The following is a 115,343-nucleotide window of genomic DNA, read 5'->3' on the forward strand; positions in this document are numbered from 1 at the left end:
TCGCGTCCGAGCCGTCGAAGCGCATGCGACGCAGTCGCGAGTCTCGACGGCTCGGACGCGAGACACCAGGGGGCCGCGAACCCGCCGCGCCGCAGGCGCGGCAATTAGACACAGCCGCAGGTGCGGCAAATCCAACACAGTAGTTTGTTCGCATGGCCCGAACTCTGCTGGTTACCAACGATTTCCCGCCGCGGCCGGGCGGTATCCAGTCGTATCTGCAGGCGTTGGCTGGTGAGCTGCCGCCCGATGATCTGGTCGTTTACGCTCCGCGGTGGCGTGGTGACAGTCATCTGAAATTCGATGCGAAGCAGAAGTTCCAGGTGGTGCGCCATCCGACCACGTTGATGTTGCCGACCCCGCTGGTGCTGCGGCGGGCGGCACGCCTGCTGCGCAGCGAGAACTGCGACACGGTGTGGTTCGGTGCGGCGGCGCCGCTGGCGCTGCTGTCACCGAGGCTGCGGCGCGCGGGCGCCTCCCGGATTCTGGCCAGTACGCACGGCCACGAGGTCGGCTGGTCCATGCTGCCGGGTGCGCGGCAGGCGTTGCGCGCGATCGGTGAGCACACTGATGTCGTCACCTATGTCAGCAGATATACGCGCGGGCGGTTCGCTTCGGCGTTCGGACCGAATGCCTCGCTCGAGTATCTGCCGCCGGGAGTGGATACCGAGGTGTTCCGACCGGATCCGGCCGCGCGCGCGGAATTGCGTGAACGCTACGGACTCGGCGATCGCCCGACTGTCCTGTGCCTTTCCCGACTGGTTCCGCGCAAGGGCCAGGACGCATTGATCGTCGCCATGCTCGAGATCCGCGCGCGGATTCCCGGTGCGGTGCTGGTGATCGCGGGCGGCGGACCATACGAGGAAAAATTGCACGCGCTCGCGGCGGCCATCGGTGTCGGCGATGACGTGATCTTCACCGGCCGGGTACCGTCCAGCGAACTGGCGGCCCACCACACCCTGGCCGATGTGTTTGCCATGCCGAGCCGCACCCGCGGGGCCGGCCTCGATGTCGAAGGTCTTGGCATCGTGTATCTGGAGGCCTCGGCGTCTGGAGTGCCGGTGGTCGCCGGACGGTCCGGTGGTGCGCCGGAGACCGTGTTGGAGGGCAAGACCGGCCGCGTCGTCGATGGACGCAAGACCACCGAAATCGCCGCCGCCATCGTCGAGATCCTGTCCGATCGCGATGCCGCCGCCGAGATGGGCGCGGCGGGACGCGCGTGGGTCGAGGAACGGTGGCGCTGGGATAGCCTGGGCGCTCGGCTGCGTCAACTGCTGCAATAAAGGCGACGGCGGCTCACAGGTCGGGACTGTGATCTACTACGCTCGGGCTGTGAACGAGCGCCGGCGAGTGAACCAAAGACACAGCGCGCATTTGCGCACGGCGGAGCCGAGCGTCAGCGAGGCGCAGCCGTGAGCGAGCGAACCATGTGCCAGCGCGCTCTGCGCACGGCGGAGCCGAGCGTCAGCGAGGCGAAGTCGTGAGCGAGCGAAGCGAGCGAACCATGTGCCAGCGCGCTCTGCGCACGGCGGAGCCGAGCGTCAGCGAGGCGAAGTCGTGAGCGAGCGAAGCGAGCGAACCATGTGCCAGCGCGCTCTGCGCACGGCGGAGCCGAGCGTCAGCGAGGCGAAGCCGTGAGCAGTATTCAGGTCGCTGATCAGACGTTTGTCGCCGCCCCCGGGGCGGCGGTCGCCGAGATCCTGTCCGGGGAGAACAATTGGCGCCGCTGGTGGCCCGATCTGACCCTCGGCGTCCGGGAAGACCGGGCCGACAAGGGTATTCGCTGGTCGATCGCCGGTGCGCTGACCGGAACCATGGAAGTATGGCTGGAGCCCGCTCTGGATGGGGTGATCCTGCATTACTTCCTGCACGCCGAACCGAAGGCGCCGACACGGGATCTGGCCGCAGCCAATCGGGCGCGCCGGGTGGCGGGCAAGGATATGTCGTTCGAGATCAAGGCCAGGCTGGAGGCGGGCCGCGCGGCCGGTGTCGCACCGGCACACACCGTCCCGACCGCCCGCTGACGCACACGAGCACAGCAGAAGCAGCTGAAAGGAATCGTTGTCCGCCATGGCCGACAGGACCCAGAGGTCGATCATCATCGATGCACCGTCGCAGCGGGTGATGTCCGTCATCGCCGATCTGGAGTCCTACCCGGAGTGGGTCTCGGCGGCCAAAACCGTTGAGGTGCTGGAGAAGAGCGCCGAGGGCCGAGCTCGGACCGCGCGCTTCGTTCTGGATGCCGGAGTTGTCAAGGACACCTATGTGCTGTCCTACACCTGGCGGCCGGACGACAAATCGGTCAGCTGGACGTTGATCAGCGGTGAACTGCAGAAGGCGCAGGACGGCACCTACCAACTCGTGGACCAGCCCGACGGCACCACCGAGGTGACCTATGAGCTGACCGTCGACCTGAATATCCCGATGATCGGCATGTTCAAGCGCAAGGCCGAGAAGGTGATCACCGATACCGCGCTCAAGGAACTGAAGAAACGGGTCGAAGGCTGATCGCGCACAAACCCGAGGCGGCCGGTACTCGGGTCGAACTATTCATCGGCAAAGGCGGGGTCGGCAAGACGACATTGGCCTGCGCTACCGCCATGGCCTATGTCAGGGCGGGGCAGCGGGTGCTGGTGGCCTCGCTGGATCAGGCGCATTCGCTCGGTGACGCACTCGGCTTCCGATTTCCGCACGATCCAGGCACCGTGCCCGGGGTCGCGAGCGTACTGCCCGGCCTCGATGTGATCGAGGTCGATTCCCTTGCGCTGTTGGAGGATCGGTTCCGCGAGGTGGTGCGCGTGCTCGCGACCGGAACCGACCACGATCACGGCATCGACCTGGCAGCACTGGATCCGGCGGAACTGACCGGACTGCCCGGCGTGCAGGAACTGCTGATGCTGGTGGAGATCACCCAGTTCGCCGCCGAGGACGACTGGGATGTGATCGTCGTGGACTGTCCGCCCTCGGCGGACATGTTGCGCATCATCACCGCGCCGGAAACCCTGCTCGGTTATGTGGAGCGGATATGGCCGCCGCATGAGCGGGCGATGAGTATGGTCGGCACCGATCTGCGGCGCGTGGTGCTGGCCACCACGGTCGAACGGATCGTCAAGGCGGTGACCGAGGTACGCGACCTGCTCGCCGATCACGGCCGCACCGGTGCGCGACTGATCACCGTCGCCGAACAGGTCGCCATCGCCGAATCGGAGCGGGTGCGTTCGGCGGCGGCGCTGCTCGGGCTGCGGCTGGACGCGGTGGTGGTGAACAAGGTGCTGCCCGCCGTGCCCCCGCCGACCGCACTCGAGGTGGCCGCCCATCCCGCCGTGCAGTGGTATGTGAATCGACGCGCCGAACAATTGGATGTGGTGAACCGGCTGCAACGGGGTATGAACGGGACACGGGTGCTGATCGCACAGCACACCGGGCCCGAACCGGTCGGGCTCACGTCCCTGTCCGCGCTGTCGTATGCGATGGATTCGGGTGAGCGGTTGAATGCCGACTCGAAGCTGAGCGACAATCCGGCGGAGGTTCGCACAAGTTCCGGCGAGCCGGTGGTTCGATTGGAATCGGGCACCGGTCTGCATTCGGTGTACGCGTTGCGGATGCACCTGCCCGTCGTCGATCCGGCGACGTTGCGACTGGGACGAGTGGAGGACGATTTGATCGTGGGAGCGGACGGGGTCCGACGCCGGGTGCGCCTGGCGCCGGTATTGCGGCGGTGCACGGTCGACGGCGCCGAACTCGACGACGGCTATCTGATCGTGCGTTTCCACCCGGACCCGGAAGTGTGGCCGGTATGAGCGAGCTCAGCGAGGCGCAGGCATGAGCGAATCGAATGACTGGCCCGGCGCTGCCGAGCCCGGTGACGGCCTCGGCGAATTCGCCGAGGAATTGAAGCTGCTGGCCGAGGCGGTGCTCGAACGGGTCGAACCCGTACTGCGCCGCGCGGCCGACGGACAGCCGGACTGGTCGAGCTGCAGTTGGTGCCCGGTCTGCGCGGCCGCGGCGCTGGTGCGCGGTGAGCATCACGATGTGCTTGCGGTGGTGGCCGAGCACGGAACCGCGATCGTCACGGTACTGCGCGAGGCGCTCGCAGGGGTCCCGGTCGATCCGGTCATGCCCGAAGACGGTGTGCCGCACGATCATTCGTTCGCTCCCGAAAAGCACGACGACGCACCGGATACGGAATCCACACCTGCCGAAGCGGATACCCGCACGCGGCAGTCGAACTCGTCCGGGCGCAAGCGATCCCGCTATATCGGCATCCCCGTAACGATCAAGGCATGACGGCGCGAGTAGCGGATGCGCGACCACTGACCGTCGGAATCGACGTCGGCGGCACCAATATTCGCGCATCGGTGGTCGACGGCGACGGCGAGGTGCTCGACACCGTGGTGGCGCCGACACCGCATTCGGCACGCGCGCTGGAGAACGCGCTGGATCGCGCGGTCCGCGAACTGTGCCGCAGACATCCGATCGGCGCGGTCGGCCTGGCAGTCGCCGGGTTCATCAACGCCGATCGCTCGACGGTGCGCTTCGCACCGCACCTACCCTGGCAGGACACCCCGGTCGCGCAGCGGCTCACCGAACGCCTCGAACTGCCGGTGATCCTCGAGCACGACGCCAATGCCGCCATGTGGGCCGAGTACCGATTCGGTGCGGCCGCGGGCGGACACAATTCAGTGCTCGTCGCGATCGGCACCGGCATCGGCGCGGCGCTGCTCATCGACGGCGAACTGTATCGGGGCACGCACGGTGTCGCACCCGAGCTGGGACATCTGCAGGTAGTGCCCCAGGGCCGGTCCTGTCCGTGTGGCAAGCGCGGCTGCTGGGAAAGGTATTGCAGCGGAACGGCTCTGGTCGATACCGCGATCGAAATGCTGGCCACCGATCCGGTGCATTCGACCGTGCTGGCGCGTGAGGTGCTGCGCGATCCCGGTTCGCTGACCGGACGCCGGGTGGCCGGGGCCGCCCAGGACGGCGACCCGTTGGCCGTGGCGGTCATGGCCGATTTCGCCCGCTGGCTCGGGCTCGGGCTGGCATTCGTCAGCGATATCTTCGATCCCGGGCTGATCGTGATCGCCGGTGGCGTAAGCAGTTCGGCGCCGCAGTTCCTGGACGAGGCGCGCGAGGAGTACGCGCGGGCGATCACCGGTGCGGGGCATCGACCACTCGCCAGGATTCGGACCACGCAGCTCGGTGAGGCGGCGGGGATGATCGGCGCGGCGGAGCTCGCCAGGGCCACCCTCGCCGAGACCGGCCGCGGCCGTTCCTGGGTGGCTCGTTCCACCCACTGAGTGGTCGGTTATCAGTACTCGAGAACATGTGGTGAGATACGCCGCTCGGCTTGGATGTGATCTCTACCCAGCGGTAAAGTCGGCAACAGACGGTTGTACCCGTAAACGATCCCGGCCGCGGGGGTTAGGACGCCATGCTCTACTGGATGCTGAAGTACCTGTTCCCAGGACCGTTCATGCACCTCTACAACCGTCCGGCGGTCGAAGGCGTGGAACATATCCCCGCCGACGGACCGGCCATCCTGGCCGGGAACCACCTGTCTTTCTCCGACTGGTTGTTCGCTCCCCTGATGAGCCCGCGTCGGATCAGCTATCTCGCCAAGGCCGAGTACTTCACCGCCCCTGGCTTCAAGGGCTGGCTGCAGAAGTTCTTCTTCAGCGCCACCGGCCAGTACCCGATCGACCGCAGCGGCGCCGGCGCGGCCGATGATGCGCTCAACGCCGCACGCAAACTGCTCGACAAGGGTCACCTCGTCGGCCTCTACCCGGAGGGCACCCGCTCCCCCGACGGTCGCCTGTACAAGGGCAAGACCGGCCTGGCCCGTCTCGCGCTCGAGACCGGCGTCCCCGTTATCCCGGTCGCGGTCATCGGCACCTTCGAGGTCTGCCCGCCCGGGCCGTTTCGTTGGCGCCGCCACAAGGTGACCGTCAAATTCGGCGCCCCCATCGACTTTTCCCGCTACGAAGGCATGGGCGGCAACCGCTTCGTCGAACGCGCCGTCACCGATGAGGTCATGTACGAACTCATGCAACTCGGCGGCCAGGAATACGTCGACGTCTACGCCGCCAGCCTGAAGAAGGGTGTCCCCAGCGGTCCGGCCCCCGAACCCACCCGCATCCCGGAGACGGCCGCCAGCTAGCCCTCCTACCTCCACGAGCCCGGTGCCGAACGCACCGGGCTCGTTCGGTTTTCGGTGGTTGCACAGCCCGGCGCATATCGTTTAGTCGTGACGGTGCGGGCAAAGATTTGCGGGATCAGGTCCGAAGACGATCTGCGGATCGCGCTGGCCGCCGGTGCCGACGCCATCGGATTGATCTCCGGTATTACCCATTTCAGCGAAGATGCCCTCGACGCCGAACACGCCGAGGCGCTGTCGCGGCTCGTTCCCCCCTTCGTCACCCGTGTCCTGGTCACCCATCTGGAGGACGCGGCCGCGATCGTGAACCTAGCCGACCGAATCGGCGTGGACGCAATCCAGGTGCACGGTCTCGTCGCCATCGACACTGTTCGTGAAGTCCGCAAGACCGCTGGTGGCCGGAAGATCATCAAGGCGGTGCACGTCACGGGACCGGAGGCGACTGACGCCGCACGTCAGGCCGCCGCGGATTGCGATGCGGTACTACTCGATTCACGCACCGCGGACCGCTTGGGCGGCACCGGACGAACCCACGACTGGTCGGTGAGCGCGGCCATCGTGACAGCGCTGCACGAACTGGGCTGCCCGGTCATCCTCGCCGGTGGGCTCGGCCCGGACAATGTCGCCGATGCCATCGCACGGGTGCGTCCGTTCGCGGTGGACGTCAATAGCGGGGTCGAAACAGCCACCGGGGCTAAACAATCCGAAGCATGTGCGGCGTTCGTGGCGGCAGCGCACCGGATGCCCGGGGCGTTCGCGCCTCGAGTCCTACGGCCATGAGCACCAGCAGTAGTGCAAGGGATTCGGTACCCTACCGGCCGATCGGCGGCCCGCCGCTCGCGGATGGGCGATCTCGGCAACACCGGGTCGCCGCATTGAACGAACTCCCCGAGCCCTGACGAGATCTCCGTCACACGGCGGTGCCTCCCATCAGGGGCATTCGCCCGCTGATTCGCACTCCGGCAAAACCTCTCACATCCACGCCGTCACGTTTCGGACCGCTCAACCGTCTTATGCGTACCGGTTTCCGATCGAGGAGGAGATGACAATGCCTGTGCTGTCCATTCGTCACGAGGTGGCGCCACTCGGCTCGGACGGGAGCCAGCGATGAGTTCGAAGGTGGCGCGGCATGCCGACGCCGCGGATGAGCGGTACCGCGCCGCGGCCTTCGTGAAACGCTCGATCAATAAGGTCTTTCCGACGCATTGGGCCTTCCTGCTCGGCGAGATCGCCTTGTACAGCTTCATCATTCTGCTGATCTCGGGCATCTACCTGACGCTGTACTTCGATCCATCGATGACCGAAGTGGTCTACGACGGCGCGTATCAACCGCTGCGCGGTGTGCATATGTCGGCGGCTTATGCCAGCTCCCTGGACATTTCGTTCGAGGTGCGCGGCGGTCTGTTCGTCCGGCAGGTACACCATTGGGCCGCGCTGATGTTCCTGGCCGCGATAGTCGTGCACTGCCTGCGGATCTTCTTCACCGGCGCGTTCCGCAAACCGCGCGAAGCGAATTGGGTGATCGGGTCGACGCTGTTGATACTGGCCATGTTCGAGGGCTACTTCGGCTACAGCCTGCCCGATGACCTGTTGTCGGGCACCGGCCTGCGTTCACCGCTCGGCGGGATCACGATGAGCATCCCGATCGTCGGCACCTGGATCCACTTCGCCCTTTTCGGCGGCGAATTTCCGGGCGAGGTGCTGATTCCTCGTCTGTTCATCACGCATGTGCTGCTATTCCCGGGCATCATGCTCGCGCTGATCGCAGCGCATATCGCGCTGGTCTGGTATCAGAAGCACACGCAGTTCCCGGGGGCGGGTCGCACCGAGCGCAATGTCATCGGTGCGCGCATCGTGCCGGTCTTCGCGGCGGACCAGGGTGCGTTCTTCATGTTCACCCTCGCCACGGTCGCGGTCATGGGCGGTGTCTTCCAGATCAATCCGATCTGGGAACTCGGGCCCTACAACCCAGCGCAGGTGTCGGCGGGTTCGCAACCGGACTTCTACATGATGTGGACCGATGGCCTGGCCCGGCTCATGCCGCCGTGGGAGATATACCTCGGCAACTACACCATCCCGGCGGCGTTCTGGGTGGCGGTCGTGATGGGGCTGGTGCTCGTGATCCTGCCCGCCTATCCATGGATCGAGAAGCGGCTCACCAAGGATTACGCGGCACACAATCTGTTGCAGCGGCCGCGAGATGTGCCGGTGCGCAGCGGAATCGGCGCGATGGCGATCACCTTCTATGTGGTGCTGACGCTCAGCTGTGTCAATGACATCATCGCGTTGAAGTTCGACATCTCGCTCAATGCCACCACCTGGATGGGCCGCATCGGCCTGTTGATCGCACCCCCGATCGCGTACTTCATGACCTATAGGTTCTGTATCGGTCTGCAGCGCAGTGACCGGGCGGTGCTGGAGCACGGCATCGAAACGGGCATAATCAAGCGACTGCCGCACGGTGAGTATGTCGAGGTGCACCAGGCGCTCGGGCCGGTCGACGAGCACGGTCATCCGATCCCAATGGCCTACCAGGGCGCGGCGATCCCGAAGAAGATGAACAAACTCGGTTCGGCGGGCAAACCGGGCACCGGTAGCTTCCTGCGACCCGATCCCGCGGCGGAATCCGAGCGGTTCTTCGAGATCGAGCACGCCGAGGAGCGCAAACAGCTCGCCGTGCTGCAGAAGTACCAGGACCGAAGCACCGACGGCGAAAGGCACACCCCATGATGTGGCTCACGCGCTCGCATGAGCCGGTCACCGAGGACTACGGGCTGCTCGTCGCGGCAGCGACGGTCGCCACTGAAGCCACCGCCCGCACGGTCCGCGGCCTATTGCGTGATAACGGGATCCGCGCCACCACCGGCCCGGCTCACCCGGCCCGCCACCGGGTACTCGTCTTCCCGGAAGACGCCGTCCGTGCATTCGAAATCCTCTGCGACAACACCTGCTGAGGCGTGCACCAGAAGACCCGAACCATCGGTTCGGGGTCTTCTGTCATCTGGCGTCCGGCCCCGAAATGATCACCGAAGTGGAATGCTGTTAGGCGGACAGTTCCGAGCGGTAGGGGAGCGAATCATGAGTTTTCAAAAGATTCCGGCGGGCACCCGAGGTTCCCGACCGCCCTCACCCAATCCGGTATTCCGTTTCTTCATCCGGGCGATGGAGCGATATCACCGCTTCCGCCACGACCGATTCATGGGGATGGACCTGCTGTATCTGACCACCGTCGGCGCGAAGAGCGGTGCGGAGCGTCAGGTGACGGTGAGCCGGTTTCCGGCCGATGACGGCGGCTGGCTGATCGTCGCCTCCATGGGCGGCGCGATCCAGCATCCGGGCTGGTATCACAATATCGCCGCACATCCGGATCAGGTCTGGGCCGAGGTGGGCGGTACGAAGTACCACGTCACGGCTGAACAGTTGGACGAGCAACGCCGTGAGCAGGCATGGAAGCAGATCACCGCCGTGCAACCGCGCTATCTCGGCTACCAGAAGAAGACCGACCGACTCATTCCGATCATCGAACTCCGACCACGCAGCTGATACCGGCCGCTTGTTGGCCGAGCCGATGATGGGAGTTCACATGGTGTTGGACTCCCTGCGCCAAGGTGAGCCAATGACTGGTTCGGACTTCGGCATCTCCCGGCGCACCCTGCTGCGCACCTGCGCCCTCGGTCCCGTCGCGGTCCCCGTGCTCGCCGCTTGCTCGAACGACGGACCCACGCTGGTCCGTCCTCGCCCGAATCTCACCCACGGCGTCGCGGTGGGCGATCCGCGCACCGATGGCGCGCTGATCTGGGCGCGCTCCGATCAGCCCGCGAAACTGATCGTGGAGACCGCCGCTACCGAATCGTTCACCGACGCCAAACGATTCACCGGCCCACTGCTCACCCCGGATTCCGATGGCACCGGGCGTGTGCGCGTCAACGGTCTGCCCGCGGGCCAGCTGGTGCACTACCGGGTCAGCCTGGAAGGCGAGGACGGCGCGACCTCCGAACCGATCACCGGGGTCTTCCGCACCGTGCCCGCTGCCGCGTCGGATATCAAACTGCAGTGGTCCGGCGATGTGGTCGGCCAGGGCTACGGCATCAACCCCGACCTCGGCGGTATGAAGATCTTCTCCGCCATGGCCGCGCGCGACCCGCACCTGTTCATCCACTCCGGTGATTCGATCTACGCCGATGGTCCGCTGCGGGAATCGGTGACGCTGCCCGACGGCCGGATCTGGCGCAATACCGTCTCCGAGGCGAAAAGCGCTGTCGCGCAGACGCTGGAGCAGTTCCGCGGCAACTATGCCTACAACCTGACCGACCAGAACTACCGCCGCTTCAATACCTCGGTCGCCCAGGTGGTCCAGTGGGACGATCACGAAACCGTCAACAACTGGTACCACGGCGGACTGGTCGCCGAGACCAAGGGTTACAGCGACCGCAGCATGGATATCCTCGCGACGCGCTCCTGGCAGGCCTTCCACGAGTGGATGCCGTTGGAGCCCAGGGAGGCCGTCGACGGCCGTCTCTACCGCAAGATCTCCTACGGTCCGCTCTTGGAGGTCTTCGTGCTCGATATGCGGACCTATAAGGACATCAACGACATCGACAACGGACCCACCGGTCGCATTTTCGGTCCGGAACAGACGAAGTGGCTCATCGCAGGTCTGCGCGATTCCAAGGCCACCTGGAAAATCGTCGCCAACGACCTACCGCTCGGACTTGTCGTCAAGGACGGTGAACAAAAAGTGACGGCCTACGAGGGCCCCGCCAATGGCGACAACGGCGCCCCATCCGGCCGGGAAACCGAAATCGCCCAAGTGCTCTCGGCGATCAAGGCGAACAAGGTGGGCGGCGTGGTCTGGCTGACCGCGGATGTGCACTACACCGCTGCCCACCACTACTCGCCCGAGCGCGCCGCCTTCACCGACTTCGACGAGTTCTGGGAGTTCGTGTCCGGACCGCTGAATGCCGGCGCGTTCGGCCCGAATCCGCTCGACGGCACCTTCGGGCCGGAGGCGATATTCGTGCACGCTCCCGCCGTTCAGAACGCCTCACCGCTGGATAGCTTCCAACATTTCGGCGAGGTACTGATCGATGGCAAGTCAAGAGAACTGACGGTCAATCTGTGCGATGCGACCGGATACGTCCTGTTCAGCCAGCGGCTGGCGCCGCCAGTCCGGTAACAGTAGAGATCGAACGAGCATCGGAGACCGCGCTGTGGTTAGCTTTCGATCCATGAGCACGCCGCACACTGTCGCCGCCGAAGAATATCTACCTCGTGACACCGCGGATGTCGTTCGTACGGTGCGGAATTCACGCGGTCGCGCGGAAAACCTCACGGTGCGTGGCGGCGAACCGATCGACGATGGTCTGTCGTTGCCCGATCCGCGCGCCGTGGTGTCGCTGCGGAAGATGAACGCGGTGCTCGATATCAACCTCGGCAGACGGACCGTGCGCGTGCAGGCGGGCGCCAAACTCTCCGATATCGATCGACGCCTCGGCGCGCACGGGCTCGGGCTGCCGATCGTCGGCGACCACCGCGATATCACCGCGGGCGGTTTCGCCTCGGTCGGCGGTGTCAGCACGGCATCGCACAAGTACGGCATGTTCATCGATCAGATCGTGGACCTGGAGTACGTCGATCCGGACGGACGCATCGGCACCTGCGGTCGCAACCACCACACCGAGCGCTTCCACCGGATCCTCGGCGCGGGCGGGCGCGCGGGCATCATCACCGCACTCACCCTCGATGCGGTCGACATCGATAAGGACCACACCTGGCTCACCACCGACGCCGACCGCTTCCTGGACTTCGACTCCTTCGTCGAACACGCCTACGCCGAAATCGCCCGGCCGGGCAATGTCGCACTGCAGGTCGGTCGTTGGGTCGATACCGCGCCGCTGAAGGTGTCGCGTCCGGTCGGCACCGGCCACGTGCAGTTGGGGACCGTGCGGTTCGGTCAGTGGTCGAGCCTCTACCCCACCACGCCCACCCGCTCGCTGCGTGCGCGACGTGAGGTCGGCACCAAGACCAGGAAGTCGTTGGGCGTCATCGCCTCTGCCGCGGGCGGGCGCGCGGGCGCACCGGTGCGCAATGCCGCGGCGGGCGCGCTCATGTTCGCCCCGAAGGTGCTGACACTGCGCGATGCGGAGTATCTGGCCGACACGGTCATCAGCTCCTCCGAACGCGGACCCGCCTACCGGGTCGCGATTTTCGCGCCGCTGTCGACCTACGCCTCGGTTTTCTACAGACTGCACGATTTATTTGCTGGACACCGGGAGCGGACCGGATGCTTCACCGTCATCTCCGCGATGACCTACGGCGTGCGCTCGAAGTACCTGCGTGAGGAGGCACAAGCGCACGGACTCGCGGTCGAGGACCACGGACTGATCACCTTCACCTGCCGTTTGCGGCCCTCCGCGCTGCCCTCAGAACTGTTGCGCGACATCGTTACCGGAATCGATGAGATCTGCGCATCCGAACACGCCCTGAGGTACGACTCCACGGATTAGACTGTGTCGCGCCGCATATAGTCGCCAGCAAATAGCCTCACCGTCCCTTCGGCGGTCGGCTATCTGTCGGCGGCGGCGGTCGCCTTCGGCACTGTCGGCGGGGTGTCGATGCGTTGGTTCAGCCCATCTACGGTGAAGGTTGCTCTGATGCTCGAATTCCGCACTGCCCCGACCCATCTGCCGGATCGTAAGCGTCAGCGGCCCGAATCCGTCAAGGGGCTACGGGTTCTCGTGACGGATGCGTGCTCCGAAATCGGTCGCGCCACCGCCACGCTGCTTGCCGCACAGGGGGCGCAGTTGCTGCTGGTCGCCCGGCGCGGGGATCAACTCGTCGCCACCTGCAATCAGATCGTCGATGCGGGCGGTGCGGCGAATTGGTTCCGCTGCGATATCTCCGCACTGGGTGATGTCGATCAGCTGGTCGAGTGGGTGCTCAGCGATTTCGGCCGGGTCGATGTGCTGATCAACAACGCGGGCCGACCGCTGCGCCGACCGGTCTCGCAATCACTGGATCGCTTCCGCGACTACCAGCGCATGATGGCGACCAACTACTTCGGCCCGCTGCGCCTGACGCTCGGCCTGCTGCCCGCCATGCTGGAATCCGGCTCCGGCCATGTGATCAATGTCGGCCCGTGGAGCCTGAAGACCGGCGCCACCCCGAATTTCGCCTCCTACGCCAGCTCCCAGGCCGCCTGGACCACCTTTGGTCAATGCGTGGACGCCGAACTCTCGCCGCGCGGCATCCAGGTGACCGACGTCCAATATCCGGCCGTGCAACCCGATACCGGCACCATCGCGCACTACGTCACCGAACCCGCACTGGAACCGTCCGACGCCGCCCGCCTGATCGAAACCGCCATCCGCACCCGCCCAGCCCGTCTCGAACCCCGCTTCGCGCGCACCCTGCGCGGACTGGCCGGCGTCGCACCCCGCTGCACCAACCGCATCCTCTCCCGCTTCGCCCGAGCGGACATGTCCGCGTGAACACTTTCGACGAGCATCCGGGATTCGTGCTGCGCGCACCGATCGACACACTGGTCCCGAAGCCCGATCGCGATCATTCATTACGACGCCGCGCGAGCCTCGGCCGTCGCACGCGGCAGACTGCGCCGAAACGCCGAAACGCCTCACCGGATTCCGGTGAGGCGCTTCGGAAAGGGCTATTCGCTCAGTGCTTTTCGGGGCCGAGGTAGTACTCGAACACGAGACCGGCGGCCGCACCGAGGATGCAGACCACACCGATGCCGATCAGCCAGAACTGGAAGAACGCCAGGCCGAGAGCGGTGATGGAGCCCGCGCCGGCCAGGGTGATGGGCCAGAAGCTGCCGGGCGAGAAGAAACCCAGATCGCCCGCGCCGTCCACGATCTCGGCATCCTCGTAGTCCTCCGGACGCAGGTCGAGGCGACGTGCGACGAAACGGAAGTAGGTGCCGATGATCAGCGACAGACCGGCGGTCAGCACCGTCGCGGTGGTGCCCGCCCACTCGACACCGGTCCGCGACTGGCCGGTGAAGTAGCCGTACACGACTGCCACGATGATGAAGAACACCGTGAGCAGTTCGAAAATCCGCGCTTCGATCTTCATTTCAGATCAGTCCTCACTTGCTCTCTACCGCGGACGCGCTCTTGGTGTCGCGCTTGGTGTTGAACGGCTGGGTGGAGGTCGCGACCGGGGATTCACCGATGGACTCGAGCGCCTCGGCGTTGGTCTTACCCGCCTTGCGCGCATCGATGTACTTGGTGAACTTCTCCGGCGATACCGCGCGGACCTCGAAGTTCATCATCGAGTGGAAGGTGCCGCACATCTCGGCGCAGCGGCCGACGAACGCGCCTTCCTTCTCGATCTTGGTGATCTGGAAGACGTTATCCGAGTGATTTTCCTTCGGATTCGGCATCACGTCGCGCTTGAACAGGAACTCCGGCACCCAGAAGGCGTGCACCACATCGGCGGCGGCCAGCTGGAATTCGATGTTCTTGCCGGTCGGCAGCACCAGCACCGGGATCTCACTGCTGGAGCCGACGGTCTCGACCTTGTCGTAGTGCAGGTAGGACAGGATGTCGTTCTCCGGCTTGCCGTGCACCGGGCCCGGCTGCGGGTGACCGTCCTTGGTCCGCTCCTTGTACTCCTCGAGCTGCTCCTGGTTGGCGTCCTCGCGGGCCTTATCGATGCCGTCGAAGCGGTAGCCGTCCTTGAAGTCGACATTGCGATAGCCGAACTTCCAGTTCCACTGGAAGGCCGTCACGTCAACAGTCACGTCCGGGTCGGCGACCTTCTCGTGCACGTAGTTCTGCACGACCACGGTGAAGTAGAACAGCACCGCGATGATGACGAACGGGACGGCCGTATAGGTCAGCTCCAACGGCACGTTGTAACCGGTCTGGCGCGGGAACTCCGGGGAGTCCTTCTTCTTGCGGTGGAAGGTGACGGTCCAGAAGGTCAGCCCCCACACCAGCACACCCATCGCCAATGCCGCGAGGACCGACCAGGTCCACAGTTCCCGCATCCGGGTGGCCTGCGGCGTGATGCCCGAGGGCCAGCCGAATCGCAGCCAAACATTGTCGATCGAGCAGCCCGAGACGAGCATCGCGGTGATCCCCAAGGACACCGCCAAGCCGACCCGCCGAAGGAGACGGCCCTGCCGACCCTTCACGGGTCGTGCCCCGATCTCTTCGCTCGCCTTGTGCGCCACGCTCACGCCTTCCTGGTCGCCACACATTCCGACAGTGCACCGCTCGGGTTGCGATCGCCCGGCGGTACGTCCTAAGCACGTTTCAGGGCATTCCGGTCTGCGCACGCGCCACCTAAGAATGTCCTGAGTACTACGCAGCGTAGACCAAACCGGCGCCCCGTTTGACGTCGGGTCGCATTCGACACTCCGCCGCCTCCGGGGGTGGGTCCGGTCACCCGGACATCGTCCCAGGACAGGGCGCGCGCCGCGACCGGATCCGATGCATGCGACGCACTCGGACACGACATTTCGGGTGCCAGGCGAGCTGCGCGTTCCTGCGCTCGACGCCGCACCGTCCACGCCGGACACGGCAGGCTGATCCGGTGGGGTGCGACGCACTCGGATATGAAATTTCGTCGCGCCGTCGGACGCCAACGAGGCATCGGTAGATCGCGGCACTCAGCGGGCCACGGCCTTCACGGAACACGGTGGGCGCGACACACGAATCCACCCAGTGCGGCATACTCGGACACGAGATTTCGTCCTGTGCGCCCACCTATCGGGCGCAGCCACCCAATGAATCGGGCCAGCGCCCGTACCAAGTAGGAAACGAGGTTGCCGACGCCGTGTGTGGACTGCTCGGATTTCTGACATCTGATGCGGCAACCGACGACGTGGTCGGGAGGGTGTACGACGCCCTGCACTGCGTGCGCCATCGCGGCCCGGACGAGCGCGGGACCTGGCACGACGATCACGTGATCTACGGTTTCAACCGGCTGTCGATCATCGATATCGAGCATTCGCACCAGCCGCTGCGCTGGGGACCAGCGCAGAACCGGGAACGCTACGCGCTGACCTTCAACGGTGAGATCTACAACTACATCGAGATCCGCGAGGAACTCGCGAAGGCGCATGCCGAGGAGTACCCGGACGGCAGGATCTTCGAGACCGAGGGCGATAGCGAGGCGATCGTCGCGGCCTTCCATTACTGGGGTCCGGAGGCGGTGCGCAAGCTGCGCGGCATGTTCGCGTTCGCGATCTGGGATACCGAAACCCAGGAGCTGTTCCTGGCGCGCGATCCGTTCGGGATCAAGCCGCTGTTCCTGGCGACGGGGCCGGGCGGGACCGCGTTCGGCAGTGAGAAGAAAAGTCTGCTGGAGTTGCTGCCCTCGCTCGGGCTGTCCGATGCGCTGGACCCGCGGGCGCTGGAGCACTACACGGTGCTGCAGTACGTGCCGGAGCCGGAGACGCTGCACAAGGACATCCGTCGGCTGGAATCCGGGCACTACGCGACCGTGCGTGCGGGTGCGGCGCCGCAGATCACGCGCTACTTCAACCCGCAGTTCAAGGTACGGCCCTTCGCCCCCGGTTCGGCGGCCGCCCGATATCGCGATATCGCCGAAGCCCTCGAGGACTCGGTCGCCAAGCATATGCGCGCGGATGTGACGGTCGGATCGTTCCTGTCCGGCGGCATCGACTCCACTGCCGTCGCCGCGCTGGCCATGCGGCACAACCCGAAGCTGATCACCTTCACCACCGGCTTCGAACGCGAGGGCTATTCCGAGGTCGATGTGGCCGCCGAGAGCGCGGAGGCGATCGGCGCGCGGCACATCGTCAAGGTGGTCTCCCCCGCCGAGTTCGCGGCCGCTATTCCCGAAATCGTCTGGTACCTCGACGATCCTGTGGCCGATCCGGCGCTGGTTCCGCTGTACTTCGTGGCCAAGGAGGCTCGCAAGCACGTCAAGGTGGTGCTCTCCGGTGAGGGCGCCGACGAGCTGTTCGGCGGCTACACGATCTACCGGGAACCGTTGTCGCTCAAGCCCTTCGAGTACTTGCCGGGCGGGGTGCGCAAGCTGGCGGGCAAGCTCTCGGAGCGGATTCCGGACGGCACACGCGGTAAAAGCCTGCTGCACCGCGGTTCACTGCCCTTGGAGCAGCGCTACTACGGCAATGCGCGCAGCTTCAGCGATGCGCAACTGCGCGCGGTGCTGCGCGAATTCCGGCCGGAATGGACGCACCAGGACGTCACCGCGCCGATCTACGCGCAGTCACGCGGCTGGGATCCGGTGGCGCGCATGCAGCATCTGGATCTCTACACCTGGCTGCGCGGCGATATCCTGGTCAAAGCCGACAAGATGACCATGGCGAATTCGCTCGAGCTGCGCGTACCTTTCCTGGACTCCGAGGTGCTGCAGGTCGCCGAGCAGCTGCCCTACGAGCAGAAGATCACCAAGGAGACCACGAAATACGCACTGCGCCAGGCGCTCGAGGGCATCGTGCCGCCGCACGTGCTGCACCGGGCGAAGCTGGGTTTCCCTGTCCCGCTGCGGCATTGGTTGCGCGGCACCGAACTGTACGACTGGGCGCACCTGCAGATCGCCGAATCGCAGACCGATCACCTGCTGGACAAGGGCGCGATCAAGGGCATGCTGGAAGACCACCGCGCGGGCCGCGGCGACCACAGCCGCCGGCTGTGGACGCTGCTGGTCTTCATGGTCTGGCACGGGATCTTCGTCGAGAAGCGCATCACTCCCGATATCCAGGAGCCGGTCTACCCGGTCTCGCTCTAATCGCTGCCGCCGCGCACGTTTCGCCCGCCGCGCACCGATTCCCGAGCAAACCCGTGCGCGACGCGACACAACGCGCGCGGCACCGTCGATGCAATGCGACTGTGCCGCACATCTTTTCGCGCGCCGCGCATGGATTGGCCCGGTGAATTCGTACGTGTCGCGCGAAAACGTCCGCGGCAGCGGAGGTGTCGTCACCTCGGTGCGATGCGCACTGTAGCGCAGAGCTTTTCGCGCGACACGCATGGTTTTGCGCGACGCGCATGATTTTGCCCGATGCATCGTGCGTGGCGCGCGAGAACGTGCGCGGCAGCGGTATCGGCGCGGGGAGTAGACGCGAACGGCCGCACCGGGGATGGTGCGGCCGTGGAGAGCGGTGCGGGTCAGAGCAAGGGCTTGATGTCGGCGGCGGCTTCGGGGCCGTAAGCCTTGGTGAGGCGCTCGAGCGCGTCGTCCTTGTTGAGGGTCCACTCCTGGGTGCCCATGGTCTCGAGCACGAGAACCGCGATGAGCGAACCCAATTGGGCGGAGCGCTCCAGCGAGAGTCCGGTGGTGTGGCCGGTGAGGAAGCCCGCGCGGAAGGCGTCGCCGACGCCGGTGGGCTCGACCTTGTTCACCTCAGGAACCACACCGACGATCACCTCGGTGCCATCACGGTCGACGATCTGCACGCCGTCCTTACCGAGCGTAGTGACCCGGATGCCGACCTTGCGCGCGATCTCTTCCTCGCTCAGACCGGTCTTCTGCAGCAACAGCGCCCACTCGTACTTATTGGTGAAAAGGTATGCGGCGCCTTCGATCAGCTGCACTGACTGATCGCCGTCGAGGCGGGCCAGCTGCTGGGACGGGTCGGCGGCGAACGGAATGCCGAGTTCGCGGCATTCGGCGGTGTGGCGCAGCATGGCCTCGGGATCGTTGGCGCCGATGAGCACCAGGTCGAGGGTGTGCTGCTCGGCGAGTTCGCCGATCGAGATATCGCGGGCCTCACTCATCGCGCCCGGATAGAACGAGGCGATCTGGGCCATATCGTCATCGGTGGTGCAGACGAAGCGTGCGGTATGGGCCTGGTCCGAGATCTTGACGGTGGAGCAGTCGACACCATGCTTCTCCAGCCAGGCGCCGTACTCGGCGAAATCGGCGCCGACCGCACCGACGAGCAGCGGCGTCCGGTTCAAAACGCCCATGGCGTAGGCGATATTGCCCGCGACACCGCCCTTGCGGATCTGCAGATCATCGACGAGAAAGCTCACCGAGACGTGGTCGAGCTGATCGGCCAGCAGCGCGTCGGCGAACCGTCCGGGGAAACGCATGAGATGGTCGGTCGCAATGGACGCGGACACGGCGATAGACACGAGGCTGAGCCCCTTCGGGTAGGCGGCAGACGACGAAAGGCGCGGGATTAACCCGCGCCTTCACCGTAGCTCACCCGACTCGCCGAGTCTCTTGCCGATCGGTGAGTGCCCGAGGCTTTCATGGCGGACCAGCGGCCGGTGCCCAGTTCAGTTCTGGACGTCTCCGACGACTTTCCCCCGCATCCCCAGACTATTGCCGACGGTTGGGTACGTTTCGTCGCGGGCCCACGGTTGAATTCGCCGCCGAGTTCTGGGCGCGCCCGGCGAGTTACCCATACTCGTACGAAGTCAGCCGTTTCGCCGACGGCGGTGGCCACTATGGCCGATGCCGTTCGGGGAAACCGGCCGAGGCGTCAGTTGAAGGAGTCGCCGCAGGCGCAGGAACCCGTGGCGTTCGGGTTGTCGATCGTGAAGCCCTGCTTCTCGATGGTGTCGACGAAGTCGATCGAGGCGCCCTGCACGTACGGCGCGCTCATCCGATCGACGGCCAGCTTTACGCCGCCGAAGTCGACGGTCAGGTCACCGTCGAGCGAGCGGTCGTCGAAGAAGAGCTGGTAGCGCAGGCCCGCACAGCCGCCGGGCTGCACGGCGATACGCAGGGCGAGGTCGTCGCGACCCTCCTGGTCGAGCAGCGCCTTCGCCTTGCCGGCGGCGGCATCGGTCAGGGTCACACCGTGGGTGGTCGTCTCGTCTTGCACAGTCATGAACTCTCCTCAGGACAGCTGTGTTCAACCCGTGAACAGCGCACGGCTCGTGGCTGTCAACACCACTCAGCGGGCTGTTATTCCCCCATCTTGCCACCACCGGCTACTGCGGTGGACACAACCTCCCACCGACCTCATTTCCTGCGGGGTACCGCATCGAATAGCCTGGTCGCGTGAAATTGTTCCGTCGCGGCGAGTCCAGCACCACCGACGAGAGCGCCGACAAGACGGCGGGCTCGGATGGCGGCTCGACCGCAGTCTCCACCACTAAAGCGGCCACCGTCACCGAGGGCAAGGGCCGACCGACGCCGAAACGTCGTGACGCCCAAGGCAAGCGGCGCGGTCCGGTGGCTCCGGCCCCGCTCACCGCGAAGGAAGCCCGCGCCCGGCGCAAGGCGACCCGCGGCAATCGCGAGGACCGTAAGACCGCCTCGGCCGAGCGTCGGCTGGCGGCCCAGGATCGGCGCGCCAGGATGCTGGCCGGTGAGGACAAGTACCTGCTGCCTCGCGATCAGGGCCCGGTTCGGGCCTTCGTGCGCGATATCGTCGATGCCCGGCGCAACCTGGTCGGATTGTTCATGCCGATGGCGTTGGTCTTGATCCTGTCCATGTTCGTCGCGCCCGCGCTGCAGACAATTGTGACGTTGGCCATGCTGGTGATGATGTTCTTCATGATCGCCGAGGGCTTCCTGCTCGGCCGAATCGTCAACGGACGGGTGCGTGAGCGCTTCCCGGAGAGCACCGATACCGGCTACAAGCTGGGTTGGTACGCCTTCGTCCGCGCCTCACAGATCCGCAAGATGCGGGCGCCGAAGCCGCGGGTCGGACCGGGCGACGCTGTTTGATTTGCAGCGCCTGCGGCGCCGCGTGTTCGCGGCCCTCTGGTGTCTTCCGTCCGCCCCTTTGGAGCGGCCTGCAAGCTAGCGGCGCCGTCGAGAGTCGCGACTTGGTCGCAACGCTTCGACGACTCGGACCGCGAGACGAGCCGCGCGTAAAACTCGCTCCCTAGTGGTCGGGAGAGCGGCCCTGTCCATCGTGCGGCCTCAGTGGTGATGTGAGTGGGCGATGATGGCGGACAGATCGGACTGCAGGCGCTGGGCGTCGCGATCGATGACATTCGCTGATCCGGCGTGACCGCCTCGTGTGACGAGGACCGCGAAGCCCACTACGACCGCCATGCTTACGAGAAAAGTTATCATGGCAGTAATTTTGCGCTCGGTGATTTACCGCCGAAAGTGGCTGTTCTGACATTGTTCGTAAAGATTCAGCCAGGTACGCTCGATGCATGCTGTCCAAGGTCGCGGTGGTGCTCTCCGAGCGCCTGGCAATGTTCGAATTCGGTGTGGTCTGCGAGGTTTTCGGACTCGACCGAACCGCGGACGGACTGCCCGGATTCGATTTCAAGGTGTGCGGGGCCGAGCCGGGGAAGCCGCTGCCGTCCACGACTCCCGGTATCACCGTCACACCGGAGTTCGGGCTCGAGGAGCTGGCGAAGGCCGATCTGGTGGCGATTCCGGCTTTTCCCGCATCGGCCTTCGAGAAGGGACTCGATCCGCGGGTCCTCGACGCGATCAGGGACGCGTCGGATAGTGGAGCGATCGTGCTCACCGTATGTTCCGGTGCGTTCCTGGCCGGGGCAGCCGGGCTGCTCGACGGTCGCAAGTGCACCACGCATTGGCGCTATGTCGACCAATTGGCAGCACAGTTCCCTGAGGCCACGGTCGATCCCGACGTGCTATTCGTCGACGAGGGCAATCTGATCACCTCGGCGGGCACGGCCGCGGGCATCGACGCCTGCCTGCACCTGGTGCGCCGGGAGATCGGCAGTTCCGTCGCGAATGCGATCGCGCGGCGCATGGTGGTGCCGCCGCAGCGCGATGGCGGGCAGCGCCAATTCATCGAGCGTCCGGTGCCCGAATGCACCTCCGACAGTCTCACCTCCACGCTGCAGTGGATGAACGAAAACCTCGACCTGCCGCACACCATCGACGATCTGGCCGCTCGCTCGATGATGTCCACCCGCACCTTCGCCCGCCGCTTCGCCGCAGAGACCGGAACCACACCGGTGAAATGGCTGACCAATCAGCGTGTGCTTTACGCCAAGCATCTGCTGGAGGACACCGACGAGGGGCTGGAACAGATCGCCGCACAAGCGGGATTCGGATCCGGTGCGCTGCTGCGGCATCACTTCCAGAAGGTCGTCGGTATCGCACCGACCGAGTACCGCCGCCGGTTCGGAGGCACGGAGGCGACTGAGCAGCGCGCCTGAGCGAGTGATCTATCAACACAGCCGCTTATGCGGTCATGCCGGAACCGAGCGCCAGCGAGGTGCAGGCATGAGCGAGCGAAGCGAGTGATCTATCAACACAGCCGCTTATGCGGTCATGCCGGAACCGAGCGCCAGCGAGGTGCAGGCATGACCGCGGCGGATTGATACGGTGCTGCCGTGTCGGATCGCTTATCTATCAGCAGCCGCGCGCACCGCATCCTCGTGCTCGGCGGCGCGCGATCCGGTAAGTCGGCATTCGCGGAGGTGTTGGCGGCCGAGGGCGGCCCGGTGCGCTATATCGCCACCGCGATTCCCGATCCCGCCGACCTCGACTTCGCCGAGCGCATCGCGCGCCACCGCGATCGCCGGCCCGCGGACTGGACAGTCCTCGAAAGCGCCGATCCGGCAACGGTTCTCACCGCCGCTCCCCCAGCCGGAACCACACTGATCGACGATATCGGCACCTGGCTCACCGCCCGAATCGACGCGCGCGAGGCCTGGGATGCCCCGCGCGGCACCATCGCACCAGACACGGACGGCTTGGTCGCCGCCGTCACTGCCTACCCCGGTCGCTTGGTGATCGTGACCCCCGAGGTAGGTATGGGCGTCATCCCCGCCACCCGCTCCGGCCGCCTCTTCCGCGACGAGATCGGCACCCTCAACCAACGCCTCGCGCAAACATGCGACGAGGCCTTCTTAATCGTCGCCGGGCTCCCTCTCCGCCTGAAATAGGACCGCACAGCTGCGGCGATCACGTCGCCTCACTCGCGAGAGCCGCGACGTATCGGGTGTCGTGCCAACCGAACAGGATGCGCCGCGCGGACGGCCGGGTGGGCCGCGAGCGCGCGGGAGGAGGCATCGGGTGCGGGGTGGGTGGTGCGGATGGGTGGTGGTGGCGGCAAGATTGGGCCGGATATGGACTGCGCGGTGTAGGAATGAACTGCCCCGACCCGGAAAGGCTCGATAGTGACAGACGGATTCGGACCGGTTGTGCCACCCGATGCGGGGGCTCGGGCGACAGCGGAGCAGCGGCAGGCGCAGCTGACCAAACCCGGAGGGGCGCTCGGGCGGCTCGAGACGCTTGGGAATTGGGTGTCGGCATGTCAGGGCGTGTGCCCACCGAAGCAGTTCGAGCGGGCGCGGGTGGTGGTGTTCGCCGGAGATCACGGCATTGCGCGCCACGGTGTTTCGGCATATCCGAGTGAGGTGACCGCGCAGATGGTCGCCAATTTCCTCGGCGGCGGCGCGGCGGTGAATACGCTGGCCGGAGTAGCGGGTGCGACCGTGCGGGTCGTCGATATTTCCGTCGATGCCGATACCGATCCGCAGGTCGCCAAGCACAAAGTGCGGCGCTCGAGCGGGGCGATCGATCGCGAAGACGCGCTCAGCGAGGACGAGATCCATGCCGCGCTCGCCGCGGGCAAGGCGATCGCCGACGAAGAGATTGATGCGGGCGCCGACCTGCTCATCGCGGGCGATATGGGCATCGGCAATACGACACCGGCCACCGTCCTCATCGCGACCCTTACCGATACCGAACCCATCGCCGCTGTCGGCCGGGGTACCGGCGTGGACGATGCGGGCTGGATCCGCAAGGTCGCCGCGATCCGCGATGCCATGCGCCGCGCCCGCCCGGTCGCCAAGGACCCGGTCGAATTACTGCGCGTAGCCGCAGGCGCCGACTTCGCCGCCCTGGCGGGCTTCCTCGCCCAGGCCGCAACCCGACGGACTCCGGTCATCCTCGACGGCGTGGTCGTCACGGCGGCCGCCCTGGTCGCCGAGGATCTGGCCGCGGGTGCCAGCGCCTGGTGGCTCGCGGGCCACCGCTCCACCGAACCCGCGCACACCCTCGCCCTGCGCCACCTCCGCCTCGAGCCCCTCCTCGACCTGGACATGCGCCTCGGCGAAGGATCCGGCGCCCTGACCGCCCTCCCCGTCCTCCGCGCCGCCGTGGCCACCCTCGCCGAAATGGCCACCTTCGTGGAAGCCGGTGTGAGCACAGCCGATTCGGTCGCCGAAGCCGAAGCCGAAGCCGAAGCCGAAGCCGAAGCCGAAGCCGAAGCCGAAGCCGAAGCCGAAGCCGAAGCCGAAGCCGAAGCCGAGACCAGCATCGCCGCTGAAGCGACCGCGCAACCGGACTTGCGGAAATAGACGGTGACCGCACGCGCCTTCCGCAACGAGCGAGCGTTGCGCTTCGGGCAAGCGGACCGCGCTCTCGGTCCGAAGCTCCGCGACAACCGCCATCGGCAGCCGACGGTCCCGACTCGCAGGGCGACCCCAACCACCAGCGGCAACACACGCCTCCGGCGACAGGCGGACCGGGCACTCCGAGCCGACGGAACGCTCAGCATGAACGGTGCACGGCGTAGGGCGTGCGCGACGGCGGTTTCGCTGCGTGGATCGGACGATGGCGATGGTCGAGCGATTACAGGTCGGCAAATATGAACGCTGTGCGGCTTGCGGTGTCGTGGCTGACGGTGCTGCCGGTGCGGGGGCCGGAGAGTGTCGATCGGAGCGCGGCGGGGCGGGCGATTGCGTTGGCGCCGTTGGTGGGGGTGGGACTCGGGGCCGCCGGGGTCGGGGTGCTGTGGGTGTTGGTGTGGGGTGGGGTGAGTGCTGCGGTCGCGGGGCTGGTGGTGGTTGCCGGGTTGGCGCTCATCACTCGGGGGATGCACCTGGATGGGTTGGCCGACACGCTGGACGGGTTGGGGTCCTATGGGTCGCCCGAGCGGGCCAGGGAGATATTGAAGCGTGGTGACACGGGGCCGTTCGGGGTGGCGGCAATTGTGTTCGTCGTTGGGATCCAAGCGCTTTCGTTCGCCGCACTGGCCCAGGCCGAGCGTTGGTTCGCGGTGCTGCTCGCGGTGGCAGTCGGCCGAGTGGTCGTGGTCCTCGCATGTCGGCGTGGCATCGCTGCCGCGCCCGGCACCGGCTTCGGCGCATTAGTCGCCGGGACCCAGCACCTGATCACCGTCGCGCTCTGGTCCGCCCTCGCCGTTGCCGCGGGCATACTCGCCGTCCCGAACCACCGCTGGCTCGGCCCCGCCGTTGTCCTTGTCGCCCTGGGCATTTCAGCTCTATGGGCCCGACACTGCACTCACCGCTTCGGCGGACTCTCCGGTGACATCCTCGGCGCAACACTCGAGATATCCGTCGCCATCACCGCCGCCGGACTAACCCTGGGCACTTGACTCACAACAGCGTCGCCAGCAACGCGTTGCCATGCCGCCCTTGATATTTCAGGTTTCATGACCAACATCGGCCCCCACGCCGGGATAGCGGATCGGGCCTGAGCGTGCGTTCTCGCGTGGACTACGCGGAAAATGCAGGCTCAGACCCACTTCGCCCGTCAGCTGGACAGGGCAGCGGCGGTATTCACTCGCATCGGGCCAGCGCCTGCCAACACGGCGGCTTCGTCAGTCCCGTGACCACGTACACGCGCACGCCCGCACTCGCACCGGACACATTGCCCGCGATGAGATAGCTGGCACGGTGCGCGAATTGTCTGGGTCAGGCAATACAGTGGACGGTATGCCTTCCGAGCGTCTGTATTTTCGTCAACTGCTGTCCGGTCGAGATTTTGCCGTGGGTGATCCGATCGCGACACAGATGCGAAATTTCGCGTATCTGATCGGCGATCGGGAGACCAGCGAGTGCGTGGTGGTGGATCCGGCGTATGCGGCGGCGGATCTGGTAGATATCGCCGAGGCCGACGGACTGCGGCTGACCGGGGTGCTCGCCACCCATCACCACCCGGACCATGTCGGCGGCACCATGCTGGGATTCACCCTGCGCGGAGTGCGGGAGCTGCTGGAGAAGACGAGCGTTCCGGTGCACGTCAATGCCGAGGAACTGTCCTGGGTCGCCAATGTCACCGGCATCGCGCCGAGCGAACTCACCGGACACCAGCACTGTGACAAGGTCAGTGTCGGCGCCTTCGATATCGAACTGCTGCACACCCCCGGCCACACGCCCGGCAGCCAGTGCTTCCTGTTCGACAATCGCCTCATCGCGGGCGACACCCTGTTCATCGACGGCTGCGGCCGCACCGACTTCCCGGGCGGTGACTCCGAGGCAATGTTCCGCAGCCTGCGTTACCTAGCGGACCTATCCGGCGACCCGGTCGTCTACCCCGGTCACTGGTACTCCCAGGACCCCTCCGCCGCGCTCTCCACGGTCAAGGACGCCAACTACGTCATGCGCCCGCAAACCCTGGAGGAATGGCGCACATTCATGCCCAGCTGACCCGCGACCGGCACACGGCTGCGGTATTTCGTGAGAGTGCCGCAGTCACATACCGCGCATCCACCCGTGGATATCGGCGAAGGTGCCGCGCTGGATCCCGGTGAGAGTATCGCGCAGCGCCATGGTGACCTCGCCCGGTTCGCCACCGCCGACGGCGAACTCACCATCGGCGGAGCGAACCCAGCCGACAGGTGTGATCACGGCGGCAGTACCGCAGGCGAACACCTCGGTGATCTCGCCGGATTCGGCGCCCTTGCGCCACTCCTCCACCGAAACCTTGCGCTCCTCAACCACATAGCCCGAGTCGGCGGCGAGGGTGAGCAGCGAATCGCGGGTGATGCCGGGCAATAGCGAGCCGGACAGTTCCGGGGTGACCAGCCGCGCCTCGGAACCGGACCCGAAGACGAAGAACAGATTGTTGGTACCCATCTCTTCGACATAGCGACGCTCACAGGCATCGAGCCAGACGACCTGATCGCAGCCCTTCTCCGAGGCCTGCGCCTGGGCTAGCAGCGAGGCCGCGTAGTTACCGGCGACCTTCGCCTCACCGGTGCCGCCCGGTGCGGCTCGCACGTATTCGGTCGACAGCCAGACCCGCACCGGCTTCACACCGCGCGGGAAGTACGCGCCCGCAGGCGATCCCAGCAGCAGGTATTTGTAGGCGGCGGCGGGCTTCACACCCAGCCCGGCCTCGGTGGCGAACATGAACGGCCGCAGGTACAGCGACTCCTCACCACCGGCCGCTGGCACCCAGCCGCTATCGACCTCGAGCAGTTGCCGCACGGATTCGATGAATAGTTCCTCGGGCAGTTCCGCCATCGCCATCCGGCGCGCGGACTTGCGGAAGCGCGCCGCATTCGCGTCGATGCGGAAGCAGGAGACGCTGCCGTCGTTCTGCCGGTAGGCCTTCAGACCCTCGAAGATGGCCTGGCCGTAGTGGAACACCATCGTCGCCGGGTCCATCGCCAACGGAGCGTACGGCTCGACCCGGGCATTGCCCCAACCTTCACCCTCGATGTAGTCGATGGAGACCATGTGGTCGGTGAAGAAGCGTCCGAATCCCGGTGCCGCCAGAATCTCCTGTACCCGCTGCGCCGGGGTGGGCGCGGGATGCGGAACATGGGTGAACTGTGCAGCAACGGTCATGAGGCAGATCCTATCGGTCGCGGTTTCGCCGCGGTGCGAGTGTCGGCGCGCGCGAATGTACCCGCGTCACCCGCCGACCTCCGCAGTACAAGACAGACGCCGACTATTTGGTCTTCGTGTCGACGAACGGCGGGCGTACGACCTCGCAGCGCAACCGTCGCCCACGAACATCGACATCGACCTCCGTGCCGGGTTCGATAGCCGCTTCGGTATCGAGCATGGCGAGGGCGATACCGATCTGCAGCGTCGGCGAGAAGGTGCCGGAAGTGGTTTCGCCGACGGGCTCGCCGGCACGCAGCACGGCCTGTCCCTGACGCAGCACACCGCGATCAAGCGCCTTCAGCCCCAATAGGATTCGACGCGGACCGGCCGACTTCTCCTGCTGCAGTGCGTCTTTGCCCCAGAACTCGGACTTCTTCCAGCCGATCGCCCATCCGCAGCGCGCCTGCACGGGCGAAATCTCCAGCGACAGTTCATGTCCGTGTAGCGGATAACCCATCTCGGTGCGCAACGTGTCGCGGGCACCGAGCCCGGCGGGCTGCCCATCGTGCGCGCGGACCTGCTCGACGAGTGCGCGGAACAGCGGCTCGGCATCGGCCCACCGCGGCAGCAGCTCGTAGCCGTGTTCACCGGTGTATCCGGTGCGACAGACCCGAATCCGGCGGCCATCCCAATCGGCGTCGGCGTAGGCCATGTACTCCATATCGGTCGGCAGCCCGAGCGCGGTGAGCACCTCGGTCGAGCGCGGTCCCTGCACCGCGAACACCCCGTACTCGCGGTGCTCATCGGTCACCGTGATGCCCTCCGGCGCGACCTTCTGCAGTTCGGCGACGACCGCCGCGGTGTTGGCGGCGTTGGGCACCAGGAAGATCTCGTCATCGCCGACGTAATAGGCGATCAGATCGTCGATCACACCACCGTCGGGCGCACAGCACAGCGTGTACTGCGCCTTGCCCGGTCGGATCCGACCGAGATCGTTGGTGAGGGCCGAGTTCACGAACTCGGCCGCACCGGCGCCGTGCACCGTTGCCTTGCCGAGATGGCTCACATCGAACAGGCCGACCGTCGTGCGCACCGCCTGATGCTCGCCGATCGTCCCCGCATACGACACCGGCATCTGCCACCCGCCGAACGGCGCGAACTTCGCCCCGAGTTCGACGTGGACGTCATGGATCGGCCCTTGCAGCGGATTGGTATCGGTCACCCGGCGAGCTTATCCCGGCGTTGTCCGCCCCTGGGCTCGTACTCGACCTGCTGGCGCGGCGATCTCGATCAGCCGCGGAACCACATGGGAATCAGCGTCGGGCCGTCCTCCGGGAGGGTGTGGGTGTGCCCTTCGCGCACGAATCCCTTGCGCGTGTAGAGCCGGGCCGATCGTTGCGTACTGGCTTCCAGGAATGCCGGAATACTCGCATCGGATGCGGCCTTCAGCCGGTCGGTCAGGATGGCGCCGCCCGCGCCCTTTCCGCGATGCTCCGGAACGGTGACGATCACCTGGAGGTAGCGGTGCGGGAATTCGCGTGGATGTTCCCTGGCGAGCAGGCTGGTGACATAGGCCGCGCGGCGCAGCGCCGAGACCTCGGGGGCAGCATCGGCGGCGGCCCGGAGTTCGGCGGCCTCGGCCGCGTGGCGGTCGACGGAAGTGACGGTCTGCCACAGCGATACGGCTCGGATGCTGCCGTCGGCCTCGGCAATCCAGATCTCGTCCTCGCACAGCGCCTTGTCGATGAGATCGGGCACCCAGCCCGCGAGGAACCGGTCGGCGGGGTGGCCATGCAATATCCACACGGTCACCGCCTCATCAAGGGCGGCCGCGGCGAATGCGGCGATGAGCGGATCGCGATCCGCCGCGGTCGCCTGCCGAACGGTCGAACCGGTACCCATAGCGCAATCCTCTCGCCGCGAACGATGTGTTCATTGGCCAATGTAGGTCGGACATACCGGGGTTGCTAGCGATGACCGAATTCGTGCTGACCGAAAGTGCACCCGCACCAACGACATCGGCGGACCGACAGGCCGAACTCAGCCACTTCGCCCGGTCCCGAACTGGACTTCGCCGCCCTGCTCGATACCGGCCTCGAACTGCTCCTCGACGGGATAGCGGCACGTCTGCCCAGTAACCTGTGCCCATGACCGCTGTTGCAGATCGTTCGCTCGGACCGGAACTGGACCTGGTCGACACCATCGGCCCCGACACCGACGTACTGGTGATCGGATTGGTGTCCGGCGACGACGGCCCGACAATCGCCACCTTGGAGGACGACTTCGTCGACACCATCCTCGCCGCCGAGGTGCGCGCCGCGCTTCAGGAACAGCTGCGCGCAGTCGGCGCAAAGGGCAAGGCCGAGGAACTGACCAGGATTCCGGCGCCTGTCGGTCTCGGTGCGAAGAGTGTGCTCGCCGTCGGACTCGGCGCCGCGGATAAGATCGATGCCGAGCAGATCCGCCGCTCGGCCGGTGTGGCCGCTCGCTCGCTGACCGGTGTCGGCCGGGCCGTGACGACACTGTCGGGTCTGGAGGGCGGCATCGGCCCGACCGCCGAAGGGTTCTTCCTAGGCGCCTACACGTTCACCGCGTTCAAATCCGAGAACGCCAACGGCAAGCCGGATGATCAGCCGGTGCGCAGGGTCGAACTCCTGGTCGGCGACCCCAGTGCGTCCTATGGCAAGGGTTTCGCGCACGACTGGGTGGTCGCCGAATCGATCGCCACCGCACGCGATTTCGTCAACACCCCGCCCAGCCACCTGTACCCGGCCGAATTCGCCACCCGTGCAAAGGCCCTCGGCGAGGCCGCCGGTCTCCAGGTGGAGGTGCTCGACGAACAGGCGCTCGCGGACGGCGGCTACGGCGGTGTGCTCGGCGTCGGCAAGGGTTCCTCGCGTCAGCCCCGGCTGGTCCGCCTGACCTATCGCGGCGGCGATAAGAAGATCGCGTTGATCGGCAAGGGCATCACCTTCGACACCGGCGGCATCTCCATCAAGCCCGCCGCGAATATGGAGAATATGACCTCGGATATGGCGGGCGCCGCGGCGGTCATCGCCACGACCGTCGCCGCGGCCAAGCTGGAGCTGCCGGTCACGGTGATCGCGACCGTCCCGATGGCGGAGAATATGCCGTCGGCCACCGCGCAGCGCCCCGGCGACGTGCTCACCCAGTACGGCGGCAAGACCGTCGAGGTGCTGAACACCGATGCCGAGGGCCGCCTCATCCTGGCCGACGCCATCGTGCGCGCGGGCGAGGACGAGCCGGACTACCTCATCGACGTCGCCACCCTGACCGGCGCCCAGATGGTCGCGCTCGGCACCCGTACCCCCGGCGTCATGGGCACCGACGATTTCCGCGACCGCGTCGCCCGCTTGTCCCGCCTCGCGGGCGAAAACGGTTGGGCCATGCCGCTTCCCACCGAACTGCGGGCCGACCTGAACTCCAAGGTCGCCGACCTCGCGAACGTCGCACCGCACCGTTGGGGCGGCATGCTCTCCGCGGCGATCTTCCTCCAGGAGTTCGTCCCGGAAGGCGTGCAGTGGGCGCATCTGGACGTTGCGGGCCCCGCCTATAACACCGGCGGCCCCTTCGGCTACATCGGCAAGGGCGGCACCGGGGTTCCGGTCCGCACGCTGGTCTCGGTGATCGAGGACATCGCCGCCGAGGACGCACCCACCGCTGAGTAAGCCGCCCATCGCAACGGCATGCGCGGCGCCCGAAGCCGTTCGGGCGCCGCACCGGTCGCGGCGGGATCGACGGTAGTGAAATGGTGGTTTGCGAGGGCGTTCGAACCGCCTCTCACTACCGTCGACAGCTACCCACCTCGGCTGACGGGCAAGCGCCGCGAACATATTGAACGAAACGAACAGTGCTACGGGTCGCGCAATTCGCGTTCGAACGCTCGCTGGCGCTCTACCCGCCTGCGGGCGTCATAGTCGCGCATCCGTTGCGGATAACCGGTCTTGCGAACGTCGTAAACCGGAATCCGCAAATCACCGGCAAGCCGTCGCGCCCCACGCTCGCCGACGATGCGGCGGGTCCATTCACCATCGGCGGCAATAAGCACGACAGTGACATCCGTCACGGTTGTCTTGGGCTCCACGTACCCTTCGACCCCGGTGTGGGTGCGCACCCACTCGGCGAGATAGCGGGCATCCTCGCCACTACCCGAACCCCCACGTAAAACACTGCCACCCCGGGCCGCGCCGCCTCGGAAACGATCCAGCAAACCCAACGACGCCGACCTCCTTCCACCTGTGACCGAGTGCTCGGCACCGGTCATTCCATCTTGCCAGCCCCGTGCAGTTCGCTGCCCTGTGCTACACGTCTCGCAGACGAGTGCAAGGATGGATCGCGGTACAAGAACCACACAGATCTCCGGTGCCACGCACAATGATCGGTGGCTTTCGGACACCCATCGCGACCCGCGGTGGGTGTTCGCAGTGAGATCAACTGTTGTAGAACCCGTCGAGCAGTCAGAGGAGTCAACGGACATGGCCTTCTCCGTCCAGATGCCGGCTCTTGGTGAGAGCGTCACCGAGGGAACGGTGACCAGGTGGCTGAAGCAGGAAGGAGACACGGTCGAGGTCGACGAGCCACTGCTCGAGGTCTCCACCGATAAGGTCGACACCGAGATCCCGTCGCCGGCGGCGGGTGTGTTGTCGAAGATCGTCGCCGCCGAGGATGACGTCGTCGAGGTCGGCGGTGAGCTCGGTGTGATCAGCGAAGCCGGCGAAGCGCCCGCGCCCGCCGCCGCACCCGCACCTGAAGCCGCGCCTGCACCCGCCCCCGCGCCGGAGCCGGAACCGGCCCCCGCGCCCGCGGCCGCCGCTGCGGCCCCTGCACCCGCGGCTCCCGCCGCAGCCCCGGCCGCCGCGTCGGGCACCCCGGTCAAGATGCCGGAACTCGGTGAGTCGGTCACCGAGGGCACCGTCACCCGCTGGCTCAAGCAGGTCGGTGACCAGGTCGCCGTCGACGAGCCGCTACTCGAGGTCTCCACCGATAAGGTCGACACCGAGATCCCCTCGCCCGTCGCGGGCACCCTGCTGGAGATCTCCGCGCAGGAAGACGATGTCGTCGCCGTCGGTGGACAGCTCGGCGTGATCGGCAGCGGCGCCCCCGCGGCCGCCGCACCGGCACCCGCCGCCCCCGCACCGGCAGCTCCGGCCCCCGCTCCGGCCCCGGCACCCGCGCCCGCCGCTGCGGCCCCTGCACCAGCTGCCGCCCCTGCACCAGCTCCGGCCCCTGCGCCAGCTCCGGCCCCTGCGCCAGCTCCCAAGCCTGCTCCGGCTCCGGCCGCCACGGCTCCGGCGCCGACCCAGGACACCTCTGGCAACGGCGCGACCCCCTACGTCACCCCGCTGGTCCGCAAGCTGGCCGAGGAGAACGGCGTAAATCTCGCCACCGTCACCGGCTCCGGTGTCGGCGGACGCATCCGCAAGCAGGATGTGCTCGCCGCCGTCGAGGCCAAGAAGGCGCCGGCTCCGGCCGCCGCCCCCGCGGCCGCCGCACCGGCCGCGAAAGCGCCCGCCGCGGCGGCGGTCCCGTCGCAGCTGGCGCATCTGCGCGGCACCGTGCAGAAGGCGAGCCGCATCCGCCAGATCACCGCCACCAAGACCCGGGAATCGCTGCAGACCACCGCGCAGCTGACCCAGGTGCACGAGGCGGATGTCACCAAGATCGCGGCACTGCGCAGCCAGGCCAAGGCCGCGTTCAAGGACCGCGAGGGCGTCAACCTGACGTTCCTGCCGTTCTTCGCCAAGGCGGTCGTCGAGGCGCTCGGCGTGCACCCGAATGTGAACGCCAGCTACGACGAGTCCACGAAGGAGATCACCTACCACGCCTCGGTGCACCTCGGCATCGCCGTCGACACCGAGCAGGGTCTGCTGTCCCCGGTGATCCACAACGCCAGCGACCTGTCGCTGGCCGGACTGGCCCGTGCCATCGCCGATATCGCCAACCGGGCCCGCACCGGCCGACTCAAGCCGGACGAGCTGGCCGGGGGCACCTTCACCATCACCAATATCGGCAGCCAGGGCGCGCTGTTCGACACCCCGATCCTGCTTCCGCCGCAGGCAGGCATGCTCGGCACGGGTGCGATCGTGAAGCGCCCGGTGGTGGTCACCGATGAGACCGGCAACGAGTCCATCGGCGTTCGGTCCATGTGCTACCTGCCGCTCACCTACGATCACCGCCTCATCGACGGCGCCGACGCCGGTCGCTTCCTGACCACCATCCGGCACCGGCTCGAGGAAGCGGCGTTCGAGGCGGACCTCGGTCTGTAGTCGGAAAGGATCGTCTGTCGCGTATGAAGGTGGTGATCGCCGGTTCGTCCGGGCTGATCGGGACGGCGCTCGTCGCGGCATTGCGCCGCGACGGGCACGAAGTCGCCCGATTGGTACGCCGCTCCCCCAACGCGCCGGACGAGTACCGCTGGGATCCCGCTCGCGCCGATCTGGACGAGCGGGCCCTACGCGGCGCCGATGCGGTGGTCAACCTCTGCGGAGCAAGCCTCGGACGGCGGCGCTGGAACGGCAGCTACAAACAGGAGCTGCGCGACAGTCGGCTGACCCCGACCGATGTGCTGGCCAATGCGGTCGCCGTCGCTGGTGTGCCGGTGCTCGTGAATGCCAGCGGCGTGCACTACTACGGCGGCGCCACCGGCAGTCGGGTGGTCGACGAAACCGCTCCCGCGGGAACGGGTTTCCTCGCGACCCTCTGCCAAGATTGGGAGGCCGCGACCAAACCCGCCGTCGATGCCGGTGTGCGCACGGTGCTGTTGCGCAGTGCGGTGGTGCTGTCTCATCACGGCGGCATGCTCGGCATGCTGCAGCCGTTGTACTCGCTCGGGCTCGGCGGCCGACTCGGCAACGGACGTCAGTACACGCCGTGGATCTCGATGGCCGACGAGATCGGTGCGATCATCTTCGCGCTCACCCACGACAGCATTGCCGGGCCGATCAATTCGGTCGGTCCGGCACCGGTCACCAATGCCGAATTCAATCGGGCACTCGGCCGCGTCTTGCATCGGCCGACCCCATTCGTGGTGCCCGCGTTCGCATTACGCGCGCTGATCGGCGAATTCGCCGAAGAGGCGATCCTGAACGGGCCGCGTGTGATTCCGACGGCGCTGGAGGCGGCGGGTTACCCGTTCCAGCACCAGACGATCGGCGCGGCGCTGGCGGCGGCCTTGGGCCGTGATGATGAACGATGACGACGGACACCGAGACCGACACGGTATAGACCGCGCGCCGACATTCACCGGCAGCACAACGATCCAGGCGCCGGAGCCAATTACCAAGCGCCCCAATGGAGTAGATCGATGACCGAGCTAGACGCCCGAGGTGCCACCGTCATCCGCGACGCGCACGAGGGAGATCTGCCCGAGATCCTGGTCATCCACAACGCGAATATCGCCACCTCCACCGCCATCTGGGATCACGAGCAGGTCGATCTCGACGATCGACGCGCCTGGTTCCGCGGGCGCACCGCCGCCGGACTGCCCATTCTGGTCGCCGATATCGGCGGCGAGGTCGCCGGTTACGCCAGCTACGGCCCCTGGCGGACCCGATCGGGTTACCGCTTCACTGTGGAGAATTCGGTCTATGTAGCCGGCCGTTTCCACCGTCGCGGTATCGCCGGCGCCCTGCTCACCGAGCTGATCGGGCGTGCCCGCCGGGCGGGCACCGTGCACGCAATGGTCGCCGCCATCGAATCCGGCAATACCGGTTCGATCGCGCTGCACGAGCGGTTCGATTTCCGCACCGTCGGAGAACTGCCGGAAGTCGGCCGGAAGTTCGGTCGCTGGATGGACCTGACCCTGATGCAGTTGACACTGCCCGTCGAGGGCGACTAGGCCGGTCGGCGGTGGCCGCAGCCCCAGTGCCTGCGCCCGATGCCAAACCTGGCAACCCTGTGGCATCGCCCACACCAGGTTGGTTTATTGGATGGCCGCGCTCGGCGTACCGTCAAGGGCGTGAACGACACGCGCACCACCTGGTCCGCCCGATTCGATACGACCCCGATCGTGGTCGAGGATCTCGGACTCATCGATTACCACAGCGCCTGGGATATGCAGCGGTCGATCGCCGCGCAGCGGGCCGCCGGGGAGGGCTCCGACCATTTGCTCCTGCTGGAGCACCCGTCGGTCTACACCGCCGGTCGCCGCACCGAGGCCGAGGATCTGCCGATCGACGGTAGCCCGGTGGTGCAGGTCGATCGCGGCGGCAAGATCACCTGGCACGGGCCGGGCCAGCTGGTCGGCTATCCGATTGTGCGACTGGCGGAGCCGGTGGATGTCGTGCATTACGTGCGCAGGCTCGAAGAAGCGCTGATCACCGTCTGCACCGGGCTCGGTCTGGACTGCGGCCGGGTCGAGGGCCGTTCCGGTGTCTGGCTGGCCGCGACCGAGCTGTACTCCGAGCGCAAGGTCGCCCAGATCGGCGTGCGGGTACAGCAGGGCGTCGCGCTGCACGGCATCTCGCTCAACTGCAATTCCGCACTCGACGGCTTCCAGGCGATCGTCCCGTGCGGCATTCGCGACGCCGGTGTCACCACGCTGTCGCGCGAACTCGGTCGCGAGGTCACGGTGGCCGAAGTCAAGCCGCTCGTCGCCGATGCGATCACTCGCGCGCTCAATGGCGTACTGCCGGTGACCGCGCGCGACATCGCCCGCGCCGCACCGGCCGTCGAGCCTGCGAAAGCCGAATGAGTCGGCTGCTGTCGCGTTGCCCGGCACAGTGATGGACTGCATCCGACGGCGGCGCACGGCAGGCGTAAGGTCGATCGAGTGACCTCAGCTTCAGCACCGGCAGGACGCAAACTGCTACGCATCGAGGCGCGCAACGCGGAGACCCCGATCGAGCGCAAGCCTCAATGGATTCGGACCCGAGCCAAGATGGGCCCCGAGTACACCGAACTCAAGGGCCTGGTGAAACGCGAAGGCCTGCATACGGTGTGCGAGGAGGCGGGCTGTCCCAACATCTTCGAATGCTGGGAAGACCGTGAGGCCACCTTCCTGATCGGCGGCGAACAGTGCACCCGCCGCTGCGATTTCTGCCAGATCGACACCGGCAAACCCGCCGCACTCGATCGCGACGAGCCGCGCCGGGTCGCCGAAAGCGTCCAGGCGATGGGTCTGCGCTACTCCACCATCACCGGTGTCGCGCGCGACGACCTCGACGACGGCGGCGCCTGGCTCTACGCCGAAACCGTCCGGGCCATCAAGGCTTTGAATCCGAACACCGGCGTCGAACTGCTCATCCCGGACTTCAACGCGGTCCCCGAGCAGTTGGCCGAGGTCTTCTCCACCCGCCCCGAGGTGCTCGCGCACAACCTGGAGACGGTGCCGCGTATCTTCAAGCGGATCCGCCCGGCATTCCGCTACGAGCGCTCCCTCGCCGTACTGACCGCGGCCCGCGAAGATGGCCTGGTCACCAAGTCGAACCTGATCCTCGGCATGGGCGAAACCCCAGAGGAAGTCACCCAGGCCATGCGCGACCTGCACGAGGCCGGCTGCGACATCCTCACCATCACCCAGTACCTGCGCCCCTCCCCGCGCCACCACCCGGTCGACCGCTGGGTCAAGCCAGAGGAGTTCGTCGAGCACTCCCGCATGGCCGAGGAAATCGGCTTCGCCGGTGTCATGGCCGGACCGCTGGTCCGCTCCTCCTACCGCGCGGGCCGGTTGTACGCCCAGGCAATGGCCCACCACGGGCGCGAAATCGCCCCCGCCATGGCCCATCTCGCCGAGGAGGGCACCGCCTCCCAGGAGGCCAGCTCCGTCCTGGCACGCTTCGGCAGCTGAGTGCCGCTGCGGCGATCGGACCAGGCGGCTGAAGCTGCTGGGTTCGATCGCCAGTGGCCCAAATGATCTCGGCTTCTCTGCGACGAGTCAGGTTGTCGCGGGGTGCGCCGCCTGGATGACACCGAGTTGCTGCATCATGCCGAGCGTGTCCCAACATGACCAGCTCTCGACGATCTTGCCGTCCTGGAAGCGATAGATTGTGATTCCCTGAACGACCGCTGATTTGCCTGTCGGGGACATGCCCATCATCTCGCCGTCGTTGGTGCCTGTAGCCGTCCACCGGGTAGTGACGAAATCGCCCTCGGCGATCTGTTCGTTGACCAAGAACCGTTGATCCGAGAATGCGGCGAGATACATCTGCACGAGCCTTTTGAAACCGTCGGGGCCATGAACCTCGGCGAACGGGTTCTGTGGATCGTGGTTGATGCAGTCAGCCGCAATCACCTCGTCGAATACGCTGAGGTCTCGCATGTTCCATGCGTCGAGGACACGCTTGGCGGTGGCCTTGTTCTGCTCTGACATGACGCTTCCTATCGCTTGCTGGGCCGAACTGGCGGGGCGGCCATAGTCGCTGCAGGCAGCATTCGCGGTGCCCGGCATCGAGCGTGGTGTGCAGCGCGGCCGCGATGCCAACAGCGGACCCAGGCGCCGCCCCCAATATATGGACGCTGTCATCACGACGGATGCCCGTCCGAATGTTCTCGGCGGACATCCAGCTACCCGCCGATCACAAACCCTGAAGCCGGTGTATCGCAACCATTGTGCGCCTCTTTCGTGCACGCGGTAAGGGGACAACGGAGACTACTCCGAGCCTGTGCCAGGCTCGCACGGCATCTACCTGTGCATCGATTGTTCAACATGTTGGGTTGGGGTCGACCGCGAGGACGCCTCGGACGGGGACACCGTGGTGACGTAGGCGCGGTTCGGCGCACGACTCGAGCAAACGAGCCGATTTGGCTAATATTTAGTTAACCTACGTTCACTTATGTCGTAGCAGAAGTTCTGAGTGTCGGCAGTTCCAGCAGACAGCCGGAAGGCGTCGATGCGACCTTGTGGCCCGAAACGCAGACAACCGCCCGCCCTTGACACCCCGGATCCGGGTAACCCGACCTGAACCCCACATGCACACCACCCCACGCGCACCTGAACACATCGGATCTTCCGATCCGGGCACGCGAGGCGACCGCTGGTGGGAAGCTCGAAGGACCGTAGGTGTCGACCGAGAAAGCGAGACACATGGTCGAGAAAGCGAGTGCGTCCGCAGGGACCAACGGTAAGGCTGTGACGGCGCAGCGGCCGGAAGACATCCGGAATGTGGTGCTGGTCGGGCACAGCGGGTCGGGTAAGACCACGTTGGTGGAGGCGTTGGCGCTCACGGCAGGCGCGGTGAATCGCGCGGGCCGGGTGGAGGACGGGACATCGCTATCGGATTATGACGAGATCGAACATCGTCAGCACCGATCGGTGCAGCTGTCGGTGGTGCCGATGGTGTGGCACGGGATCAAGATCAATCTGCTGGATACCCCCGGATACGCCGATTTCGTCGGTGAGCTGCGCGCGGGTCTGCGTGCGGCGGATGCCGCGCTGTTCGTCATTTCCGCGGCTGAGGGCGCCGAGGCCGTCAGCGGCGCGACCCGTGCGCTGTGGGAGGAGTGCGCGGCGGTCGGGATGCCGCGGGCCATCGTGATCACCCACCTCGATACCGCACGCGCCGAATTCGACGAGATGACCGAGACCTGTCGGCTGGTGCTCGGCGGTGGGTCCTCGGAAAACATTCTGCCGCTGCATCTTCCGGTGTACGGGCCGAAGAATCCGGACGGTCATCGGCCGGTGACCGGTTTGGTCGAACTGCTTCCGCACTGCATCGCGGACTACTCCTCGGGGGAGGAAGTCCAGTGTGAACCGTCCGACGATCAGCTGCCGCAGCTCGAGGAGGCGCGCAACCGGCTGATCGAGGGCATCATCGCCGAGAGCGAAGACGAGACGTTGATGGAGCGCTATCTCGCCGGCGAGGAGATCGAGCTGGCGGCACTTGTCGAGGACCTCGAACGCGCGGTCGCCCGGGGCAGTTTCCATCCCGTGCTGTTCGGCGCACCCGCTCCCGAGGGGGCCAAACAGGGCCTCGGCACCATAGAACTGTTAGAGCTGATCACCGGCGGATTTCCCACACCATCGGAACATGCGGTCTCGGCGGTCACCACCTCCGACGGAGCGGCGCCGACCCCGTTGCACTGCGATCCCGACGGCGCGTTGGCGGCCGAGGTGATCCGCACGGCTTCGGATCCGTATGTCGGGCGCGTCTCGCTGGTCCGCGTCTTCTCCGGCACCCTGCGACCCGACGACACGGTGCATGTCTGCGGTCACGGCCTGGAGGACCGCGGCCACGAAAGCCACGATGTGGACGAGCGCATCGGCGCCATCACCGCACCGTTCGGCAAACAGCAGCGTCCACTCGGCCAGGCCATCGCCGGTGATATCGCCTATGTCACCAAACTCAGCCACGCAGAAACCGGCGACACCCTCTCCGGCACCGCCACCCCGCTGTTGATCGAACCATGGCAGATGCCCGATCCCCTACTGCCCATTGCCATTCAGGCACGCAGCAAGGCGGATGAGGACAAGCTCTCCAGCGGCCTGACCCGGCTGGCGGCCGAAGATCCCGCGATCCGGCTGGAACAGAATCCCGATACCCATCAGATCGTGCTGTGGTGTCTGGGTGAGGCGCACCGCGATGTCGCGCTGGAGCGGTTGCGCAGCAGGTTCGGTGTGCAGGTCGACGTGATCGACCACAAGGTCGCACTGCGAGAAACGTTCGCGGGCAAAGCGACCGGTAAGGGCCGACACGTCAAACAGTCGGGCGGGCACGGACAGTACGCGGTCTGCGAGATCGAGGTGGAACCGCTGTCCGGCGGATCTGGTATCGAATTCGTCGACCGGGTGGTGGGCGGAGTCGTACCGCGACAGTTCATTCCGTCGGTGGAGAAGGGTGTGCGCGCCCAGGCTGCGCGCGGGGTGGCGGCCGGGTACCCGCTGGTCGATCTGCGCGTGACACTCTTCGACGGCAAAGCGCATTCGGTCGACTCCTCCGATGCCGCATTCCAGACCGCGGGTGCGCTCGCATTGCGCGAGGCCGCTGCCGCCGCGGGTATCGCCCTGCTCGAACCGATCGCCGACGTATGGGTGGTGGTCACCGACGATTACGTCGGTCCGGTACTCACCGATCTGTCCGGACGGCGCGGACGCGTCCTCGGTACCGAACCGCACGGCACCGGCCGCACCCGCATCCACGCCGAGGTCCCCGAACTCCAACTCACCCGCTACGCAATAGATCTACGCTCGCTCTCACATGGCGCGGGTGATTTCACACGCTCGTATATCCGGCACGAGCCGATGCCGAACGCATTGGCGGGCACGGTCCGCGAGCACGCCAAGAAGTCGGGCTGATACCCCAGCGCCACAGGATGTTTCGCTAGCGTCGAAGGAGCCGGGTGAGCAGTCCAGAGCGTTTCGTCGTCGACACCGAGCATTTCGGCAAGATCGTAATCACGCGGGCCGACGAAAGAGTGGTCACCGCACCGGTATTCGACGATGCCAACGTGGTGACCATCGAGCGCGTCGGTCCGCGCACACGTCAGCGTGTTCCCATCGGTACGCGAAATGTCAAGCGGCTGCGGGCATCGATCAATGATCGCCCCATCAGGTTGACCGTCGGCCGTGGGCATTTCTACTACCGGTGGACCTATAGAGCCCTCGCCGAGGTCGACGGCAAGATTTTGCGGCTGATGCCGACGAATCTGCACTCCAGCACATTGATGCTGGGGCAGAAGGGTCAGGACGATCATGTTCTCGGCGAATTCATGCTGACCGGAACGCACCAGATCAATGTCGTTTGGGCACTGCCCTTCACCGCACGCGACCACAAGATAGCCGTTCGGCAGCCGAATCTGGAGGACGCACTCATCGCCTACGCCTTGGTGACGGCTTTCGGCACGGGAGGCGTTTCACTATGGGACCTGGTCGAGATGGTCCTTCCGATCTGAACTACTGCTGTCGCACAAGGTATGCGGAGTTCGCGCAGACTATAGAGACTGTTGCCGAACGGGGCCGATTTCGGCCGTGCCACAAATCAACTGCCCGGACGGACTACTGCCAGGTGATCATGCTCGCCGGTAGGTGATTTGGTCCCCCGCTGTGACGTCACGATCGCGTGCTGGGCGTATTCGGCAACAGGCTCCATACGGTGTGCGCGATCGTGAAAGTTTGTGCGGCAGCTCGCGGGTTCGGCTGCGGACGCCAGGCTGAGCTGAATGGGATCGGGCCCACTCCACCGGAAGGAGTGGGCCCGAACCGTTCTCGCTAGCTCACCAGGTTCTTCCGAAGTTGTACGAGGGTGCCGCCGTCGAGACCCAAGCCCTGGGTCAGGAACTTCCCGAAATCGCCATAGGCCTGCTCCATCGCAGCGATCGCCGTATCCAAGTACTCATCACGAACCTCTTGCAACGGAATCAGCAGATCGGGATTCTGCATCAGCCCTGCCTGCTTCACCTGCTCACGCAACTTGGCATCCGCCGCGGCGCGATATTGATTCGACAGCAGATAATCCTGCCGCGCAGTAGGTTCCGGCACTCCGACCGCCCGCAACACCACATATGTCAGCCATCCAGTGCGATCCTTACCCGACGTGCAATGATAGAGCGACGCCCGATCGGTCGCCGCCAAATCTCGAATCGTCTGCCCGAACTTGGCTCGCGAATCATCGGTGAAGAAGCTCCGATACACATTGGCCATAATCTCCTCGGCCTTCCCGTTCCCGAGCAGTTCCTCTTGCCTCTGCGGATCCCGAGACTGAATGGCCGCCAGCATCTGCTGGAACAACCCGGTGTCATCGATCGGCCGCGCCACCTGCTGCACCCCCGCAGGCACCTTGTCAGCCCCCGCGAACTGCACCTCCGCAGGTGTCCGCAAATCAATAACCGCTCTGAGATTCAGGGTTCCGAGCTTCTGCACATCGGAGTCCGTCAACTTCTCCAACGAATCCGCCCGAATAACCTTCCCCGCCTTGACCTTCGCCCCGTCATAAGTCCGATACCCTCCGATATCCCGAACATTGACCGCCCCCTGCAAATCGATCTTCCCGCCGACAGCGGTAACACTCGGCTCGGCCATCGCCGAAGGCTGGAGCCCCGTCGCAGTCAGAGCCAAAGTCGCTGCGGCAGCACCTATAAGTGAAACAAGTGAAATCCTCATGGCGCGGGACAGTAGAACCCCACCCGCACCTCGTGCGCCACTTCGCACCGATCCCACCGCCATTACCCCACTCACCGGTATCCCCGTGCCGCTCAATGGGATTCAGACTGGTCATTGGGTGCCGAAGCGCGCAGTTCGCCAGCGAAACCCGAGATCGGTTGCGGCAGTGCCGAAGCAGTATATGCCTACTCGAAAGTGCGCGCGCGGTATACAGCTTCGACCACCGGCTACGGCAAGAGGTGACCCGACGCCGCCTCCTCCAGCGCTCGATCGAACTACTCGCGAGCCGTCCGTCGCTCCCCTGCGGGAATCCGTTACGCAGCTCGTAATCGGCCAGATACTGATCCAGCGATATCGTGCCGAACCGCCCCATCAGATCGCGATCAAACGCAACGCCGCAACGCAGAGCACCCGCATGTCGTCGGGGCCAGGTTTTCTGTCCGCGAGTAGTCCGGAAACGACGGAGCCCCACCCGTCGAAACGGATGGGGCTCCATGCCTTACAGCGCAGGAGTGAAGCCTGCGGAGCGACCGAAGGGCCTACACGTCGAAGTACAGCTCGAACTCGTACGGGTGCGGGCGCAGGTTCACCGGCGCGATTTCGTTTTCGCGCTTGAGGCTGATCCAGGTCTCGATGAGGTCGGGGGTGAAGACGTTGCCTTCGGTCAGGTAGTCGTGGTCCTGTTCGAGGCGGTCGATGACCGAGGCCAGGCTGGTGGGGGCCTGCGGGATGCCCTTGGCCTCCTCCGGCGGGAGCTCGTAGAGGTCCTTGTCGACCGGAGCCTTCGGCTCGATCTTCTTCTTGATGCCGTCCAGGCCGGCCATCATCATGGCGGCGAAGGCCAGGTACGGGTTACCCGAGGAGTCGGGCGCGCGGAACTCGATGCGCTTGGCCTTCGGGTTGTTGCCGGTGACCGGGATGCGGACCGCGGCGGAGCGGTTGCGCTGCGAGTACACCAGGTTGATCGGGGCCTCGTAGCCCGGAACCAGGCGGTGGTAGGAGTTCACGGTCGGGTTGGTGAACGCCAGCAGCGACGGGGCGTGGTGCAGGATGCCGCCGATGTAGTGACGCGCCAGGTCCGACAGGCCCGCGTAGCCGGCCTCGTCATGGAACAGCGGCTTGCCGTCCTTCCACAGCGACTGGTGCACGTGCATGCCCGAGCCGTTGTCACCGAAGAGCGGCTTCGGCATGAACGTGACGGTCTTGCCCTCGGCCCACGCGGTGTTCTTCACGATGTACTTGAACAGCTGCAGGTCGTCGGCCGCGCCGAGCAGGGTGCCGAACTTGTAGTTGATCTCGGCCTGACCGGCGGTGCCGACCTCGTGGTGGCCGCGCTCGAGTTCGAAGCCCGCGTTCTGCAGGTTGGTCGAGATCTTGTCGCGCAGGTCGACGTAGTGATCGTACGGCGCGACCGGGAAGTAACCGCCCTTGTTGCGGACCTTGTAGCCGCGGTTGGGGGTGCCGTCCGGGTTGAACTCCGCGCCGGTGTTCCAGGAGCCGGAGATCGACTCGATCTCGTAGAAGGCGCCGTTCATGCCCGAGTCGTAGCGGATGGAGTCGAAGATGTAGAACTCGGCCTCGGCACCGAAGTAGGCGGTGTCGGCGATGCCGGTGCTCTTCAGGTACTCCTCCGCCTTGCGCGCGACGTTACGCGGGTCGCGGCTGTAGGCCTCGCGAGTGAACGGGTCGTGCACGAAGAAGTTGAGGTTCAGCGTCTTGGCCGCGCGGAACGGGTCCAGCCGAGCGGTGCTGAAGTCGGGGAGCAGCAGCATGTCCGACTCGTCGATGGACTGGAAGCCACGGACGGAGGAGCCGTCGAACGCTAGCCCTTCCTCAGCGAGGTCAGCGGTGAAAGCCTTCGCGGGAATCGAGAAGTGCTGCTGCACACCCGGAAGATCGCTGAAGCGGATGTCGACGTATTCGACCTCCTCTTCCTTGATGTGCTTGATGACCTCGTCGGCCGTGCTGAACGTCACTTGTTCTCCTTACGGATCGGTTCCCAGCCAGTGTCGATTGCATGGGTTCGTCGCGTCCAGACGGTATGGACGCGGTGTTTCCCAGCAATCAAGGCTGTGTTTCGCCAGTGTTACACGTGCGGCTGGCCGGGTGTTCAAGGCCACCCGGGCTCGAACAGCATGGTAATCCTGCCGACATTACCGACGCCTGCCGAGGTCAACTTGGGTTAATGCGGTGTCCTACGACCGGTCGTAGAGGCCTATTCTGGGGGTTATGGCACGCATCAGCGGATCCTGGCTCTCCGGACCTTCGGCGGACCCGGGCGATCCGGCAACCCCCGAGTTCCCCGGTCAGTCCCTTGGTCTGCCCCGCTCCGGCGCCGGGGCGCTGGTGGGTATGTTGCGGCGCATCGTCGCACTGGTGGTGGACTGGTTCATCTCCCTCGGTGTGACCGCAATCATCGTGCGGCCGAATCCCGACAAGATCATCGCCGGGATGGATATTCCGGCCGGGCAGCCGCGTCCGTCGAATTTCGAGGCGATTGTGAGTGCGCTCACGACGCCCAACCTGATCGTGTGGTTCGTGATCGGTGTCGTCGCGGTGTCGCTGTTCGGGTACACGCCGGGGCAGTACTTCCTGCGCCTGCGCGTCATCCGCGTCGATGCACCGGTGGCCGTCGGTTTCGTGCGTGCGTTGGCCCGCCAGGTGCTGCTGGTCTTCGTGGTTCCGGCGCTGTTCACCGACGCCGACGGTCGCGGCATGCACGACCGAGCCACCGGCACCGCGGTCGTCCGCTCACGCTAGTGCCTCCAGGCGGGTGTCGGAACAGTACGCTCCGGCGGTGTCTCTGAATCCCGTCATGCTGGCGGTCCGCCTGTTCCTCGAACTCGCCGCCATTTCCTCATTCGCGGTCTGCGGTTGGCGCGCGTTCGATTCGCCCTGGCGCTATGTGCTGGTCGTCCTGCTGCCGCTCGCCGCCGCCGCGGCTTGGGGAACGTTCGCGGTGCCGGGCGATCCGAGCCGCAGCGGAAAGGCCCCGGTCGCGGTGGACGGCTGGGTTCGTCTGCTGGTCGAGATCGTGGTGCTGTTCGGTGGCGCGGCGGCATTCTGGATCGCGGGACTGCCTCGCTGGGCGCTGGTCTTCACCACGGTGCTCGTCGTCTACCACGCCATCGGCTACGACCGGATCACCTGGTTGCTCAACACTGGGCGAACCGGAACGACCCCTTAGGAATGCGAAGGCCCGCCTCCCACGGGATGCGGGCCTCGAAGCAGCATCAGCGCCGACGGATGGTGCGCTGCACCCCGCGCATCTTGGCGCCCGCGGGCATCGGGCCCTTGGGCAGTGCGGGACCGCTGCGCGAACTCAGCGCGGCCAGCCGGCCCTCGATGAGGTCTATGCGCTTGGTATCGATATTGCGAGGCAGCTTGGTGAGGTGCTTCTGCAGTTCCTTCAGCGGGATCTGGCCCTCGTCGTTACCGATGACGATGTCGTAGATCGGGGTGTCGCCGATGAGCCGCGCGGTGCGCTTCTTCTCCTGTGCCAGTAACGATTTCAGCCGCTGCGGGGAACCCTCACCGATCAGGATGACGCCGGGCAGGCCGATCACGCGGTGCACGGCATCAAGCTGAGTCGTCGCAGCGACGCCATTGCTGACCCGCCATTTGCCCTGCATGTTGTCCAGTACCCAGGCCGCCGCGCCCGCCTGCCCCTCGGCCTTGGCGTATACATTGCGCTGCACCCGGCGACCGAAGATGATGAACGCGACGAGCACGCCGAGCAGCAGTCCGAGCGGCAGCAGGAACCACTGCAGCCCGAAGATCAGGCCGACCACCAGGAATACGACCGTGATCCCGACGACGGCGCCGACCATCAAAGGCAGCAGCAGCTTGTCTTCCTTGCGCTGCATCTGGAACGCCTGCCAGAGCTGCTGGCGGCGTTCTTTCGACTGCTGCTTGCGGGCCGCCTTCGCCGCGGCCTTCGCTTCCTTGGACGGCGTGCCGCCCTTGCCTACTGCCATATTCACAGAATAGTGGCACGTCGGGCGGGTCTCCGCACCGCGTCAGTTCACGCCGCGACGCGCGATCTCACCCAATGCGGTGAGATCCAGATCACCCGAGGTCTCGGTCCAACCCATGGCGCGCAGCTCCGCGGGCGCGCCGACGCCGAGAGCGTCGTGCAGCCCGACGGCGACCGAGCGCGCGAGTCCGCGCAGAGTGTCCAGAGACAGTGGCCAGAGCAGCGTGCGGGTCCAGTTGTCGATTTCGCGACGCGCGACGGGTTCGCGCCAGCCGAGATCGCGCAGCATGCGTTCACCGGTCGCCGAGATGGGCTGCGCGAGATAGGAATTGCCCGCCAGTTCGACGGTCAGCTTGATGTCGTATTGCACGAATTGGACATATCGATTGCCGGGGGCGGCGATTATCAACGTTGCGCGGGAAGGTAGTTCGAAAAGGCACTGCGCCAGCGCCCGCCCGAATAGGTCCCAATCCGTGGTCACCGACTCGGTCATGCCCTCGCCTCGCTAACACTCAGCTCCGGCATGACCGCGCAACTCGGCTGTATTTACTGTTCACTCGCTGCGCTCGCTCATAATTCCCCCGGGGGACCCGCACTGGCCCGATCATACGCCGCGCTGCCTGGGACACCAGCCGAATCGTGTTGGCCGAGTATGACCTTCACCCAGCGATAGCGAAAGCAAATAGCCCGCCGTTCTCGCGAACAGCGGGCACCCGCTTCACGCGGTCACGGCAATCGGTCCGGGCGTCACATCTTCCGATTCCGGAACCCGGCCGAGCCCGCGGAATACGGGCACGTCCAGCTTGCGGCTCGCGGGCCGCAATGCCCACGACGCCACCACGCACAGCGCGAAAAAGCCGGTGTAGATCAGATGATTCGCGGCGGAACGATGTGCGATGTGCGAGACGAATCCGCCGGTCAGATCGAAAAACGCACCAGCATAGGCCCATTCCTTCACCAGCGGAAAGCGCGGGACGGCGAGTGCGATGGCGCCGAGCACTTTCCAGAATCCGAGGATGGTCATGACATAGGTCGGATAACCCAATTCCGTCATGCCGGCCGCGGTCCCGCCGCGGTGCAGCAGATCGGCGATACCGCCCGATGCCAGGACGAAAACCGTCAGTCCGGTAGTGGTCCAGTAGCCGATCGATCGTGCGTTGCTCATGGTGTCCTCCTGCGTCGTGCCTTTCCCGCCGTCACACCCCTGACCAGCGCGGCGGCCGAGATGTGACAGCCACGGGTCATCCCGCCTGCAGTTCCATGAGTTCCAAGGTCTCCGGGTCGGCGAGCAGATCGATGGCCACGATCCGACCTTGGGACACGGTGAAATCGAAGACCACGCGCGGTATGCCGCCGACGGACCACACAAGTCCCGCCCGGCCGTCGATGAGCGCGAGCTGGGCTGCCCTGGCCCGGCCGGAGAAGGTCTGCGCGACCGCATTCGCACCGGACGCGCCCGCGGCACCGGTGGCGAGGGCGGCGGCATCGACGCGCAGCACCACATCCGGATCGAGCAGCGTCAGCAGCGCCTCGAATTCACCCCCGCGTGAGGCGGCGAGGAATGCGTCGACGACCTCACGCTGACGATCACGGTCGGCGGTGGCTCTTGCGCCCTGCACCCGCCGCCGCGCCCGACTGGCCAATTGCCGGGCGGCGGTGGGGGTTTTGCCGACGATCGGCGCGATCTCGTCGAAGGGCACGGCGAACATGTCGTGCAGTACGAACGACAGCCGCTCCGGCGGGGCGAGGGTGTCGAGTACGACAAGTAGGGCGAGGCCGATCGAATCGCCGAGCATCGCTTCCTGTTCCGGGCCCTCGACATCCGGTACCGGTTCGAATTCGTCGAGCGGTTCCTCGCGCCGCGTCTTGCGCGACTGCAGCATATTCAGACAGACCCGGCCGACAACGGTGGTGAGCCAGCCGCCCAGATTCTCGATCTCATCGCTATCGGAACGGCTGAGTCGCAGCCACGCCTCCTGGACAGCGTCATCGGCCTCGCTACCGGAGCCGAGCATGCGATATGCCACCGCGAGCAGATGCGTGCGGTGCTCCTCGAAGCGCTCGGCGAGAAATTTCTCGTCCACTTGTCACATTCTCCCGTTCGGGCTGGTCATGTACGTGAACTGGAAACCGCGACCGCGAACAAGGAGCCAATGATGACCGCTGGACTGCAGACCATCGTCTACCCCGTCACCGACCTGGTCAAGGCGAAGAGCGTGTACGGCGCGCTGTTCGGGGACCCCACCGCCGACACGCCGTACTACGTCGGCTACCGGGTGGCGGGCCAGGACATCGGCCTGGACCCGAATGGCCATAAGAAGGCAATGACCGGCCCGATCGGCTACTGGACCGTCGAGGACATCGAGAAGCAGCTGGCCACCCTGGTCGAGGCCGGTGCCGAGGTGACCCAGCAGCCGACGAATGTCGGCGGCGGGAAGCTGATCGCGACGGTCAAGGACACCGACGGGAATGTCTTCGGGCTCATGCAGCCCTAAGCGAGGATGGCTCCATGCCCTCCGAGACCTATGACGTGCGCCCGATCGGCCGGGTGCGCTCGCCACTGACCGATCCGGCGGATGCGCCGAAACAAGGCGACGAAGGCGCACCGCCCGCCGAGATCGTGCTCGATCCCGAGGTCTCGGCGGGCACGGTGGGCTTGCGCCCCGGCGATGCGGTGTTGGTATTCACCTGGTTGCATCGGGCGGATCGGGAGGTGCTCTCGGTGCATCCGCGCGGCGATCGCAGCCGCCCGGTCACGGGGGTGTTCGCGACGCGGGCACCGCATCGACCGAATCCGATCGGGCTGCATCGGGTCACGATCGCCGAGATCGATGGGACCGTGCTCACCGTGCACGGTTTGGAAGCGATCGACGGCACACCGGTGCTGGATCTGAAGCCGGTCCTCGGACCGACCGCGCAGCGCTGAGTGACACCCCCGTTCCGGGGGCTGGACTATTGACCAGCAGCAGTCGATAGTTCTCGGGTGACTGTGCTGTTGCGTGGGATGGCCGGGGTTTTGTTGATGCTCGCGGGGTTGGCGCCGGTAACGGCAGCGGACCCGATCGGTGTGCCTTTCCAGTGGTCGCAGAGCTTCATCACCGCGCCCGACGGCACCCGGCTGCACGCCGATATTCTGCGCCCGCACGGCGTTTCCGCGGATACGCGCACGCCGGTGGTAATGACCGTCAGTCCGTATCGCTCGCATACCGCTTATCTGAGCGTGCCGCGGCTCGAGGGTGGGCCATCCACCGACGACCTGCACGTCGCGATGTTCCTGAACGCGGGCTATACCTACGTCATCGTGGATCTACGCGGCTACGGCGGCTCGTCAGGATGTCCGGATTTCGGTGGGCCAGGCGAACGTTCGGATGTGACCACCGCCGTGGAATGGGCTGCGGGGCAGCCGTGGTCGACCGGTCGGGTCGGAATGATCGGCACCTCATATGAGGCCTGGACCGGGATGATGGGGCTGGCCGCCAAACCCGCGGGCCTGGCCGCCGTCGCGGCGTTCGGACCGGATGTCGACCCCTACGCCTATATGTACATGCAGGGTGTCGCGTGGAAGTTCTCCGGTAAGCCGGTCACCGAGAGCGGCATTCGCCCGGCCGAAATGACGGGTTTCGAGCATCTGCTCATTGCCTCCACACCGGGCCGCCCCGACGACTCCCCCGAGTACCAGTCCAATGCCGTCCAGATACCGGCCGGGTGCTATGAGCAATTCGCCGCGAACACCACCAACCATGACGCCACCACCCCTTTCTGGCGCGAGCGCGATCTCGTGGAACGGTTGCGCGGCAATACCATTCCGCTATTCGTCGGCCAGGGTTTTCTGGATTACAACACCCGGGCGTATCGCATCTTCGACGTCTGGAATGCGCTCGGACCCGGCGATCATCGAGCCTGGTTCGGCCAATGGGGCCACAGCGATTGCGATAGCAAATGCGGTGCACCGGATTTCGATACCCAACTGCTCGCCTTCTTCGATAAGCATGTCGCCGGTCGCGATATCGAGGTGCCCGGCCCGCGCATCACGGTCGGCCAATTCGATGGCGGCTGGCGCTCCGAAACCGCATGGCCGCCGGCTGACGCGCACCGCGTTCAGATCGATCTGCGCACCGGCACCTATACCGATCGCGGTCTGCTGCCCGGACCCGACCGCGAGATCTGGTCCATTTCCGAACCGCTGAATACCGCGCAGCACATCTCCGGAATTCCGACGGCAACGCTGCGTCTGTCCGGTCCAGCGACCGCGACGGTCGCGGTCGAACTGTTCGATATCGCCCCCGACGGCCGCGGCACCATCATCACCCGCGGCATCGCGCCGGTCGCCGACACCGCCGATATCAGACTGTTGGCGCAGGACTGGCCGATCATTGCCGGGCACCGTCTCGGCATCCGGATCACCGATGTCGTCGACGACGTCTGGTCCCATGCCGCCGCCAATGCCGAGGTCACCGTCCTCGCGGCCCGCCTGGACCTGCCCCTGCTCAGCACCCCGCGCACCCCCGACCGCGCCGGCGGCACCAGCGAGGCCTGGGCGAAGTGGCGCGACCAAAAGGTCCGCACACTCGGGCCCGAGGTGTTGAACAATGCAGTGATGCCCATGAATTTGCCGAATGAGACCGGTCCTCGATGACAGGTAACGCCGCCCGGACCCACACCACGCCGATTGTCGTCGATACGCACGTAGCCGAACGCCTCGCGCTGGCCTTGCGCTGCGCGACGGTTTCCTACGAGCCATCGGATACCGCGGAGCCCGCAGAACCCAGCGACGCCGAATTCCTCCGGCTGGGCGCACACCTGGAACAGTCGTTCCCCCTGGTCCACACCGAACTGGAATTGGAGCGATTCGGACACAGCAGGCTGTATCGCTGGCCGGGTGTCGAACCGGATCGGGTATCGGCGATTCTGCTCGCCCACCAGGATGTGGTGCCGGTCGATGATCTGCGGCGGTGGACGCATCCGCCGTTCGCGGGCGTGGTGGATGACGAATTCATCTGGGGCCGTGGGGCAATCGATGACAAGAGTCGATTGATCGCGATTCTGGAGGCGGTCGAATCCGCACTCGCCGCGGGAATTCGCCCGCGACACACCATCTATCTGGCCTTCGGGCACGACGAGGAGGTGTTCGGGGATGACGGTGCGGTGCGAATGGCGCAGCGGCTGCGCGAATCCGGGGTGCACGCCGATCTGCTGCTCGACGAGGGCGGTGTCATTCTCAACGGTCTCGCCGACGGCATAGACCGGCCGGTGGCCTCGATCATGGTGGGCGAGAAAGGCTATGCGACCGTTCGTCTTTCGGTATCGGCGGTGGGCGGACATTCGTCCATGCCCGGCAAACAGACCGCGGTGGGACGGATCGCCCGCGCGGTCGGCCGCCTCCAGGACCATCCGATGCCGTTGCGCCTGACACCGGTGGTATCGGACATGGTCACCAGGCTGCGCCACGTCATGCCCGCATATCGCCGCCGCCTGCTCCGATTCGCCGGACTGGCCACGCCGGTGATCACCCGGATACTCGCGGCGCGTCCGCAAACCGAGTCGCTGGTGCGCACCACGACCGCGCCGACGGTCATCCGCGGCGGCGTCAAACCCAATGTGCTGCCACAGCAGGCCGAGGCCCTGGTGAATTTCCGCATTCTGCCCGGCGATTCGGTCGCATCGGTGCTCGAACACTGCCGAAAGGTGGTGCGCGACGCGGACGTGCGGATCGAACTCGTCGGCATGACCTCGGAGCCCTCACTCGGCAAATCACCCGGCCCGGCATTCGACATGATTGCGCGCCTGGCCGAGTCCGTCGTCCCGGGCATCGCGGTGACCACCGGCATCGTCCCGGGCGCGACCGATTCCCGGCACTACGACGACCTCGCCGCCACCCGCTGCAACTTCGCCCCCATCCTGCTGACCAAGGCCGACGTGGAAACGATCCATGGAACCGACGAGCGCATCTCGCTGGTGAACTACGCTCGGCTCATCGAGTTCAATCGGCGGCTGATCGATCAGCTCGCGGCGCCGCCACGTACCCAAGGAGCCGATGCATGACAACCGACCCGAAGGCCGGCGAATCCCCCGACCCGACACCGGGCACCGAGGGCGAATTCGACGGCATCGGCAGCCGAATCGCTTGGCGCGCATGGCTTCCCGACACCAAGGCGCGTGCGGCGATCGTGCTCGTGCACGGCGTCGCCGAACATTCCGGCCGTTACGCCCATGTCGGAAAGCGCCTGGCGGACAACGGTTTCGCGGTCTACGCGCTCGACCACCTCGGCCACGGCAAGTCGGCGGGCAATAACGCGAATATCGGTTCGATGGCGGGCTCCGCAGACAATGTCGAGGAGATGCTGAAGATCGCCCGCCGCGAATATCCGGGTGTGCCGCGGTTTCTGCTCGCGCATTCGATGGGCAGCCTGATCACCTTGTATCTGGCGGTCCGGGCGCCGATCGACGTCGAAGGGATCGTCTTGTCGGCACCGCCGCTCGATATCGCCGTCGGCAATCCGCTGCATCGCCTGCTCGGCCCGCTACTGTCCCGGTTCGCGCCGAATGTCGGTGTGCTGAAACTGGATTCGTCGATGATCAGCCGCGATCCCGAGGTGATCCGCGCCTACGACAACGATCCGCTGGTATTCCGCGGCAAGCTCCCGGCCCGCACCGGTATGGAGATGCTGAATGCCACCGAATTCGTCAAGAGCCGTCTGGACAAGCTCACCGTGCCGCTGCTGGTGTTGCATGGCACCGCCGACACCATCGCCGCACCGTCGAGCACCGATCTGATCGAGCGGGGCGCGGGCTCGAAGGACCTCACGGTGATCCGCTACGAGGGCCTCTACCACGAGGTCTTCAATGAACCCGAACAGGACAAGGTGCTCTCCGATGTCCTGGAATGGCTCGAGGCCCACGTAGCGGACGAGTGAGGACCTAGCGGTAGTTCGTCAGGCAGGCCTGCTCGCCGTCGAGGACGCCGGTGCGGAACGCCTCCAACCGTTGGAAGCCGCTCGGCACCACCTTGCCGTCCACATCGCTGGCGACCAGACCGTCGGCGAGCAGTCCGGAGACGGCCTCGTCGAGGTCGTTCGCCGATAGCCGTGGATCGCTGCCCGGCTCGCTCAGCTTGGTCGTGACGACGCCGGTGAGGCATGCGGTGCGCAGTCCGGAGGTCTGCGCTCCGGTGATCGTCAGCTTGCGCTCCTGTTGCAACGCAAGGACATAGCGGGAGATGAACACGGCGAAGGCGTTGTAATCACCGTCCACCACCGCCGAGAGCGGTTCGTCATCGCCCTTCATCGCCCCGCCGCGTTCGGCGAGTTCGGGGACATCGGTGCCGATCTTGTTCGAACTCGGGCAGTACGAGACCGGCTCGGTGGCGGTCACTTTCGAGCAGTTCTCGATGATCCCGTTGTAGTCGTACTGCGGCGCCTGCTGCAGCGGGAAGATCTTCGCCAGCGCCTGGCTCAGGCTGGTCAGCGACGGCACATCGACAGCAAGCTGAGCGTCCTGCTCGCCGTCCTCGTATGTCGTCGGCAGGGTCCCCCGACGCTGTTCGATCTCTTTCTTATTGATCTTCTTGCAGCCTTGGGCGCCGTCGGTGTAGCCGATCTGCACCGCGGTCACCCGCTCGAAGGCGGAGCCGTGCACATTTTTCGGGTTATCCGGATCGGAATCGCGCACGGCGATGGTGGCACCGAGGACCGCGTTGAGCCCGTCGGTCATATTCAGCGTGAAATGCGCGGAATTCCCTTCGGCCACATGACGCAGGAAGACACCGGCCAGGCAGTCGGCCTGCTGCTCCTTCACCAGCGTGCCGGTGAAGAATCCGGCGATCTTGGCCTGGCCCTGGATGGAGTGACCGTATTCGTGCGCGAGCACCATCACGATCGCCATATCGCTGTACTTCTCCTGCAGCAGTGGCAGCAGCACACCGCGGTCCCAGCCGATGGTGTGGTCCACGCTGCAATAGGCGGCGTTGACGAGGTGATAGGTGCTGGACTTGCAGAATTTGATCGCCTGCTCCTTGGACGCCTTGGCATCCCAGGAGATGTAACGGCTCACCGGCTTGAAGGTGCCGGGAAAGTTCTTGCCGTACTCGGTCTTCCAGAAATCTTCCAGATCGGCGATGGTATTGAGGGCGAGTTTGTCGACCGCGCCGCCGTCGCCGTTCTCCGCGGTGAGCGGTGCGTCCGGGACCCCCTTGCGCGGGCCGCTCGGTCCATTATTGGAGACCGCGCCGGTCAGCTCCCACGGATTGTCCGCGGTCACCGCGCTCGCTCGCTGCTGTCCCGCCTTGCTATCACAGCCGACCAGCGCCGCACCGACCAACAGCAATACCGCGACCACCCCGAACCGCAGCCCTCTAGTCCTCATCAGGTCTTTCCTCCCCGAACTCACTGTGGGCCCGTCCTCGGCGAACCCGACCCGATGGGTGCTTTGCGCACACACGTCGAGCGATCACATGGTAATCGCCGGAAGCTCGGCGCGTGTATACGTCTCGGCGGCCCATGGCCTCAGCGCCCATTCATGACCGAAATCTGCGGGATCGCGCACAGCCACGGAATGGGCGTTGAGGCCAATACGTCAGGCGTTCAACCGCACCCGAGCCAGCACCGCGCGGTGATCCGAGCCGGGGATGGTCAGCGATCGCACATCGGCGGACGTTCCGTCGGCCACCAGGATGTGGTCGATGCCGATCACCGGGCCCCAACGGCGATCCGCGGGATAGGTGAGCAGCGGCCCGGCGCCCGCCTGGTCCGCCGCCGCGACGAACCGTCCGCGCAGCAGATCACGGAATGCCGAGTGATCGCGGGTGGCATTGAAATCCGCGCCGACGATCGCGGGACCCTGTTGCGCGTCGAGAATTTCGCGAATCGTGCGCAGCTCCGAACTCCACACCGGGAAGTCGACCGAGGGCGGCACCGGATGAAATGCGAACACCGCGACCGGTCCCCGCTGTGGATGCTCCATGGTGGCGGACAAATTGTTCATCCAGAAGCCGTCGTATTTCTTGGTGTCCCGCAACGGGTATCGACTGTAGATGCCGGTACCGCCGGCAAGTCGACCGGCCTGTAGGAACTGATACGGCAGCGACTCCTCGATTCCGGCCGCCGCGAGCCGCTGCGCCACCTCCGGTGTCAGCTCATCGACGGTGAGCACCTCGACCTGGTTTTCCCGAACCGCTCGAACCACCGCCGCCGCATCCGCCTCCCCGAGCAACAGATTCGACTGCATGACCGAAATCTCCCGCCCACTCGCCGCCCGCCCCTCCGGCACGAACATCGGCACCTGCATCCACAACACCGCCGCGACGATCACTCCGGCGGCCGCCGCACTCCGCCACCCCCGCGCGATCAGGAAAAGCACCAACCCCGCCACCGCCCCCAGCATCAGATACGACGCCCCCGATGCCACCAGTACCAGCACCTGCCACCGCCAAGCCCCGAAATGCAGCACAATCCCGAGTACTCCCGCGACCAGCGCACACCATCCGATCCCCAGCACCACCCGGTCCACCCATTTCCGCATTCCCCGACCCTAATGGGCGACAACGCAGGACTTGTGCCGCGATTGTGTGGATTCCGTGTAGGCGCGACCCACGGAATCGTCCGACGCGCCCCGTACACTGTCGGGAAGTGCATCGGCGCGGGGAGTCGAGGTGGTCGCGATGTATGTCGAGGAGTTCACGGCGACGGGTGTGCTCACTGCGGACGCGGCCACAGATCTTGCCGACACCGCAGGCCGGTTCACCTCTCGGATCACCGTGACCTGCAATGGCCACACGGTGCTGACACCGGTGCTGCCGTGGTGTTGGAACGAGTTGCGGGTGTGCGCGGGAAGCACGGTATCGGTCATCGTCGAGCAGGGGTACCGCCCACCCGACGATGAGGACCGCATCGCGCTGCGGGAATTCGTGCGCCGCTTCCAGGTGCTGACCGCGGTCGGTCCGGCGCGGCTTCCGCTCAGTGGCGGTGCATCCGCTCGACGAGCACGGCGGCGTCCGTGGTGAGCGAGCCACCGGCGAAAGCCAGTGTGGCCAAGGAACGTTCGGCTGCGGCCGGATGGCCCGCACCGCAGGCATCGGTCACCAGAATCGGGAAGTAGCCCAGGTCCAAGCTGTGCCGGACGGTGGGTTCGATGCCGACCTCCAGAGCGATGCCCGCGATGGCGTACGTGTCGATGCCCAAGTCGCGCAGGGCGAAATCGAGCGGGGTCGCCGCGAAGGCGGACATGGTGATCTTATCGATGACCACCTCGTTCGGACCGGGCGTCAGCTCGGGGACGAGCTGATACTGCGGCGAACCCTGCGGGAAGCTGGAATTCACCTCGTTCGGATTGTCGACCCGCTGCCACTCCATGGCCATACGCAGTTGCGAGACACCGGCCGACGCGGGCGGCAATGACATGTGCCTGGTGTAGAAGACGCGAAAACCGTTCTCCCGCGCCGCATCCCGCAGCTGCACACAGGTCTGGACGATCTTGTCGCCGTCTGGCAGCTGCCGCACGATGCCGACCTGCATGTCGTAGATGATCAGCGCCATCCTGGTTGGATCGCAGGCATCCGCGAGGGTCAGCGGAATGCTGAGACCGTAGGCGTATTGCATCAGGCCGACCCCACCTTCGTCCGGTCGTAGGGCTCGGTGACATCGACGGACGGATCCATCAGCGCCTCCAGCGGCAACGGCGCCTGCACCGGAACGTAGGTCCACTCGAGGTGACCGGCCTTGGTCAGCGGGAAATCGTCGACATAACGCTTGGCCTCTTCGACGCTGTCGACCTCGAATACGATCACCACGCCCGGCTCATCGGCGCGCGCGTAGTTCTCGCGCACGATGCCCGCCTTCCACAACCGCCACACGTTGGCGACCTCTTCGGGAAGGTAGGGGGTGATGGTCTCCATCGTCACGCCGGGCTTGAAGCTGTCGAAAACGATGACTTTCATGGGAAATCGAACTCCATGTCTGCAGAATGTGGTGCGGCCGCGCCGCGTGCGAGTTCCATGTAAGTCCGATGATTACAGTGTTACAAGAACGCACTTTTTGGTGAGTACCGGAGGCGAGCGATGCCGGAGAAGCGCTATTACTGCGCGGTGGAGGTGACCGTCGATCTCATCGACGGCAAATGGAAGCCGGTCATCCTGGCCCACCTCAAGGAGGGCGTGCGCCGCTACGGCGAATTGCGGCGCCTGATGCCGAGCACCAGCGAAAAAATGCTCGTCCAGCAACTGCGCGACCTGGAGTCCGACGGCCTCATCCGCCGCACCACCTTCGACACCGTGCCACCCCAGGTCGAATACGACCTGACCGAGGAAGGCTGGAGCCTGGTCCCGGTCCTCACCGCCCTCTACGAATGGGGGCGCAAACGCGCCGACCGCGCCGCTATTCCCCTGCCTTGAGCGGCCTCAGCCACCGAAGACGCGCTCCACCACCGCTTTCGCCCGCCGAGTTATGCGCATGTAATTGTCCAGGAACTCGCTGCCATCATCGTTCGGCCAGCCCGCCACCCGCGCGACGGCCGATAGTAGAGGGCCCGGGCCGGGTAGTTGATCGGCCGGCTTGCCCCGTACGAGCACCAGTGCGTTACGCGCCCTGGTCGCCGTGATCCAGGCTTCGCGCAGCAGCGAAACATCTTCGACAGCAAGCAATTTGGTCTGCTCGATGACATCGAGGGATTCCAGCGTCGAGGTGTTGTGCAGTGCGCGCACATCGTCGGCGTAGCGCAGCTGCATCAGCTGTACGGTCCATTCGATATCGGCGAGGCCACCGCGCCCGAGTTTGGTGTGAGTCGCCGGATTCGCTCCGCGCGGCAGGCGTTCGGCGTCGATCCTGGCCTTGATCCGGCGGATCTCGCGCACCGACTCCGCCGAGACCCCGCCCTCGGGATAGCGCACCTTATCGATGGTGCGCAGGAACCGGACACCGAGGTCCTGGTCCCCGGCCACCTGATGCGCGCGCAGCAGGGCCTGCACCTCCCACGGCTGCGCCCACTGCTCGTAGTAGGCGGCATAGGCGGCCAGCGTGCGCACCAAGGCGCCGTTGCGACCCTCCGGGCGCAGTCCGGCGTCGACCTGCAGCGGCGGATCGGTACTCGGCGCGCCGAGCAGCCGCTGCACCTTCTCCGCGACGCCGATCGCCCATTTCACGGCCTTGGTCTCGTCCTGGCCGGGACGCGGGTCGCAGACGAAGAGCACATCGGCATCAGATCCGTAGCCGAGTTCCAAACCGCCGAGTCGCCCCATGCCGATAACCGCGAAATCGGCCGGTACCGGCGCCCCGAGTTCGACCTCACTGGCCCGAATCACCGCGCGCAGCGCGGCTTCCAGCACCGCGACCCACACCGAGGACAATGCCCTGCACACCTGCGGCACGTCCAGCATGCCGAGCAGATCAGCGGAGGCCACCCGAGCCAATTCATGGCGGCGCAGTGAACGGGCAGCGGCCACAGCACGTTTCGGATCGTCGTAGCGTGCGGCGGCGGTAAGGATCCCGCGCGCAACGTCTTCCGGCTGCGGACTGAGCAATAGCGGCCCGCCCGGACCGTCGGCATACATCCGGATCGTGTCCGGTGCGTTGATGAGCAGATCCGGCAGATATTCCGAGGAACCGAGCACGATCATCAACCGCTGTGCGATCGCGCCCTCGTCGCGCAGTTCGCGCAGGAACCAGATCTGATCGTCCAGTCCCTCGGAGACCCGTCGGTAGGCGAGCAGTCCGGCATCGGGATTCGGTGTGTCCCCGAGCCATTCGAGCAATGTCGGCAACAACAGCGCCTGAATGCGGCCCTTGCGCGACACTCCGCCGGTGAGCGCTTTCAGATGCCCCAGTGCGTTCTCCGGCGCCGCATAACCGAGCGCGGCCAGCTGGCGGATCGCCGCGTCCGGGCTCAGCCGCAGCGCGTCGGGATCCATCTTGACCACCGATTCGAGCAATGGCCGATAGAAGAGTTTGGCGTGTAATCGCCGCACCCGCACCGCATTTCGGCGAATCTCGGTGCTCAGCACGCCGATGGCGTCCTGCCGTCCGTCCGGGCGGATATGAGCCGCGCGCGCCAGCCAGCGCATGCCCTCTTCGTCATCGGCGGCGGGCAGGGTGTGGGTGCGCTTGAGCCGCTGCAACTGCAGCCGGTGTTCGAGCAGGCGCAGGAATTCGTAAGAGGCGGTGAGGTTCGCGGCATCGTCGCGGCCGACGTACCCGCCTGCGGCCAATGCCGTCAGCGCCTCGACGGTGCCCTGCACATGCAGGGTCTCGTCCACCCGGCCGTGCACCAATTGCAGTAGCTGCACGGCGAATTCGACATCGCGCAGGCTGCCGTGGCCGAGTTTGAGTTCGCGCTCGCGCAGATCGGCGGGCACCAGATCCTCCACTCGGCGCCGCATCGCCTGCACCTCGGCGACGAAGTCGGGGCGCTCGGAGGCGGTCCACACCATCGGCATCAACGCGTCGCGGTACTGCTCCCCCAGCGCCAGATCGCCGGTCATCGGCCGCGCCTTGAGCAGTGCCTGGAACTCCCAGGTCTTGGCCCAGCGCTTGTAGTAGGCGATATGCGAGTCCAGGGTGCGCACCAGCGCACCGGCCTTGCCCTCGGGCCGCAGTGCCGCATCGACCTCGAAGAAGGCCGCGCTGCCCACGCTCATCATCTCGGCGGCCAATCGGGCGGCGGCGGCATCGGCCGGTTCGGCCACGAAAACGACATCCACATCGCTGACGTAGTTGAGTTCGCAAGCACCGCTCTTGCCCATGGCGATCACGGCCAGCCGCACCGGCACCGGCGCATCCTTGCAGACCCTGGCCACCGCGACCGCGAGCGCAGCGGTCAATGCGGCATCGGCGAGATCGGTGAGATGGCGGCCGACCACCTGGTACGGCAGCACCGGCTCGTTCTCGACCGTGGCCGCCAGATCCAGCGCGGCCAAAAGCATGAGTTGGTCGCGATATCGCTTGCGCAGCAGCGGAATTGCCTCGGGACCGGACAGCTCGGCCCGGTACAGCACCGCATCCGCGTGCGCACACTCGGCCGGCACTGCCTGCACCGCCGCCAACAGGTCCGCGACCAGCTCCTCGCGCGCGGGTAGCTTGTCCCGCAGCAGAATTCGCCATGCGGCCGGATCGGCGACCAGATGATCAGCGAACGCGCTCGACGATCCGATGAGCGCGAAAAGCCTGCCGCGCAAGGCAGTATCGGTACGCAACGTCGAATCGAGTTCGAGCCAGTCGTCGCCGAGCGCGGTCTGCAACCGCGTCAGCGTCAGCAGTGCGAGATCGGCATCGGGCGCGCGGGACAGCGCCCACAGCACCGGAATGCTGTCGATATTGTCCCAAGCCAACTCTCGTAACGAGGTGGCGGCGGTCGGCTCGAGCAAGCCGAGCCGACCGACACCAGGAACAGCTGAACGAGCAGACGGCGGCCGGACCATACGTCCAACTTAGTTGGCCGATCATCTCTTTCCACCCGGCCGGGGTGGAAAGAGTCGTAAACGTAGCCGACCGCGCTGGTTTAACCGGCTAGAGGCCGAGGTACTCTTTCAGCTCGTACGGGGTCACCTGGCTGCGGTAATCCGCCCATTCCCGGCGCTTATTGCGCAGGAAGAAGTCGAAAACGTGCTCCCCGAGCGTCTCGGCGACCAACTCTGAGCGTTCCATCGCCTGCAGCGCCTCATCGAGCGTGCCGGGCAGCTCGCGGAAGCCCATGGCGCGCCGCTCGGCGACGGTCAGCGACCACACATCGTCCTCGGCCTCCGGCGGCAGCGTGTAGCCCTTCTCGATGCCACGCAGACCGGCCGCCAGCAGCACGGCGAAGGTCAGGTAGGGGTTGCAGGCCGAATCTGGACTGCGGATCTCGACGCGGCGCGAGGAGGACTTGTTCGGGGTGTACATCGGCACCCGCACCAGCGCGGAGCGGTTGGACCGGCCCCACGAGGCCGCCGTCGGCGCCTCGCCGCCGTGGATGAGTCGCTTGTAGGAGTTCACCCACTGGTTGGTGATCGCGCTGATCTCCGGGGCGTGCTCCAGGATGCCCGCGATGAAGGCGCGTGCGGTCGCCGACAGGTTGATCGGATCGTCGGGATCGTGGAAGGCGTTGGCCTCGCCCTCGAACAGGCTCATATGGGTGTGCATGGCCGAGCCCGGGTACTGGGCGAACGGCTTCGGCATGAAGGTTGCGCGCACGCCCTCGTCGATGGCCACTTCCTTGATCAGGTAGCGGAAGGTCATCACGTTATCGGCCATGGACAGCGCGTCGGCGTAGCGCAGGTCGATCTCCTGCTGCCCCGGAGCGCCCTCGTGGTGGCTGAACTCCACCGAGATGCCCATCGACTCGAGCGCGTCGATGGCGTGGCGACGGAAGTTGGGCGCGGAGTCGTGCACGGCCTGGTCGAAGAACCCGCCGCTGTCTGCCGGGGTCGGCTGGCGGCCGTCCTGGGGACCGTTCTCCAGCAAGAAGAACTCGATCTCCGGGTGCACGTAGCAGCTGAACCCGACATCACCGGCCTTGTTGAGCTGACGCCGCAGCACATGGCGCGGGTCGGCCCAGGACGGCGAGCCGTCGGGCATGGTGATATCGCAGAACATACGCGCGGAGTGCTGGTGGCCCTTGCTTGTCGCCCAGGGCAGCACCTGGAAGGTCGAGGGATCCGGCCGCGCGACCATATCGGCCTCCGACACCCGAGCGAAGCCCTCGATGGCCGAACCGTCGAAGCCGATGCCCTCTTCGAAGGCGCCCTCTAGCTCGGCCGGAGCGATGGCTACGGACTTCAAATAGCCCAACACATCGGTGAACCAGAGACGCACGAAGCGGATATCCCGTTCTTCGAGCGTCCGCAGCACGAATTCCTTCTGGCGATCCATGTCGCCGAGCGTAAGCATCCGGCGTTAAATCCGTGTTACATACACGCTTAGGGATTGCAATCCCATCATTCGGAATGAATCTCACAGGGCGCAAGATCACCTTGTGAGCGAGCGGGCCGCGGGCACAGTACGCCCCCCACACGACCGGGCCGGGCGCCGGCGAGGCGCGGTCGGGAGCGGGGAATCAGCAGGTCAGACCGGACCCTGGGACCTTCAGATCGGTGAGGTAGGAGATCACCGCGTCGTCGAGGCACTGATCACCGGCGACCAATGCCGCGGTGTGCCGGGTGCCCCGGTAGGTGATCAGCGCGGCGCCGAGCTGGTTGGCCAGATCGACACCGGCCTGATACGGCGTCGCGGGATCCTCGGTGGTCGACACCACCACCGTCTTCGGCAGACCCGGCGCCGAAACCTTGTGCGGTGTGCTCGTGTTCGGCACGGGCCAGACGGCGCACAGTTCCAGCGGTGCGGTTCCGGTGCCGCGACCGTCGTCCAGGAACGGTGCCGCCTGGCGGTATTCCATGTCCTGTCGGCCCACCACGGCACGATCGTTGATCGGCGGATCATCGACGCAGCGGATGGCGTTGAAGGCCTCCTGCGTGTTGTCGTAGCTGCCGTCGTCGCGGCGACCGTCGTACAGATCGGCGAGCTTCAACAGCGTGTCGCCACGCCCGTCGCGCAATTCGGACAGACCGAGGGTGAGCACCTTCCAGAAATCATCGGAGTAGAGCGCCTGCTGCACGCCGGTGATGGCGTCGCCGTAGCTGAGTCCGCGTGGATCGGTGGTCGCGGCCGGTTTGGTCTCCAGCGGATTCACCAGCGCGCGGAACTTCGCGACCGCCTGGGACGGATCGGTGCCGAGCGGGCAGTCCGCCTGCTTGGCGCATTCCGCGGCGTAGGCGTCGAAGGCCTGCTGGAAGCCCGCCGCCTGCCGCAGCGATTCCTGGATCGGATCCTGGGATGAGTCCACCGCACCGTCGAGCACCAGGGCGCGCACATTGTTCGGGAACTTCTCGGCGTAGGCCGAGCCGAGCTTGGTGCCGTAGGAGTAGCCGAGATAGCTGAGTTTCGGATCGCCGAGTACGGCGCGGATCACGTCCATGTCCTGTATCACCTCGCGGGTGCCGACATGGGCCAGGAATTCGGTGCCGGTGCGCTCGACGCAGTGGCCGACGAACTCATGGTTCTCGTCCTCGGCCTTGGCAATGCCGTCGGGAGTGTTGTCGGTCGGCGGTTCGGCGCGTTCGGCGTCGTTCTGCTGCGGGGTCAGGCAAGCGACCGTCGGGATCGAGGATCCGACACCGCGCGGATCGAAACCTACTCGGTCGAAGCGCTCGGCCAGCGGCGTCTTGCCCGCGATGCCCACCATCGACAAACCCGATACGCCCGGACCGCCCGGATTGAGCAGCAGTGAGCCGATCCGGTTGCCGCTGGCCGGAATTCGGGCCAGCGCGATCTGCGCGGTGGCGCCCTCGGGCTTGCTGTAATCGACGGGCACGGTGATGCGGGCGCATTCGGTATTCGGTGCGAGGCGGTCGTCCGGGGAGCCGAAATCGCCGCAGGAACCCCAGTTCGCGGTCTGGCTGTAGAACTTCTCGAGGCCCGCGGGCGATGTGGGTAACGCAGTGCCCGGCTCGTCCTTGGATGCGGTGCATCCGGCCGCCACCACCGCCAGCGCCACCGCGACCAGCACCCCACGCGACCCATTCCGCACCACAGACATGGGAAAGATCCTGGCATGCCTGCCCCACCTCTGGCGAAACTCCGGCCGGCCGTGAGTACTCGAACCTCGATCACCGCACCGACCGTTGGGACTGCGACGGGTTCTGGGCGTACACGAGTTACCCATGTTCGTGCGAAATCAGTCGCTGCGCTGGGCTTGCGATGTGACCAATTGCATCGCCTATGGCCTTAAACGGGCGAGGCAGGGGGTGCACACTGGATTCGTCATACAAACCCGGGGACCCGAACGGGCCTCGAGGCGACAACCACGAAAGGGACGATGATGTCCGTATCCGAATCGGAAACCCCTGCCTACGGCGCTGCCCCGGCTGCCAAGCCGACAAAGCGCAAGACGCGGGTACCTCATCTGCAGCAGATGAAGGCCGATGGCGAGAAGTGGTCGATGTTGACCGCCTACGACTATTCCTCCGCTCGCATCTTCGAAGAGGCCGGAATCCCGGTCCTACTGGTGGGTGATTCCGCCGCCAACGTCGTCTACGGCTACGACACCACCGTGCCGATCACCGTCGACGAACTCATCCCGCTGGTGCGTGGTGTGGTCCGTGGTGCACCGCACGCACTGGTGGTGGCCGATCTGCCGTTCGGCACCTACGAGTCCTCGCCGCAGCAGGCGCTGGCCACCGCGACCCGGTTCATGAAGGAGGGCGGTGCGCACGCGGTGAAGCTGGAGGGCGGTGAGCGCGTCGCCGAGCAGATCGCGCTGATCACCTCGGCCGGTATTCCGGTGATGGCGCATATCGGCTTCACCCCGCAGAGCGTCAATACCCTCGGTGGTTTCCGGGTGCAGGGTCGTGGCGACGGCGCCGAGCAGCTCATCGCCGATGCCATCGCGGTCCAGGAGGCCGGTGCGTTCTCCGTGGTAATGGAGATGGTGCCGGCCGAACTCGCCGGCCAGGTGACCCGCAAGCTGACCATCCCGACCGTCGGCATCGGCGCCGGCGCGGAATGCGATGCGCAGGTGCTGGTCTGGCAGGATATGGCGGGCTACACCAGCGGTAAGACCGCCAAGTTCGTCAAGCGGTTCGGCCGGATCGGCGATGAGTTGCGTTCGGCCGCGGCCGCTTACGCCGACGAGGTGCGGCGCGGGACCTTCCCCGGCCCCGAGCACAGCTTCTGAGTTCACGATGACCGGCCGAGCGGTGCATGCACCAGCGGCGCTGCTCGGCCAACCCGTGCAGCCGATGCTCGACTGGGCCACCGGAGTTCTCGCCGATCGCTGCGTGAAAATCGTTGGTACGCCGGAGGAAACGCGACGGCGGTCGTGGTCGTTGATCGTGCGCATCCCGACCGATGCGGGTCCGATGTGGTTGAAGGCCAACGCCCGAGCCGGTGCGCACGAGGGTCCGTTGCTGCAGGCATTGGCCCGGCTGCGGCCCGGTAGTGTGCTCGAACCGCTTGCGGTGCAACCGGATCGCGGCTGGATACTCAGTCCCGACGGCGGTGCCACCGCGCGGGATTCCGCGGCGGCGTGGACCGAATTGGTCCGCCGCTACGCCGACCTCCAGTTGGCGATGGGCGACCACATCGCTGAACTGCGCGACACCGGCACACCGTATCTGCCACCGCCCCAACTGATCACGGTGTATCAGCATTTCGAGCCCCGTGTCCCCGGCCTCGGCGCGGCGATCACCGAAGCCGCTGCGGCGCTCGCCGAATTCGGCAGACTGAGCATCGAACACAATGATCTGCACCCGGGCAATGTGTTCACCGACTCGGACATGCTGTTCGACTGGGGCGATGCCGTGGTTACCCACCCGTTGCTGTCCTGGCGGGTACTGCGCGGTGCGCACCGCACAGAATATCTGGAACGGTGGCGGCGATCCGGTGCCGTTACCGACGCAGAAATCGCTCTCGCCGACCGGCTGGCACCGTTGATCGCCCTGCATCCTTGGCGCACCATCGACGCATCGCCACCGAGGTTCGCGCGCTTCCTGCAGGGCTTGCTCGACGAGCTGCGCGCGGGCTTTCGCCAGGTTTGATCGGCGGCGCCCAGCAAAATCGCGCGGGCCACGCGGGGCAAATAATGGCAGACTCGAAGCCGACAATGCCGACACGAGCAGAGGGTACCGATGCCGCAAACCCGTTGGATTTCACGCAGCACGCTGGTGGTAGCGGGGATTTTCGCAGCCGTGGCGCTCACCGCCTGCGGGAACGACTCGAGCCCGGCGCCCACCGGCAGCTCGAGTTCGACCACCGGATCGGCCACGGCCACCAGCGCGGGCAAGACCACCAGCGCACCGACGACCACCCTGGAGATCTCCGACGCGTCGGCCACCCAGCTGTGCGACATGATCCGCCCGGAGCTGTCGAACTGGCGGGTACAGGGTCCGACGCTGGGCCGGATCGGGCTCAATGCTCTGGTGCACGAATGGGCGCTGCGCAATGGCGGCATCAACGGCCATGTACTCGCCGATAAGCCGATGATCGACCGGATCACCACCAAGAGCTGCGCCGATGTGCACCAGCAGGCGATCGAGGCATTGGAACTGCCCGATCTGGCTTCGGGGATCGCCTTCTGATGCGAACTCACTACCCCGCGATCGAGCCGTACCAAACGGGCATGCTCGATGTCGGCGCGGACCAAGCCGTGTACTGGGAGGTCAGCGGCAATCCAGACGGTAAGCCCGTGGTGTTCCTGCACGGCGGACCCGGTGGCGGCACCGAACCATTCCACCGGCAGTTCTTCGATCCGGCCGCATACAAGATCGTGCTGCTGGATCAGCGCGGCTGCGGACGGTCCACCCCGCATATCGCGGACGGGGCGAGTCTGGAGACCAATACCACCTGGCACCTGATCGCCGATATCGAAGCGCTGCGCATTCATCTCGACATCGACCGCTGGCAGGTATTCGGCGGCTCCTGGGGTTCTACGCTCGCACTCGCCTATGCGCAACAGCATCCGGAGCGGGTCACCGAACTCGTACTGCGCGGGATCTTCCTGTTGCGGCGCAAGGAAATCGACTGGTACTACAACGGCGCCGCAGGCTACATCTACCCCGACGAGTGGGAGAAGTTCCTGGCCCCGGTGCCGCAGGACGAGCGCGACAGCGATCTGGTTCGGGTGTATCACCGGCTGCTGCACTCCCCCGACGAGAAGGTCGCACAAGCGGCCGCCGTCGCCTGGTCCACATGGGAGGGCGCGACGAGTTCGCTACTGCCGCACCCTGATCGGGTACAGGAGAGCGCCCAGCCGCGGTTCGCACTGGCATTCGCCAGGATCGAGAACCACTACTTCGTCAATGGCGGCTTCCTCGACGAGGGACAGCTGCTGCGCGATATCGACAAGATCGCGCATATCCCCGCCGTCATCGTGCAGGGACGCCACGATGTCGTCTGCCCGGCGACCAGCGCATGGGAACTGCATCGCGCCTGGCCCGGTTCGGTACTGCACATCGTCGACGATGCCGGTCACGCCGCCGCCGAACCCGGAATAACGCACCATCTCGTCGAGGCGACCGACGGATTCGCGAAAGTGAGCTGATCATGGTCACGGCCGGAACCGCCATCGTCGCGGCGCTGCGCGACGACGTCGACCGGCTGCTGGCCGCCGAACCGGATGTCCGTGCCGACGCCTGGGATTCGGTGCACCAGATGCGGGTCGCGACGCGCAGACTGCGCAGTGTGCTGCGCTCCTACCGGACGCTCTTCGAAGCCACACCGATCGCCGAGATACAGCACGAACTCGAGTGGCTGGCCGATCTACTCGGTGTGGCGCGTGATGCCGAGGTGCGGGCGGAACGGTTCACAGCGCTGTTGGCCGCGCATGCGCCACAGGATGAATTCGCCCGGCTCGCAATGGAAACGGCCGTTCCAAAGGCGGCAGGCAACAGCTATGTGCCCGGCACCACCGAGTACGTGCGCACCGAACTGGTCGATGCGGAACGCGACCGGTACCGAACCGCACATGCCGAGGTCCTCGCCGCCCTCGATCACCACCGCTATCACGCACTGCGCCACCGTCTTTCGGCCTGGCGCACCGACCCACCGCTCGACGCGGACCAATCGAAACAGCCAGCCGCCGAGGTCTTCGAACGCATCCTGCGCAAGGACCGCAAACGCTTACGGCGACTGGTCTACGCCGAGCCCGCCGTTTCGCCCGCCGAGCGCGTCGAACTGCTGCACGATATCCGCAAGGGCGCCAAACGCCTGCGTTACTCGTGCGAAGGCGCGATCTACGTACTCGGCGATGCCGCAAAGGATCTCGGCACCGAGGCGAAACGCCTACAAACCGTACTCGGTGACCACCGCGACGCCGTCGAATCCCGCGAAGCCATCCTGGCCCGCGCCGCCGAAACCCACGCCACCGGCGTCAACGCCACCATCTATGAACTCCTGGCCGATGCCGAAGAAATCGCCGCAGGCGAGGCACTGGCCAAATACCCCGCCGCGGCGGCGTTCGTATCGGCTTGATCGGCCCCGGTCACTTCACCCCCGTAGCGAAGATCAGAATGGCGAATAGCAGCATGGAAACGCACAGCTGAGCGCTGTAGCCGGCAGCACGAGCACGAGAAGCGCGTCCGGCCGTTGTCTGCGCGGCAGCTAGGGCCGCAGCACCGACACCAGGAACTCGGTCTGGTCGTAGACCGTCTGCTCGAAGACATCGTCGAAGTAGACATCGAAATGTCCTACCGGATAACGCTTTACGATCGCGTGCTTGGTGCGTTCGGCCGCGCGCATGGTCGGTTTCGGTGGGGCGATGGTGTCGTTGTCGGCGATCGCGTAGAAGACCGGCATCTTCAATGCCTTGGCCCGGCGGCCGGGGGAATCGAACAATGTCGAGAAAGCCACGCGGGCAGCGACTTTCGGTTCGTAGGTCTCACTCTCATCCGCGAGCCTGCCGTAACCCTCCGGTGCATCCGGCGCGCTCATCAGCGCCGCTGAACGCTTGCGACCGGCCAATCGGACGCGAACGGGCTTGCGCCGGATCGGACCGACGAGCAGATCGGTAGCCGCGATGGTGGCCACCTTGGTCAGGCTGGTCGGGCCCTTCGCCATGGCCGAGGCCCAGCCGCTGGTGAACGGTACCTGGGCGACGACCGCCGCGATGTAGTCGTCGTCGGGCGCTACCGTCAGCACATGGCCACCGCCGAAAGAAGTGCCCCACAGCGCAATTCGGGTCGCGTCGAAGCCGCGCAGCGTGCGTGCGTAAGCGATGGCCGAGCGCCAGTCCTCGCGCTGACGGGCGATATGTAGTAGCTGACGCGGCGCACCTTGACTGGCCCCGAAATGCCGGTAATCGAATACCAACACACCCATCCCGGCGGCGGCGAAGCGCCGGGCGTACCTATCCAGCCCCATCTCCCGGTTTGCGCCGAGACCGTGCCCCATTACAACGAGTGGGCGGGGCTTGGGGATGCCAGCGGGGGGATACAGCCAGGCAGCGCACTGCTCGCTGCCCGAGGGAAAACTGACCTCGACACGTTCCATGGCACCTCACCGTACTGTTTCGATCCGAACTACTACCCCCCGACCGGTCACGGGTCAGGCCAGTGATCAAGGTACCCCTTGATCAAAGTAGGCTAAACGCTGCGGACGAGTTGGCCGGGCGGCCGCGGTGATGGGAACGGGTACGTGAGTGCCGCAGCCCGTCGCCGAGGAAAGTCCGGACTCCACAGAGCAGGGCGGTTGCTAACGGCAACCCGGGGTGACCCGCGGGAAAGTGCCACAGAAAAAAGACCGCCCACGATCCCCCGGGATCGTGCGGTGAGGGTGAAACGGTGCGGTAAGAGCGCACCAGCGCCCCGGGTGACCGGGGCGGCTAGGTAAACCCCGCCCGGAGCAAGGTCGAAGGTCGCACCGTTCGCGGTGCGGCTGCGCAGGTGTTCGAGGGCTGCTCGCCCGAGCCTGCGGGTGGACCGCTCGAGGCACCCGGCAACGGTGTGTCCAGATGGATGGCCGTCACCCGGTGTGAGCCGGGGACAGGATCCGGCTTACAGGCCAACTCGTCCGCCCCCTGCAATCCGGTGCTCACCGGTGCCATGATGGAACTGGACCGCTGAGCCGGAATTCGGTGCGGTCAGGCACTTCGCACGGGGTGTAACCATGGATATTCTTGCCGTTATCGGGGCGATTTTCGGGGTGGGGGCGATCGCGGGCGGGATAGTCACCGCGATGAGCGCGCGCATTGTCACCCAATACGAGAAGGGGCTGGTGTTCCGGTTCGGCCGGGTGGTCGGAACCCGAGATCCCGGACTGCGAATGCTGATTCCATTCGTCGACCGGATGCGCAAGGTCTCCACGCAGATCGTCACCATGCCGGTGCCCGCGCAGGACGGCATCACCCGCGACAACGTGACCGTACGCGTCGACGCCGTGGTCTATTTCCGGGTGATCGATCCGGTCTGCGCGGTGGTGGAGGTACAGAACTATCTTTTCGCGGTAGGGCAGGTGGCGCAGACGTCCTTGCGTTCGATTATCGGAAAGAGTGATCTGGATAGCCTGTTGTCCAATCGTGAGGAGTTGAACAAGGGGCTGGAGATCATGATCGATAGCCCGGCACTCGGCTGGGGAATCCATATCGATCGGGTGGAGATCAAGGATGTATCGATACCGGATTCACTGAAGCGCTCGATGTCGCGGCAGGCCGAGGCGGAGCGGGAACGACGGGCGCGGGTGATTTCCGCCGAGGGCGAATTACAAGCGTCGAAGAAGTTGGCCCAGGCGGGTGCGCAAATGTCGGAATCGCCGGCGGCACTGCAACTACGATTGCTGGAGACCGTGGTTCAAGTTGCGGCGGAAAAGAATTCGACATTGGTGCTGCCGTTTCCGGTGGAGTTACTGCGGTTCCTGGAACGCGGTACGCCGTCCGGGGCGAGCGCCGCCGAGTCCACCCCGACCGCACCCCAGCCCACACCGGAAATCACCCCGCCCGAGCCGACACCGGCGCTCGGTCAGGGCAACACGCCAGCGGCCGAACAAGATGGAATGCGCTCGTAACACAACGGGCGTATACCGATACGGGTACGGTTGACCGTTTCGATCGACCCGCAAACAGTCGCTACGGCCGATTGCGCCGTACGACCGCATCGGTAGCACAACGTAAGGAAACCGGGCCGATGTCCATACTGATTCCCGTGATCGCGATCATCGTCATGATCACCGTCGGGTACGTGTTGAAATACCTGCCCAATTACTTGCCGTGGCTGAAGGATTGACTATTTCAGCTCAGCAGAGCATCTTCGCCATCTGATAGATGGCCTGGGCCTCCTCCTTGGAGGCCTCGGAGGCGCCCTTCGTGCGCTTGATGACGTTCTGGACGACCTCGTCCTCGCTCTTGCCGTCCTTGATGTCTTTGCAGGTCTGGACCAGAATGTCGCCGATCTTGGCGTCGTCTTTGCCCTCGGCGAGCTTGGGGAAGGCGCTGCGGTAACTGACGACGAACGTCCCCGCCTTGACGTTGTCCAACATCTCACCGCCCGCGGCCTTCGCCGCCGAAGTCGTCGCGGAAGCGGGCGCGGCGGAAGAGTCTTTGTCATCGCCGCAACCGGCAAGGAGCAGGGCTAACACGGTGCAGCTGGCCGCGATCGCGGCGGTAGTTCTGGTCACGCAGCGGATGCTAGCGGCACTTGGGAAACGTCGCCTCCCGTCTGGTTAACGGAAGGCGACGAAGACCGCATCGTTGACGGTGAGGTCAGAGCGGGTTGACCATGAAAACCTGAGCCCAATACGCCGCCTGCTCAGGACCGAGCAGAGGCATCAGGTAATCGAAAAGAATCGTTGACATCAGTGGATAACTCCCAATTGTCGACGTACGGGTCACTTGCGAATGTGCGGGAAAAGCTCGATCCCGCCACGCCGGGGAACCCTAGCAGCCGGGCTCTGACGCCGCCGGGTTCGGCGTGTCCGGCATGGCGATTCGGGTGGCACTGGCCTAGAACGTGAGCGACGTCATAGAGTAGGCGCCGTTGGTAAGACCCGTTGCCGGTCCGCCACAAACTCACATTCTTCGATCACGGAAGCAGGCACAACTCTATGCGGATTGTTCGTTCACTGGTCGCCGGTGCGCTGATCGCCGGGGCCGCATCGGTTTTCGCCATGCTGGGCACCGGGTCCGCCTCGGCGGTCGCGGTTACCCCGCTGGCGGGTGGGGTCCAGGTCGACCTCAACTCGGCCGACACCGCCTGGGTGCACCAGAACCACATCGGGCAGGCCATCGCCGGTCTGCCGCATCCGTCGGCGGCCTCGTTCGGCCAGGCGCTGGACGCGGCGGCGGACGTTTCCGCCGGCGTCCCGGGTGGACGGGTGACCTTTACCGTGTACGGGCCGCTCAATGAATTGAACGGCACCATGCTGGCACTGCAGTAGAGACCGACTGCGACAGCGTGGAACTTCACCAGCGGATCGTGTCGGCGCCGGTCGATTTCGGCGCCATTCGATCCGAATTCGGATTGGCCTCGGCGTATCCCGCCGAGGCCACCGCGGCGGCCCGCGACGCGATCGACGCGTTCGCGGGCGCTCGCGCCGATCGCACCGATATTCCATTCGTCACCATCGACCCGCCCGGCGCCATGGATCTGGACCAGGCGGTGCATATCGAACACACCTCTTCCGGTTTCACTGTCCACTACGCGATCGCCGATGTCGGCGCCGTAATAGATCCCGCGGGCCCGCTGGCCCAGGAAGCGGGCGCGCGCGGCCAGACCTTCTATCTACCCGACGGCACCGTGCCGCTGCACCCGCCGATCCTTTCGGAGAATTCCGCGAGCCTGCTGCCCGAACAGACCAGGCCCGCGGCGCTGTGGACCATCGAATGCGATGAGACCGCCGAGCCGCAACGATTCTCGGTAATCCGGGCTACCGTGCGCTCGCGGGCCCGACTCGACTACGCGAGCGTCCAAGCCGACGCCGACGCGAACCGCCTGCATCCCTCGATCGCGGCCCTGCCGGAATTCGGTACGCGGCGCATCGAGGCCGGGCTGGCCCGCGGCGCGATCGGACTGCGCCTGCCCGCCCAGAGCGTTATCCGTGACGACAAGGCCGTCGGCCACTGGCATCTGGTAGTGGAACCGCGCACCGCCGCCGACGACTGGAACGAACAGATTTCCCTGTTGACCGGTATGTGCGCTGCGCGAATCATGTTGAACGACAGTGGATCCGGTGGCGTGCCCCGGGCCGGTGAGCGGATCGCATTGCTGCGGACCATGCCGCCGCCCGTAGAATCGGCGATTGATTCGATGCGCAGGACGGCTGCGGCGTTGGGGGTCGACTGGCCTGCGGATCAGTCCGTCGGGCGGATGTTGGCCGGACTCGATCCGAATGCGCCTGCGACGTTGGTCTTGATGTCCGAGGCGACAGGGTTGCTGCGTGGTGCGGGATATACGGTGCTCGATGGCGTGGCGGCCGCAGGGGCAAACGGTTCCAGGGCCGGTGCTCAGGTGGCTGATGGTGCGCTGTCGTCGGGTGGTGTGGAGTTGGTGGCCGATCCACGGTCGGCAGGTGCTACCGAGTCGCTAGGTGGCGTGGGCCCGCCGGGTGGTGCCCGTTCCATCGGCGGCGCGGCTGCGGCGGGCAGCGCGCGTGCGGTGGGCGTTCGGGGGACCGGCGCCAAGCCAACGAGAAACCCACAGACCGTGAACAACCTGCAGCACAGTGCGATCGGCGCCCCCTACGCGCACGTCACCGCACCGCTGCGCCGCCTCGCCGACCGCTTCGCAACCGAGATCTGCCTCGCCCGCTGCGCCGGAACCGAAGTCCCGCAATGGGTCCGCGATGGCCTCGCCCCCACCGCCGAGTCGATGAAACGCAGCGACAGCCTCGCAGGCAAGGTCGAACGCGCCTGCATCGACCTCACCGAATCCACCCTGCTCGCCGAACGCAGCGGCTCGATCTTCGAAGCCGTAGTAGTACGCGAAGCCAACGGCACCCGCCCCGCCGAAGTCTTCATCGCCGACCCACCGGTTGTCGGGCCGTGCGCCGGCGCACCCCCGGAAGGCGCGCAGGTCCAGGTGCGCCTGGTCGCCGCCGACCCCACCACCCGCAAGATCAGCTTCGGTTACCCGATCTGAGCCTTCTTCACGCACCGTCGACGTCTACGAAACGGATTGCCGCGCAACGGGGGTAGGTCTGCCCGGGTAACACCGTGATCACATCGCACACTTTGACCAATCGCTCGGGTACCCCGCCGCCGCGCCCCAGCGCAGGGCCAACTTCCCTACTCCCGCCATACGAAATGCACCATGGGTCTGCTCCAGGGCGCATTCGCGGATCGGTATCCGAGTGGTTCGAGCGGTCGTTGGCCAGACCTCTGACCAGGCTATTACGTTTATCTCCGCTGGGGTTGCTGCTCCCTCCGAGGTCATTCGTCCGGGGTGTATTCGGCGTACTGTCCCGACTTGGGGGAGGTGGCTGCGGCCAACTCTCGGGCAGCCTGGACCAGTGCGTCTATGGCCCGATGCTCCGGACCGAGGTACCGGCCCACCTCCTCCGTGATCTGTTGGAGCTGGTCGCGCAGCCTCGCTGAGGTTTCCTTGTCGAGTGCGCCGGGGGGTTCGGTGGTAGGCATGCCGTTCCTCTGGTCAGAATCGGTTAGGGCACTTGGAGGTTGGTACCTCCACCCTCACCGGCCGACCGATCACCGAGCCTGACACGCTGGCTCAGCTCGACCTTGCGCCCAACGAGACAGCGATTGAAGTTCCGAAGATCAGGAGGACGTTCTACGGTGCTCTACCTTCAGCATGAGCCGCCGGACTGGGTCGCCCTATTCCGCGATTGCAAAGCCGAAGCGTTCCATCTTGAAGTTCGGGACGCCTACGCCGTGCCGACCGAGTCGGACCGGTTTCGCCGGTTCCTCGAAGGTCAGCCCGCGTTGCCGGATGAGCACAAGGACCGATGGAACGATCTCATCCGGGAGACAACCGGCCGTGGTGTGACCGTGAGCCGGGTACGTGTGGTCACGGTCCCGCACACCGACTATCACCGTTGGTTGCTCTCGGTGACCGACACCAACACCGAAGCGGGTGAGGACATCCGTTACGTGCCTCGGCATCTCGCCGGGGAGGTGCCTTCGGATGACTGGTGGCTCATCGACAACGAGCGGGTTGTCTTCAACCTCGTGAACGAGCAAGGAAAGCCAGCGGGTCTGGCAGTGACCACCGATCCGGGAATCGTCGGCTACTCCCGGAGTGTGAAACAACGACTGTGGCAGCTGGCCACGCCGTACGCGGAGTACGTCAGCCAGTGACCAGCGTCCACGATGCGCGGGAAGCTCTCGGGGTACGACTTCGGGAGCTTCGCCGTACGGCCGGGCTCACCAACCGGAAGCTTGCCCAGCTCTCCGGTTGGCACGAGTCGAAGGTGTCCAAGATCGAATACGGCCGGATCAAACCGTCTGACGACGACATCCGGGCGTACTGCGAACACGCGAACGCCAGTGACCAACTCCCAGACCTGTTGGCCACCCTTCACAACATCGAGGTTGCGTACCTCGAATGGCGGAAGATCCTCGGAACCGGGCTGAAGCGTCGGCAACAGAAGTCGCTGAAGCTCGAAGCGGAAGCAACTCACATCCGCGACTATCAGCCGCAGATCATTCCCGGCTTGTTGCAAACGGCCGAGTACGCCGAGGCCAAGCTACGCCGGGGTATCCAGTTCCACCAGGTACCCGACGACGTAGACGAAGCCGTGTCGAAGAGAATGGAACGGCAACGCATCCTGTACCAGCGTCACCACCTGTTCCACTTCCTGATTGCTGAGCAAGCGCTCTACACCACCGTCGGCACCGATGCCGTCATGATCGGCCAGCTCGACCGGCTGGCCTCCATAATCGGAATGCCCAGAGTCACCATCGGCATCGTTCCGGCCACAGCCGAGGCCCTTGTGGTGTCCACCAACTTCGCCATGTTCGACAACCGGCTGGTCATGGTGGAAGGGACAGCCGCAGAGCTGACCATCACTCAGCCGCGCGAGATAGCGACCTACGGCCGTGCGTTCACAATCCTTGCCGGACAGTCTATTACCGGTGAGACTGCACGGAAGTTGATCGGGGCAGCACTCGACAAACGACGCGGACGATGATCCAGCGCGATCCTGCGAGTACATGGGCGGGACCGGTATGCTGAGGCGATACGGCCCGGTCGTCAAATGATCGGCCACGTCGATGGCTGGATGCGCCGCGAAGCATCATTGCGATGGAATTCATTGTCTGCCAAGACTTACACTCCCTTGGGAAGGGTATTCCCGCGCGCCGGTGACGGCGGCGCGGGTGCGCACCCGCTCTGAACTTCGTCGGCAACGCCGTCAGCGTTCGCATGGCTGTTGGAATCATTTGCTCGCGGCACCGCTTTGGCCCAAGCACGGTGTCAACCTCGGCACCTTGCTTCGCACGTGTGATGCGGTCGGTGCGTGTATGGCGGTGCCGCGGCGGCCGTGGGTGCCCGATGCGCTCGACCACGGCAATACGCTGCGCCACCGTCAGTGTGTGCACTGGATCGACGGGCGGGTCGATCGGTGGCTGCAGCGTCAGCGGGACGGGGGTTCGGCGATCGTGGGCGTCGAACTCACCGACGAGTCCATTCGACTCGCCGATCTGCCCGTCGCCCGCAAACGCACCGTCATCGTGCTCGGCCACGAGTCCACCGGTATCCCGCCGGAAGGGCTGGAACTGCTGGATATGGCCGTCGAGATCCCGATGGTCGGCACCGGACACAGCCTCAACGTGGCCGTCGCCGGATCCCTGGTGCTCTACAAACTCGCGGGTCTGTGCTGAGCCGGTGGAGTTCGAGCCGTCGATGTAGGTCGCGGTAGATTGCGGTGGAGTTCACGGCGGAAGTGGGGAGCGGGTGATGACCGATCCATTGACATTGGAGATTCGGCGGCAGCAGGTGTTTCATCGGCTGCGGGAATTGCGTGGGGAGCTGGCCGGGCTCGATGCCGCCTATGGTTCGTTGCAAACCTCGGGGATATTGGTCGATACCGAGGGGATCGGGGCGCTCACGACCCCGGCTTACTGCATTGCCGGGGCGCGGGAAGTCTTCGAGGAGACCATGATCGAGCTCGATGCCGCCGCCGATGCGCTCGATCGCGCCGGGGCTTACACCACTCGGCTGCGCCCGGTCGTCCTCGAATAGTCCGCACTGGGCAAACCTGTCGGTGCCCGCGACTACAGTCGCCTGCCATGAACCTCGCGACCGCGACTGTCGCCGATATCGTCGATGGGATCACGCCGCTGGATGCTCTCGAGCGGCAGCACATCGAGGACACCAAGGCCTGGCTGGCCTCCACCGATGATGTTTTCCGTCGCGTCAAACCCGACACTCCCCCACGGCATCTGGTCTCGTACGTGGTGCTCGTCGACCCGCGGGCACGCAGCGTCCTGCTCGGCCGCCATCTCCTCGCCGGACTGTGGCTGCCGACCGGCGGCCATGTCTCACCGGGAGAACATCCGCTGGCCGCCGCCGGACGCGAGGCCGCGGAGGAGTTGGGCATCGACCCCGAATTCACCGTCATCGGAAACGAACCGCTGTTCCTCACTGTCACCACGACGGTCGGCACCCACAGCGGACACCAGGATGTCAGCCTCTGGTACGTCATCCGCGGCGACCGCGCCCGCGAATACACCTTGGACCCGCGCGAATTCGGTGCAGCACAGTGGTGGGATATCGACACCTTCGACCGCACCGACGCCGATCCACATTTCGCGCGCTTCCTCGCGAAACTCGAACCGCTACTCCCCGGGAGGATTCCAGCCCCTCGAGCGACTACCGATCGACCTCTTCCGGCCCCACGTACTCGATTCCGGTGACGATATCGGGCAGGATTCTGGTCACTCGATCACCGGCACCGACCGTGCGAGAGGGCAAGAACTGTTGATAGTGCACGATTTCGTGTTGGTCGCGGACGGTGTCGGCGATACCGGTCACGATCACACACCAGCCGAGGGAGGTTTGGTGGTCGATCGCGTCCACCTCGTAAGCCACGACCTGATGATCGAGCGAACCGGTCGTTGCGGCGTCGGCGTAGATGACCAGGTGATCCTCGACCAGTGCGTGGCTGACCGGGCGAATCGCGGGTAAAGCGTAGCGCGAGAACGCGACACGCCCGAATCCGATCGTGCCCAGCAGGTGCAGTGCGGTATCAACCGACAGTTCGCGTGACTCCCGCACATCGTCTACTGCCATACCCCATTGTCCACCAGTTCGCGCTGCGAAGCAGCCCCTATCGATGACCTTACTTCGGACAGGCGGTGATCATGTTGCCTACCAAGCGATTACACGGTACGAAGGATGAACAGGTATCGGTTTTCCGAAGGAGCCGTTCATACCCGCCGAAATCGGGCGCAGTAGAATGGCCACGTCTCCGGGGTCCCGAAACGTGGCCACCAATACGAATCAACGACTCAGGAGGACTTTCGATGCCCGATGATGTGCGGTCGAGCTCCCGGACCGGCGCCCGCGGGGGCAGCAGCCGAAGCACGTGGCGTAGTAGGCCGCGACGATCATTCGGCCCCACCAAAGAGCTATCCGGAAACGCCACCGCGTTCACCGATTCCAGCGATCGGCTGGTGCGCCGTCTCTTCGACACGGGGCTGCGGCTGCACAAACTCCGTATGGTTTTCGATCGGCCGGATCCGAGCGCCGCCGAATTGCGGACGGCCAGCGATGCGATCGCCGCGATGCTCGACGATCTGGACGGACTGATCCGCGAAACCGGACTTGCGATGCTGGATATCGCCCACGAACGCGACACCGAGACAACCGAATCGCTGCGCAATCAAGCGATACACGACGGACGACCGACGAATCGTCGCGGACGACTACGCTGATCCGACGACTCAGCGCATATTGTCCAGAATCGGCACGGCATCCCAGACGGCCGGACATCCATCGCGCGTTTGCGTGTGGCAGCGGTGTCGGTGGCCGATCGCCGGATGAGGGTGCGGCAGTTGGGTGGAAGCGAGTGGACGGTCGCCCGAGAGATCCGGCTAGATGCTTTGGCGGGATCGCCACCGGGGACGTTCGCTTCGACGTTCGAGGTGGCGTCGCGGTGGGATGAGCCGCAGTGGCGGCAGTGGATGGGTACGCGGCTGCTATTCGTCGCCGAGCGCGACGGCCGGGTCGTCGGCTCGGCGGGCATCGTCACCAAGGCCGATAGCAGTCCGCCGATCGTGGCGTCGGTCTGGGTGAATCCGAGCGCACGCGGAACCGGGGCATCGGATCTCCTTCTCACCGCCACCGTCGACTGGGCCAGGGCTCATGGTCACGGCGAACTTCGGCTCTGGGTTGTCGAAGGCAATCATCACGCCGAGTCCCTGTACCTACGAACGGGTTTCGCCTTCACCGGACGCCGACAACGCTGCGGCGAGGATGATCCGCGGCTGGAGCAGGAAATGTCCATTGCGGTGACGTACGGTTCAGGACCCACTCGACTTCCCGGATGACATCTCGACGGGCGCACGAGATCCGATACACGGCACCGAAGTTCACAATCCGGCCCGCCGCACCCCACTCACCTCCAGCGCCGCGAACAACGCAACCCACACCGCACCGATCAACAGGAAGGCGACCCCGAGCCCGGTCAACTCGAGCAGACCCGAGAATGCCAACACCACCAGCCCCAGCGCTGAGATCACATTGACCCCGATAACAGCGACCGCATGGCTCCCCACGAGATCCGGGTACCCGGCAATGAGCAGCAGCGCGAGTCCGCCACCGACCATCGCGACGCCGAACGGGATGGACCACGCGGTCGGCAGCCCCAACGGCCCGCGCAGCGCCGCTGCCCCGGCCAGCATGACGATGCCGAACACCCCGGTGCCCCAGCCGTCCAGGCGCAACACGGTACGCAGGTAGTCGGTATCGGCGCGCGCGACGAGTGTGCTCATCTTCTCTCCTCTTGTCGATCCGGCAGCCCGATCGGCTCCCGAAACCGACCATGCCGGACCTGAGGTGAAGGTCTCAATAACCTCTGAGGTCATGGCCGAACGCACACCGCGCTGATTAGCCTGCCCGGGTGGCGGTAAATCAGACGGAATCGCGGGTCGGCGCATTGCTGCGCGACTGGCGCCACCGACGCAGGCTCAGCCAGCTCGATCTGGCACTGGCCGCGGACAGCTCCTCGCGCCACATCTCGTATATGGAGACCGGCCGGGCTAAACCCAGCCGAGCCATGATTCTGCGGCTCTGCGACGCGCTGGATGTGCCGCTGCGCGAGCGCAACACATTGCTGCTGGCCGCCGACTATGCACCCGCCTACCGAGAGAGCAGCCTCGACGACGCGAGCCTGGCCGCGGTCCGCTCCGCACTCGACATCATGCTGACCGCGCACGAGCCCTATCCGGCGGTCGTGGTGGACCGCTTGTGGAATGTGGTCTCAGGAAATAGCGCCATGAACCTGTTCATGGCCGATATCCCCGAAGCGCTGATGTCTCCGCAACCGAATGTCTACCGGCTGGTGCTGCATCCCGACGGCCTCGCGGCCCGCCTCGCCAACCTGACCCAGGTGCGAGAGTTGTTCCTGGAGAGACTGTCTCGCCAGGTCAACGCCACCGGCGACGCCGCACTCCGAACACTCTACGGCGAGGTCGCCGCCTACCCCCCACCGCCGGATTTCAGCGACGCACCCGATGACGATGCGGCATCACCCAATCCGTTCGAGGTCCCGCTGCGCATCCGAACTCCGTTCGGCGAACTACGCATGTTCAGCACCATGGCCACCTTCGGCGCGCCCGCCGACGTCACGCTGTCCGAACTCGCGATCGAATTGTTCTACCCACTCGACGAATTCACCGCCGCAGCACTGCGCGGATTCGCGGCGGATCAGATGAGTTGGAATCCGCTACCGACCCCGCCGACGGCGTCCACGGCCTGGAGTATCGGATCGATCGGCGCGAAAAATGCCGGTGAATGAATGGGTATCGCCGGGAAGATGCATGGAATATTGAATCCGACGCCGTTGATTCCGGTCAGCCGCCCCTGATTCATGCCGACCAGTCGATCACCGACGGTGACCGGTCCACCGGAATCGCCAGGCTTGGAGCAGGATTGGTTGATCGTCGTGCCGTCCAGCGACCCCCAGACCACACCGCAGTCGAATCGACTGCTGCGCCCGCTCGTGCACACCGGTTCGCCGGGTGCGGGTGCCGCACCGAATCCGGCGATGGTGGTCGGTCCGACATTGCGCACGGGCGTGACCTTGTCCGAATCGAATTGCAGCACTGCGAAATCGAGGCCTTCGCCGTCATCGGAGTATGCGACCGTGCCGATCACACCGGCATCCAAAAAGCGTTCGGCGCCGAATCGCGAGCCGGTCGGGGCGCAGTGCCCCGCGGTCAGTCCGACCAGGTGTCCGGCGCTGTCGTAGCCGATCGCGGTCAGCGAGCACGCGACGTTGTTATCGAAGACCAGGCCGGAACCGCCGCCGACCACGGCATTTCCGGCCGCCTGCGCGGTTGCGGCCCCCACGAGTCCCACAGCGGCCGAGCACATCGCGATCATTCCCAACTTCACGGCAACTACTCTCCTTCTCGAACTGGCCGACCTCGGAATCGACTCACGCGTCGACCAACCGCACACACACGATGGAGAGCCGCCCCGACAGCTGCGGCCACCCCGGAACTCTAGTTCAAGCTTCCGGTTAACCGCACCCATCGGGGCCAAACCGATCAGGCGTCGAGCATTTCGGCACCGAGCTCCCGGTCCGGATCCGGATCGGCCGCCGCGAGCGCCGAGTCCAACTGCACCGCGACCTCGCGAACATGCGGTTCGGTCATCATGTGCAGGTGGTCGCCGGGCACCGGGACCAGCGTGAAGCGCCGGGCGGCGTACTGCTCCCAACCGTTGTTCGCGCTGTCGAACATGCTGCCGACGACCTGGTGCGCGAGATCCACACCCGGCGGCAGGGCCTCCTCGGCGCGCAGCAGGGTGATATCGCGGTCATAGGGTTCGAGCTGGTACTCCAGCAACGCCGTGTAGTTGGCGTAGAACACCTCGTAGAGCCGCCGGATCGCCTGCGGTGAACTGTCGGCGGGCAGGATGCCGGAGCGGATCGACTCGGCGAGCATCGAATCGAAGAGCTTCTCGGTTGCGTGCACGTCGGGTTCGAAATCAACCAGCGCGGCCTTATTTCCGCGGGCGTACCACAGCAATTCGAGGAAGAACCAGCGAATGAGCTGTTCCTCGGCAATGGGTTCGCGGGCCTGCTGACGCAATGCCATGGTGTCCAGCAGCGTCACACTGGCCACCTCCCGCTCGGGCAGTTGCCGCGCCATCTCGAGTGCGACATTCCCGCCGAAGGACCAACCGGCCAGGTGGTAGGGCCCCTCCGGATGCACGCGACGCACCGCCGCCAGGTAGGACTCGGCCATCCCCACGATCGTCTTCTCCGGCGTACTGCCCGCATCGCCGCCCGCGGCCTGCAGGCCGTAGATCGTACGATCCGGATCGAGGTAGCGGGCAAGTGCCAAGTAGCACAGCACATTTCCACCGATCGGATGCACCAGGAACAGCGGCGGCTTATGACCGCCTACGGTGATCGGCACCAGCGGGTCGAATGTGCGCCGGGTATTTCCGGACCGGACCAGCGCCGCGAGTTGGGCGGCGGTCGGCGCGCCGATGAACAGATCCAGCGGCACGTCGACACCGAAGCGCCGGGACAACCCCATCACTACGCGCATGGCACCGATGGAGGTACCGCCCGCGGCGAAGAAATCGTCGTCGAGACCGATCGAGCGTAGACCCGCGTACTCGGCGAGTAGTTCGACCGCGGAGTGCTCGTATTCGTCGGCCGGCTCCCGCTGTGCGGCAACCGTTTCCGGTGCGGATTCGACGATCGAACGCAATGCGCCGTCATCGCGCTTGCCGCTGGGCATGCGGGGCAGTTCGTCGAGGAAGACGAAGCGCGAGGGCACCATATGCGCGGGCAGAACGCCGCGCAGATCGTGGCGCAGCGCTGCCAGATCGGTCTGCTCGGCATCGCCGACCAGGAAGGCGATCAGCGCGCCATCAATGCCGCCGAACCCCCGTGCCACCACGGCCGCCTCGGTGATGGTCGGATACTGCTCGACCAGTCCGAGGATGCACAGCTCCACCTCGGCGGGCTCCACCCGGAAGCCGCGAATCTTGACCTGACTGTCACTGCGGCCGAGGCAGACGAGATCTCCGGAGGCCAGCCGCACGCCGAGATCGCCCGTGCGGTAAAGGATTGCGCCGCCGTGAGTGGCCACGAACCGCTGCGCGGTCAGCGCCGCCCGGTCTTGGTAGCCCCGCGCGAGGGACCGGCCGCCGAGATAGATCTCACCGATCACACCGTCGGCGACCGGACGCAGGGCACTGTCGAGCAATTCGACGGTATCGCCGTCGACGGGGCGGCCGATGGGCGGCAGCGCCGGATAGTCGTCGGGTGAGCCCGCGAGCGTGAATATGGTCGCGACGTGGGATTCCGTTGGGCCGTATTGGTTTTCCAGCAATAGCCCCGGCACCACTTTGCACAGTGCGCGGATCTCGTCGGTGATGCGCAATTGCTCACCGGAGGACGCGAGTACTTTCAGCTCGACCGGGAACTTTCGCCGGGCGACCACGGCCTCGGCGAAGGCCTGCAGTGCGACATAGGGCAGAAACAGCCGCTCGATACCTTCGGCCACAACGGTATTCAGCAATTCATCGACATTGGAACGCAAATCCGCCGAACTCACCCGCAGTGTGGACCCCGCGGCCAGGGTCGTGAAGATCTCCTGGAACGACACATCGAAGCTCAATGGCGCCAACTGCAATGTGCTGGCCAGGTTCAGGCCCGATGGGCTGCGGTTTTGCCAGTCCACCAGCGTGGTCAGGCCGCGGTGCGGCATCGCGACGCCCTTGGGCTCGCCGGTGGAGCCGGAAGTGAAAAGCACGTAGGCGAGCGCGTCGGGCGAAATGTGATCCGGGACAGCAAAATCCATATCACTGTCAGCGGTCGGATCGAACACCTCCGCTGTGTCCAGCACCAGTCGAACATTGTCGACGATCTCGGCATACGCGGCGTCGGCGATCACCCGGTGCGGGCGGGCGCGGTCGATCATGAGATTCAGCCGGGCCCGCGGGTAGCTGACATCGAGCGGCATGCAGGCCGCGCCCATTCGCATGAGTGCCAGCACCAGTAGCACCAATTCCGGGCGACGGCTCATCAGGATGCCGATCCGGTCACCTGGTCTGATCCCCAAACCGTTGAGCCACCGGGCGAGTCGTTCGCTGCGCTCGATCAGGTCGTCGTAGGTGAGGCTGGATTCGTCGCCCCGGACGGCGACGGTGTGCGGATTGAGTGCTGCCGCGTCGGCGACCAATGTGCCGATATCGCGCGCGGTCGCCGGACCCGTGCCGCGGTCGATCGCCGCATCCGGATCCGCGACGATCGCCGCCAATATGCGCAGCTGAGTCACTGCCACGGTTTCGCATTGATCTTTGGTCAGCGTGTGGTCACCGTTGACCCGCACCCACATTCGGTCGTCACGCGGATCATGGGCCACCGTGACCAAGAGCTGGAAATTGGTGTCCTCGCGAACGTCGAAGTCGTGCAGGGTGACTCGGTCCGTACCGAGGATCGGTGCGAAGAGGTGGTAGTTGATGAAGTTGAATGCCGTCTCGAAGGCAGGCCCGCCATCGGCCAGGATCGACCGCAGCGGATAGCGTCGGTGCGGGTAGGCGTCGCGATCCCGGCGCGCTATCTGCTCGACGGCGGCGCGCCAGGTGGTGGCGGTATCGTCCAGCCGCATCGGCAGCGTGTTCAGAAACAGGCCCGCGATGCTCTCCGCGCCTGCCCGATCCGGTCGGCCGTGGCTGACCACACCGGTGGTGATATCGGCGCGACCGGTCACCGTGCGCAAGGTCAGGCAGTGTGCCGCGAGGTAGACCGCCTTCTCGGGCACCTGGTGCCGAGCGGCGAATGCGGTGACCCGCTCGGCGAGCCGACGCGGCAGCAGGGCGGCGGCCTGCGGTTCCTTCGCACCCGTACCCTCGTGGACACCCAGGGCGGTCAGCGCGGTCGGCTCGGCTCCGGCCAGTGCCGCGCGCCAGTACGCACGGGCCGAATCATCATGCACCGCGGCGATTTCGGACTGCGCGTACTCGGCCAGGGCAGTGGCCGCATGCGGCGTGTCATCGATACCGGTTTCGATCAGTCCCAGCGTATTCAGGTAGTCGACCAGCAGTTCGAGCACCGCGGTAGCGACACTCCATCCGTCGAGGATGGCGTGGTGGAAGCTGAGCACCAGATCGACGGTCTGGAGGGCGCTTTCGGACGGTCGCAGGAATACCCGCACCGCATGTAGTGGGGCGCGTGCGAGGTCGTACCGGGCGTGTCTGCGCTCCTGGGTGTAGTCCTCGACCTCCTGATCGGCCAGCACCGGATCGAGATCGGAGACATCGACGATCTCGAGTTCGTATTCGATCGCGCTGTGCACTACCTGGACCGGGACTGAATACTTGCTCAGCTCGAACGAGGACCGCAGTGCGGGCTGACGGCGTACGAGCCGGTCGAATGCCGCGTGGAATTGTGCAGCGTCCCAGGGCATTTCGAACCGATAACGGAATACGTCCTTGTAGGTCACCGAATCCGTGCGCTCGATGCTGTGGAAGAGCATGCCGAGCTGCAGCGCGGTGGCCGGGAAGGCATCCTCGGCCTGATGCAGTGCGGCGCGGTCGATCAGCGGCACCGTCGCCAATGCAGCGGCGATGCGGATCCGGTTGCCGTCCGGACCATCCGAGGCGATCTGGGTCAGTTCGGCAATGGTCGGATGCTCATAGAAGGCATCCACATCGAAGAACAGTCCGGCGCGTTCGGCGGCGGTGCGCACAGATAGCGCGAGTATGGAGTCGCCGCCGTGGGTAAAGAAGTTGTCGTGTACACCGATGGAGTCGATACCGAGCACGGTCCGCCAGACCTGTGCCAGTTCGGCCTCGACCGGTGTCCGCGGTTCGGTCGGCACGCCGACGAAATCCGCATGCTGAGAAACCTCCGCCGCCCGTGCCAATGCCTTGCGATCGGTCTTGCCGTTGGGGGTCAACGGAATACGGTCGACGCGCAGCAGTCGGGTCGGAATCATATAGCGCGGCAGGCGAATCGCGATCTGTGCGGCGATCTCGTCACCGGTCACGTCATCGCCGACGAAATATCCGACCAGATGCAGTTCATGCGTCTCGGACTGCTCGTCGACGACGACCGCGGCGCGCACCCCCGTGCACCCCAGGATCGCGTTCTGCACCTCGCCGAGAGTGATCCGGTTGCCGCGGATCTTGACCTGATCATCGAAGCGGCCCAGGTACTCCAGGGTGCCGTCGGCCAGCCAGCGCGCCAGGTCACCGGTGCGGTAGCGACGACGGCCCGGCACGGTCAGATCGTCGACGAATGCGGCCGCGGTCAGGTCCGGGCGGCCGCGGTAGCCGCGCGCGACACCGACTCCGGCGATATTGAGTTCACCGGTTACGCCGATGGGCATGCGGCGTCCGGATTCGTCGAGCACCAGCAGGGCGGTATTGTCGATCGGACGACCGATAGGCACCAGATCGAGCGAATCACGCTGGTCGTTTCGAGCGACCTGCAAGCAGTCGCCGGCGGGTGGGCAATCGAAATACGAGACGTCCACGGTGGCCTCAGTGGGACCGTAGAGATTCACCAACTGCGGTGGCCGCTGCGCGACCGCGGCGAAGGCGGCGTGGAAGCGGCGAACCAGCGCGGGCGGCAGCGCCTCACCACTGCAGAACACCCGGCGCAGGCCCGCGATGCGCGGCACGATCGTGCGATCGGCCTCCAGTTCGTCTACGAAGGCCGCCAGCATGGACGGCACGAAGTGCATGACGGTCACCGCATTCGCCTCGATGGCCTCGGCAATGCGGCGCGGATCGCGCTCACCGCCGACCTCGAGCAGTGCCACCTTGGCTCCGGTGATGGCCCACCAGAACAACTCCCACACCGAAACGTCGAAGGTGACAGGCGTTTTCTGCAGGATCACGTCATCGGCGAACAGTGGGTAGCGGCGCTGCATCCAGGTCAGCCGGTTGACCACCGAGCGATGCTCGACCATCACGCCCTTGGGCACCCCGGTCGAGCCCGAGGTATAGATGAGATAGCTCAAATCGTGTGGGTGCGAGACATTTTCGACGGTGCCGGGAGGTGTGTCGGACACCGTGATGTGGGTGACGCCGAGGTTTTGGTAGACCCGCGCATGTTCGCTTCCGGCGACCACGAACCGCGCTTCGCAGTCCGCGAGAACCGTTTCGATGCGCGCCGCCGGATAATCCGGATCGAGCGGCACGTAAGCGCATCCGGCACGCAAAATGCCGAGCACCGCGATAAGCATGTCGGACGAACGGGGCAGCACGACCGCAATGCACTCGTTCCCAGTTGCGCCGAGCTCGTGCAGCCGAGCGGCGAAACCCTCTACCAGACCGGACAATCGGGCGTAGGTCAGTTCGCGGGAATCCGCGGACACCACCGCCACCCGTTCCGGATGATCGGCGGCCTTTTCGATGAACAGCCGATCAATGGTGGTGTAAGGAAATTCGATACGCGGACCCGCCTCGAAGGCCGCCACTTCGGCACTGTCCCGCGCCGAAAGCAGCGGCAGCGCACCCACCGGAGTCTCCGGATGGTCCAGCGACGCGGTGACCATTTCGCCCACGCTGCGCAGCGCCGATTCGATCGGAAAGCTCGCGTCGAAAATGTCTTTGTCGTAGAACAGCTGGAGGCTGAACGAGCCGTCCCGGCCGTTCTCCGCCGTGACGATGGTGAGCGCGTTGGTCACCGAACCCGGATTGTGCACCGTCCATTTCGAAATCAGTTCGTGGACGTAATCGGCATCCGGCAGCTTCGTGTGGGAAAAGGCGACGTCGTAGAGTGGCGGCGCGGCCGGATCCGGATTCAGTGCCCGGGTCAGCTCACCGTACGGGAAGCGCTGATGCTTCTTGAGCTTTCGAATCTGCTGGGTCACCTGCTCGGCGATCTGCCTGAGCGGCACGTCGCGATCGACGCGCACCGGCAGCGGGACGACATTGGCGCGGTGGCCCTGCGTGCGATAGGTCTCCGCGGAGTGCCGGTTCAGCATCGGGACGCCGATCACCACCTGATCGGTGCGGTGGATCGTCGCGAGATACGTTGCCACCGCAGCGGTCAGATACGCGAAAACGGTCACACCGGTGGCACGAACACGATTGAGGTACTCTCCCGAAATCATCGTGTTGTAGTGGCCGCGGGCAATTCTCGGCGAGCTGGTCCGGTTGGGGAACAGCGCGGGTTCGACGCCGTCGAGCGCGGCGAGCAGACCGTCACGGTCGGCTGTGTACTGCTCGGAAGCCCGGTACGTCTCGTCGTCCTCGACGATCCGCCGATAGGTGGCCACGGAACGGTCGGTGTGCTCATCGGCCGGCTCAGGCACCGCAAGCTGTTCGAGCGGAACATCTTTCATCTTGTAGCTGGTATCCAGCGTAGCGATGACCGGATTCATGCCATAGCCGTCGGCCAGCGCGTGATGGAACGACATGAACAGGAAGAACCGGTCCGGTCGATCCACCACCGCGGCCAGCCGCGCGGGCCGATCCGGAAGCTCCGGCGCGCCGACCTCGCGCCACAGCCATTCCTGGGTGGCGGCCTCCGGATCCGGCGCATCGGTCAGGTCGACGACCTCGACCGCCGGAATCTCATTCGAAATCCATTGGCGGAATTGGCCGTTCTCGAAGGTGAAGCGCAATCGCAATGCGTCATCGCTCATCAGGGCTCGCTGCCAGCAGGCGCGCAGCCGCGCTATATCCAGCGGCTCATCGATGCGCAGGCTATAGGTCTGCTGCGCAACGGGTTCCGGTGCCAGCCGGAATGCCAAGCCGAGTACGTCGCGCTGATATGCGCTGACCGGCCATGCTTCGATCGGTCTTTCGGGATTTGCGGTGGTTTTCGACGTCACAGTCACTCCTATCGCGACAGCCGCGGCACAGACCGTGCGCAAACTGTCCAGGACCCGCCCCTGATGACGCCGAAACGCAAAGCCGTTACCACTTGTATCCAGTTTTCAGATAGCGCGAATTACCGGCATCGACATCGATGCCGGGATTCGCCCTCGTTTATGGGTGCGAGTCGGTCAGATCACCGACAGCAATGCGCGCACACTCTCATCGGCAAGTCGCTCGGCGCGCCCACGAGAAACCGCTGGCTCGACATAGCCGAGGTTGAACGACAATTCGCCGTGTGTGGCATTGGCGGTGGCCATGATGAAGCCGCTCACCGACATGCCCGAGACGAATTGCGCGCCCGAGAGCTGCCACGCGCCGATCTTGTCCGGGAACGGGTAGCGACCCAGGTAGGTCATACACAGGTGACCTGGACCGCGGGTGTCCATCAACTTGACCGTGGATGCACTGGCGGCCACCGATTTCGGTGCGGCGACCTTCAGCAGGCTCAGTGCCGCGAGATGGTCGCGACGGTCCATTCGTGCACCGTACTCGCGCTCGATCTCGCCGGCGATCTGCCACAGCGAGGACCACGGCGCGTATTTCGCGGGGGTCGCGATCATGCCCTGGTAGGTGCCGACCTCGGTGTCGGCGACCGCGCCGTCGAGGTGGCCGCGGAAGTTCACCGAACTGCCTACGGTGTACCAGGATTCGGTGTAGGTGCCCGACTCGCGTGCCGCCGCGATGAGCAGCGCCGCCGAGAGCGCGGCCTGCAGGCCGACGTCGTGACGCTCGCAACCTGCGGTCAATGCGTCGAGTTGATCGGCATCCAGACTGCGGTGCACAACCCGGCTACGTCGCCGCGACGGCGGGGCGAGTTCGGTCGGCTCGAGTCGCCGCGGCCGCTTCAGCTGCGACTTCTGGTCGCGCAGCAGCGATCCGACCGTGCGGCCGAAGCCCTTGGCGCCCTGGAACTTCGCCGGGAACAGCTGCTCCGGACCCGGCCGAACCGGGGCGGGCTCGAGATCAATGCCATCGCCCGCGGCGACCTGCAGCACCTGCTTGGCCACCGACATAGCGCTCTCACCGTCGGCGATCGCATAGTGCAGAGTGACGATCAGATCGCTGGTCTCACCGGTGGCATCCGCGATGAGCACGGCGCGCGCGAGCGGACCGGAGTGCCAGTCGAAGGGCTCGCGCAATTCGACATCGTCGACCTCGGCCAGCCAGGCGTCCGGACCGGCGGACTCGACCACACGCAGCGGAATCGGTGTCGGCACCGGCACGAAACGCGGTGCGCTGCCATCGGGTTCGGCTGCCACCGCGACACCGAGCAGCGGATGTCGATGCCGCACTTCGTCGAGGCCGATTCGCACCTGCTCGGCGGTGATCGAGCCGTGCACCCGCACCCGGGCCAGAATATGCAGCGGCGCAAGCTGATCCGCGATCCAATGCCAGCGCTCCACCGGAGACAGCTGGCGTGGCAGTCGCGCGGTCGGTCCCTCCAGCGGCGGGAACGACATCGGCTTACCCAATTCGCGCAGGAAGAATTCCGTGGGTGCGTGCCGGAAGTAGGTGTCGCGAGCCTTCACCAGTTTGGGATCGGTTGTCTGCTCGATCTTGCCGAGCGACCACGAACCGTTGACGAACATGGCCGTCCGCTCGGCGCGCACCTGCTCGTAACGACGCAGGCCCGCAACGGGATCCAGCGAGGTCTTCAGCGTGTGGGCGAGTACGACGGCGTCCTCGATGGCGGAGTTGGCGCCCTGACCGAGGCTGGGCAGCATGGGATGCGCCGCATCGCCGAGCAGGGTGACCCGGCCGCGACCCCAGCCATCCAGCGGCGGACGGTCCTGGCAGGGCACGGCGAGCACATCGGCCCAGTCGGTCTGATCGATGCAAGCGCGCACCTCCGGCGCCCAGTCGGCATAGAGCCGCTGCAAATCTTCCTTGGTGCCACGCCAATCGGCGGCCTCATCGCCCGGCATGGTCATGGTGCCCCACCAGTACACCCGGCCGTGGCCGATGTCGTGGATGCCGAAACGCATTCCGGTGCCCCAATAGTGCGCGGAGTAGCCGTGCGGCACGGCCGGATGTTCGAACGGGACGCAGGCCAGCCAGGCGACGAAATTGCCGGGGCGCGGTTCGGCGCGGCCGTGCAATTGGGCGCGCACCACGGAGTGGATGCCGTCGGCGCCGATCAGCAGATCGCCCTCGGCGATGCGGCCGTCGGCGAATTCGACGCGCACGTGCTCACCGTCATCGATGAACCGAGTCGCTTGTGCGCCAACATGAGTCGGAGTGTCGCCGATCGCGCGCAACAGGACCGCATGCAGATCCTTGCGGTGCAGGGCGACACTCGGTGCGCCGAGCCGCTCGTCCTGACGGTGCACCGGAAGCACTCGGATGGGGGTGCCGTCCGGGTTGTTGAAGCGGAAGGTCTCGACCTTCCCGCCACGCTCGAACAGTTCTTCCTCGATGCCGAGGCCGATCGCACGCAACGCCTTGATTCCATTGGCCTGCACCGAAAGTCCGAATCCTTGGCCACGCAGCTCGGGTGCGGCCTCATAGAGCTCGACCATGAAGCCCGCCTGTCGCAATGCGGCGGCCGTCGTGAGCCCTCCGATCCCCGCACCGAGCACGATAACCTTGATCGGACTACTCATTCGAACCTGCGCTTCCATCGAATCACTCGACCGCACAGGACTCTTCATCGTTCGAAGCGACCACCGAGCAACGCTGCCCGCCAGCTCTCATCCCCCCGAGCAGCACTGTTCGAAGACCTTGGTTATCCCCGACCAGACAGGCGGGGCGGGATGCCTGTGCCTGACCGACCCGAAGCCTACCGCTATAACCGTGTCTGAAACGTTACCGTGTGAGATTCAACCCAAAGGGACCGGTTCGACAGGCCGAATCCATTGCGATGCGCCATAATTCACGGTTCACCGAAAAACATACGGGTTGGTCCGACGCTCGAGTCCTCAGAGGTAGGACGTGTCGTTGACCAACCGAACCGATGAACCGCCGTCGGGATAGAACTCCGCGATCGAGAGCGACGCCAGGTCCAAGTGCAGGCGGTACAGCAGCGACGGGCCGACACCGAGCGCCAGTTGCAGCAATGTCTTGATCGGGGTCACGTGGCTGACCACCACGATGTTCTGGCCGGGATAAAGGGCGAGTAAATCGCGGCGAGCCGCCTCGACTCGTTCGCGCACCTGATCGAAACTCTCACCGTTCGGTGCGGGAGTCGAGGGATCGCCGAGCCAGCGGGCGTGTAGTTGCGGATCTCGTTGTGCCGCTTCCTGGAAGGTGAGGCCCTCCCAGTCGCCGAAGTCGGTTTCGGTGAGACCGTCGAGTACGCGCACCGGAATATCGAGTGCGGTGGCGGCGGCTTCGGCGGTCTCACGGGCGCGGCCGAGCGGGGAGGTGACCACCGCGGCGATACCCCCCTTCGCGGCGAGCATTTTCGCGGCGCGGGCGGCCTGTTCACGGCCGAGGGCGGTGAGGGGCGGGTTGCCGCGCCCGGAGTAGCGGCGCTCTATCGAGAGGGCGGTTTGGCCGTGGCGCAGCAGCAGGAAGCGGGTCGGACGGCCGGTCGCGCCGGTCCAGGCGGGGGCAGCTTCGGCGGCGGTCGGCGTATCGCGTTCGGCAGCTTGGGTATTGGATGCGCGTGCCTCGTCGATCCAACTCGGCAGGTGCTCTTCGACGCTACGCGCGGAGGGCTGCTCATCGGTCCAGCTGAGCAGCTGTTCTTCGGCCTCGCGGACCTCTTCCGCCAGGTTGGCGGCGACCGCGCCCGCATCGAGCAACTGCCGCTCGGCGGCATGCACCTCGCCGATCAGCGTGGCGTCATCCATCGCCTCGTTCGCCAGCCGGTCGGCATGAGAGTTCTCGGCGCGTGGAATCCAGGTGAACGTCACGCTGTCGAATCCGGCGACCAGCCTGCGGGCCCGGTCGGCCAGCGGAATCATGGACGCGTGTTTGACCTTCCAGCGTCCCGACATCTGCTCGACGACCAGCTTGGAATCCATGCGCACCGACACCACGCGCGCACCCAATTCCGCCGCCGCCTCCAAACCAGCGATGAGCCCACGGTATTCGGCGACATTATTGGTGGTGATGCCGACGTATTCCTTGCGTTCGGCGAGGATGCGGATGTGATCGGCGCCGAAGACGACCGCGCCGTAACCGGCCGGGCCCGGATTGCCCCGAGAACCGCCATCGGCCTCGACGATCACCTCGCGCTCGGTCATTGTTCCTCTCGTCCTCTTCGACAGCCGACCATCCGTCGCTGGGAGCGGACCGACGCGAGTACTGATACCCGCACCGGAGACCTCACAAACCCGACTCTTTGGTGCGCACCAGGATCGCACCGCATTCGGGGCACCGCACGATCACATCCGGCGCGGCCTTGGTGATGCGCGCGATCTCACCGCGGTCGAGTTCGATCCGGCACGCGCCGCACCGGCGGGCCTGCAGCAGCGCGGCGCCGGTGCCGTGCTGGGTGCGCTGTCGGTCGTAGATGCTCAGCAGTTCGTCCGGGAACAGCGCGACCAGATCCTTGCGATCGGAATCGCAACGCCCCTGCGCCACATCGAGATCGGCCAGCGCCTCGTCGCGCAGGCGTTGCGCATCGGCCAGCTCCTGCTCGGTCTTGCTGAGCCGCGCACCCGCGTGATCGTGATCGGATGCCGACGCCTCGCGACGCTCCATCACCTCGAGCAGCTCGTCCTCGAGCACCGAACGGCGACGCTCCAGGCTACCCAGCTCATGCTGAATCTCGGAGAGCTGCTTGGCGCCCACCGAACCGGCGGTCAACATGCCGCGGTCGCGCTCCTCGCGCTTGCGCACCGCATCGACCTCACCCTCCAGCTTGCGGATATCCCGGTCCAGATCGTCGAGCATGATCTCGACCGCCACCGCCGCATCCTTGTGCGCATTCCGCTCTGTCTCCAGCCGTGCCACATCCTGCTGCTCGGGCAGCACAGTGCGCCGATGCGCGATCCGCGTCAGTTCGGCGTCGACGGCGGCGAGCTGGAGCAGCTTGGACTGGACAGCTGGTTCGACATTCAACGCGGACAAACTCCTGGACGCTGTGGACGGATGGAGGCACGCGAGCCACGGGCGTGGCGATGCCAGTCTTCAACCGTACCCCGGATGGCGGGTGATTCGGTCCGAGGGGAGTGGTCGGTGCGTCATCGACCGCGGAATAAGCGCGAGCTGGCGATGGTGGTGCCATCGGAACACAGATCCGACGTCTTTATCCGGCCTCTGTGTCAACTGCCCGGCGCGCGGGTTTTGATGGCGTCGCGGGAGATGAAGACGTCGTAGGTGCCCGGGGTGGCGATGACGGCGTTGCCGTAGGCGGAGCGGACGAAGGGGTCGGTCCACCATTTGTGATTGCGCATATCGTTGAAGAAGTCCTGGTCGTCGCCGTTGACGAAGATCTGGTTCTGCGTGGTGGCGACGCCGTCGAGGCGTTGGCCGTAGAGGCGGGTGACCTTGTAGCCGGAGTGGAAACCGAGGGCGTTCACCCACGGCTCCAACTCGACGATATTGGCCTGCAGCACCCATAGGTCACCCTCGACCTGATATTTCTCGTGCTTGTCGGGGTGGTGGTCGTCGCCGTAGAGGGTGAGGTCGACCTCGAGCCGATGGTCTTGGCCCGCAACCTGATTCACCACCACGTGCGCGGCCTTGACCTCCCCGCTCAATCCCAGGAATGTCTGTACGAGCGTGATCACCCACAGCAGCAGTACCGCGACGATCAGCAGCGCCAGTCCACCCGCGCCGCGCCCGAGCAGAACCCGCAATCCGACCTTGCGCACCATGACGAGCGCCGATATCAGCAACGCGACCGCGACCAAGATGATCAGCATCAGGCCGATCTGCACGATCCCGAAGTCCACCGGGAAATTCATGCGGTAGTTGTACCCCGATCGGGCGCGTCAACTCACCTGAACCACATACCAACTCCGGCAACACGCCCTGAACACGCCGTCGCACTGGATGGTTCGTTATCGGGTCACGCCGGTGGCGCTGATCGTCCAGGGGTCGGTGCGCAGGGTGCAGATGCGGGTTTCGAGGTCGGGCAGGGCGGTTCGGACTGCTGTTTGCGCCTGTGCGCACCATGGGAATTCGGTGGCCCAGTGGGCGGCATCGATCACTGCGGGGCCGCCGCGGCGCAGGTGTTCGTCGACCGGATGGTGGCGCAGGTCGGAGGTGACGTAGGCGTCGACGCCGAGGCGCGCCGCGGTGTTCAGATAGGAGTCGCCCGCGCCGCCGCATACCGCGACGGTCCGGATCATGCGATCCGGGTCACCAGCCGCGCGCACGCCCCAGATGGTCGCGGGCAGTGCGGCGGCGACCCGAGAGGTGAACTCGCGCAAGGACTCCGGTTCGGGGAGGGTGCCGACCCGACCGATGCCGAGCCCGGATGGCAGCGCCGCGCGCTCGGTGACGTGGTAGGCGGGGTCTTCATAGGGATGGGCCGACCGCAGCGCCGCCAGCACGGCGGTGCGCGCCGAGGGCGGTGCGATCACTTCGAGGCGGTCCTCGTCGACCTGCCGCAATTCCCCGATGGCGCCGATCGCCGGGTTCGCCCCTGTCACCGGACGAAACTGCCCCACTCCTGGCACCCGTAAAGCACACTCACGATAGGTACCGCTGCCACCGGCACCGGCTGCGAACAGCGCGGCCAGCACGGCATCCGCATCTGAACGCGGCACCTGCACCACCCAATTGTCCATGGCAGCTTGCGGTTTCGAATCCAATGGTCCGGTGACGGTGAGTCCGAGCGCCTCGGCCAGCGCATCGGAAACTCCCGGATCAGCGGAGTCGGCGTTGGTATGCGCCGCGAACAATGCGCACCCGGACCGGATGAGCCGATGCAGCAGAGCGCCTTTGGGCGTATCCGCCGCGACAGTGTCGACGCCGCGCAACAGCAGCGGGTGGTGCACCACCAAAGCCTGTGCCCGCCAATCGATCGCCTCATCCACCACGGCGGCAGTGGCATCCACGGCGAACAGCACCCGAGTCACCTCATCGACCGGATCACCGCACACCAACCCCACCGAATCCCAGGACTCCGCCAACTTCGGCGGATAAGCCGCGTCGAGCACCCCGATGAGATCCGCGAGCGTCGTCATCCGTCTACCTCCGTCTCCCGTTTTCCGGCCACACCAAGATCACCTGCCCACACTCGACAGTCCAGGACGAGCGCCCTCGCGCCCACACGGGTGCGGACATCACACGGACAACCCAGCTGGGTCGACATCAAACTCCTGCCGCACGGATTCCGGCGATCAACCGATCGACCTCGGCGGGACCGCGGACAGCAATGCGCAGGTAATCCGGTCCGAGGCCGGGGAAGGTGTCGGCACGGCGGACCGCGATTCCATGGTCTGCCAGGTGCTTTCGCAGGAGTTCACCGTCCGGCACGCGCAGCAATAGGAATGGTCCGTCAGCGGGGGTGTGGACGTGTATGCCCAGCGCGGTCAGTCGTTCGATCATCGAGTGGCGCTCGGCGGCGATCGTCTGTGCTCGCTGTTGTGCCGCGGCGACCGCATCCGGCTCGGCGGTCGCGGTGATCGCTTCCAGTTGCAGCGTGCCCAGCGGCCAGTGGGCGCGGCCGTGATTCAGGCATGCCAGCAGGTCGGGTGCGCCGAGGAAGTAACCACAGCGCAGACCCGGCAAGGCCCAGGTTTTGGTGAGGCTGCGCAGGACGAGGATGTCCGGTGCGGGCGAAGCGGCAAGTGACTGCGGTTCGCCGGGAATCGCATCGGCGAAGGCCTCGTCGACGACGATGATGCGGCCCGGTCGACGTAGCGCGCGGATGGTTTCGGCGGGGTGCAGGACCGAGGTGGGGTTGGTCGGGTTGCCGAGCACCACCAGGTCGGCGGCGGTGGGAACGAGCGCCGGGTCGAGGGCATACGGCGGTTCGAGTACGACGCGGGTCACCGGGATATCGGCCTCGCGCAGCGCCAGTTCGGGTTCGGTGAACGAGGGATGCAGCACCGCGGCCAGTCGCGGTGCGAGCCTGGACAGCATTGCGAAGCCCTCGGCCGCGCCCGCCAACAGCAGCACTTCATCGATCGCGCGACCGTGGCGGGCCGCCACCGCGGTGCGTGCGGCGAGTTCGTCGGCCGCGCTCGGATATCTGCCGAGATCGTCGAGGCGCGCGGCCAGGCGGTTGCGCAGCCAAGGCGGCGGCGCACTGCCCTGCACGTTCACCGCGAAATCGAGCATGCCGGGGCGCACGTCGACGTCACCGTGGTGACGCAGTTTCGCGTGATCGACACTCTCGGCTGACACGAGAAATCACCCTACGTGGCGGTCCCTCGGGACGACCGGCCAGAATGGCTGTCGTGGGTGAGTTGCACGTGTCGTTCGTCTGTACCGGCAACATTTGTCGATCGCCGATGGCGGAGAAGATGTTCGCGGTACACCTGTACCGCGAGGGGCTCGCCGACCGCGTGCGGGTCAGCAGCGCGGGCACCGACGGCTGGCATGCCGGACAGGACGCCGACGCCCGCACCAACGCCACCCTGGACCGCCACGGCTACCCGACCGGCCACATCGCCGCGAAATTCGGTAACCAACACCGCGACGCCGACCTGCTGATCGCCCTCGACTCCGGCCACGAACGCCGCCTCGCCACACTCGGCATCCCATCGGACCGCCGCCGCCTGCTCCGCAGCTTCGACCCCGCCGCCGACACCCTCGACGTTCCCGACCCGTACTACGGCGACACCGCCGACTTCGACCTGGTCCACGACCAGATCGCCGCCGCCATCCCGGGGCTTTTGGACTGGGTCCGTACCACCCTCGCCGCGCGCGGCCCGATCGCCGACAATGAGCCCGGAGATAAACCAGACCAATCAGTCTCTTATGTCCCAGACGGACGCTCGTGATGCGCCGACTGACCTTCCTGCTGCGCCCGAGCTGGCTGATCCTGGCCGTACTCGTCGCGGCCTTCGCTTATCTCTGCTTCACCGTGCTCGCACCGTGGCAGCTCGGCAAGAACACCACCACCTCGCACCGCAACCAGCTGATCGCCGATTCGGTGCACGCCGCCCCGATCGATATCGCCACCGTCCTGGACAACCAGAGCACCGATTCGCGCGCCGAATGGCGACGTGTCACGGCGACCGGCAGTTACCTGCCGAACTCGACCGTGCTGGTCCGGCTGCGCCACCTCGACGGCGCGCCCGGCTACTCGGTACTGGCCAGCTTCAAACTCGACGACGGCCGCATCCTGCTCATCGATCGCGGTCTCGTCGCGGCCGTCGACGGTTCCCGCCCACCGCAGATTCCGGACCCGCCCACCGGGCCGCAGAAGATCGAGGCGCGCATCCGGATGTCCGAGGGCGTCACCCCCGGTAAGGACCCGACGGTCCAAGACGGCTACCGCCAGGTGTACTCGGTGGACACCACGCAGGAAATGACAGTCCTACAGGAGCCCCTCACCGTCATCCCCACCGGCGAACGCGGCGGCTACCTGCAGCTCAGCGAAAACCAACCCGGAGCGTTCACCCCTACTCCCCTCCCTCAACTCGACGCGGGCCCCTATCTCTCCTACGGCCTGCAATGGTTGGCCTTCGGCATCATGGCTCCCCTCGGCCTCGGCTACTTCATCTATGCCGAGATCCGCGAGCGCCGCAAGGACAAGGCCACGGCTACCCCGGAACCGACCCCGACCAAAACCCCGACCCCCACACCGGCATCCACCAATGAGCAGCGCCTGGCCGACCGCTACGGCGGTACTCGCTGACCAAGTCCGCCACTGGGCGGAGTCAGCGCCGCAGAATCGACCAGAGTGCGGCGGTCAGGACCGCGCCCACCTGGATCGCCTCCGACATGCGTACAGCGCGCCGCAGATCCGCGACCCGAGGTGCGGGACCGTCACCCAGAGTTGGACGCAGTTCGGTGCCGTGCCGATATTGGGTCCGCCCGCCGAGCCGGACACCGAGCGCACCTGCCATCGCGGCCTCGACGACCCCGGCATTGGGGCTGGGGTGCTTGGACGCGTCTCGTCGCCACGCGTGCAGTACGTCGGCCGGATGTCCGCCCACCACAGGCGCCAAGGCGGCGGTGAGCATGCCGGTGATGCGCGCGGGCAACAGATTGGCCAGATCGTCGACGCGGGCGGCGGCCCACCCGAAGCGCAGGTACCGGTCGTTGCGGTAGCCGATCATCGCGTCCAGCGTGTTGATCGCGCGATACCCGAGCAGCCCGGGTGTCCCGGCGACCGCACCCCACAGCAGCGGCGCGACCGTCGCATCCGAGGTGTTCTCGGCAATGGATTCCAAGGCGGCACGGGCCAATCCGTCCGCCTCGAGCGCCTCGGGATCGCGCCCGCACAGCGAAGGCAATAGCGCCCGCGCGCCCGCCACATCACCGGACTCGAGCCGGTCGGCCATCTCGCGTCCGGCGCGCACCAGACTGCGCCCGCCGAGCACCGTCCATGCCGCCAGCGCGGTCGCAACTACCCCACCGCGCCGTAGCCCGAACCCGAACACCGTTGTCGCACCGACCAACACCAGTTCGTGCACAACCCCCGCCGAACGCCGATCGGTGTAGGTCACCCGCTCCAGCGCAACTGCCGCCGTACCGAATCCAGCCACCGGATGCCACCGGCGTGGATCACCGAATACGCGGTCGAGCGCGAATCCGAGCATCAGCCCGGCCGCCCTGGAAGTCCCCGTTCGCACCCGGCGAGGGTAGCCCGTCACCGCGCGCAACCCGCCAGCACGCCATGCGAGCAGAGATGTCACACTCGCTAACCCTGCGTCGTCATCAGCATGACGACACCTAAGCTCGCCCCTGTTGGGGCCGCACGACCGAACGGCGAGACCAGTGACTGACCAGCCTTCCTCCGAACCCATCGACCAGGCCGAGTTGGCTCGGCGTTTCGAGGAGCACCGGCCGTATCTGCGCAGGCTCGCCTACAGCACGCTGGGCAGTCTCACCGATGCCGACGATGTGGTGCAGGAGGCATGGCTGCGGCTGCAGCGCCAGTACGAGGCCGGGACAGCGGGCGAGATCGAGAATCTGCGGGCCTGGCTATCCACCGTTACCGGGCGTCTGGCCCTCGATCAGCTCGGTTCGGCCCGCGCCCGGCGCGAGCAGTACGTCGGTGAATGGTTGCCGGAGCCCGAGGTCACCACCTGGGACGATCCGGCCGACCGGATCACGCAGGACGAGCGCGTCACCACGGCGCTGCTGGTCGTATTGGAATCCCTCTCGCCCGCCGAGCGCACCGCATTCGTACTACAGGATGTGTTCGGTATGAGCGGCCCCGAGGTCGCCGAGGTCGTCGGTCGCACACCGGCGGCGGTGCGCCAGCTCGCCTCGCGTGCACGCAAGCGCGTCGAGGACGGCACACCCCGCTTCCCCGCCTCACCCGACGAACAGGAGAAGGTCGTCTCGGCCTTCGCGGTGGCCTGGCGCTCGGGTGATCTGAGCGCGCTACTCGGCGTGCTCGACGCGAACGTCAGCCTGACCGCCGACGGCGGCGGCAAGGTCCCCGCCATCCGCCAGGCCGTGCGCGGCGCCGAACTCATCGCGAAGATGCTGCTCGGCTGGTACCACGCACCGTCCGCGGCGGGCGCTTGGGGCCGCGCGGTTCTGGTCAACGGTGCGCCCGGTCTGGTCGTCTTCGACGGCAACCACACCGGCGTGTTCTCCTTCACCATCGATAACGGCCGCATCGTCGCCATCAATGTGGTCCGTAACCCGGACAAGCTGCACGACCTGCCCACCGAAGGCGCGCCCGACTGGTACCTCGGCCCGGACGCCGAATAACCCACGGGGCCCGCACATTCGATGTGCGGGCCCCGATCGGCTAGGTGGGCGCTTGGACAACGGGCGTTTCTGGCTCGACAACGGTCCCGGATCGCTTGCGTCGCAACATAATGAGCCACACGCCGCGAGCCAGAACAACGCACAGGCCCGCCAACGCGGCAATGCCGAGAAATACGACGAGACCGGGCCAAACGTAAGTCACCTGGAGGAAAGTCGGGGCCCGGCCGCGGAAGACCAGACCTGCGAGCTGTGGCAGCGCGATCAGGATCGGGATCGGGGCGAGATAAGGCAATTGGCGCAGCGCGATGAGCCAGCTCGGGCGAGCCTGCTGATCAGCCCACCGGCGCGATCGCACCAGGCAGAACCCCCCGAGCCCGAGAGTTGCGAGTGTCAGCAGCGCCATTCCCCAATCGGCGTAGATGCCCCACGGGCGATGCACATCGGGCGACTCGCCCTGGGTCAGCGCGACCAAGCCCTGCGCGATGATCTTGGGATCATCCTCGAGTGCCAAGCCGGTATCGGCGATGACAGCGATCCCGTAGCCGGTGTCGGACACCAGGACCTGCGCGGCGGTGTAGGTGAACCAGTCACCGTAGTGCACGAGCTGATCGGATTGCGCACGCTCCCAGCCCATTCCGTAATCGTCGTCACTGACTCCCGAGGGCGTGTGCATCTCGGTCACCGCCGCCGACGACACCAACCGGTGCCCGTCCGGCGCGACACCACCGTTGTTCTGGGTGATCAGCCACGCGGCCAGATCGGCGGCCGTGGTGATTACACCGTGGCTACCGCCGACGAACCAGTCCGGCTCAGCAACCGGTATCGCGAAACCGTATGCCCGAATGTATCCGTGCGTCACCTCCTCGGCCTCGCGCGCCGAATTCACCGTCGTGCTGTCACGCATTCCAATGGGCCCGAATACATTACGCCGCATATAGTCCGCGAACGGTTCCCCACTGACCACCTCCACCAACCGAGCGGCCACCTGATAATTCGGATTGTGATAGTGGAATTCCGTCCCCGGATCGGCGGCGAGTTTCGCAGCATGCAGTCGCTCGACCGCACCGGCCAGTGAATCCGCCTGCGGCCGTCGCAGATCGGGAAATGCGGTATCCGACATTCCGGACGTCTGATTCAACAACTCGCGCACCGTGATCCGATCGCCACGCGAATCGGCCAACCGAAAGTCGGGGAGGTACTCACGCACCGGCGCGTCGAGACGCACCTTCCCGGCATCGACCAACTGCATCACGGCCGACGCCGTCATGGATTTGCTCACCGAAGCGATCGGCATGCGCGTCGTCGCGCTGATCGCCGCGCCGCTCGAATCGTGCCCATATCCCGCCACGTACACCACCTGATCCCCGTGGGTAATGGCGATCGAAGCCCCCGGCAACCGTGTCCGGGAAAGGTATTCGGACATATATCGGTCCACCGCGGCCGGATCGACGCCCTCCACCGTCGGTGCCGCAACCGCCGCACCAACCGACGGCAACAGCACCAGAAGCACCGCCATCACCACTACCCGCCGCAGGAATTCCGCAGTCACCGCTTTCACCCTTCCCATCGCGCGGCCGCGCAATCGCAATACGTCAGCCAGCCAACCCAACCGGTTCGGGTATCGAATATCCGTGCGCCGCCGCAACCTCCGCCGATAACAGCCGCCCTTTATCCGCGGTGACCCCGCGTGCGAGATCGGGATGCGCCCTACACGCCTCCCGCCACCCGTGAGCGGCAATCGCGCGCACATACGGGACAGTGGCGTTGGTGAGCGCCACGGTAGCGGTGTGCGGCACCGCACCCGGCATATTCGCCACACAGTAGTACAGCGAATCGGCCACGCGGAAAGTGGGATTCGCATGCGTTGTCGGATGCGAACCGGCGAAACACCCGCCCTGATCGATGGCGATGTCCACCAACACCGACCCGGGCCGCATACCGCGAACCAGTTCCTCGGATACCAGCTTCGGCGCCCGCGCACCCGGCACCAGCACCGACCCGATCACCAGATCCGCCGCCAGCACGGCCCGCTCGATCTCGACCGCATTCGAGGCCACCGTCGAGATGCGCCCTTCGAACCGTGCGTCGAGTTCGCGCAGGCGCGCCAGATTGGTGTCCAGCACGGTGACTTTCGCCCCCATCCCGGCCGCGACAATGGTCGCGTTCGTCCCCGCGACACCACCGCCGAGCACCGCCACATCGGCCGGAAGCACTCCCGGCACCCCGCCGAGCAAAAGCCCGGCACCACCGAGCGGCGCCATCAGGTGATACGCGCCGACCTGCGGTCCGAGCTTGCCCGCGACCTCGCTCATCGGTGCCAGCAGCGGCAGCGACCCATCCGCCGCGCGCACTGTCTCATAGGCGATCGCGGTGATTCCGGACCGCAGAATCGCATCGGTGCATTCGCGCGACGCCGCCAGGTGCAAATAGGTGAACAGCACCTGCTCCGGCCGCATCCGCGGATACTCCTCGGCGATCGGCTCCTTGACCTTCAGAACCAGCTCGCCCTCCCACCACACCTGCTCGGCGGCGGGCACCATCCGCGCACCCGCGGCGACGTAATCCGCATCCGAAAATCCGGACCCCACCCCCGCGCCGGCCTGGATCAGCACCTCGTGCCCGTGCCGCACCAGTTCCCCGGCACCAGCCGGGGTCAGCGCCACTCGAAACTCCTGCTCCTTGACCTCCCGCGGAACTGCGATCCTCATATCGCCATCGTGGACCACCGACGGTCCCGGCGCCATGAACGCCGCGCTGGACGCACTGTCGGTTTCCGAGGACGCTCACACAGCGAACGTCTCACCCAGCTTCGGAATGCGCAGCTGTTCACCCCGACCGGCGTAACCGAAATTCCGCTCCAGGCGCTCGAGCGTCTCACTGAAGTGCGCCCATCCCTCGGCGTGCACCGGCACGATCACCGCATCACCCAGCGCCTCGGCGGCCTGCACCGCGGTGCGGGCATTCAGCGTGAGATCGATATCGCCGAACCGGCCGACATTCGCCGCACCGGCGAACAGGATCGCGATATCGATCCGACCGATGCGCGCCACGATCTGCTCGACGAGCTCGACCGAAGCATTATCACCCGACACGTACACGGTCGGCAGCCCCTCGGCCTGCAATACGAACCCGGTGACCACGCCGGTCTGCGACTCGCACCCCACTGGCCCGTGCAGTGCGGGCACACCCGTCACACGCACCTCACCCAGTGTGACAGTCTCCCAATTCGCCAGTCCCCGAACACCTTCGATGCGACCGGCGGCATCCGGCGTCGACAAGACGGTCGCCACGGTGGACAGGAATTCACGGCCGGAGTGGTCCAGATTGTCGTCGTGCTGGTCATGCGACAGCAGCACCACGTCCACCGGTCCCACCTGCTCCACCGGAACCGCCGGGCCGGTGAGCTTGTGCAGTGTTATCGGACCCGGGTAGTCGCCCGGAGCGTCGAAGGTGGGATCGGTCAGCCACGTCAGGCTGCCGTACCGGAAGCGCAGGGTGGGCCCGCCGATGTGCAGGGCTTCGAAGGTCGTGCGTGCAATCGTCTCGGTCATGGGATCAATACTTGTCGCCCCGATATTCGATCAATAGTGGCCCGTGAGCCGCGTAGCGATAAGATCAGGCCATGCGTTCCGTCGCCGCTCTGGCCTTCGATGGGGTCATCCCCTTCCATCTGTCGGTACCGACGCTGGTCTTCGGCCGGGTCGGCACCGAGGGGACACCTGACTATCGCGTCGAGGTGTGCGCCGAACAGCCAGGCACGCTGCGGACCCCGGCCGGTTTCGACATCGTCGTGAAAACCGGACTCGACGCCTTCGAGCGTGCCGACCTGGTGGTGATCCCGAGCTGGCAGCGCGGCATGGGCATTTCGGCGCAACTGCGCGACGCACTCCATGACGCACACGCCAGAGGAGCCCGGATCGTCGGCCTGTGCCTGGGCTCCTTCGCGGTGGCGGCGAGCGGCTTGGCGGACGGTCGGGAAGTCACCACCCACTGGGCCGCGGCCGCCGAATTGGCCGCGACCTATCCGAAGGTCCGGGTCCGCGCCGACACCCTCTGGACCGACCTCGGCGATATCGTCACCTCCGCGGGCGTCGCCGCCGCACTCGATTGCTGCCTGCACCTGGTCCGCGACGACCTCGGCAGCCGCGCCGCCACCGAACTGGCCAGGTCGCTCGTGACCGCCCCGCACCGCAGCGGCTCCCAGGCCCAGTACATACCGGTCGCAGTACCCGAAGCCGCCGACGACGATCCGATCGAACGCGCGATGGTCTGGGCGCGTACGAATCTCGGCGAGCCGATCGACCTGGATAGTTGGGCTCGCATCGCGCTGATGTCGCGACGCACCTTCACTCGACGCTTCCGCGAACGCACCGGGAACAGTCCGCAGCAATGGCTGCTGCAACAGCGCGCCGACCGCGCCCGACTACTTTTGGAATCCACCACCGAGACCATGGATCGCATCGCCGCCGAAACCGGCTTCGGCACCGCGGTCAGTCTGCGCCACCACTTCCACCGCATCCTCGGCACCAGCCCGGCCGCGCACCGCGCGCTGTTCGCGGGCGCACCCGTCCCCGAATACTCGGCCGCGGAGTAATAGCGACAGGATTGCGATGCCGCCTCCGCCGAGTTCGCCCACCCCGTGGGCTCCGCCGGCCTCGGTCCCTTTATGTTTTCGGCATGAGGATCGAGGTAAGCGGACATATACCCGAAATCGACGAGACCGCGTGGATCGCACCGAACGCCACCGTAATCGGACGCGTGCAACTGGCCGCCGAGGTGAGCGTCTGGTACAGCACGGTCCTGCGCGCCGACCTCGAGGCGATCAGCGTCGGCGCGCGCACCAATATTCAGGACGGCTGCGTCCTGCACGCCGACCCGGGTTTCCCGCTCACCGTCGGCACCGGAGTTTCGGTGGGACACAATGCGATCCTGCACGGCTGCACCGTCGGCGACGATGTGCTCGTCGGCATGGGTGCCACGGTCCTCAATGGCGCGGTCATCGGCGCGGGCAGTCTGATCGCCGCAAATGCCCTGATTCCGGAGGGTGCGCAGATTCCGCCCGGTTCGCTGGTCGCGGGTGTGCCCGGCAAGGTGCGTCGGGAGTTGAGCGAGGCCGAGCAGGACGGCATCCGACTGAATAGCGCTGTGTACCTGCACAACATGGCAAACCACCGCGACGCGAAGCAGATGTGAGACAGAGCACACTGATCAAGTGACCAAACTAAATCGCTGATAACATTTTGCCAGCGTGCCCGGTGTCCCGGGATCTCCCGCCGACGCAGCTGTGGAGTGGCCTGTAGCGCGGAGGGCGAGCCCACCGGATGGTGGCCGCGCAGCGTGCAGGTAGGAGGTATCACGGTGGCGTACGTGCAGCAGAGTATGCACCGGCCGTCGGGGCGGATCAGCGTGGCCGACATCGCGGCCCAACCGGGTGGGGTCGAGGCGCTACAGCGGCGAGTGCACGAGTTGCGCTCCAGCGGAGTGGATTTCGCCGCCAATGCGATCGAAAAGGAGATGGCGGAACTGGATCTGCCGCGCACATAGTCGCGCGTGCGCCGGTCGTCTGTCCAGTTCTGGTGCTGATCCGCGGTAGCACTGCCGCGCCCCGGTGAAATAATGAACGGCACTCACCCGCACCGTCGCGACGCCCAGCCACCACCGGCGTCCCGAGCCGATCGACTGGAGCCTCGATGCCGACCGTTCCGCCCATCCTCCAGCGCATCCTGGAAAAGCCCGTCAGCGACGGCGAGAAGTTGCTGGAGAGCGCGCTGTCAGCTTTCCTGGACTTCGGCATCAAACGCACCAGCATGGGCGAGATCGCCCGGCGCGCCGGAATCAGTCCGGCCACGCTGTACCGCCGCTTCGAATCGAAGAATGATCTGGTCGAGGCGGTCAGTGTGCGCGAGGCGCAGCGTTTCGTCGCGGAGATCGATAAGCGGGTACAGAAGGTCGACGGCGTCGAGGAGCAGCTGATCGAGATCTTCGTCGCGGTCATCACCGCGATCGCGGGCAACGAACTGTTGCGGCGGCTGCTACGCACCGAACCCGATCTCATCCTGCCCCGGCTCACCACCGAGGCCGGACCGATCATCGCGGTCGGGCGCACATATCTGGCGGAGAAATTGCGCGAACTCCACAGCGGCGCGGATGACGATTTCGACTTCGAACTCGTCGCCGAGATCATGGCGCGGCTGGCACTGTCGCTGGCATTGACGCCTGACGGGCTCATTCCGATCGATGATGTGGCGGCGGGTCGGGATTTCGCGCGACGCACCCTGCTGCCGATGGTCGGTGTCCGCGCCAGCGCATAACCGTCAACGCGTTTCGAATACCCGGATGCCGAACGCGGCCGCTACCCACTCATCGAGCAACCGGAGCGAATTCGTATCGGGCTCTCTGCCGTCGTCGATGAATTCCCGCACCAGTTCGACGACTCCACCCGCCCGCATCGTGGTCGGATCCGGCAGCGGTAGCCGCGACACATACTGGGTGATCCACCGCCGCCGACCCGAATACAGCCGATTCCCGCACACCGCATCGTAGAACCGCAGGCCCAACGCCGAGTTCGCGACGCCCATCAGCAAATACGCCAGCCGCTCCGCGGCGCCGTCGACCCCGAGATCGGCCAGCGATATCCAATAGCAGTCCCCGTTCACCACCGCCCCGGACCGATCCAAGGCGAATCGCGGCCGCTCACTGATATCGGGGAAGACCACCTTCGGCACCCGCCACAGATGCGGCCGCTGCGGCACCCAGATCTCGAACCATTCCCTGCCACTGTCGGTCAGATATTTCCGACCGGCCAACGTCTCCCGATGTGACTCCAAATATGCTGCGGCGCCCGGAAAATCCCGCAGGTCAACGGGCATGCGCGCGGGCTGCGCCGTGTCGTACGGATACAGCACCCGCACGTCGCGCTCCCGCGAGATTTGCCACGGATCGACATCCTGATGGGTGATCAAATCGAAGAGCAACTCCCCCTCCGGCGGTGGCCGCACCTCCCCCCACCGATCGGAGATGAATACCCGATCCGCAGTCGTCTTGATACCTACCCGAATTCGCCCCACGGCACCGAATGTCCGCCAGGTCCCCGCCTCCACCTCGGCCAGCCACCTGTCGACCTCCGGCCGGGACATTCGCCAAGCGCCGCTGTCCTCGGCCGCGTCACACCTCACATCCACACCGTTATCCGGACCGGAGGCGGCGATCTGCCAGTCCACCACCGAGCCCACCGGATCGCTGCGGATCGCCCGATCACCTGATATCTGATCGCCGGACGCCCCGCGGGTCACCGCCCGCTCACCCGTCGCCAACGTGCCGACCTCGACCGCGAAGGTGCGCCCACCATGCTCGACGCAGTGACTGCGTTCGGCCGCCAGCGCCTCGAAAAGATCTGTCCCACCGATGTTTTCGGCGGTATCCACCTCGTAGGCCGAAACATAGCGGCAAACTGCGCGCGACGCCGTCCGAGTGGCGATGGTGACCGCGGGCAACACCGCAGCCTCGAACAACTTCGTGTCGCCGAGGTCATACAGTTCGACCGGAGCCAACTCGGTGCGCAGCAGGCTCCGGATGTTCGCACCGGCCTTGGTGGTGAGAAACCGATTGGCACACAGCAATCCGAGTACCCCACCCGACCGCAGCAGCCGCGGCGCGACCGCGACGAATGGATGGGTGAGATCGATCCGCCCCTGCAACCCGAACTGCTTGCTGAGCAACCGCGCGGTCTTCCCACCCAACTGCTGAGTCCGCACATACGGCGGATTGGTAATGATCGCATCGAACGCCCCCGCCGCGATCCCCGCCGATTCGGTCAAGAAATCCCCGACATGCCACTCGACCGCAACTCCGGCGGTCGCCGCCCGCTCCCGCGCGACCGCAACCCCGGCCGCATCCAGGTCGTATCCGACCAACTCCACCCGAACCCCCGGCAACAACTCCCGCGCAACCTGATCCAGCGCAAGCAGCAGCTCACCGTCCCCACAGGCCGGGTCGAGCACCCGCAGCATCCCTCCGCTCGGCACCCGCACCCCTACTGGTACCTCAATCCCCTCTTCCTGCACCTCCCCATCAGGCATCCCAGTACCCGATGCCGCCACTGTGTGCGCCTGCCCATCATGCGCCCCCGCCTCCCGCACGCGCGGCACCACAGCATGAGCGACTCCAGAGCGCCCGGTCCGCAGCGGCGCATGCTCGAGCAGCCGCCGCGCGAGAAAGCGCGCCAGGGCTGGTGGCGTGTAGTGCCTACCGTGCCGTTTGCGGTCGCGCGCGGCGGGCTCGCCGGGATTCATTCCTGGGATTCTGCCTCGTCACGACGCAACCGAGGCGATAACGCGGTCGACCGGATCTCGCGTCGTCGCGGGCGGGCCCGCGTGCGGCGACCGGCGAAGCGGCGCATGAGCGGTTCATCGACCCAGCGGTAGATCGCGGCCGCCGCCGTTCGACGATCAGGCTCAACCGGGCGAACCCGAGCCAGCCGAATTGTCGGCCGCCGATGAACAGCCGGGTGATCAGCACCATGACCGGGAACTGGATCAGATAGAAGGCGAAGGAAATATTGCCGAGCCACACGATTCTGGGCGAGGCATCGACTCCGGGAGATGCCGAGTGCGCTCTGGAATGCGTTGAACCGCCGGACGCCCGCGAACGAATATTTCAGGATCACCAGGTCCAGCGGTCGCCCAGGATCACCAGCGGCCGCGTGATCGAACATGGCTCATCGGCAAGTTCCTCGTACCGCACCTGTCGATGCTGCCGAGCCCGCGGTGCCCGGCGGCGTTACCACCGGGCACCGGTGCTCATGCCCTCGAGTAGGCGACCATCGGGTCCTTGTCTTCCAACGGCGGTACCTCTTCACCATCCAGCACCTTGCGCATCCGCTCGGAATCCAACTGCCCCTCCCACTTCGCGACCACGAATGTCGCGACGCAATTGCCGAGCAGGTTCACCGTGACCCGCATCGAATCCATCAGTCGATCCGCCCCCAGCAGCAACGCGACCGCCGCCACCGGAATCGATCCGTGCCCGATCGCACTGATCGTCGCCGACAACGCCAGGAATGACGAACCCGGCACGCCCGCCATACCTTTCGAGGTCAACATCAGCACGCCGACCGCCGTAATCTGCTCGCCGAGACTCAGATCCACCCCGAGCGCCTGCGCCAAGAACAGCACGCAGATGGACAAATACAGCGTCGCACCATCGAGATTGAACGAATACCCGGTCGGTATCACCAGCCCGGTGGTCGCTCGGGAGCAACCGGCCTCGGTCAGTTTGATCATGATCCGCGGCAGCACCACCTCGGTCGATGCGGTGCCCAGCGCCAAGAACAGCTCATTCTTGATGTATTTGACGAGCTTCCACAGACTCACCCCCGCGAAAACCCGCACCACCACCGCGAGCACCAGCAGGAACAGCACCGCCGCCGCATAACAGCAGGCGATCAACTTGCCATAGCTGCTGAGCGCGGAAAGTCCGTACTGCCCAACGATGTAGGCCATCGCGCCGAACGCACCCAGCGGTGCCAATTTCATAATCCAGCCGATGATCGTGAAGAAGATCTTCCCGATGTGATCGACGGCCTCCAAAATCACCGGCGGGCCATGCTCGCCGAACTTCGCCAAAGCCAATCCGAACAGCACCGCGAAAAACAACACCTGCAACAAAGCATTCTCCGCAAACGCCGAAATCACCGATGCCGGAATGATATTCAGCAAAAAGTCGACGGTATGCGGCAGCTCGCCGTTCTTTGTGGTCTTGGCGATCTTCTCGGCGCCGGTGGCCAGGGTCTGCGCGTCGACATGAAAGCCCGCACCCGGCTTCACCAGATTGCCGACCAGCAAACCGAAGAGCAGTGCGAAGGTGGTGATCACCTCGAAGTAGATCAGCGCCTTCACACCGATCCGCCCGACCGACTTCATATCGCCCACATGGGCGATGCCGAGCACAACCGTGCAGAAGATGATCGGCGCGATCACCATCTTGATCAGCTTGATGAACCCGTCGGCCAGCGGTTTGAGGTCCGCGCCGAAGTCGGGCCACAGCTTGCCGACCAGAATTCCGGCCACGATCGCCACCAGCAGTTGCAGGAAAAGCGACCGGTACCAGGGCGGTTTGCGCACCGGGTCGGTTGCTGCGGTGGATTCGATCGTCACGCTCATGCGCGCAACGTACGAGCTATTCGTATCACCAAAGTTTCAACTATATTGCCGCGCGGAAACCCGATCGATATATGACCATCACTCCAGGTCCGACAGCGAGAACAATACGAACGAAAGCGGACCCCGGGGAAATCCCGAGGCCCGCTCTTACCGCTGGATTTACAGCGGAATGTTCTTGTGGTGGCTCTTACGCACCGGCGCCGCCGCCAATGCCGCGGCGATGATGCTGCGAGTCTTGGCCGGGTCGATGACCTCGTCCACCACACCGATCGCCAAGGCCCGCTCGACACCACCGGCGATGCGCTCGTGCTCGACCGTCAGACGCTCGTGCAGCGCCTCGCGCTCTTCCTCCGGCGCGGCGGCGAGGGCCTTCTTGTGCAGGATGCCGACCGCGGCCTTGGCACCCATCACGGCGACCTCGGAACCCGGCCAGGCATACACCGCGGTCGCGCCGAGCGAGCGGGCGTTCATCGCGATGTAGGCGCCACCATAGATCTTGCGGGTAACCAGCGTGACCCGCGGCACCCGAGCCTCGGCGAATGCGTGCAGCAGCTTCGCACCGCGCCTCACCACACCTTCCCACTCCATGCTGACACCGGGCAGATACCCGGGCACATCGGTGAGCACCACCAGCGGAATGCCGAACGCATCGCACAACCGCACGAAACGCGCTGCCTTCTCGGCACTTTCGGAGTTCAGGCAGCCACCGAGGCGGATCGGGTTATTGGCGAGGACACCGACGGTGCGCCCGCCGAGCCGTCCGAGACCGGTGACGATGCTGCGCGCATAACCGCCCTGCAGCTCCTCGAACGAGGACTCACCGTCAACGTTGTCGAGCAGTTCGTGCACGATCGGCTTCACGTCGTAGGCGCGCTTGGCCGATTCCGGCATCATCGCCTTCAGATCGACATCACCGTGCGCGGCAGCGACCAGATCGAATTCGCCCTGCTCGGCGAACATCGACACCAGGCGCCGTCCACGGTGCAGCGCATCGGCCTCATCGTTGGCGACGATGTGCGTAACACCGGATTTCTTACCGTGCGTCTCCGGACCACCCAGGGTGGCCATATCGACCTGCTCACCAGTCACACTGCGCACCACATCGGGACCGGTCACGAAGACCCGGCCCTCCGGCGCCATGATCACGATGTCGGTCAGCGCAGGACCGTAGGCGGCGCCGCCGGCCGCGAAGCCGAGCACCACCGAAATCTGCGGCACCAGACCGGACGCGCGAACCATGGCCTCGAAGACCAGACCGACCGCATGCAGCGCCTCGACACCCTCAGCCAGGCGAGCGCCGCCGGAATGCCAGATGCCGACCACCGGAATGGCGGAATCGATGGCGGTGTCGATCGCGTCGACGATGTGCTTGCAGCCCTCCACGCCCATCGCGCCGCCCATGACGGTGGCATCGGAGCAGTAGGCAACGGTGCGGACACCGTCGACCTCGCCGATCGCGGCCAACACACCGGACTTGTCGCGCGGGTGCAGCGGGAGAACGGTTCCGGGGTCGAAGAAGCGTTGGAGCCGACCGAGCGGATCACGCGGATCGGTCGCAGTTTCTGGTCGAAACGCGGGAGCAACAATTGTCATCGCGTTTTCTCCTCACCTCGAGCAAGTGCGCCGCTACCGCGGCTGCGTATGTCGAACACCGGTGGGGTCGACCGACTTTGGCGTTGGTCGACCCCACCGGCGATCGTTGTGCAGTCAGCCAGTCTGTGCGGTCAAGCCCCGGAGGGGGCAGCTTGCGTAGCCCGGTAGGGGCTCCGCACAAACTGAATCGGTTACCGAGCGGCTATGCCCGACCGAAGGCGAGCGCGACATTGTGCCCACCGAATCCGAACGAGTTGTTGATGGCGTACTCGATCTCCTGGCGGCGGGCCTCGCCGTGCACCACATCCAGATCGATCTCCGGATCCTGGTTCTCCAGGTTCAGCGTCGGCGGGACGAGGCCGTCGCGGATGCTGAGCACGGTGAGCACGGATTCGAGCGCACCGACGGCGCCGATCGAGTGACCGAGGGCCGACTTCGGTGCGTACACCGAAGCGTGGTTGCCCACGGCCTTGTTGATCGCGTTCGCCTCGGCGGTATCGCCGATCGGGGTAGCGGTCGCGTGCGCATTGATGTGGGTGATGTCCTTGGGTGTCAGACCCGCGGTCTGCATCGCCCGCGTCATCGCCCTGGCGGCACCATCACCCGTGGGATCCGGTGCGACCAAGTGGAAGCCATCGGAGGTGATACCGGCGCCGAGCAGGCGCGCGTGGATCGTCGCGCCACGTGCCTTGGCGTGCTCCTCGGTCTCGATGACCATCAGCGCACCGGCCTCGCCGAAGACGAAGCCGTCGCGATCCTTGTCGAAGGGACGCGAGGCGCCCTTCGGGTTGTCATTGCGGGTGCTCATCGCGCGCATCATGGTGAATGCCGCGATCGGCACCGCGTCGATGAAACCCTCAACGCCACCGGCGACGACGATATCGGCGTCACCCATGACGATCATTCGCCACGCATTGGCGATGGCCTCGGAGCCCGATGAGCATGCCGAGACCGGAGTGACCACTCCTGCCCTGGCCTTCAATTCGAGACCGACGACGGCCGACGGACCATTCGGCATGACCATCTGAACAGCCAGCGGCGAAATCTTGCGATAGCCGCCGTTCTTCAGCTTGTCGACCGAGTCGATGAGCGCATCACCGCCACCGAGCCCGGTACCGATCGCCACACCCAGACGCTCCGGGTCGACCTCGGGGCTGCCCGCGTTCTGCCAGACCTCACGACCGAGTACGGTCGCGAGCTGTTCGACGTAGGCCATGCGCCGACATTCGACACGGCTCAGCAGGGTCTCTGGCCGGACCTTCAGGTGACCGCCGATGCGGACCGGAAGGTCGTACTCCTCGACGAAGGGGTCCTCGAGAACGTCGATCCCGCTCTCGCCGTTGAGGAGTCCCTTCCACGTCGCATCGACATCACCAGCGATCGACGTGGTCGCCGCCAGGCTTGTAACGACGACGTTGGGGAAGTTCCCGTTCAAGGTGGAAGGAGTGGTCACGGTGTCGGCCCTACTCGGCGTCGAACTTGGCCTTGAGCTCCGCGGCCGCGTCAGCGTTCTCGGCCTCGAGCTTCTGGATGTAGCCGACAGCGTCGCCGACCGTCTTCAGGCTGGCCAGATCCTCGTCCGGGATCTTCACGCCGTACTTGTCCTCGGTCTGAACCGCGATCTCGACCATGGACAGCGAGTCGATGTCCAGGTCATCGACGAAGGACTTCTCGATCGTCACCTCGGAGGGCTCGATACCGGTCACCTCTTCGATGATCTTGCCGAGTTCCTCGACGATTTGTTCCTGGGTCAGAGCGGCCACTTCGTGGCTCCCTTCTTATCTACTTTGTAGGGCTTCACTGTTGTTTTTCGAATCGAGCGAGCCGATGGTTACCGTCCGCTCGGTCACGATCGCGTATTGGGTTACACGGTCGCGGGGGGAAAGCTAGCCGGAAGTGGTGAGCCCGGCCAACGCGGGGAGGTCTTCGGGGGTCTTCAGGGCCAGTGTTGGCGTGCCCTTCAGTTCCCGTTTTGCGATGCCGACGAGCGTGCCCGCCGGCGGCAGCTCCGCTACTGCCGAAACCGCCGCTGCACGGACAGTCTCGGTGCACAGGTCCCACCGAACGGGCCGGGTGACCTGCGCCGCGAGCTTAGCGACAGCATCGGCGCCGGAGGTAACCGGCTTGCCATCGAAGTTCGAAAGCAGGGTCCGAGTCGGTTCGCTCGGCGCGATCTTGGATATGGCGTCCGTCACAGCGTCCTGAGCCGGGGCCATGAACGCGGTGTGAAACGCGCCCGCGACGGGCAGCGCACGCACCCGCGCCTTCTCGGGCGCGTTCGCGGCGAGTTCCGCGAGGGCGGTCAAACGTCCGGCGGCCACAATCTGACCCGCGGCATTGCGGTTGGCCGGGACGAGTTCGAGCTCTTCGAGCCGGGCGAGCACGGCTGCCTCATCGCCACCGAGCACCGCGGACATACCGGTCGGCTCCAGTGCGCACGCCTTGGCCATCTCCGCACCGCGGATGGCGGCCAGTCGCACCGCATCGTCGGCGGAGATGACTCCGGCGACCGCTGCGGCGGCGAGTTCACCTACCGAGTGTCCGGCGACAATGGTATCGGCTGGAAGTGAATCCGACTCGATTTCCGCGAAGGCCAGCAGTGCGGCGGCGACCACGAGCGGCTGGGTAACGGCAGTATCGGTGATCTCCTCCGCCGTCGCGGTGGTGCCGAGGCGAACCAGATCCAGGCCGGAGGCCTTGGACCAGAGGGCGAGGCGATCAGTCGCGCCGGGGAGGTCGAGCCAAGGC

General features: G+C 65.8%; 106 protein-coding genes, 1 other RNA gene and 1 pseudogene (1 of these 108 running past the window's edge). 62 read left to right on the forward strand and 46 right to left on the reverse strand.

The features are described from left to right. The first annotated feature begins 152 nt into the window (after window positions 1-152). The 14 genes from ACIBJI_RS24845 to ACIBJI_RS24910 all read left to right on the forward strand — a co-directional run bounded on the left by ACIBJI_RS24845 (window position 153) and on the right by ACIBJI_RS24910 (window position 13,641). The gene (locus ACIBJI_RS24845) at window positions 153-1,280 is read left to right on the forward strand and encodes a glycosyltransferase family 4 protein (RefSeq protein ID WP_364345233.1); all 1,128 of its coding nucleotides are present in this window, start codon (window positions 153-155) and stop codon (window positions 1,278-1,280) included. Window positions 1,281-1,631: 351 nt separating this feature from the next. Next, window positions 1,632-2,021: a polyketide cyclase / dehydrase and lipid transport gene (locus ACIBJI_RS24850; protein ID WP_397086147.1), complete on the forward strand. Its 390-nt coding sequence runs from the start codon at window positions 1,632-1,634 to the stop codon at window positions 2,019-2,021. A gap of 46 nt (window positions 2,022-2,067) precedes the next feature. Beyond that, window positions 2,068-2,505, forward strand: a complete 438-nt coding sequence (locus ACIBJI_RS24855; protein ID WP_397086149.1) for an SRPBCC family protein — start codon at window positions 2,068-2,070, stop codon at window positions 2,503-2,505. Then, entirely contained in the window at window positions 2,505-3,797 is a 1,293-nt protein-coding gene (locus ACIBJI_RS24860) for an ArsA family ATPase (RefSeq protein WP_397086271.1), read from the forward strand. Before ACIBJI_RS24855 ends, ACIBJI_RS24860 begins: the two co-directional genes overlap by 1 nt. A gap of 22 nt (window positions 3,798-3,819) precedes the next feature. Further along, complete coding sequence (locus ACIBJI_RS24865; RefSeq protein ID WP_397086151.1) at window positions 3,820-4,284, forward strand: hypothetical protein; 465 nt, start codon at window positions 3,820-3,822, stop codon at window positions 4,282-4,284. Next, the gene (locus ACIBJI_RS24870; protein WP_364345241.1) at window positions 4,281-5,294 is read left to right on the forward strand and encodes an ROK family protein; all 1,014 of its coding nucleotides are present in this window, start codon (window positions 4,281-4,283) and stop codon (window positions 5,292-5,294) included. Before ACIBJI_RS24865 ends, ACIBJI_RS24870 begins: the two co-directional genes overlap by 4 nt. Window positions 5,295-5,428: 134 nt before the next feature. After that, window positions 5,429-6,154, forward strand: coding sequence for a lysophospholipid acyltransferase family protein (locus tag ACIBJI_RS24875; protein ID WP_364345243.1), 726 nt, complete (start codon window positions 5,429-5,431; stop codon window positions 6,152-6,154). 87 nt (window positions 6,155-6,241) lie between these two features. Beyond that, window positions 6,242-6,931 (forward strand): phosphoribosylanthranilate isomerase, encoded by a 690-nt coding sequence (locus tag ACIBJI_RS24880; RefSeq protein WP_396958639.1) that lies wholly within the window; start codon window positions 6,242-6,244, stop codon window positions 6,929-6,931. 327 nt (window positions 6,932-7,258) lie between these two features. Continuing rightward, the gene (locus ACIBJI_RS24885; protein WP_397086154.1) at window positions 7,259-8,881 is read left to right on the forward strand and encodes a cytochrome bc complex cytochrome b subunit; all 1,623 of its coding nucleotides are present in this window, start codon (window positions 7,259-7,261) and stop codon (window positions 8,879-8,881) included. Continuing rightward, window positions 8,878-9,105 (forward strand): hypothetical protein, encoded by a 228-nt coding sequence (locus ACIBJI_RS24890; protein ID WP_397086156.1) that lies wholly within the window; start codon window positions 8,878-8,880, stop codon window positions 9,103-9,105. Before ACIBJI_RS24885 ends, ACIBJI_RS24890 begins: the two co-directional genes overlap by 4 nt. A gap of 124 nt (window positions 9,106-9,229) precedes the next feature. Next, window positions 9,230-9,694 (forward strand): nitroreductase/quinone reductase family protein, encoded by a 465-nt coding sequence (locus tag ACIBJI_RS24895; RefSeq protein ID WP_364345251.1) that lies wholly within the window; start codon window positions 9,230-9,232, stop codon window positions 9,692-9,694. 73 nt (window positions 9,695-9,767) lie between these two features. Next, a complete protein-coding gene (locus tag ACIBJI_RS24900; protein WP_364345253.1) occupies window positions 9,768-11,327 on the forward strand; it encodes an alkaline phosphatase D family protein in 1,560 nt (519 codons plus the stop codon). A gap of 52 nt (window positions 11,328-11,379) precedes the next feature. Then, window positions 11,380-12,657: an FAD-binding oxidoreductase gene (locus ACIBJI_RS24905; protein ID WP_364345255.1), complete on the forward strand. Its 1,278-nt coding sequence runs from the start codon at window positions 11,380-11,382 to the stop codon at window positions 12,655-12,657. Window positions 12,658-12,804: 147 nt separating this feature from the next. Continuing rightward, complete coding sequence (locus ACIBJI_RS24910; protein WP_364345257.1) at window positions 12,805-13,641, forward strand: SDR family NAD(P)-dependent oxidoreductase; 837 nt, start codon at window positions 12,805-12,807, stop codon at window positions 13,639-13,641. Between the two features lie 184 nt (window positions 13,642-13,825). Here ACIBJI_RS24910 and ACIBJI_RS24915 read toward each other — a convergent pair whose 3' ends face one another. Next, entirely contained in the window at window positions 13,826-14,242 is a 417-nt protein-coding gene (locus tag ACIBJI_RS24915) for a cytochrome c oxidase subunit 4 (protein ID WP_040688533.1), read from the reverse strand. 13 nt (window positions 14,243-14,255) lie between these two features. Beyond that, the gene (locus tag ACIBJI_RS24920) at window positions 14,256-15,308 is read right to left on the reverse strand and encodes a cytochrome c oxidase subunit II (RefSeq protein ID WP_364345712.1); all 1,053 of its coding nucleotides are present in this window, start codon (window positions 15,306-15,308) and stop codon (window positions 14,256-14,258) included. Window positions 15,309-15,952: 644 nt separating this feature from the next. On the opposite strand from ACIBJI_RS24920, the gene asnB reads away from it, so the two are divergent. Next, window positions 15,953-17,896, forward strand: a complete 1,944-nt coding sequence (gene asnB, locus ACIBJI_RS24925) for an asparagine synthase (glutamine-hydrolyzing) (protein ID WP_364345714.1) — start codon at window positions 15,953-15,955, stop codon at window positions 17,894-17,896. Window positions 17,897-18,276: 380 nt separating this feature from the next. On the opposite strand, the gene ACIBJI_RS24930 is transcribed toward asnB, so the two are convergent. Both ACIBJI_RS24930 and ACIBJI_RS24935 read right to left on the reverse strand, forming a co-directional pair. Beyond that, window positions 18,277-19,245, reverse strand: a complete 969-nt coding sequence (locus tag ACIBJI_RS24930; RefSeq protein WP_364345260.1) for a carbohydrate kinase family protein — start codon at window positions 19,243-19,245, stop codon at window positions 18,277-18,279. A 353-nt stretch (window positions 19,246-19,598) separates the two neighbouring features. Then, window positions 19,599-19,949 carry an iron-sulfur cluster assembly accessory protein gene (locus tag ACIBJI_RS24935; protein WP_330253730.1) on the reverse strand — a complete coding sequence of 117 codons (351 nt, stop codon included), beginning with the start codon at window positions 19,947-19,949 and terminating at the stop codon, window positions 19,599-19,601. 173 nt (window positions 19,950-20,122) lie between these two features. Here ACIBJI_RS24935 and ACIBJI_RS24940 point away from each other — a divergent pair, with 173 nt between their 5' ends. Then, window positions 20,123-20,794, forward strand: a complete 672-nt coding sequence (locus tag ACIBJI_RS24940; RefSeq protein WP_397086159.1) for a DUF3043 domain-containing protein — start codon at window positions 20,123-20,125, stop codon at window positions 20,792-20,794. A 198-nt stretch (window positions 20,795-20,992) separates the two neighbouring features. On the opposite strand, the gene ACIBJI_RS24945 is transcribed toward ACIBJI_RS24940, so the two are convergent. Then, on the reverse strand, window positions 20,993-21,127 hold the full coding sequence (locus ACIBJI_RS24945; protein ID WP_364345264.1) for a hypothetical protein: 135 nt from the start codon (window positions 21,125-21,127) through the stop codon (window positions 20,993-20,995). A gap of 107 nt (window positions 21,128-21,234) precedes the next feature. On the opposite strand from ACIBJI_RS24945, the gene ACIBJI_RS24950 reads away from it, so the two are divergent. The 5 genes and pseudogenes from ACIBJI_RS24950 (at window position 21,235) to ACIBJI_RS24970 (ending at window position 26,463) form a co-directional block, all read left to right on the forward strand. After that, window positions 21,235-22,218: a helix-turn-helix domain-containing protein gene (locus tag ACIBJI_RS24950; RefSeq protein WP_364345266.1), complete on the forward strand. Its 984-nt coding sequence runs from the start codon at window positions 21,235-21,237 to the stop codon at window positions 22,216-22,218. Window positions 22,219-22,395: 177 nt separating this feature from the next. Continuing rightward, on the forward strand, window positions 22,396-22,950 hold the full coding sequence (gene cobU / locus ACIBJI_RS24955) for a bifunctional adenosylcobinamide kinase/adenosylcobinamide-phosphate guanylyltransferase (protein ID WP_396958633.1): 555 nt from the start codon (window positions 22,396-22,398) through the stop codon (window positions 22,948-22,950). Between the two features lie 234 nt (window positions 22,951-23,184). After that, a pseudogene (cobT, locus tag ACIBJI_RS24960) lies at window positions 23,185-24,228 on the forward strand (nicotinate-nucleotide--dimethylbenzimidazole phosphoribosyltransferase); the annotation flags it as partial. A 431-nt stretch (window positions 24,229-24,659) separates the two neighbouring features. Continuing rightward, window positions 24,660-25,409, forward strand: coding sequence for an adenosylcobinamide-GDP ribazoletransferase (locus ACIBJI_RS24965; RefSeq protein ID WP_364345272.1), 750 nt, complete (start codon window positions 24,660-24,662; stop codon window positions 25,407-25,409). Between the two features lie 340 nt (window positions 25,410-25,749). Beyond that, on the forward strand, window positions 25,750-26,463 hold the full coding sequence (locus tag ACIBJI_RS24970) for an MBL fold metallo-hydrolase (protein WP_364345274.1): 714 nt from the start codon (window positions 25,750-25,752) through the stop codon (window positions 26,461-26,463). Window positions 26,464-26,508: 45 nt separating this feature from the next. Here ACIBJI_RS24970 and ACIBJI_RS24975 read toward each other — a convergent pair whose 3' ends face one another. The 3 genes from ACIBJI_RS24975 to ACIBJI_RS24985 all read right to left on the reverse strand — a co-directional run bounded on the left by ACIBJI_RS24975 (window position 26,509) and on the right by ACIBJI_RS24985 (window position 29,493). After that, a complete protein-coding gene (locus tag ACIBJI_RS24975; RefSeq protein WP_364345276.1) occupies window positions 26,509-27,609 on the reverse strand; it encodes a branched-chain amino acid aminotransferase in 1,101 nt (366 codons plus the stop codon). A gap of 103 nt (window positions 27,610-27,712) precedes the next feature. After that, window positions 27,713-28,813 (reverse strand): glycine cleavage system aminomethyltransferase GcvT, encoded by a 1,101-nt coding sequence (gcvT, locus tag ACIBJI_RS24980; RefSeq protein ID WP_396958630.1) that lies wholly within the window; start codon window positions 28,811-28,813, stop codon window positions 27,713-27,715. A gap of 68 nt (window positions 28,814-28,881) precedes the next feature. Further along, entirely contained in the window at window positions 28,882-29,493 is a 612-nt protein-coding gene (locus ACIBJI_RS24985) for a GNAT family N-acetyltransferase (RefSeq protein WP_364345280.1), read from the reverse strand. 245 nt (window positions 29,494-29,738) lie between these two features. Here ACIBJI_RS24985 and ACIBJI_RS24990 point away from each other — a divergent pair, with 245 nt between their 5' ends. After that, complete coding sequence (locus ACIBJI_RS24990; RefSeq protein WP_364345282.1) at window positions 29,739-31,280, forward strand: leucyl aminopeptidase; 1,542 nt, start codon at window positions 29,739-29,741, stop codon at window positions 31,278-31,280. A gap of 185 nt (window positions 31,281-31,465) precedes the next feature. Here the strand turns inward: ACIBJI_RS24990 and ACIBJI_RS24995 are convergent, their stop codons facing one another. Further along, window positions 31,466-31,828, reverse strand: a complete 363-nt coding sequence (locus tag ACIBJI_RS24995) for an oxidoreductase (RefSeq protein WP_364345284.1) — start codon at window positions 31,826-31,828, stop codon at window positions 31,466-31,468. A gap of 259 nt (window positions 31,829-32,087) precedes the next feature. Here ACIBJI_RS24995 and sucB point away from each other — a divergent pair, with 259 nt between their 5' ends. From sucB to lipA, 5 genes are all read left to right on the forward strand, one after another. Next, window positions 32,088-33,878 (forward strand): 2-oxoglutarate dehydrogenase, E2 component, dihydrolipoamide succinyltransferase, encoded by a 1,791-nt coding sequence (sucB, locus tag ACIBJI_RS25000; RefSeq protein WP_397086162.1) that lies wholly within the window; start codon window positions 32,088-32,090, stop codon window positions 33,876-33,878. Between the two features lie 23 nt (window positions 33,879-33,901). Continuing rightward, a complete protein-coding gene (locus tag ACIBJI_RS25005) occupies window positions 33,902-34,807 on the forward strand; it encodes a TIGR01777 family oxidoreductase (RefSeq protein WP_364345288.1) in 906 nt (301 codons plus the stop codon). A 108-nt stretch (window positions 34,808-34,915) separates the two neighbouring features. Further along, window positions 34,916-35,449 carry a GNAT family N-acetyltransferase gene (locus ACIBJI_RS25010; protein WP_397086164.1) on the forward strand — a complete coding sequence of 178 codons (534 nt, stop codon included), beginning with the start codon at window positions 34,916-34,918 and terminating at the stop codon, window positions 35,447-35,449. A 120-nt stretch (window positions 35,450-35,569) separates the two neighbouring features. Further along, window positions 35,570-36,304: a lipoyl(octanoyl) transferase LipB gene (gene lipB / locus ACIBJI_RS25015; RefSeq protein WP_364345292.1), complete on the forward strand. Its 735-nt coding sequence runs from the start codon at window positions 35,570-35,572 to the stop codon at window positions 36,302-36,304. A gap of 78 nt (window positions 36,305-36,382) precedes the next feature. Then, complete coding sequence (gene lipA, locus ACIBJI_RS25020) at window positions 36,383-37,399, forward strand: lipoyl synthase (RefSeq protein WP_364345294.1); 1,017 nt, start codon at window positions 36,383-36,385, stop codon at window positions 37,397-37,399. 87 nt (window positions 37,400-37,486) lie between these two features. On the opposite strand, the gene ACIBJI_RS25025 is transcribed toward lipA, so the two are convergent. Continuing rightward, window positions 37,487-37,999, reverse strand: a complete 513-nt coding sequence (locus ACIBJI_RS25025; protein ID WP_397086166.1) for an ester cyclase — start codon at window positions 37,997-37,999, stop codon at window positions 37,487-37,489. Between the two features lie 636 nt (window positions 38,000-38,635). Here ACIBJI_RS25025 and ACIBJI_RS25030 point away from each other — a divergent pair. Next, window positions 38,636-40,843, forward strand: a complete 2,208-nt coding sequence (locus tag ACIBJI_RS25030; RefSeq protein ID WP_397086273.1) for an elongation factor G-like protein EF-G2 — start codon at window positions 38,636-38,638, stop codon at window positions 40,841-40,843. A 44-nt stretch (window positions 40,844-40,887) separates the two neighbouring features. After that, entirely contained in the window at window positions 40,888-41,439 is a 552-nt protein-coding gene (locus ACIBJI_RS25035) for a hypothetical protein (protein WP_397086168.1), read from the forward strand. A 316-nt stretch (window positions 41,440-41,755) separates the two neighbouring features. Here ACIBJI_RS25035 and ACIBJI_RS25040 read toward each other — a convergent pair whose 3' ends face one another. After that, window positions 41,756-42,646 carry a tyrosine-protein phosphatase gene (locus ACIBJI_RS25040; protein WP_397086171.1) on the reverse strand — a complete coding sequence of 297 codons (891 nt, stop codon included), beginning with the start codon at window positions 42,644-42,646 and terminating at the stop codon, window positions 41,756-41,758. Between the two features lie 539 nt (window positions 42,647-43,185). Beyond that, the gene (glnA, locus tag ACIBJI_RS25045; protein WP_364345304.1) at window positions 43,186-44,622 is read right to left on the reverse strand and encodes a type I glutamate--ammonia ligase; all 1,437 of its coding nucleotides are present in this window, start codon (window positions 44,620-44,622) and stop codon (window positions 43,186-43,188) included. Window positions 44,623-44,875: 253 nt separating this feature from the next. Here glnA and ACIBJI_RS25050 point away from each other — a divergent pair, with 253 nt between their 5' ends. Both ACIBJI_RS25050 and ACIBJI_RS25055 read left to right on the forward strand, forming a co-directional pair. Then, window positions 44,876-45,406, forward strand: coding sequence for an RDD family protein (locus ACIBJI_RS25050; RefSeq protein ID WP_397086173.1), 531 nt, complete (start codon window positions 44,876-44,878; stop codon window positions 45,404-45,406). Between the two features lie 37 nt (window positions 45,407-45,443). Then, window positions 45,444-45,833, forward strand: coding sequence for a YrdB family protein (locus ACIBJI_RS25055; protein WP_397086175.1), 390 nt, complete (start codon window positions 45,444-45,446; stop codon window positions 45,831-45,833). Window positions 45,834-45,879: 46 nt separating this feature from the next. On the opposite strand, the gene ACIBJI_RS25060 is transcribed toward ACIBJI_RS25055, so the two are convergent. The 4 genes from ACIBJI_RS25060 to ACIBJI_RS25075 all read right to left on the reverse strand — a co-directional run bounded on the left by ACIBJI_RS25060 (window position 45,880) and on the right by ACIBJI_RS25075 (window position 48,706). Continuing rightward, the gene (locus ACIBJI_RS25060; protein WP_364345310.1) at window positions 45,880-46,623 is read right to left on the reverse strand and encodes a DUF4191 domain-containing protein; all 744 of its coding nucleotides are present in this window, start codon (window positions 46,621-46,623) and stop codon (window positions 45,880-45,882) included. A 42-nt stretch (window positions 46,624-46,665) separates the two neighbouring features. Then, entirely contained in the window at window positions 46,666-47,115 is a 450-nt protein-coding gene (locus tag ACIBJI_RS25065) for a TY-Chap domain-containing protein (protein ID WP_364345312.1), read from the reverse strand. A gap of 225 nt (window positions 47,116-47,340) precedes the next feature. Next, window positions 47,341-47,787, reverse strand: a complete 447-nt coding sequence (locus tag ACIBJI_RS25070) for a DoxX family protein (RefSeq protein ID WP_364345314.1) — start codon at window positions 47,785-47,787, stop codon at window positions 47,341-47,343. Between the two features lie 76 nt (window positions 47,788-47,863). Next, window positions 47,864-48,706, reverse strand: a complete 843-nt coding sequence (locus ACIBJI_RS25075) for a sigma-70 family RNA polymerase sigma factor (RefSeq protein ID WP_364345316.1) — start codon at window positions 48,704-48,706, stop codon at window positions 47,864-47,866. Between the two features lie 72 nt (window positions 48,707-48,778). Between ACIBJI_RS25075 and ACIBJI_RS25080 the strand changes: the two genes are divergently transcribed. The 5 genes from ACIBJI_RS25080 to ACIBJI_RS25100 are packed head-to-tail and all read left to right on the forward strand — an operon-like array spanning window position 48,779 to window position 53,536. After that, complete coding sequence (locus ACIBJI_RS25080; protein WP_364345318.1) at window positions 48,779-49,117, forward strand: VOC family protein; 339 nt, start codon at window positions 48,779-48,781, stop codon at window positions 49,115-49,117. Window positions 49,118-49,131: 14 nt separating this feature from the next. Beyond that, window positions 49,132-49,548 carry a tRNA (N6-threonylcarbamoyladenosine(37)-N6)-methyltransferase TrmO gene (tsaA, locus tag ACIBJI_RS25085; protein WP_396958619.1) on the forward strand — a complete coding sequence of 139 codons (417 nt, stop codon included), beginning with the start codon at window positions 49,132-49,134 and terminating at the stop codon, window positions 49,546-49,548. 57 nt (window positions 49,549-49,605) lie between these two features. Further along, a complete protein-coding gene (locus ACIBJI_RS25090; RefSeq protein ID WP_396958618.1) occupies window positions 49,606-51,258 on the forward strand; it encodes a CocE/NonD family hydrolase in 1,653 nt (550 codons plus the stop codon). After that, on the forward strand, window positions 51,255-52,664 hold the full coding sequence (locus tag ACIBJI_RS25095) for a M20/M25/M40 family metallo-hydrolase (RefSeq protein ID WP_397086179.1): 1,410 nt from the start codon (window positions 51,255-51,257) through the stop codon (window positions 52,662-52,664). Before ACIBJI_RS25090 ends, ACIBJI_RS25095 begins: the two co-directional genes overlap by 4 nt. Next, window positions 52,661-53,536, forward strand: coding sequence for a lysophospholipase (locus ACIBJI_RS25100; RefSeq protein WP_397086181.1), 876 nt, complete (start codon window positions 52,661-52,663; stop codon window positions 53,534-53,536). The genes ACIBJI_RS25095 and ACIBJI_RS25100 overlap by 4 nt, the downstream gene beginning before the upstream one ends. A gap of 4 nt (window positions 53,537-53,540) precedes the next feature. Here ACIBJI_RS25100 and ACIBJI_RS25105 read toward each other — a convergent pair whose 3' ends face one another. After that, the gene (locus ACIBJI_RS25105; RefSeq protein ID WP_364345328.1) at window positions 53,541-54,983 is read right to left on the reverse strand and encodes a metallopeptidase; all 1,443 of its coding nucleotides are present in this window, start codon (window positions 54,981-54,983) and stop codon (window positions 53,541-53,543) included. 210 nt (window positions 54,984-55,193) lie between these two features. Next, complete coding sequence (locus ACIBJI_RS25110; RefSeq protein ID WP_364345330.1) at window positions 55,194-56,138, reverse strand: endonuclease/exonuclease/phosphatase family protein; 945 nt, start codon at window positions 56,136-56,138, stop codon at window positions 55,194-55,196. Window positions 56,139-56,277: 139 nt separating this feature from the next. Here ACIBJI_RS25110 and ACIBJI_RS25115 point away from each other — a divergent pair, with 139 nt between their 5' ends. Continuing rightward, window positions 56,278-56,619 (forward strand): hypothetical protein, encoded by a 342-nt coding sequence (locus tag ACIBJI_RS25115; RefSeq protein ID WP_364345332.1) that lies wholly within the window; start codon window positions 56,278-56,280, stop codon window positions 56,617-56,619. On the opposite strand, the gene ACIBJI_RS25120 is transcribed toward ACIBJI_RS25115, so the two are convergent. Together ACIBJI_RS25120 and ACIBJI_RS25125 are read right to left on the reverse strand one after the other, a co-directional pair. Further along, complete coding sequence (locus ACIBJI_RS25120) at window positions 56,573-57,214, reverse strand: cysteine hydrolase (RefSeq protein ID WP_397086184.1); 642 nt, start codon at window positions 57,212-57,214, stop codon at window positions 56,573-56,575. The genes ACIBJI_RS25115 and ACIBJI_RS25120 overlap by 47 nt on opposite strands. Beyond that, window positions 57,214-57,552 carry a hypothetical protein gene (locus ACIBJI_RS25125; RefSeq protein WP_364345336.1) on the reverse strand — a complete coding sequence of 113 codons (339 nt, stop codon included), beginning with the start codon at window positions 57,550-57,552 and terminating at the stop codon, window positions 57,214-57,216. Before ACIBJI_RS25125 ends, ACIBJI_RS25120 begins: the two co-directional genes overlap by 1 nt. Before the next feature lie 120 nt (window positions 57,553-57,672). On the opposite strand from ACIBJI_RS25125, the gene ACIBJI_RS25130 reads away from it, so the two are divergent. After that, window positions 57,673-58,005, forward strand: coding sequence for a winged helix-turn-helix transcriptional regulator (locus tag ACIBJI_RS25130; protein ID WP_397086186.1), 333 nt, complete (start codon window positions 57,673-57,675; stop codon window positions 58,003-58,005). A 6-nt stretch (window positions 58,006-58,011) separates the two neighbouring features. Here the strand turns inward: ACIBJI_RS25130 and ACIBJI_RS25135 are convergent, their stop codons facing one another. The 3 genes from ACIBJI_RS25135 to ACIBJI_RS25145 form a co-directional block, all read right to left on the reverse strand. Next, complete coding sequence (locus ACIBJI_RS25135) at window positions 58,012-61,023, reverse strand: bifunctional [glutamine synthetase] adenylyltransferase/[glutamine synthetase]-adenylyl-L-tyrosine phosphorylase (RefSeq protein WP_397086188.1); 3,012 nt, start codon at window positions 61,021-61,023, stop codon at window positions 58,012-58,014. Between the two features lie 88 nt (window positions 61,024-61,111). Then, window positions 61,112-62,452: a glutamine synthetase family protein gene (locus tag ACIBJI_RS25140; protein ID WP_364345342.1), complete on the reverse strand. Its 1,341-nt coding sequence runs from the start codon at window positions 62,450-62,452 to the stop codon at window positions 61,112-61,114. 184 nt (window positions 62,453-62,636) lie between these two features. Continuing rightward, window positions 62,637-64,175 (reverse strand): alpha/beta hydrolase, encoded by a 1,539-nt coding sequence (locus ACIBJI_RS25145; protein WP_397086190.1) that lies wholly within the window; start codon window positions 64,173-64,175, stop codon window positions 62,637-62,639. A gap of 282 nt (window positions 64,176-64,457) precedes the next feature. Between ACIBJI_RS25145 and panB the strand changes: the two genes are divergently transcribed. The 5 genes from panB (at window position 64,458) to ACIBJI_RS25170 (ending at window position 68,605) form a co-directional block, all read left to right on the forward strand. Further along, window positions 64,458-65,312 (forward strand): 3-methyl-2-oxobutanoate hydroxymethyltransferase, encoded by an 855-nt coding sequence (gene panB, locus ACIBJI_RS25150; protein WP_364345346.1) that lies wholly within the window; start codon window positions 64,458-64,460, stop codon window positions 65,310-65,312. 7 nt (window positions 65,313-65,319) lie between these two features. Continuing rightward, the gene (locus tag ACIBJI_RS25155; RefSeq protein WP_397086192.1) at window positions 65,320-66,174 is read left to right on the forward strand and encodes a phosphotransferase; all 855 of its coding nucleotides are present in this window, start codon (window positions 65,320-65,322) and stop codon (window positions 66,172-66,174) included. Between the two features lie 90 nt (window positions 66,175-66,264). Continuing rightward, a complete protein-coding gene (locus ACIBJI_RS25160; protein WP_364345350.1) occupies window positions 66,265-66,714 on the forward strand; it encodes a hypothetical protein in 450 nt (149 codons plus the stop codon). Beyond that, window positions 66,714-67,676, forward strand: a complete 963-nt coding sequence (gene pip, locus ACIBJI_RS25165) for a prolyl aminopeptidase (protein WP_364345352.1) — start codon at window positions 66,714-66,716, stop codon at window positions 67,674-67,676. The genes ACIBJI_RS25160 and pip overlap by 1 nt, the downstream gene beginning before the upstream one ends. Window positions 67,677-67,678: 2 nt before the next feature. Continuing rightward, complete coding sequence (locus ACIBJI_RS25170) at window positions 67,679-68,605, forward strand: CHAD domain-containing protein (RefSeq protein ID WP_364345354.1); 927 nt, start codon at window positions 67,679-67,681, stop codon at window positions 68,603-68,605. Between the two features lie 129 nt (window positions 68,606-68,734). Here ACIBJI_RS25170 and ACIBJI_RS25175 read toward each other — a convergent pair whose 3' ends face one another. Continuing rightward, on the reverse strand, window positions 68,735-69,622 hold the full coding sequence (locus ACIBJI_RS25175; RefSeq protein WP_364345356.1) for an alpha/beta fold hydrolase: 888 nt from the start codon (window positions 69,620-69,622) through the stop codon (window positions 68,735-68,737). A 106-nt stretch (window positions 69,623-69,728) separates the two neighbouring features. Between ACIBJI_RS25175 and rnpB the strand changes: the two genes are divergently transcribed. Both rnpB and ACIBJI_RS25185 read left to right on the forward strand, forming a co-directional pair. After that, an RNA gene (gene rnpB, locus ACIBJI_RS25180) (RNase P RNA component class A) lies at window positions 69,729-70,144 on the forward strand. Window positions 70,145-70,237: 93 nt separating this feature from the next. Further along, window positions 70,238-71,131 (forward strand): slipin family protein, encoded by an 894-nt coding sequence (locus ACIBJI_RS25185; RefSeq protein ID WP_364345358.1) that lies wholly within the window; start codon window positions 70,238-70,240, stop codon window positions 71,129-71,131. 228 nt (window positions 71,132-71,359) lie between these two features. Here ACIBJI_RS25185 and ACIBJI_RS25190 read toward each other — a convergent pair whose 3' ends face one another. Next, on the reverse strand, window positions 71,360-71,740 hold the full coding sequence (locus tag ACIBJI_RS25190; protein ID WP_364345360.1) for a hypothetical protein: 381 nt from the start codon (window positions 71,738-71,740) through the stop codon (window positions 71,360-71,362). A 426-nt stretch (window positions 71,741-72,166) separates the two neighbouring features. On the opposite strand from ACIBJI_RS25190, the gene ACIBJI_RS25195 reads away from it, so the two are divergent. Then, window positions 72,167-72,499, forward strand: coding sequence for a hypothetical protein (locus ACIBJI_RS25195; RefSeq protein ID WP_364345362.1), 333 nt, complete (start codon window positions 72,167-72,169; stop codon window positions 72,497-72,499). A 17-nt stretch (window positions 72,500-72,516) separates the two neighbouring features. Next, window positions 72,517-74,199, forward strand: a complete 1,683-nt coding sequence (locus ACIBJI_RS25200; RefSeq protein ID WP_364345364.1) for an RNB domain-containing ribonuclease — start codon at window positions 72,517-72,519, stop codon at window positions 74,197-74,199. A 290-nt stretch (window positions 74,200-74,489) separates the two neighbouring features. Here the strand turns inward: ACIBJI_RS25200 and ACIBJI_RS25205 are convergent, their stop codons facing one another. Further along, window positions 74,490-74,696 carry a hypothetical protein gene (locus tag ACIBJI_RS25205; RefSeq protein ID WP_364345366.1) on the reverse strand — a complete coding sequence of 69 codons (207 nt, stop codon included), beginning with the start codon at window positions 74,694-74,696 and terminating at the stop codon, window positions 74,490-74,492. Window positions 74,697-74,852: 156 nt separating this feature from the next. Here ACIBJI_RS25205 and ACIBJI_RS25210 point away from each other — a divergent pair, with 156 nt between their 5' ends. From ACIBJI_RS25210 to ACIBJI_RS25230, 5 genes are all read left to right on the forward strand, one after another. Next, complete coding sequence (locus ACIBJI_RS25210; protein WP_396958609.1) at window positions 74,853-75,374, forward strand: DUF6879 family protein; 522 nt, start codon at window positions 74,853-74,855, stop codon at window positions 75,372-75,374. Next, window positions 75,371-76,207: a helix-turn-helix transcriptional regulator gene (locus ACIBJI_RS25215; RefSeq protein WP_364345376.1), complete on the forward strand. Its 837-nt coding sequence runs from the start codon at window positions 75,371-75,373 to the stop codon at window positions 76,205-76,207. Before ACIBJI_RS25210 ends, ACIBJI_RS25215 begins: the two co-directional genes overlap by 4 nt. A gap of 82 nt (window positions 76,208-76,289) precedes the next feature. Next, window positions 76,290-76,898: a TrmH family RNA methyltransferase gene (locus ACIBJI_RS25220; protein WP_364345378.1), complete on the forward strand. Its 609-nt coding sequence runs from the start codon at window positions 76,290-76,292 to the stop codon at window positions 76,896-76,898. 76 nt (window positions 76,899-76,974) lie between these two features. After that, entirely contained in the window at window positions 76,975-77,259 is a 285-nt protein-coding gene (locus ACIBJI_RS25225; RefSeq protein ID WP_364345380.1) for a hypothetical protein, read from the forward strand. Between the two features lie 47 nt (window positions 77,260-77,306). Beyond that, window positions 77,307-77,933, forward strand: coding sequence for an NUDIX domain-containing protein (locus ACIBJI_RS25230; protein WP_364345382.1), 627 nt, complete (start codon window positions 77,307-77,309; stop codon window positions 77,931-77,933). Here the strand turns inward: ACIBJI_RS25230 and ACIBJI_RS25235 are convergent. Next, window positions 77,890-78,309 (reverse strand): pyridoxamine 5'-phosphate oxidase family protein, encoded by a 420-nt coding sequence (locus ACIBJI_RS25235; RefSeq protein ID WP_364345384.1) that lies wholly within the window; start codon window positions 78,307-78,309, stop codon window positions 77,890-77,892. The genes ACIBJI_RS25230 and ACIBJI_RS25235 overlap by 44 nt on opposite strands. Before the next feature lie 233 nt (window positions 78,310-78,542). Here ACIBJI_RS25235 and ACIBJI_RS25240 point away from each other — a divergent pair, with 233 nt between their 5' ends. Next, the gene (locus tag ACIBJI_RS25240; RefSeq protein ID WP_364345386.1) at window positions 78,543-78,953 is read left to right on the forward strand and encodes a hypothetical protein; all 411 of its coding nucleotides are present in this window, start codon (window positions 78,543-78,545) and stop codon (window positions 78,951-78,953) included. A gap of 105 nt (window positions 78,954-79,058) precedes the next feature. After that, on the forward strand, window positions 79,059-79,568 hold the full coding sequence (locus ACIBJI_RS25245; protein WP_364345388.1) for a GNAT family N-acetyltransferase: 510 nt from the start codon (window positions 79,059-79,061) through the stop codon (window positions 79,566-79,568). 42 nt (window positions 79,569-79,610) lie between these two features. On the opposite strand, the gene ACIBJI_RS25250 is transcribed toward ACIBJI_RS25245, so the two are convergent. Next, window positions 79,611-80,012 (reverse strand): hypothetical protein, encoded by a 402-nt coding sequence (locus tag ACIBJI_RS25250; protein ID WP_364345390.1) that lies wholly within the window; start codon window positions 80,010-80,012, stop codon window positions 79,611-79,613. A 128-nt stretch (window positions 80,013-80,140) separates the two neighbouring features. On the opposite strand from ACIBJI_RS25250, the gene ACIBJI_RS25255 reads away from it, so the two are divergent. Beyond that, the gene (locus ACIBJI_RS25255) at window positions 80,141-81,037 is read left to right on the forward strand and encodes a helix-turn-helix domain-containing protein (protein ID WP_397086197.1); all 897 of its coding nucleotides are present in this window, start codon (window positions 80,141-80,143) and stop codon (window positions 81,035-81,037) included. Here ACIBJI_RS25255 and ACIBJI_RS25260 read toward each other — a convergent pair. From ACIBJI_RS25260 to cobC, 8 genes are all read right to left on the reverse strand, one after another. Then, the gene (locus tag ACIBJI_RS25260; protein WP_364345394.1) at window positions 80,947-81,636 is read right to left on the reverse strand and encodes a S1 family peptidase; all 690 of its coding nucleotides are present in this window, start codon (window positions 81,634-81,636) and stop codon (window positions 80,947-80,949) included. The two genes, ACIBJI_RS25255 and ACIBJI_RS25260, sit on opposite strands and share 91 nt — an antisense overlap. A 155-nt stretch (window positions 81,637-81,791) precedes the next feature. Next, window positions 81,792-89,054: an amino acid adenylation domain-containing protein gene (locus ACIBJI_RS25265; RefSeq protein WP_397086199.1), complete on the reverse strand. Its 7,263-nt coding sequence runs from the start codon at window positions 89,052-89,054 to the stop codon at window positions 81,792-81,794. Window positions 89,055-89,228: 174 nt separating this feature from the next. Further along, window positions 89,229-91,703 (reverse strand): FAD-dependent monooxygenase, encoded by a 2,475-nt coding sequence (locus ACIBJI_RS25270; RefSeq protein WP_397086201.1) that lies wholly within the window; start codon window positions 91,701-91,703, stop codon window positions 89,229-89,231. A gap of 315 nt (window positions 91,704-92,018) precedes the next feature. Continuing rightward, window positions 92,019-93,290 carry a bifunctional RNase H/acid phosphatase gene (locus ACIBJI_RS25275; protein WP_364345400.1) on the reverse strand — a complete coding sequence of 424 codons (1,272 nt, stop codon included), beginning with the start codon at window positions 93,288-93,290 and terminating at the stop codon, window positions 92,019-92,021. Window positions 93,291-93,372: 82 nt separating this feature from the next. Next, entirely contained in the window at window positions 93,373-94,110 is a 738-nt protein-coding gene (locus ACIBJI_RS25280) for a zinc ribbon domain-containing protein (protein WP_396958604.1), read from the reverse strand. A 203-nt stretch (window positions 94,111-94,313) separates the two neighbouring features. Further along, on the reverse strand, window positions 94,314-94,958 hold the full coding sequence (locus tag ACIBJI_RS25285) for a hypothetical protein (RefSeq protein WP_364345404.1): 645 nt from the start codon (window positions 94,956-94,958) through the stop codon (window positions 94,314-94,316). A gap of 96 nt (window positions 94,959-95,054) precedes the next feature. Beyond that, complete coding sequence (locus tag ACIBJI_RS25290; RefSeq protein ID WP_364345406.1) at window positions 95,055-96,185, reverse strand: Nif3-like dinuclear metal center hexameric protein; 1,131 nt, start codon at window positions 96,183-96,185, stop codon at window positions 95,055-95,057. 127 nt (window positions 96,186-96,312) lie between these two features. Beyond that, window positions 96,313-97,350: an Rv2231c family pyridoxal phosphate-dependent protein CobC gene (gene cobC, locus ACIBJI_RS25295; RefSeq protein ID WP_364345408.1), complete on the reverse strand. Its 1,038-nt coding sequence runs from the start codon at window positions 97,348-97,350 to the stop codon at window positions 96,313-96,315. Window positions 97,351-97,394: 44 nt separating this feature from the next. Here cobC and ACIBJI_RS25300 point away from each other — a divergent pair, with 44 nt between their 5' ends. After that, window positions 97,395-97,949, forward strand: a complete 555-nt coding sequence (locus ACIBJI_RS25300) for a low molecular weight protein-tyrosine-phosphatase (protein ID WP_364345410.1) — start codon at window positions 97,395-97,397, stop codon at window positions 97,947-97,949. Next, the gene (locus ACIBJI_RS25305) at window positions 97,949-98,809 is read left to right on the forward strand and encodes an SURF1 family protein (protein WP_364345412.1); all 861 of its coding nucleotides are present in this window, start codon (window positions 97,949-97,951) and stop codon (window positions 98,807-98,809) included. Before ACIBJI_RS25300 ends, ACIBJI_RS25305 begins: the two co-directional genes overlap by 1 nt. A gap of 22 nt (window positions 98,810-98,831) precedes the next feature. On the opposite strand, the gene ACIBJI_RS25310 is transcribed toward ACIBJI_RS25305, so the two are convergent. After that, window positions 98,832-99,749, reverse strand: coding sequence for a cobalamin biosynthesis protein (locus ACIBJI_RS25310; RefSeq protein ID WP_364345414.1), 918 nt, complete (start codon window positions 99,747-99,749; stop codon window positions 98,832-98,834). A gap of 145 nt (window positions 99,750-99,894) precedes the next feature. Here ACIBJI_RS25310 and sigJ point away from each other — a divergent pair, with 145 nt between their 5' ends. Further along, on the forward strand, window positions 99,895-100,842 hold the full coding sequence (sigJ, locus tag ACIBJI_RS25315) for an RNA polymerase sigma factor SigJ (RefSeq protein WP_364345416.1): 948 nt from the start codon (window positions 99,895-99,897) through the stop codon (window positions 100,840-100,842). Between the two features lie 40 nt (window positions 100,843-100,882). Here sigJ and ACIBJI_RS25320 read toward each other — a convergent pair whose 3' ends face one another. The 3 genes from ACIBJI_RS25320 to ACIBJI_RS25330 form a co-directional block, all read right to left on the reverse strand. Then, window positions 100,883-102,391: a serine hydrolase domain-containing protein gene (locus ACIBJI_RS25320; protein ID WP_364345418.1), complete on the reverse strand. Its 1,509-nt coding sequence runs from the start codon at window positions 102,389-102,391 to the stop codon at window positions 100,883-100,885. 43 nt (window positions 102,392-102,434) lie between these two features. After that, window positions 102,435-103,550 (reverse strand): alanine dehydrogenase, encoded by a 1,116-nt coding sequence (gene ald / locus ACIBJI_RS25325; protein WP_364345420.1) that lies wholly within the window; start codon window positions 103,548-103,550, stop codon window positions 102,435-102,437. 75 nt (window positions 103,551-103,625) lie between these two features. Continuing rightward, window positions 103,626-104,393, reverse strand: a complete 768-nt coding sequence (locus tag ACIBJI_RS25330) for an MBL fold metallo-hydrolase (RefSeq protein ID WP_364345422.1) — start codon at window positions 104,391-104,393, stop codon at window positions 103,626-103,628. A 71-nt stretch (window positions 104,394-104,464) separates the two neighbouring features. Between ACIBJI_RS25330 and ACIBJI_RS25335 the strand changes: the two genes are divergently transcribed. The 4 genes from ACIBJI_RS25335 to ACIBJI_RS25350 all read left to right on the forward strand — a co-directional run bounded on the left by ACIBJI_RS25335 (window position 104,465) and on the right by ACIBJI_RS25350 (window position 107,153). Next, window positions 104,465-105,436, forward strand: a complete 972-nt coding sequence (locus ACIBJI_RS25335; RefSeq protein ID WP_364345424.1) for a helix-turn-helix domain-containing protein — start codon at window positions 104,465-104,467, stop codon at window positions 105,434-105,436. An 83-nt stretch (window positions 105,437-105,519) separates the two neighbouring features. After that, the gene (locus tag ACIBJI_RS25340) at window positions 105,520-106,035 is read left to right on the forward strand and encodes a gamma carbonic anhydrase family protein (RefSeq protein WP_396958603.1); all 516 of its coding nucleotides are present in this window, start codon (window positions 105,520-105,522) and stop codon (window positions 106,033-106,035) included. Between the two features lie 165 nt (window positions 106,036-106,200). After that, window positions 106,201-106,386, forward strand: a complete 186-nt coding sequence (locus tag ACIBJI_RS25345) for a hypothetical protein (RefSeq protein ID WP_364345428.1) — start codon at window positions 106,201-106,203, stop codon at window positions 106,384-106,386. 146 nt (window positions 106,387-106,532) lie between these two features. Beyond that, complete coding sequence (locus tag ACIBJI_RS25350) at window positions 106,533-107,153, forward strand: TetR/AcrR family transcriptional regulator (protein WP_364345430.1); 621 nt, start codon at window positions 106,533-106,535, stop codon at window positions 107,151-107,153. Window positions 107,154-107,156: 3 nt separating this feature from the next. On the opposite strand, the gene ACIBJI_RS25355 is transcribed toward ACIBJI_RS25350, so the two are convergent. The 6 genes from ACIBJI_RS25355 to ACIBJI_RS25380 all read right to left on the reverse strand — a co-directional run. After that, the gene (locus ACIBJI_RS25355; RefSeq protein ID WP_397086203.1) at window positions 107,157-109,133 is read right to left on the reverse strand and encodes an Eco57I restriction-modification methylase domain-containing protein; all 1,977 of its coding nucleotides are present in this window, start codon (window positions 109,131-109,133) and stop codon (window positions 107,157-107,159) included. A 507-nt stretch (window positions 109,134-109,640) separates the two neighbouring features. After that, window positions 109,641-111,002 carry a C4-dicarboxylate transporter DctA gene (gene dctA, locus ACIBJI_RS25360; protein ID WP_364345436.1) on the reverse strand — a complete coding sequence of 454 codons (1,362 nt, stop codon included), beginning with the start codon at window positions 111,000-111,002 and terminating at the stop codon, window positions 109,641-109,643. A gap of 159 nt (window positions 111,003-111,161) precedes the next feature. After that, window positions 111,162-112,595: a carboxyl transferase domain-containing protein gene (locus ACIBJI_RS25365; protein WP_364345438.1), complete on the reverse strand. Its 1,434-nt coding sequence runs from the start codon at window positions 112,593-112,595 to the stop codon at window positions 111,162-111,164. A 202-nt stretch (window positions 112,596-112,797) separates the two neighbouring features. Beyond that, window positions 112,798-114,048 (reverse strand): KasA/KasB family beta-ketoacyl-ACP synthase, encoded by a 1,251-nt coding sequence (locus ACIBJI_RS25370; RefSeq protein WP_364345440.1) that lies wholly within the window; start codon window positions 114,046-114,048, stop codon window positions 112,798-112,800. Between the two features lie 10 nt (window positions 114,049-114,058). Next, window positions 114,059-114,358, reverse strand: a complete 300-nt coding sequence (gene acpM / locus ACIBJI_RS25375) for a meromycolate extension acyl carrier protein AcpM (protein WP_107655016.1) — start codon at window positions 114,356-114,358, stop codon at window positions 114,059-114,061. A gap of 123 nt (window positions 114,359-114,481) precedes the next feature. Further along, window positions 114,482-115,343, reverse strand: the 3' portion of a protein-coding gene (locus ACIBJI_RS25380) for an ACP S-malonyltransferase (protein WP_364345443.1). It continues 53 nt past the right edge of the window; only the last 862 of its 915 coding nucleotides appear in the window; the start codon falls outside the window, past its right edge; the stop codon is at window positions 114,482-114,484.

This window comes from Nocardia sp. NPDC050408 (genome assembly GCF_044458905.1).
In the GTDB taxonomy this organism is placed as follows: Bacteria; Actinomycetota; Actinomycetes; order Mycobacteriales; family Mycobacteriaceae; genus Nocardia.

Coding starts and splice junctions, on each gene's coding strand:
- ACIBJI_RS24845 (WP_364345233.1), top strand. CDS start 153: ATGGCCCGAACTCTGCTGGTTACCAACGATTTCCCGCCGCGGCCGGGC.
- ACIBJI_RS24855 (WP_397086149.1), top strand. CDS start 2,068: ATGGCCGACAGGACCCAGAGGTCGATCATCATCGATGCACCGTCGCAG.
- ACIBJI_RS24865 (WP_397086151.1), top strand. CDS start 3,820: ATGAGCGAATCGAATGACTGGCCCGGCGCTGCCGAGCCCGGTGACGGC.
- ACIBJI_RS24870 (WP_364345241.1), top strand. CDS start 4,281: ATGACGGCGCGAGTAGCGGATGCGCGACCACTGACCGTCGGAATCGAC.
- ACIBJI_RS24875 (WP_364345243.1), top strand. CDS start 5,429: ATGCTCTACTGGATGCTGAAGTACCTGTTCCCAGGACCGTTCATGCAC.
- ACIBJI_RS24885 (WP_397086154.1), top strand. CDS start 7,259: ATGAGTTCGAAGGTGGCGCGGCATGCCGACGCCGCGGATGAGCGGTAC.
- ACIBJI_RS24890 (WP_397086156.1), top strand. CDS start 8,878: ATGATGTGGCTCACGCGCTCGCATGAGCCGGTCACCGAGGACTACGGG.
- ACIBJI_RS24895 (WP_364345251.1), top strand. CDS start 9,230: ATGAGTTTTCAAAAGATTCCGGCGGGCACCCGAGGTTCCCGACCGCCC.
- ACIBJI_RS24900 (WP_364345253.1), top strand. CDS start 9,768: ATGACTGGTTCGGACTTCGGCATCTCCCGGCGCACCCTGCTGCGCACC.
- ACIBJI_RS24905 (WP_364345255.1), top strand. CDS start 11,380: ATGAGCACGCCGCACACTGTCGCCGCCGAAGAATATCTACCTCGTGAC.
- ACIBJI_RS24910 (WP_364345257.1), top strand. CDS start 12,805: ATGCTCGAATTCCGCACTGCCCCGACCCATCTGCCGGATCGTAAGCGT.
- ACIBJI_RS24915 (WP_040688533.1), bottom strand. CDS start 14,242: ATGAAGATCGAAGCGCGGATTTTCGAACTGCTCACGGTGTTCTTCATC.
- ACIBJI_RS24935 (WP_330253730.1), bottom strand. CDS start 19,949: ATGACTGTGCAAGACGAGACGACCACCCACGGTGTGACCCTGACCGAT.
- ACIBJI_RS24945 (WP_364345264.1), bottom strand. CDS start 21,127: ATGGCGGTCGTAGTGGGCTTCGCGGTCCTCGTCACACGAGGCGGTCAC.
- ACIBJI_RS24950 (WP_364345266.1), top strand. CDS start 21,235: ATGCTGTCCAAGGTCGCGGTGGTGCTCTCCGAGCGCCTGGCAATGTTC.
- ACIBJI_RS24965 (WP_364345272.1), top strand. CDS start 24,660: ATGAACGCTGTGCGGCTTGCGGTGTCGTGGCTGACGGTGCTGCCGGTG.
- ACIBJI_RS24970 (WP_364345274.1), top strand. CDS start 25,750: ATGCCTTCCGAGCGTCTGTATTTTCGTCAACTGCTGTCCGGTCGAGAT.
- ACIBJI_RS24975 (WP_364345276.1), bottom strand. CDS start 27,609: ATGACCGTTGCTGCACAGTTCACCCATGTTCCGCATCCCGCGCCCACC.
- ACIBJI_RS24985 (WP_364345280.1), bottom strand. CDS start 29,493: ATGGGTACCGGTTCGACCGTTCGGCAGGCGACCGCGGCGGATCGCGAT.
- ACIBJI_RS24990 (WP_364345282.1), top strand. CDS start 29,739: ATGACCGCTGTTGCAGATCGTTCGCTCGGACCGGAACTGGACCTGGTC.
- sucB (WP_397086162.1), top strand. CDS start 32,088: ATGGCCTTCTCCGTCCAGATGCCGGCTCTTGGTGAGAGCGTCACCGAG.
- ACIBJI_RS25005 (WP_364345288.1), top strand. CDS start 33,902: ATGAAGGTGGTGATCGCCGGTTCGTCCGGGCTGATCGGGACGGCGCTC.
- ACIBJI_RS25010 (WP_397086164.1), top strand. CDS start 34,916: ATGACCGAGCTAGACGCCCGAGGTGCCACCGTCATCCGCGACGCGCAC.
- ACIBJI_RS25025 (WP_397086166.1), bottom strand. CDS start 37,999: ATGCCGGGCACCGCGAATGCTGCCTGCAGCGACTATGGCCGCCCCGCC.
- ACIBJI_RS25030 (WP_397086273.1), top strand. CDS start 38,636: ATGGTCGAGAAAGCGAGTGCGTCCGCAGGGACCAACGGTAAGGCTGTG.
- ACIBJI_RS25040 (WP_397086171.1), bottom strand. CDS start 42,646: ATGAGGATTTCACTTGTTTCACTTATAGGTGCTGCCGCAGCGACTTTG.
- ACIBJI_RS25050 (WP_397086173.1), top strand. CDS start 44,876: ATGGCACGCATCAGCGGATCCTGGCTCTCCGGACCTTCGGCGGACCCG.
- ACIBJI_RS25060 (WP_364345310.1), bottom strand. CDS start 46,623: ATGGCAGTAGGCAAGGGCGGCACGCCGTCCAAGGAAGCGAAGGCCGCG.
- ACIBJI_RS25065 (WP_364345312.1), bottom strand. CDS start 47,115: ATGACCGAGTCGGTGACCACGGATTGGGACCTATTCGGGCGGGCGCTG.
- ACIBJI_RS25070 (WP_364345314.1), bottom strand. CDS start 47,787: ATGAGCAACGCACGATCGATCGGCTACTGGACCACTACCGGACTGACG.
- ACIBJI_RS25080 (WP_364345318.1), top strand. CDS start 48,779: ATGACCGCTGGACTGCAGACCATCGTCTACCCCGTCACCGACCTGGTC.
- tsaA (WP_396958619.1), top strand. CDS start 49,132: ATGCCCTCCGAGACCTATGACGTGCGCCCGATCGGCCGGGTGCGCTCG.
- ACIBJI_RS25095 (WP_397086179.1), top strand. CDS start 51,255: ATGACAGGTAACGCCGCCCGGACCCACACCACGCCGATTGTCGTCGAT.
- ACIBJI_RS25100 (WP_397086181.1), top strand. CDS start 52,661: ATGACAACCGACCCGAAGGCCGGCGAATCCCCCGACCCGACACCGGGC.
- ACIBJI_RS25105 (WP_364345328.1), bottom strand. CDS start 54,983: ATGAGGACTAGAGGGCTGCGGTTCGGGGTGGTCGCGGTATTGCTGTTG.
- ACIBJI_RS25110 (WP_364345330.1), bottom strand. CDS start 56,138: ATGCGGAAATGGGTGGACCGGGTGGTGCTGGGGATCGGATGGTGTGCG.
- ACIBJI_RS25115 (WP_364345332.1), top strand. CDS start 56,278: ATGTATGTCGAGGAGTTCACGGCGACGGGTGTGCTCACTGCGGACGCG.
- ACIBJI_RS25120 (WP_397086184.1), bottom strand. CDS start 57,214: ATGCAATACGCCTACGGTCTCAGCATTCCGCTGACCCTCGCGGATGCC.
- ACIBJI_RS25125 (WP_364345336.1), bottom strand. CDS start 57,552: ATGAAAGTCATCGTTTTCGACAGCTTCAAGCCCGGCGTGACGATGGAG.
- ACIBJI_RS25130 (WP_397086186.1), top strand. CDS start 57,673: ATGCCGGAGAAGCGCTATTACTGCGCGGTGGAGGTGACCGTCGATCTC.
- ACIBJI_RS25135 (WP_397086188.1), bottom strand. CDS start 61,023: ATGGTCCGGCCGCCGTCTGCTCGTTCAGCTGTTCCTGGTGTCGGTCGG.
- ACIBJI_RS25140 (WP_364345342.1), bottom strand. CDS start 62,452: ATGGATCGCCAGAAGGAATTCGTGCTGCGGACGCTCGAAGAACGGGAT.
- ACIBJI_RS25145 (WP_397086190.1), bottom strand. CDS start 64,175: ATGTCTGTGGTGCGGAATGGGTCGCGTGGGGTGCTGGTCGCGGTGGCG.
- panB (WP_364345346.1), top strand. CDS start 64,458: ATGTCCGTATCCGAATCGGAAACCCCTGCCTACGGCGCTGCCCCGGCT.
- ACIBJI_RS25155 (WP_397086192.1), top strand. CDS start 65,320: ATGACCGGCCGAGCGGTGCATGCACCAGCGGCGCTGCTCGGCCAACCC.
- ACIBJI_RS25160 (WP_364345350.1), top strand. CDS start 66,265: ATGCCGCAAACCCGTTGGATTTCACGCAGCACGCTGGTGGTAGCGGGG.
- pip (WP_364345352.1), top strand. CDS start 66,714: ATGCGAACTCACTACCCCGCGATCGAGCCGTACCAAACGGGCATGCTC.
- ACIBJI_RS25170 (WP_364345354.1), top strand. CDS start 67,679: ATGGTCACGGCCGGAACCGCCATCGTCGCGGCGCTGCGCGACGACGTC.
- ACIBJI_RS25175 (WP_364345356.1), bottom strand. CDS start 69,622: ATGGAACGTGTCGAGGTCAGTTTTCCCTCGGGCAGCGAGCAGTGCGCT.
- ACIBJI_RS25185 (WP_364345358.1), top strand. CDS start 70,238: ATGGATATTCTTGCCGTTATCGGGGCGATTTTCGGGGTGGGGGCGATC.
- ACIBJI_RS25195 (WP_364345362.1), top strand. CDS start 72,167: ATGCGGATTGTTCGTTCACTGGTCGCCGGTGCGCTGATCGCCGGGGCC.
- ACIBJI_RS25205 (WP_364345366.1), bottom strand. CDS start 74,696: ATGCCTACCACCGAACCCCCCGGCGCACTCGACAAGGAAACCTCAGCG.
- ACIBJI_RS25220 (WP_364345378.1), top strand. CDS start 76,290: ATGGCTGGATGCGCCGCGAAGCATCATTGCGATGGAATTCATTGTCTG.
- ACIBJI_RS25225 (WP_364345380.1), top strand. CDS start 76,975: ATGACCGATCCATTGACATTGGAGATTCGGCGGCAGCAGGTGTTTCAT.
- ACIBJI_RS25230 (WP_364345382.1), top strand. CDS start 77,307: ATGAACCTCGCGACCGCGACTGTCGCCGATATCGTCGATGGGATCACG.
- ACIBJI_RS25235 (WP_364345384.1), bottom strand. CDS start 78,309: ATGGCAGTAGACGATGTGCGGGAGTCACGCGAACTGTCGGTTGATACC.
- ACIBJI_RS25240 (WP_364345386.1), top strand. CDS start 78,543: ATGCCCGATGATGTGCGGTCGAGCTCCCGGACCGGCGCCCGCGGGGGC.
- ACIBJI_RS25245 (WP_364345388.1), top strand. CDS start 79,059: ATGAGGGTGCGGCAGTTGGGTGGAAGCGAGTGGACGGTCGCCCGAGAG.
- ACIBJI_RS25250 (WP_364345390.1), bottom strand. CDS start 80,012: ATGAGCACACTCGTCGCGCGCGCCGATACCGACTACCTGCGTACCGTG.
- ACIBJI_RS25270 (WP_397086201.1), bottom strand. CDS start 91,703: ATGAGTAGTCCGATCAAGGTTATCGTGCTCGGTGCGGGGATCGGAGGG.
- ACIBJI_RS25275 (WP_364345400.1), bottom strand. CDS start 93,290: ATGACCGAGCGCGAGGTGATCGTCGAGGCCGATGGCGGTTCTCGGGGC.
- ACIBJI_RS25285 (WP_364345404.1), bottom strand. CDS start 94,958: ATGAATTTCCCGGTGGACTTCGGGATCGTGCAGATCGGCCTGATGCTG.
- ACIBJI_RS25290 (WP_364345406.1), bottom strand. CDS start 96,185: ATGACGACGCTCGCGGATCTCATCGGGGTGCTCGACGCGGCTTATCCG.
- ACIBJI_RS25300 (WP_364345410.1), top strand. CDS start 97,395: ATGGCTGTCGTGGGTGAGTTGCACGTGTCGTTCGTCTGTACCGGCAAC.
- ACIBJI_RS25305 (WP_364345412.1), top strand. CDS start 97,949: ATGCGCCGACTGACCTTCCTGCTGCGCCCGAGCTGGCTGATCCTGGCC.
- ald (WP_364345420.1), bottom strand. CDS start 103,550: ATGAGGATCGCAGTTCCGCGGGAGGTCAAGGAGCAGGAGTTTCGAGTG.
- ACIBJI_RS25330 (WP_364345422.1), bottom strand. CDS start 104,393: ATGACCGAGACGATTGCACGCACGACCTTCGAAGCCCTGCACATCGGC.
- ACIBJI_RS25335 (WP_364345424.1), top strand. CDS start 104,465: ATGCGTTCCGTCGCCGCTCTGGCCTTCGATGGGGTCATCCCCTTCCAT.
- ACIBJI_RS25340 (WP_396958603.1), top strand. CDS start 105,520: ATGAGGATCGAGGTAAGCGGACATATACCCGAAATCGACGAGACCGCG.
- ACIBJI_RS25350 (WP_364345430.1), top strand. CDS start 106,533: ATGCCGACCGTTCCGCCCATCCTCCAGCGCATCCTGGAAAAGCCCGTC.
- ACIBJI_RS25355 (WP_397086203.1), bottom strand. CDS start 109,133: ATGAATCCCGGCGAGCCCGCCGCGCGCGACCGCAAACGGCACGGTAGG.
- dctA (WP_364345436.1), bottom strand. CDS start 111,002: ATGAGCGTGACGATCGAATCCACCGCAGCAACCGACCCGGTGCGCAAA.
- ACIBJI_RS25365 (WP_364345438.1), bottom strand. CDS start 112,595: ATGACAATTGTTGCTCCCGCGTTTCGACCAGAAACTGCGACCGATCCG.